Raw genomic sequence first — 115,343 nt, 5'->3', positions numbered from 1 at the left:
TGCGCCCGCGGTGGCCGCACCGGGGCCGGGCGGGGACATACCCGATCTGGCGATCGTGATGGCGGGCGGCACAGGGCGGACGACGGTGCTGCGCTCCGGCGAGCAGGACTTCGCCCGTTTCTGGCAGCTGCTGCAGCCCACCTACACCCGGACGGAGCGGGTGCCGGAGGGCTGGTTCGAGGGCCGGTATCCGCGGGTGCGGATCATCGTGGTGTGGGGGATGACGGGGATCGGCGGCTGGCCGCAGTCCCATCGTCCGCCGGGCGGTGATGTGGCCTTGCAGCGGCAGGACCAGCTGTTCGTGGACGGGGACGGCACTCCTTGGGTCCGCTCGGATCCGGCACCGGATGTGCAGGACGACGACATCCGCTGGCACCGGGCGCCCCGCTCGGTCTTCGCGGAGCTGGACCGGAAAGGGCTGCTCGGGGCGGCAGGAGAGGGCACGGACGGCACGGATGGCGCCGGTGACACGCCCGTACAGGGGTCGGGCGAGGTCTGGTGGGCGCTGCCGGGGCTGGCCGTCGGGTTCGCTGCCGGCGTCGCCGGCACGCTGCTGATACGCCGCGCGGCGGCCGGGCACGGGGCCGGGCCGCCGCGGGAGGAGCCACGACAGGAGCTGATCGATCTTTGAGCGTCGATCCTTGAAGTTCCGTGGACGCCGGGTGAGGCGTCAGCCCAGGTCGATCTCCGGGTACAGCGGGAAGCCGGCGACCAGGTCGGTCGCGCGGTGGGAGATCTCGTCGGCGACCTTGGGGTCGAGGACGTGGGCGGCCTTGGAGGGGGCCCCCGACTTGGTGGTGCCGGGTTCCGTGGTGGTGAGGACGCGGTCGATGAGGGCGGCGACCTCGTCCATCTCGGCGGTGCCCAGGCCGCGGGTGGTCAGGGCGGGGGTGCCGATGCGGATACCGGACGTGTACCAGGCGCCGTTGGGGTCGGCCGGGATGGAGTTGCGGTTGGTGACGATGCCGGATTCGAGCAGGGCGGCCTCGGCCTGGCGGCCGGTGAGGCCGTAGGAGGAGGCGACATCGATCAGGTTGAGGTGGTTGTCGGTGCCGGCGGTCACCAGGGTCGCGCCCCGGCGCATCAGGCCGTCGGCGAGGGCGCGGGAGTTGTCGACGATGCGCTGGGCGTAGTCACGGAAGGAGGGCTGACGGGCCTCGGCGAGGGCGACGGCCTTGGCGGCCATGACATGCGGGAGCGGGCCGCCGAGGACCATCGGGCAGCCGCGGTCGACCTGGTCCTTGAGGGAGTCGTCGCACAGGACCATGCCGCCGCGGGGGCCACGGAGGGACTTGTGGGTGGTGGTGGTGACGATCTGGGCGTGCGGGATCGGGTCGAAGTCGCCGGTGAGGACCTTGCCGGCCACCAGGCCCGCGAAGTGCGCCATGTCCACCATCAGGGTCGCCCCGACCTCGTCGGCGATCTCCCGCATGATCCGGAAGTTCACGAGACGGGGGTAGGCGGAGTAGCCGGCGACGATGATCAGCGGCTTGAACTCGCGGGCGGAGGCGCGCAGGGCCTCGTAGTCCACCAGTCCGGTCTGCGGGTCGGTGCCGTAGGAGCGCTGGTCGAACATCTTGCCGGAGATGTTCGGGCGGAAGCCGTGGGTGAGGTGGCCGCCGGCGTCCAGGGACATGCCGAGCATGCGCTGGTTGCCGAAGGCCTGGCGGAGCTCGGCCCAGTCGGCCTCGGAGAGGTCGTTGACCTGGCGTACGCCGGCCTTCTCCAGGGCGGGGGCCTCGACGCGGGCGGCGAGGACGGACCAGAAGGCGACGAGGTTGGCGTCGATGCCGGAGTGCGGCTGGACGTAGGCGTGGCGGGCGCCGAAGAGTTCGCGGGCGTGCTCGGCGGCGAGGGACTCGACGGTGTCGACGTTGCGGCAGCCCGCGTAGAAGCGGCGGCCGATGGTGCCCTCGGCGTACTTGTCGCTGAACCAGTTGCCCATGGCGAGCAGGGTGGCCGGGGAGGCGTAGTTCTCGGAGGCGATCAGCTTGAGCATCTCGCGCTGATCGTGGACCTCCTGGCCGATGGCGTCGGCGACGCGCGGCTCGACGGCGCGGATCACGTCGAGGGCGGCACGGAAGGCGGTGGACTCGGTGGAGAGGGGCTGCTGGTCTGACATGTGGTCGGCCTCCGGGCGGCGTGGCTTGAAGCGGTCACGGTTCACGGTTCGGCCCAGGCGCACGGCACTCGCTCGGCGGGCCCGAGGGTCAGGCCGTCGAGGGCCGCTCCCCGATGGTCGGTCCCATCCCAGCGCGCCAGTCACGGCCCGCGATCAGCCTACCGGGCGCATGAGTCGGCTTGGCTCCCGCGTCCGGCATCCGAGCGACGATAGGAAGGGGGTCCGCCTCATGTTCGGGAGTTGCCGTGACCGCTACGGAAAGCCTCATCGAAGCCGCCGACGCCCACAGCGCCCACAACTACCACCCGCTGCCGGTCGTCGTGGCGACGGCGGACGGGGCCTGGATGACGGATGTCGAGGGGCGGCGGTATCTGGATCTGCTGGCCGGGTATTCGGCGCTCAACTTCGGTCACCGCAACCGGCGGCTGATCGATGCGGCGAAGGCGCAGCTGGAGCGGGTGACGCTGACGTCGCGGGCGTTTCATCACGACCGGTTCGCCGCGTTCTGCGCGGAGCTGGCCGAGCTGTGCGGCATGGAGATGGTGCTGCCGATGAACACGGGCGCGGAGGCGGTGGAGACGGCCGTGAAGACGGCCCGGAAGTGGGGGTACCGGGTCAAGGGCGTGCCGGCGGAGATGGCGAAGATCGTGGTCGCGGGCGGCAATTTTCACGGCCGTACGACGACGGTCATCAGCTTCTCCACGGATCCGGAGGCGCGCGCGGACTTCGGGCCGTACACGCCGGGCTTCGCGATCGTGCCGTACGGGGATCTGACGGCGATGCGGGAGGCGATGACCGAGAACACCGTGGCGGTGCTGCTGGAGCCGATCCAGGGCGAGTCGGGGGTGATCGTGCCGCCGCCCGGTTATCTGCCGGCGGTGCGGGAGCTGGCTCGGGAGCGGAATGTTCTCTTCGTCGCCGACGAGATCCAGTCGGGGTTGGGGCGGACGGGACGTACCTTCGCGTGCGAGCACGAGGGGGTGGTGCCCGACATGTATGTGCTGGGCAAGGCGCTGGGCGGTGGCGTTGTGCCCGTGTCGGCCGTGGTGTCGAGTGCCGAGGTGCTGGGGGTGTTCCGGCCCGGGGAGCACGGGTCGACGTTCGGCGGGAATCCGCTGGCCTGTGCGGTGGCGCTGGAGGTGCTGGCGATGCTGCGGACGGGCGAGTTCCAGGCGCGGGCCACGGAGCTGGGCGAGCATCTGCAGCGGGAGCTGGCGGGGCTGGTCGGCACGGGTCATGTGACGGAGGTGCGGGGGCGCGGGCTGTGGGCGGGCATCGACATCGCCAGGGCGTACGGGACGGGGCGGGAGGTGTCCGAGAAGCTGATGGACCGGGGTGTGCTGGTGAAGGACACCCATGGGGCGACGATCCGCATCGCGCCGCCCCTGGTGATCGGCAAGGAGGACCTGGACTGGGGGCTGGCGCAGTTGCGGGCCGTGCTGGGGGTCTAGAGGATCACGTGCGGCAGAAAGCGTGCGTACTCGTCTGTGATCAGGCCGGACGACTCCCGGATGCCGAGGCCCGCCGACTCGTTCGCGACGACCCAGGCGCCGAGGACGACGCGGTTGCCGTCGAAGTCGGGAAGGGGGGCCAACTCCTGGTAGCAGCAGGGCTCTTCGCGTACGGCGGGATCGGCGGCCGAGGTGGCCGGCTCGTGGATGGTGACACCCGCGCCCTCCCGGCCCAGCAGGGGCTTGGCGACGTAGCCCGTGGTGGTGGCCAGGTCGCGGGGGCCGTCGAGGTAGGCGGGGAGCAGGTTGGGGTGGCCCGGATACAGCTCCCAGAGGATGGCCAGCAGGGCCTTGTTGCTGAGCAGCATCTTCCAGGCCGGTTCGATCCACAGGGTGCTGCCGGTGCCGCCGCCGTTGTCGAGGGTGTCGAGGACGTGGCCGGCGAAGCGGTCGGTGGTGAGCCATTCCCAGGGATAGAGCTTGAAACAGCCGCGGATGAAGCGGAGTTGGTTGTCGACGAAGCGGCCGGAGAGGCGGTCCCAGCCGATCTCCTCCATGGAGATCCAGGCGGTGTCCAGACCCGCCTGTTCCGCCGTCTCCTTCAGATAGGCGACCGTCATCAGGTCCTCGCCGAGTTCGTCGGCCGAGGAGTGCGCGAAGTAGAGCGGGCTGCCGGGCGGGAGCAGCGCGGACTGCTGTTTCCAGGCGGCGATGAGGCGTTCGTGGAGGGAGTTCCACTGGTCGGCGCCCGGGAAGCGCTCCGCCATCCAGAACCACTGGGGCGAGGCCGCCTCCACCAGGGAGGTGGGGGTGTCGGCGTTGTACTCGAGGAGTTTCGCCGGGCCCGTGCCGTCGTAGCGGAGGTCGAAACGGCCGTAGACGGAAGGGAGTTCGGTGCGGCGGTGCCAGGCCTCGGTGACCGCCTCGACGATGCGCGGGTCGGTGATGCCGAGGTCGGCGAAGCGGTCCTCGCGCACGATGTGCTCGGCCGCTGCCAGGCACATGCCGTGCAGTTCCTCGACGACCTCCTCCAGCGCCTCCACTTCCGGGAGCGAGAAGACGTAGTAGGCGCTCTCGTCCCAGTAGGGGCGCAGGGAGTTGTCGGGGTGGCGGGTGAGGGGATAGATGAGGCCCTGTTCCTCGACGGTCTGCTGCCAGCCGGGGCGGGGCTCGATGGTACGGCGTTCCATGGGTGTCGGTACGTTCCCGTTCAGCCGCCGGAGCTGCCCTTGTCGCTGCCGAAGCCGCCCCGGTCGACTCCGCTGCTCCCGCCGCTGCCCGACGAACTGCCGGATCCCTTGCCGGACTTGGTGAAGGAGCCGCCCTTGACCCAGTCGCCCTTCTTCTTGCCGCCGTAGTAGTAGGCGCCGTCGACGGTCGTGGCCGACTTGCAGTTCTTGTCGGCGATGACGTTGTAGCCCTTGCCGAGGCGGTAGCTGTCGCGGTCCACGCAGCGCTTGTCGGGGTCGGAGGAGCAGGAGGTCAGGGCCGCGGCAAGCAGTCCCATGCCGCCCAGTACGACCGTGCCCGAGCGCAGTTGCCGGCGTGTGTCGGCCATGTTCATGTCTCCCCGTTGGTGTGGATCTTCGGCGGTCAGCTTAGAGATCGGTAAGAGGGGCCCCGCAGCCGGGCCGCCCCTCGCGCCTCTCCCCTACTGTCACTTTGTGCTCTTTGGAATGGTGTGCGCCCTTGGTGCCGCGGTCTGCTTCGGTACGGCGACGGTGTTGCAGGCGATGGCGACGCGGACTGCGGACACGGGCCGGGGCGGGGAGGCCGCGCTGTTCCTGCGGGCGGTCCGGCAGTGGCGGTATCTGGCCGGGCTGGCGCTCGACGGGCTGGGGTTCTTGTTCCAGGTCGCCGCGCTGCGGTCGGTGCCGATCTACGCGGTCGGCGCGGCGCTGGCCTCCAGCCTCGCCGTGACGGCGGTGGTCGCGGCGCGGCTGCTGCGGGTACGGCTCACCGGGAGCGAGTGGGCCGCGGTGGGGGTCGTGTGCGCCGGGCTCGCCATGCTGGGGGTGGCGTCGGGGACGGAGGGCGACCGGGGCGGGCCGGCGGCGTTGGAGTACGCGATGCTCGCCACGGCCGTGGCGGTGCTGCTGCTCGGGCTGGGCGGCGGGCGGCTGCCGGAGCGGGGGCGTGCCCTGCTGCTGGGGCTGGGCGCCGGGTTCGGCTTCGGGGTGGTCGAGGTGGCGGTGCGGCTGATCGACTCGCTCGCGCCCTCGGACCTCCTCGCGAATCCGGCGGCGTACGCGCTGCTGCTGGGCGGCGGCGCCGCGTTCCTGTCGCTGACCTCGGCCCTGCAGCGCGGCTCGGTGACCACCGCCACCGCCGGGATGGTGATCGGGGAGACCGTCGGGCCCGCGCTGGTGGGCGTGGTGTGGCTGGGCGACCGTACGCGAGAAGGGCTGGCGTGGCTCGCCGTGCTGGGGTTCCTGGTGGCCGTGGCGGGGGCGTTGGCGCTGGCGCGGTTCGGGGAGGTGACGGAGGAGGTGCCTGAGTCGGCCGCCCCCGGGAATGTCCCGAGTTCTGCGGATCCTCAGCCTTAGAGCCTTGGAGCCTGAGCCGGGCCCGTCCTACGGCAGCACCCTGCACAACGCGTCCAGCGCCCCCGCCCACGCATGGTCCGGCGGTGTGCCGTACCCCACGACCAGCGCGTCCAAGGGCTCGGTCACCGCCTCCCGGTGGCGAAAGTAGGTCAGTCCGTGCAGGGCGAGGCCCTGCCAGGTGGCGGCCTGGAGCACCGGCTTCTCGGTGCCGGGCGGGAGGCGCAGGACGGCGTGCAGGCCGGCCGCGATGCCGGTGACCCGCACCTCCGGCGCCCGCGACGCCAGGGCCGCGACCAGGGCGTCACGGCGACGCCGGTAGCGCAGCCGGGCGGCGCGGACATGGCGGTCGTAGGCACCGGACGTGATGAACTCGGCCAGCGTCAGCTGGTCCAGCACCCCGCAGGTGTCGTGGCCGCCCTTCGCCGCCACCGCCTCGTCCGTCAGGCCGGGCGGCAGGACCATCCACGCCAGGCGCAGCGCGGGGGCGAGGGACTTGCTGGCCGTGCCGAGGTGGACCACGCGGTCCGGGTCGAGATCCTGGAGGGCGCCGACGGGCTGGCGGTCGTAGCGGAACTCGCCGTCGTAGTCGTCCTCCAGCACCAGCCCGCCGGTGCGCCGCGCCCAGTCCACGACGGCCGTCCGTCGGTCGCGGTGCAGGGGCACGCCCATGGGGAACTGATGGGCGGGGGTGAGGAGTACGGCGCCGACGCCGCTCAACTCGCCGATGCCCGTGCCGAGTTCATCGAAGGGCAGCGGGCAGGTGCGCAGGCCGGCGGCCGTGAGCAGGTTCCAGTGCGGGGGAAGGCCGTACGACTCCACGGCGACGGTCCGTGTGCCGCGCGACCGCAGGACCGTGCTGAGGAGTCCCAGGGCGTGGGCGAAGCCGGAGCAGATCAGGATGCGGTCGGGGTCGGTGCGCACGCCGCGGGCTCGGGCGAGGTAGCCGGCGAGTGCGGTGCGCAGTTCGACGCGGCCGCGGGGGTCGCCGTAGCCGAGGGCGTCGTTCGGGGCGGCGGTGAAGGCGCGGCGGGCGGCCTTGAGCCATGCGGCGCGGGGGAAGGAGGCGAGGTCGGGGGTGCCGGGGCGCAGGTCGTACGTCGGACGGTGCTGCTCGCGGCGGGAGCGGGACGGGTCGGCCGGCGGGACGACCGTACGGTCGCCGACGCGGGTGCCGGAGCCCTGGCGGGCGGTGAGCCAGCCCTCGGCGACGAGGTCGGCGTAGGCGTCGGCGACCGTGTTGCGGGCGATGCCCAGGTCGGCGGCGAGGGTGCGGGAGGAGGGCAGCCGGGTGCCGGGGGCGAGGCGGCCGGTGCGGACCGCCTCGCGCAGGGCGTCGGTCAGGCCCCGGCGCAGGCCGGTGCCGGTCGGTTCCAGATGCAGGTCGACGCCCAGAGTGGCCCAGGATTCCGCCATGGAAATGGACCATACTCCTGGGCTGCTTCGCTCCTAGGGTCGAGGGCATGACCACACACGAAACCGTTCCGTACGCCCCCGAGCACACCCCCCGGCTGGCCTGGGCCGAGCACGCCCCCGAGGTCTACAAGGCGATGGTCCGTCTCGACGCGGCCTCCCGGAAGGGACTCGACCCCAAGCTCCTGGAGCTGGTGAAGGTCCGCGCCTCGCAGCTCAACCGCTGTGCGCTCTGCCTCGACATGCACAGCAAGGACGCGCTGGCCGCGGGCGAGAGCGTCGAGCGGATCATCCAGCTGGGCGCCTGGGAGGAGTCCCGGCACTTCTACACGGAGAAGGAACTGGCCGCGCTGGAGCTGACGGAGGCCGTGACCGTCCTGACCGACGGCTTCGTGCCGGACGAGGTCTACGAGACGGCCGCGAAGCACTTCGAGGAGGCCGAACTGGCCCAGCTGATCGCCGCGATCACGGTGATCAACGCCTGGAACCGGTTCGGCGTGACCTGCCGGATGGTGCCGGGGCACTACACGCCGGGGGATCACGGCTGAGGACCCCGGGAGACCACGGGTGAGGACACCGGGCGCCCTCCGCTAGGGCGCCCGGCGTGCTGCTACCGAGCTACCGGGACAGCCACGCCCGCCACGTCGACTCGTGGCTGTCCACCCACTTCTTCGCCGCCTCCTCGGGGCTGAGCTTCTGGTCGGCGATCATCAGGGAGACCTCGTTCTGGTCCTCGGTGGTCCACTTGAAGTTCTTGAGGAACCGGGCCGCCTCGCCGCCGTTCTTGGCGAAGTCGGCGTTGAGGTACTTCTGCAGCGGGGTGTGCGGATAGGCGCAGGCGACCTTCTCCGGGTCGGCGTCGCAGCCCTCCTTGTACGCCGGGAGCTTCACCTCGGTCATGGGGACCTTCTTGAAGAGCCACTGGGGGGCGTACCAGTAGGTGAGGAAGGGCTTCTTCTCCTTGGCGAACTGTTTGATCTGGGTGATCTGCGCGGCCTCCGAACCGGCGAAGACCACCTGGTAGTTCAGCTTCAGGTTCTTGACCAGCGCCTTGTCGTTGGTGACGTAGGACGGGGAGCCGTCCATCAGCTGGCCCTTGCCGCCGCTTTCGGCGGTGCGCAGCTGGGAGGCGTACTTGTTGAGGTTCTTCCAGTCGGTGACGTCGGGGTGCTGCTTGGCGAAGTACGTCGGGACGTACCAGCCGATGTGCCCGGTGACGCCGAGTCCGCCGCCGTTCACGATGGTCTTCTTGTCGGCGACGTAGCGCTGCTCCTCCTCCGGGTGGCCCCAGTCCTCCAGGAGCGCGTCGACGCGGCCCTGGCTGAGCGCGTCCCAGGCCGGCACCTCGTCGATCTGGACGGTGTCGACGCGGTAGCCCAGCTCGTGTTCGAGCAGGTACTGGGCGACGGCGACATTGGCCTGCGCGCCGACCCAGGACTGCACGGACAGGGTGACGGACTTGGTGCCCTGGGCGTTGGCGAAGGGCGAGGCCTGCTTGGTCATGTCGGCGGCGCCGCAGCCGGTGAGCAGCAGCAGCGAAGACGCCCCGGCCACCATGGCAGTCGTACGAAGTCGCATGTCACGCTCCCTTCTTCGCGCGGCGTTCGGTCGGCTGGGTCACCCGGTCGAGCATCAGGCCGAGGCACACGATCGCGGCGCCCGCGACCAGGCCGGTCGCCAGATCGCCCTGCGCGAGCCCGAACACGACGTCGTAGCCGAGGGCTCCGCCGCCGACCAGGCCGCCGATGATGACGACGGCGAGAACCAGCACCACGCCCTGGTTGAGCGCGAGGAGCAACGCCGGGCGGGCGAGGGGGAGTTGGACCTGCCGGAGTTGCTGCCAGGTCGTCGCGCCGAGCGAACTCGAGGACTCCAGCGCGGCCGGGTCGACCTGGCGCAGGCCCTGTGCGGTGATGCGGACGACGGCCGGAAGCGCGTAGACGACGGCCGCGGCGACGGCCGGGGCGCGGCCCACGCCGAACAGCGCGACGACCGGGATCAGGTAGACGAACTGCGGCATCGTCTGGAAGACGTCCAGGACGGGACGGAGCAGCCGCTCGACGCGGTCGCTGCGGGCCGCCGCGATACCGGTCGCGAAGCCGAGGACGAGGGTGACGGCCACGGCCGCGAGGACCTGGGAGAGGGTGTCCAGCGAGGAGTCCCAGACGCCGAGTACGCCGATCGCGGCCATGGCGAGTACGGCGGTCAGCGCGGTGCGCCAGGTGCCGATCAGCCAGGCCAGCGCGGCGACGATCAGCAGCACCGACCACCAGGGCAGCCACTGGAGCCCGTCACGGACCGGGTCCAGGACCCATGTGGTGAAGTGCGCGGCCCAGTCGGCGGTGCCGCCGATGACGGGGACGCCGGAGTAGAGGTGCGCGGTCATCCAGTCGACGGCCCGGTTGACCGGTTCGGCGATGGCGACCGTCCAGGCGTCCGGCCAGTCGGCACGGCCCGCGAACCGGGCGGCGAGGGCGATGACGAGGGCGCCGACGGCCCCGTACGCCCATATCGCCTTACGACCGTCCCCGCCCCGCTGCTCGCCTGCCGCACCGGTCACGCGGTCCAGGACGACCGCGATCAGCACGATCGGAATCCCGGCCGCGAGCGCGACGCCCACGTCGACCGAGGCCAGCGCCTGGTAGACGCGGTCACCGAGACCGCCGCCGCCGATCACCGACGCGATGACCGCCATCGACAGCGCCATCATGATCGTCTGGTTGAGGCCCAGGAGGAGTTCCTTGCGGGCCAGCGGGATACGGGCGGTCAGCAGGCGTTGGCGCGCGGTGGTGCCGAGCGACTCGACTGCCTCCAGCACCTCCTTGTCGGCGCCGCGCAGGCCGAGGGCCGTGAGGCGGGCCATGGGCGGGGCGGCGTAGACGACGGTGGCGAGGACGGCCGCGGGGACGCCGATGCCGAAGACCAGGACGACGGGGAGGAGGTACGCGAAGGCGGGCAGCACCTGCATGGTGTCCAGGACCGGGCGCAGAGCGCGGTCCGTACGAGGGGACAGTCCCCCGGCGAGACCGAGCAGTACGCCGACCACGACCGACGCGAGGACCGCCACGACCATCAGGGCGAGGGTCTGCATCGTCGGGATCCACATGCCGAGCAGGCCGCAGGTGAGGAACGCGGCGGCCGTGCCGAGGGCCAGGCGCACGCCGGCCACCCGCCAGGCGATCAGTGCGCCGACCGCGGTGACGCCTGCCCAGCCGGCGGCCAGCAGGAGGAGGTAGACGGCGCGTACGGAGACGACGACGGCGTTGCTGACGTGGCCGAAGAAGTAGAGGAACAGGGGGTGGCTGTCCCGGTTGTCGATGATCCAGTCGCTGGTCCTGGTGAGGGGCTCGGATACGTCGACGGTGAGCGCGTCGGGCCAGGCGCCGCCGGTCCAGCGGGCGTGGGCGAGGGGGACGAGGATCGCTGCGGTGAGGGTGAGGAGGGTGAGCTTGGCCACCGCCTGGTGCTTCAGGACGCCAGGCAGTGCGGTGCGAGAGGTCGGGACGGTGAGCGTTGCCATCAGACCGCCTCCGCGTGGGGGTCGGCGTCGGGGCGTGGCGCTCGCCCGCGCTGGCGGGGTGCCGCTGCGCCCACCCGTGCCGCCCCAGCGGCACGACTGCCCGCAGTTACGGCGGTTTCACGGCTGCCGCTGCTCGCGGCTACGGTGCCTGCGACCACGCCGAGCAACTGCTCGTGGTCCACCACCCCGAGGCAGTGGCCCTGCTCCACCACACACGCGGGCTTTCCGGAGTGGGCCACCGTCTTGATCGCCTCCGCGACGACCGCCTCGGGGGCCAGCGCGTCGGGATGCTCCGAGCCCCCGCACTCCCCGGCCCGCATCGCCGTCCGCACCGTCATCACCTGCTCCCGCGGCACATCCCGTACGAATTCCCGTACGTACTCGTCGGCCGGAGAGCCCACGATCTCCTCCGGCGTGCCCAGTTGGACCACGCGGCCGTCGCGCATGAGGGCGATGCGGTCGCCCAGCTTCAGGGCCTCGCTGAGGTCGTGGGTGATGAAGACCATGGTGCGGCCCTCCTCGCGGTGGAGGCGGATGACCTCCTCCTGCATGTCCCGGCGAATCAGGGGGTCCAGGGCACTGAACGGCTCGTCGAAGAGGAGGACTTCGGGGTCCACCGCCAGTGCTCGGGCCAGGCCCACCCGCTGGCGCTGGCCGCCGGACAGCTGGCTCGGCTTGCGGTGTTCCATGCCGTCCAGGCCGACCTTGGTCACCACCTCCGCCGCCCGCGCGCGGCGCTCCGCCTTGCCCATGCCCTGGATCTCCAGGCCGTAGGCGACGTTGTCGAGGACGGTGCGGTGCGGGAGGAGGCCGAAGTGCTGGAAGACCATCGCGGCACGGTGGCGGCGGAGTTCGCGGAGGCGGGGCTTGTCCATGGCGCGGACGTCCTCGCCGTCGATGGCGATCGTGCCGGACGTCGGCTCGATGAGGCGGGTCAGACAGCGGACCAGGGTGGACTTGCCGGAGCCGGACAGGCCCATGACGACGAAGACCTCGCCCTTGCGGACGTCGAAGGAGACATCACGGACGGCGGCCGTACAGCCGGTGCGGGCGCGGAGGTCGGCGGGTCCGAGGGCCGCCAGTTCCGGGTCGGCGGGAACGCGGTCCGCCTTCGGGCCGAAGACCTTCCACAGGCCCTGGACGGAGAAGACGGGCGTGTTCGGCGTCGTACTCATCACGCACCACCACCGATCAGGTCGACGGCCTTCTCCCCGACCATGAGCACCCCGATCATCGGGTTCACGGCGGGCATCGTCGGGAACACGGACGCGTCGGCGATCCGGATCCCCTCCAGGCCACGGATCCTCAACTGCGGGTCCACGACCGCCTGTTCGTCGGCCGCCGCGCCCATACGGCACGTGCCCGCCGGGTGGTACACGGTGTGCGCGACCTTACGGGCGTACTCGCTGAGTTCCGCGTCGCCGAGGATCTCCGGACCGGGGCACACCTCGCGCTTGAGCCAGCCCGCGAGGGGCTCGGTCTTGGCGATCTCGCGGGCGATGCGGATGCCGTCGACCAGCGTCCGACCGTCGTAGTCGTCCTCGTCCGTGAAGTAGCGGAAGTCGAGGGCGGGCTTCACGGCAGGGTCGGCGCTCGTCAGGTACAGGCGGCCACGGGACTTCGGCTTGGGGATGTTCGGGGTCATCGATACGCCGAACTCCGGGCGCTCGTAGCCCAGTCGCTCCGGGTTGTCCGTGAACGGGATCTGGTAGAAGTGGAACATCAGGTCCGGGCCCGCGTGTTCGGGGTCGCGGCGCACGAACAGGCCCGCGTCGGAGTCCATCGCGGAGTTCTCCGGGATGGGGCCGTCCGTCTCCCAGACGATCACCGACTCCGGGTGGTCGAGCAGGTTCTCCCCGACGCCGGGCAGATCGTGGACGACCGGGATGCCGAGTGCTTCCAGGTCCTTACGGGGCCCGATGCCCGAGTGGAGCAGCAGGCGCGGCGAGTCCACGGCACCGGCGCAGAGCAGGATCTCGTTGCGGGCGCGTACGACGAACTCCGCGCCGTCCTTGTCCCGTACGTGCACACCCTCGGCCCGCGTGCCGTCCAGCTCCAGCCGGTACGCCCACGTCTCCAGCAGGATCGTCAGGTTCGGGCGCTCGTCCATCACGGGGTGCAGGTACGCCACCGACGCGCTCGACCGCTTGTTGTTCTCCGGGTGGTAGGCGAGGTCGAAGAAGCCGACGCCCTCGGTGAACGGCTTCTTGTTGAAACCCTCGACGCGCGGAACGCCGAGTGCGGCCTGCGCGGCGTCGACGAAGTCGCGGGCGATGGCGTTCCGGTCCTTCTCGTCGACCGGGACGATGTTGTTCAACAGCCGCGCGTAGTACGCCTCCATCGGCACTGCGCCCCACCCCTGAGCACCGGCCGCCTCCCACTCGTCCCAGTCGGACGGCAGCGGCTTGAAGGCGATGAGCGTGTTGTGGCTCGAACACCCCCCGAGCACCCGGGCACGGCTGTGCCGGATGTGCGAGTTGCCGCGCGGCTGCTCGGTCGTCGGGTAGTCATAGTCCAGCTCACCACCGAGCAGCCCCATCCAACGACGCAGCGTCAGCACGTCGTCCCGGCCGACATCACTCGGACCGCCCTCGATGACGGCAACGGTGACATCCGGATTCTCAGTGAGGCGCGAGGCAATGACGGAGCCCGCGGTGCCGCCGCCGATGACGACGTAGTCGTAGAGGTGGGGGTTTTCGGACATGGGACAGTAACTCCAAAAGGGATCAAGGGGCGTGACTGGACGCGCCCCAAAGGGGCGCGGGGAACTGCGCGACCAGCCACGACGGCGCGGCAGACAACAGCTACCCGGCGAACCAGCGAACCGGCTTCGGCGCCAAGTTCTGATACACATGCTTGCTCTCGCGATACTCCGCAAGCCCGGCCGGACCAAGCTCGCGCCCCACCCCACTCTTGCCGAACCCACCCCACTCCGCCTGCGGCAGGTAAGGGTGGAAGTCGTTGATCCAGACGGTCCCGTGCCGCAACCGCGCAGCGACCCGGCGGGCCCGTCCCGCATCGGTCGTCCAGACGGCGCCAGCGAGCCCGTACTCCGTGTCGTTGGCGAGGGCCACCGCCTCGTCCTCCGTGCGGAACGTCTCGACGGTGAGGACCGGGCCGAAGACCTCTTCGCGTACGACCTTCATCTCGCGGTGGCACTGGTCGAGCACCGTCGGCTCGTAGAAGTAGCCGGTGGCCGGGCGTTCCGCGCTCGGCTCGGGACGCTTGCCGCCGGAGCGCAGCACCGCGCCCTCTTCCAGCGCGGAGGCGACGTACGACTCGGTTTTCGCGCGCTGCTGCTCGGAGACCAGCGGGCCGCACTCCACGCCGTCCTCGGTGCCGCGGCCGAGGCGGATCTTCGAGGCGCGGTGGGCGAGTTCGGCGACGAAGCGCTCGCGGACCGACTCCTCGACGATGAGCCGGGAGCCCGCGGAGCACACCTGACCGCTGTGGATGAAGGCGGCGTTGAGGGCCTGGTCGACGGCCGTGTCGAAGTCCTCGTCGGTGGCGCAGGCGTCTGCGAAGACGACGTTGGGGTTTTTGCCGCCGAGTTCGAGGGCGACCTTCTTGACGGTCACGGCGGCGGCCTGGGCGACCTTCGTGCCGCTGATCAGGCCGCCGGTGAAGGAGACGAGGTCGACGTCGGGGTGCTCGGCGAGGCGGGCGCCGACCGAATGGCCGGGTCCGGTGACGATGTTGGCCACGCCGGCGGGCAGACCGGCCTCCGCGAGCAGGTCGATCAGGGCGATCGTCGTCAGCGGCGTGATCTCGCTCGGCTTGATCACGAAGGTGTTGCCGGCCGCGAGCGCCGGGGCGATCTTCCAGCTGGCCTGCAGCAGGGGGTAGTTCCAGGGCGTGATCAACGCGCAGACGCCGACCGGCTCGTGCACCACGACGCTGTGGATGTCGGGCGAGCCCGCGTCGACCACCCGGCCCGCGCCCTCCGCCGCCACCAGGTCGGCGAAGTAGCGGAAAGCGTCGGCGACGCAGTCGATGTCGATCCGGCCCTCTTCGACGGTCTTGCCCGCGTCACGGCTCTCCAGGAGCCCGAGCGGCTCACGGTCGCGCACGAGGAGATCGGCGACGCGGCGCAGCAGCGCGGCGCGCTCGGCGACGGGGGTGTGCGACCAGTCCCCCTCGTCGAAGGCGCGGCGGGCCGCGGCGACCGCCAGATCGGTGTCCTTCTCGTCACCCTCCGCGACCACGGCGAAGGGCAGGGCGTCTGCCGGGTCCACAACTGCGCGGGTGGCGCCGGAGACCGCTTCCAGCCACTGGCCGTCGACATGGATCGTCCGTTGCGCCTGCTGCCTTGCCATGATCGGTATTGCCTTCCGTTCCTGTTCAGTGCCCCTGAGTCACACACGTGTCACCCTCGGGGACCGTGAGCGCCTGCCCCCGGCCTCGCTGATCCATGCGCAATACATGGCCGAAAGTGGGGCGTGTCACTGAACAGGCGCCTTGGTCGCCTCAGTCGATGGACGCCGGTTCGCAGGCGTAGGGCGGGCAGAAACCCTCCAGCGCGGCGGTCAGGAGCTGGAGCTCGTCCTCGCGGCCGTCGGAGTCGAGGCCGTACGCGGCGATCGCGTAGATCTTGCCGTCCTCGGCGACGAAACGCTCGTCGTAGACATGCCAGGGGCCGACATCGGGCTCGCCCCTGAGGGAGTCGGCCAGATACTCCAGCCGGGAGCCCGGCAACTCGCCGTCGTCGAGGGTCTGGAGGTCCAGTTCCTTGAAGCCGGGGGCCTTCGGGGTCTCGTCGGACAGGAACAGCTCGAAGGACTCCTCCGGTGACCCCTCCGCCACCTGGTACACCTGCAGCCGGCGTTCGCCATCCGGGCTGCGGTAGGAGGCGTCGGGGGTGGAGACCGGCGGCACGGCGCCGCCGGCTCGTGGCGGCCGACGGCTCGTCGCCCCCAGAACGGCCGCTTCTCGTGGTACATGATCAGCGGCGCGTGCTGTTCGACACGGATGCGTTCCTTGAGCCGCTGGAAGCGCTGCCCCTCGGCCTGCTCGGCGGGGTCATCGGCCGCGTCCGGGAAGCGCTGCGGGGACAGTTCTGCGGCCAGCACCTTGGCGAACTGCCCGCGCTGCCCGGCCACGCACAGCGCGATCAGCGCGAACACGCCGAGGGTGAGCCCGGCCTGCCAGGGCTCCAGGATGCCACCGGCCTCGGAGAAGTCCGGGGCGAGCAGGTCGGTCCAGGTGGAGGAGTCGCCGACGTAGTACGAGTCGCCGTAGGAGGAGTAATAGGAGGAGGAGTACGACTCTTCGTCCCCGCCGCCGAACGCCGCGACCACGGTGGTGATCAGGAACATCGTGAAGAGGATGCGGCCCCACCAGCGGAACATGAAGGCGGGCAGCCGTCGGTACAGCGGCGGCTGCGCCTCCTTGCCGCGGACCCAGGAGGCGACCGCGAGCAGCAGGCTGGGGACGAGGAACCCGGCGAGCAGTCCGCCGGTCAGCGGCAGCCCGACCACCCACAGGCCGACGATCAGCCCGGCCCAGAGCAGTTCCTGGCGCCGGGCGCGCAGCGCGTGGGCGAGCACCCGGGCCGCGTCGAAGCCGAGCGACGGGGCCACGATCCGCTGTTCGTGGAGGTGCAGCTGCTCGATGACCCGGTCCCGGTAACCGGAATCCAGATAGGTGCCCGCGCACAGCAGCCGGGTCGCCTCGCTGGCGTGCGGCGGTGTGGGCGGGTGGGGCGGCAGCATAGAGGGGCAGGTGGGGCGAGGGAACCGGAATGCCGGGAGGCCGGGAGACCGGGGCGGTCCGCGGCCCTGCGGTGGACGAGCCCGCATCCTTTGACTAAAGTCAAAGAAGTATGGAGCCAGTCAGCACTGAGCCAGTCTCGACGGAACATGTGACGGCCTTCCGCCGGTTCAACCGCTACTTCACGCGCCGTATCGGCGCGCTCGACGACCACTACCTCGGCCAGGACCGCCCGCTCGGCGAGGCCCGGCTGCTGTTCGAGATCGCCGAGAGCCCGGCCGGGGTGTCCCTGCGGGAGCTGAGGAGCCGGCTCGGCCTGGACGCCGGGTACCTGAGCCGGATGGCGAAGGCCCTGGAGGCGCAGGGCATGGTCCGTATCGCCGTGCACCCCGACGACAACCGGCTGCGGATGGTCGAGCTGACCCCGGCCGGGCACGTCGAGCTGAAGGAACAGCAGCGCCGGGCCAACGCCCTCGTGGCCCACCTCCTCGGCGGCCTCACCGACCGGCAGCGCGCCGACCTCACGGAGGCGATGACCACCACCCGCCGCCTGCTGCGCCTCGCCGCCATCACCGTCGACCTCGTCGACGGCGCCTCCGAGGACGCCCGGGCCTGCCTCGACGCCTACGCCGCCGACATCGACGACCGCTTCCCGGAAGGGTTCGACCCGTCGGACCTCGTACGGCCCGAGGAGGTGTCCGGGGACGCCGGGGCGTTCTTCGTGGCGTACGAGGAGGGCAGGCCGGTGGGGTGCGGGGCGCTGCGGCGGCTGGAAGACGGCGTCGGCGAGATCCGCCATGTGTGGGTGCACCCGGACGCCCGGCGCCTCGGGCTCGCCCGCCGGATCCTCGACGCCCTGGAGCGGGAGGGCCGACGCCGCGCCTTCGACGTCGTACGACTGGACACGCACGCGGTGCTCACGGAGGCGCAGGCGATGTACCGGGCGTGCGGATACCGGGAGATCCCGGCGTACGTCGACCACGTCTACGCCCACCACTGGTTCGAGAAGCGGCTACGGGACTGACGAGGAACCCGTCGCGTGAGTCACTTGGCGGCCGCGGACTTCGCCAGCTCCACGGCCGCGACCAGGCTGAGACCCGGCTCCGCCTGACGCAGCACCTTGATCGCCTCGACCGAGTCGGCCGGCCCCTGATATCCCGCGCCGGCCAGTCGCTCACGCACCCAACGCGCCCGTACGTCCGACTCGGTGGCCGCGGCGGCCCGCTCGGCGACCGCGACGGCCCGCTCCAGGCCGGGGCGTTCCTCTGGGCTCGCCTCGGCGAGGGCCTGGCGGAGGGACGATACGGCCACGTCCGCGTCCCGCACGAAGATGACGGCGCTGCTGCTTTTCCCGAACATGCGGACCAGTCTTCCAGGCAACCCTGAACGCACTGATCCCCGGGCCACGCGCACCGCGGCCCGGGGATCGGGAGAAAACGTCGGCTCAGATGAGGCCGAGACCGCGGACCGCCTCGCGCTCCTCCTCGAGCTCCTTGACGGAGGCGTCGATACGGGCGCGGGAGAACTCGTTGACGTCCAGGCCCTGGACGATCTCGTACGCGCCGTCCTTGGTGGTGACCGGGAAGGAGGAGATGAGGCCCTCCGGGACGCCGTACGAACCGTCGGACGGAATGCCCATGGAGACCCAGTCGCCGTCGGCGGTGCCGTTGACCCAGCTGTACACGTGGTCGATGGCGGCGTTGGCGGCGGAGGCCGCGGAGGACGCGCCGCGGGCCTCGATGATGGCGGCGCCGCGCTTGGCGACGGTCGGGATGAAGTCCTCGGCCAGCCACTTCTCGTCGTTCACGACCTCGGCGGCGTTCTTGCCGGCGATGGTGGCGTGGAAGATGTCCGGGTACTGGGTGGCGGAGTGGTTGCCCCAGATCGTCAGCCGCTTGATGTCGGCGACCGAGGCGCCCGTCTTCTTCGCGAGCTGGCTCAGCGCGCGGTTGTGGTCGAGGCGGGTCATCGCAGTGAAGCGCTCGGCCGGTACGTCGGGGGCGGCGGCCTGCGCGATGAGCGCGTTGGTGTTGGCCGGGTTGCCGACGACCAGGACCTTGATGTCGTCCGCGGCGTGGGCGTTGATGGCCTGGCCCTGCGGCTTGAAGATGCCGCCGTTGGCCTCCAGGAGGTCACCGCGCTCCATGCCCTTCGTGCGGGGGCGGGCACCCACGAGCAGCGCGACGTTGGCGCCGTCGAACGCGACGTTCGGGTCGTCGGTGATCTCGATGCCCTGGAGGAGGGGGAACGCGCAGTCGTCCAGCTCCATGGCGGTGCCCTCGGCGGCCTTCAGCGCCGGGGTGATCTCCAGGAGCCGCAGCTTGACCGGCACGTCCGCGCCGAGCAGCTGGCCGGAGGCGATGCGGAAGAGCAGGGCGTAACCGATCTGGCCGGCCGCGCCGGTGACGGTGACGTTCACGGGAGTGCGGGTCATGGCGTTCTCCGTATGACAGCTGGCGATGGGGCGTCCCTGCCCCGGGGGTCCGAATGATCGATCTCTTGGCGTCAAGAGAGATCACCGGTCAGGCTATCGCGCATCCGGGATCCCGGACGTCCGGCCCCCTGTAACCCACCCCACAGCCCCCAAAAGAAGGCGGCCGCCATGCCCGGGAGAGGGGGGACAACAGCGGCCGCCAGGTGGGGGTACCGACACAGCCGGACTCCCGTGGGGGTAGTTCTCCGCCTGCCCCCTCCGGGGCGAGCCATGCGTGTCGTACCGCAAATTGTTCCGTTGCCCGGCGCTGAGCCTGGGGGCTGCCGCCCCCAGACCCCCGCTTCGGCCTGACGGCCTCGTCCTCAAACGCCGGACAGGCTGGAAAGTTGTCGCTTCCTACTCCGTACAACCCTGCTCGCCGGAGGCCAACGTCACGCACGCCTCCGCCTCGCCCGCATCCTTCACGGCCACCATCGGCGTGTACGCGATGGTGTCTCCGGCGGCGGTGATGGACCCCGTCTGCTCGGCCTTCCCCACCGTCACCTGCACCTCATCGCCCTGCGCGGCAGCGGTGATACGCCCCCACGCCGCGCCACAGGTCTCGCTGTACCGCACCTCGACAACGGTCGTACCGACAGTCGCCGTCTTCGCGGTGGTCACAAGGTCGCCACTGCACCCCATGGCCTCCGCGTCCTTGCCCGTGCAGTCGGCGCCACTGCACTTGACGCCGGCCGGCAGCGCGGGATCGGAGCTGGCGGACGGCGAGGGCGACTTGGCCGTGTCCTTGGGCTTGTCGTCGCCGCGCTCCATGAAGAAGAACGCGGCGGCGGCCACGACGAGCACCCCGACGACCCCCGCGAGGAACATCGTCACCTTGCGCTTCCCCGACGACCCGCCGGACGGCGAACCGTCCCCGGGACGAGGCCCCTGCGGCGGCTCACCGAACGCCCCCGGCACGACAGCACCAGGCACGGCAGCACCCGAACCCACAGGCACACCCGTACCCGTACCCGCACCCGCACCCGCACCGACCGCTCGCGACCCCCCAGCCTGCGAAGGCCCCGCATATCCGGCCATCCCCCACGAGTTGCCCCCACTGGAACGGCCGGGCGTACCGGACGTACCGGGCGTCCCCGGCTCCGCGTCCCGCACATCCGGCGCCGTCGGCTGCGGCGGCACCGTCGGTGCCACCCCCGCCGGTCCCGCAATCCCCGGCGTCGCCGTCGCGCTGCCGCTCTTGCGGGCCGTCTTGCCGCTCTTCGCGTTGGCGGGCGGCGCCCCGAACTCCCCGAGCGCGGCACGCGCCTGGGAGATCCGGATCGCCTCCATGGTCATGTCGTGGCGCATCTCCGAACGGCTCCACGCACGCTCGGCCAGCTCCCACATGGTCGTCAGATGGATGGGATTGGTCCCGGTCACCTCGGCCAGCGCGACGATCGCACCCTTGGGCGCGAGCAGCCGGCCGTTGAGATAACGCTCCCAGGACGTCTTGCTGTAGCCCGTGCGGTCGGCCACCGCGGCGACGCTCAGGCCGCTGCGGTCCACCAGCCTCCGCAACTGGCTCGCGAACTCCCTGACCTGCGGATCGAGTTCATCCGGCAAGGCCCTCCAACGAGGCATTGCTTCCCCCCTCTTCCCCCCGGTTCGTGCTGTTTCTTGCCCCCGCGCATGGTGCCCTCTGCCGAGTCCCCGTTCTGGCTACCCACAGGGATGCGCCCAGTCAGGATCTCAGTTCCCGGGGTGGGGGCGCACGGGTGCATCGGGGCCGAGGGCCTGCACCGTCGCACGCCCACAGGACCGTGGTCCAGTCTCCCACCGGTGAAGCCCTCTCCCCGACCCCGCCCGGCAGTCCCCCTGGCAGACACTCGGGACGTCCCGGACCGTCCCGATTGGCCACGCTAGCCCGATTGTTGAGCGACTTCGTCGTAAATCCGCGAACTTGTCAACACATCGACACACAGAACGCACATACGCGGTCACCGAAAGCGCACAGGCCCCGCAACCCCCAGCACCCGCGGGCGGCGTACCCGGCCCTATCCGAAGACGACGACGCCGATCACCGTCAGCGCCAGCAGAACCAGTACGAGCACGACGGCCACCACGAGCAGCCGACGGGACGGATCCGCAGCCGGCTCCTCGTCCGGCGCGTCCCACCACGGGCGCGTGGGGTCGTCCTCGTACTCCTCGCCCTCGTCGCCCTTCTGCGATCCCGCCGGTCGCGGCCAGGCCTCCACCGCCATCTCCCAGCGCACCCCCAGACGTTCCGCGTCCACGCCCGCGACCCGGCACAGAGCGACCACGGCCTGCCGGGGCGGCGGCTGCGTGCCGTTGAGGTAGCGATGCCAGGAGGACTTGCTGTACGCGGTACGCGCACCGAGCGCGACCAGGCTGAGGCCGGTCCGGTCCTTCACCTGCCGCAACTGCTCCACGAAGTGCCGTACCTCCGGCGGCAGATCCTCAGGCAGCGGCTGCCACCCGCCCATCGCTCACCTCCTACAGCGCCCCGTAAGGGGCGCGGGGAACTGCGCGACCAGCCCCCACACACCCGCAGCGAACCGACAACCTACGTATCCACAGTGAAGTGCAGCGTGTCCTTCAAGAACGGAATCTCCAGCCAAGGATTCGGCTGCACCATCAACGCCAGCAGGACAATCGCAAGCCCCAGCACCCCATACGTGGCGATATCCGTGAACCGCGACCGAACCGCCAGCATCCCCACCCCCGGCAGCACAAACCGCAGCACGGCCCCACTCAACAGGGCAACGCCAATCAGCATCGTGCCGATACGGAACGCATCGAGCGCCGTCACCAGCAACCCCACCCCCACCAGCGACAGCACCGCCAGCATCGGCCACTGCCGGGCAGGCGCCGGAGCGTCACCACGCGCGGCGCGCCCGCCACCCTCCGGACGTGCCGTGTCCCTGGTGAACAGCGGAAAGCGGCGAGTGACCCGCCGCGCCCTGCCCTCGGCATCGGGCGCACTGACCGCGTCCCGCACCTCAAGCTCCTCGGCCGCCTCGCCGGCGGGCGTCGCCTTCTCCACGTCGCTGCCGTCGGCCGACACGCCGCTGCCGTCAGCCGACACTGCGCTCCGCCGCCTCGACCACGTTGACGAGCAGCTGCGCCCGGGTCATCGGGCCGACACCGCCGGGGTTGGGGGAGATCCAGCCGGCGACCTTCGCGACGTCCGGGTGGACATCGCCGACGATCTTGCCCTCGGCGCTGCGCGAGACACCGACGTCGAGGACGGCGGCGCCGGGCTTGACGTCCTCGGGGCGGATCAGATGGGCGGAGCCCGCGGCGGCGATGATGATGTCGGCGTTCCGCAGATGCGCCGACAGGTCCCGCGTGCCGGTGTGGCACTGGGTCACGGTCGCGTTCTCGCTGCGCCGGGTCAGCAGCAGCGGCATCGGGCGGCCGATGGTGACACCGCGGCCGACGACCACGACCTCGGCGCCCTTGATCTCCACGCCGTAGCGGCGCAGCAGGGTGAGCACGCCGTTCGGGGTGCAGGGCAGCGGCGCGGGCTCGTTGAGCACCAGCCGGCCGAGGTTCATCGGGTGCAGCCCGTCCGCGTCCTTGTCCGGGTCCATCAGTTCCAGGATGCGGTTCTCGTCGATGCCCCTGGGCAGGGGCAGCTGGACGATGTAACCGGTGCAGGCGGGGTCCTCGTTCAGCTCCCGCACCACCGCCTCGATCTCGTCCTGCGTCGCCGTCGCGGGCAGCTCGCGCTGGATGGAGGCGATACCGACCTGCGCACAGTCGCGGTGCTTGCCGGCGACGTATTTCTGGCTGCCGGGGTCCTCCCCGACCAGGATCGTGCCGAGGCCGGGCGTGACGCCCTTCTCCTTCAGCGCCGCCACGCGGGCGGTCAGGTCGGACTTGATCGCGGCTGCGGTGGCCTTGCCATCGAGAATCTGGGCGGTCATGGCTCCATCCTCCCGGATGACCGGGCCCTGGTTCCAATCCGGGTCCCGTCCGCCGCCGGTCCGGGCCGCTCGTGGATGTTGCACTTGCACAACACACAGCGAACACGGCTGGACAAATAAGTCATCCATAAAGAACGATGAGCGGCGCCATATCGCGGTCCGTGTTGGGGGGCAAGCCGCTCAGATCTGATGTTCCTCCGCGCCTCCGCACCGTCCCCACCCGCGCAACGGAGGAAACCCAGCATGAGTTTCGGCTCACCCAACAACCCCTACGGTCAGCCACAGAACCCGCAGCAGCCGCAACCGCCGCAGCAGCCCGGGTACGGCTATCCCCAGCAGGGCCAGCCCGGCTACGGCTATCCGCAGGCGCCGCAGGGCTACCCGCAGGCACCGCAAGGCGGCGTCCCTCCGCAGGGCGGCTACGGCTACCCCCAGTACCCGGGCGGCGCCGGTATGCCGGGTGCTCCCGGCGGTCCGGGTTATCCGCAGGTCGCGTCGATGGGCCGCCGGTTCGGTGCGCGGCTGCTCGACGCCGTGATCATCGGCGTGCTCTACGCCATCCTCGCGTTCGCGGGCATCGCCGGTTCCGTCGGCGCCGCCCAGGACTGCGACCCGAACGCGGTCGACTACAACAGCTGCATCAACGACGCCTCCTCGGACATCGCGGCGTCGTTCGGCGCGGTGTTCGGCGTGCTGGCCATCGCGAGCCTGCTCTACGAGTGGCTGATGGTCGGCCTGGTGGGCGCCACCCTGGGCAAGCTCGCCGTCGGCATCCGCGTGCTGAAGGCGGACACCGGCCAGAAGCCGGGCCTGGGCTCCTCCTTCATCCGCTGGATCATCCCGCTCGTCGGCAGCTTCGCCTGCGGTATCGGCCAGCTCTTGGTCTACCTGTCCCCGTTCTGGGACAAGTCGGGGCGCCAGCAGGGCTGGCACGACAAGGCGGCGAGCACGATGGTCGTCCAGAACTGACGCTTTCGCGCCAATCATGTGGCAGGGCCGTGTCTCACCCGTGCAGGGGAAGGCACGGCCCTGCCGCGTTCCCTACTCTGAACCCGTAGCCGCCAGGCACGGGGAGACGCACCTTGTACAGCATCATCGTGGTACCGCCGCCGAGCGCGGCGGACCAGCCCGACCGCCCTCAGCTCCGAATCGCCCCGGGTGAACGGCTCACCTTCGGGCGCGGCACCGACAACGACCTGGAGATCGCCCACGACGGCGTCTCGCGCAGAGCGGGCGCCATCGCCGCGCAGGGGGCCTTCTGGGTGCTGAGCAACCTCAGTTCGAGTCAGACGTACGTCGTGGAGAACCCGGAGGGCGCCGGCGAGCACATCAAGGTGGGGCCCGGGCGACTGGACGCGCCCGTCCCCTTCGAGTTCTCGCGGATCGTGCTGCCCGCGGCCGGCGACCTGCTGTCGGTCGAGGTGTGGGCGCCGCGCCACGACTACCTCAGCACGGCGGGAGGCCTGGACGGCGCGACCACCGCCCCGGCGTTCTCCGTCGACCGCACCAAGCGCTACTTCGCGGTCCTCGCGGCCCTGTGCGAACCGCGTCTGCGCGGCGAACCGCACGCCCCGCTCCCCACCATGGACCAGGTCGTCGAACGCCTGCGTCCCAACTGGCCCGCCGCGTCCCGCACTTCGGTGCAGTGGAACATCGACTACCTGGCCGTGAAGCTGCGCCTCAAGCCCGGCCCGGACACGGCGGACACGGGCCCGCGCCTCAACGGCAAGAAGGAGTCCCTGGTCTCCCTCGCCCTCCGCTTCGACCTGGTCCGCGAGGACGACCTCGTGGTCCTGTCCGACCCCTCCCCCGGCCGGGTGGCTCCGTGACCGAGCCGTACGCCGTGTCGGTGCCGAAGGGCTACCGGGCGGGCCCCTGGGAGGTGCGGGCACCGATCGCGACGGGGGCGTTCGGGAGTGTCTACGAGGCGCGGCGGGCGGGCCCCGACACCGGTGCCGACCTGCCCCGCACGGCCGCCCTGAAGTTCCTGCCCACCGGCACCGGCACCCCGCGCCAACTCGCCCATCTGCGCGAACTGATCGAGCGCGAGGTCGAGTTGCACCGCAGGCTGAAGCAGCCGCGGCTGATCCGGATGTACGACACCTTCACCGTCGACGATCCGGCCGTACCCGCGCTCGACGGCGCCACCGTCCTCGTACTGGAGAAGGCGGAGGGGTCGCTGTCGGCCCTGCTCGCCGCCGACCCCCGCCCGGCCGCCGGGCCCGCGCTGCTCGCGCAGATCTGCGAGGGCCTGGCGCAGCTGCATCACGCCGGCTGGGTGCACGGAGATCTGAAGCCGGCCAACGTCCTGCTGATGCGGGACGGTTCGGCCCGGCTCGCCGACTTCAACATGGCGGCCGAGCTGGAGGGCACGCACGCGTACACACCCGCCTTCTCCACCCCCGACTACACCCCACCCGAGCTGCTCTGGTCGGAGATCGGCGAACGGGGCCGCCGTATCCGCCCGTCGGCCGACGTCTGGGCCTTCGGTGTACTGGCACATCTGGTCCTCACCGGCTCCTTCCCGTTGCCCGGCGGCACCCCTACCGCCCGCCGCGACGCGGCCGCCGCCTACGCCCGCGGCACCGACGAGCTGCGTCTGTCGCCCGAACTCCCGGACGCCTGGCGGGAGATCGTGCGGGACTGTCTGACCCGGACGCACGGCGACCGGATCGGCACGGACGCGTTGCTGCGCCGCGTCGAGACCGCCGCAGGCACCACCCGCTCCCCGCGCCTGCCCCGCGCCCTCCTCCCCGGCCGCCGCTCCCGCCGTACGACCGCCCTGGCCGCCGCGATCGCCACCGTCGGCGTGGCGGCGCTCGGTTACGGCATCAGCAGCTGGGCGGACGGGGGCGAGGCCTCGGACGACGAGCCCCAGAAGGTCACGGCCGCCACCTACGGCGCCGCGGAACTCCGTACGGACAAAGGCGTCCCGGTCGCCTACCGCCGCCTGATCGTCGACTCCGCCCACGACTGCGTGCAGCCGGAGGTCACCCCTGCACTGATCGCCGCCCTGCTGAAGGCGGAGAGCAACTTCGACCCGAACCTCTCCGATCCGGGCGCGGGTGAGGAGGGCGAGTACGGCATCGCCCGCTGGACGCCCAGCATCCTGCGCTGGTGGATCAGCGCGGACGGCGTCCCGCCGAAGGAAACCCCCAGACCTCCCCTCACCCCCGCCGAGTCGATCCCGGCCGTGGGCCGCTACCTCTGCTTCATGGAACCCCGCCTCAAGCCGTCCGGCCTGTCCGGCGACCGCCAGGTCCTGCTGGCCGCCGCCTACCGGACCTCGACCAAGGTGGTGAACAACGCGGGCGGTGTTCCCCCGAAGTACCGCGACTACGCCGCCCGCGTCGCCCACTACCTCAAGGAGTACACGCCGCCGGGCAAGAAGTGACCCTGAGAGTTCCGAGGTACCTCTCCTTGTTCCTTCCACGCGAGGGTGAGGACGTCCGCCTACGGGGGTGGGTGAACGTCTCAAGGAAGGACACACCATGAAGAAGTCAATCGGGTTCAAGCGGGCGACCGCCGCTGCCGCCGCGCTCGCCGCGGTCGGGCTGCTGTCGGCCGGCGCCGGCACCGCATCCGCCGACGCGTCGTCCGACTCGTCCACCAGCAATGCCCGTCTGGCGGCCGCCAGCTGGCACGCCTTCGCCGAGACCGGCTTCGAGGGTCTGGACGGGTGGTTCTCCGGAGACACGGGGGCGTGCACCTACGTCGGCGACAACTGGAACGACAGCATCCGTTCCGCCCGCACCGAGAGCAGCGCCAGGGTGGAGCTGTGGGAACACGCCGACTGCACCGGCTGGTCGATCACCATCGACGACACCGGCTACGGCAACATCGGCCCGTGGGTCAGCGCCTACCGCGTCACCACGTAGCACTCCAACAGGCCGCTCACCCGGCCGCGGCCTCCGGTCCCCTCGGGGGAGGGCCGGAGGCCGTTCCGCGTCATGCCGCACCTCGCCGCCCTGCGATCAGCCGGACGTCCGCTGTGTTGCGGCGCGGAGCAAGGACGCCCCCGTGGGTGTGAGGGTGTGCAGCACGGTCGGGCCGTTCCGGACGGTGGTGATGAGGCCCGCGTCGCGCAGCGCGGTGGCGTGTCGGCTGGCGGAGGACGCCGAGACTCCGGCGGCGCGGGCGATCTCACCCGTTGTGGCGCCGGTGGACGCGGCGCGCAGGGCGACCGCTCGGGCACGTCCGAGCAGGGCGGTCAAGGGCCGCTCGGGAACCTCGACTTCGTGCGCGGCATCAGCGGGTCCTGGCTCATGCAGCAGCGAGTACCAGAGCACGGGCGGCATTTCCGGGTCGGCGAAGGCGACCGGCTCAGCCCAGTTGAAGTACGAAGGGATGAGGGTGAGCCCACGTCCGTTCAGATACAGGTCCCGGTCCTCGACCTGCTTGGGATAGACGACCTCCAGGACGGGAGGGCGCCAGCGCAGCATCGGCCCGAGTCCCGACAGCATGCCCTCGACTCCGCCGTCCAGCAGCCCCCGGGTACGCGCCGCCCGCTCAGCCTCGATCCGGGCCTGCGCCTGTTCCTCGTACGGCGCGAGGACCGCGTCGTGGTAAGCGCGCAGCATCCCCACGAACTCCTTGCGCGCTTCCGGCCCGGCCAACTGCCCGGCCCACGCGGGTGCTCCGATGGTCCGGTCGAGGATGGCCATCTCACGCAGGACCCGTTGCGGAGGCGTGGCCAGAATCGATTCCAGTCCGGCGGCCAGGTCGCCCACCGCATCGGCGGGAGTCAGAAAGTCCGGAAAGTACGCCGCCCTTGGATACAGGGGCAGGAGAACGCTCCGCAGCACACGCTCCAGCCCCTTCTCCCGCAGCTGTTGCCGTGTCGTGCGATACCACCCGGCGTAGGCCCACCGCCCTGTCCGCGACTGTAATCGGTGCATACTCGCGGCGATCTCCCAGAGCGGATCGAATGCCACGGCAACCCGGGTTCTCGCCAGATCCGCGTCGCCGAAATGAATGCGGAGCATGTCAGTCTCCCCCGTTGACCTCGGCTTTTGCTCTACAGCGCAACAGCATTGGTTCGGCACGGTCAGCTGGGCGATCGTAGGTCGCGGAGATCAAGACGCGATAAACGGGGGTTCAACGGACATGAGCCGCATGTTTAGTTCGGCGTCCATGTACAGCGTCATCATCGTGCCGCCGGCGTGCGGCCCTGCGAACGACCAGGTCAGGATCGCCACGGGTGAGCGCATCACATTCGGCAGGGCCGAGAGCGACGGCGGCCTCACCATCGCGCACGAAGGGGTGCCCCGGGTCGCGGGTGAGATCGAGGCGCTCCGGAACTTCTGGCTGCTGAGCAACCTCAGCGAGGACCAGACGTACGTGGTGGAGAACCCGGAGGGCGCGGGCGAGCACATCAAGGTCACGCCGGGCCGGCTGGACGCGCCGGTGCCGTTCGAGTTCTCGCGCGTGGTCCTGCCCGCCGCGGGAGACCTGCTCGCCTTCGACGTCTGGGCACCGCGCCACGCCTTCCGCAGCGTGGCCCGCCAGGGTCTGACCGGAGCCCTGACCGCCCCGGCGTTCGCCCTCGACCGCACCAAGCGCTACTTCGCGGTGCTGACCGCCATCTGCGAACCCCGCCTGCGCGGCGAACCGCACGCCCCGCTGCCGGCGGTGGAGCAACTGGTGGAACGCCTGCGCCCCACCTGGCCGACGGTCAGCCGCTCGTCCGTCTACTGGAACATCGACTACCTCGCCCTGAAACTGCGCCTGCGCCCCGGCCCCGACACCGCCGAGCCCGGCCAGCGCGTCAACGGCAAGAAGGAGTCGCTGGTCTCGCTCGCCCTCCGCTTCGACCTCGTCCGCGAGGAGGACCTCCTCATGTTCGCTGCGGCCCCGAGCCAGGTGGTCCGATGACCGGGCCGTCGTCCATCGTCACCGTCCCGAAGGGGTACCGGGTCGGCCCCTGGGAGGTGTGCGAACCGCTCGCCTCCGGTGCGTTCGCCACCGTCTACGCGGCCCGGCTCGCCGTGGAGCAGGATCCCGAACTTCCCCGCGAGGCTGCGCTCAAGTTCCTGCCCACCGGCACCCGCACCCCGCGCCAGCTGCACCACCTGCGCGAACTGGCCGACCGGGAGGTGGAGTTGCTGCAGAAGCTGCGCGCACCTCGCTTGATCCGCATGTACGACACGATGACGGTCGACGCCCCGGAACACCCGGAGCTCGACGGCGCCACCGTGCTCGTACTGGAACGGGCCGAGGGATCGCTGGACGCGGTACTGGAGCACGCACCGAAGCCGGAGGCGGGGCCCGCCCTGCTCGCGCAGATCTGCGAGGGCCTGCACCAGCTGCACCACGCCGGCTGGGTGCACGGCGACCTGAAGCCGGCCAACGTGCTCCTGATGAAGGACGGTTCGGTACGGCTGGCCGACTTCAACACGGCCGCCGAACTGGAAGGCACCCACGCCTACGCCCCTGCCTTCGCCACGCCGGACTACACCCCGCCGGAACTCCTCTGGCCCGAGGTCGACGAGCGCGGCACACGGATCCGCCCCTCCACGGACATCTGGGCCTTCGGCGTCCTCGCCCACGTCGTCCTCGCGAGCTCCTTCGCACTGCCGGGCGGCAGCACGGAGGCACGCACCGACGCGGCGATGCGCTACGCCCGCGGCACCGGGGAGCTGCGCCTCTCACCCGAACTCCCCGACGGCTGGGGGGAGATCGTTCAGGACTGCCTGGCTTCCACGCACGCGGAGCGCATCAGTCGCGTCCCCGATACCGCCACGCTGCTGCGCCGGGTGGAGGAGGCGGCCGGCACCGCCCGCTCGGCCCGGCTGCCCCGACTGCGGCCACGCCGGTGGCGGCGTCCGGTGCTGGTCGCGGCGGTCGTGGCAGCAGTACTCGGCCCGACGGCAGTGACCTACGGCCTGCAGGACGACGCCCCGGCCGCGGCGCCGCCCAGCTGCGAGAAGCCCACGGTGTCCTAGGACACCAAGTACGGCAGCGGCTACACCGCGGGCTGGAACAGCACATGGGACTTCACCATCGCGCAGGGCGACGGCGGCAGTCAGGTCAGAGAACTCCAGTGCCTGCTCCGGCATCTGCACGGCATCACCGAAGTCGGCGAGGCGGACGGCGACTTCGGCCCCCTGACCCATGGCGCGGTCGTCAGATGCAGTTGACCCACTTGTTGGACTTGATGCCGTTCTGCACGAAGGTGCTGCCCGAGCCGAAGCTGTAGGCGTCACCGCGCTCGATGGTCATCCGGTTGCCGGTGTAGTTCGTCCCCGTGTAGATGGTCACGTCGCAGCTGTTGCCGTGGTTGTACACGGACTTGACGTTCCGGAACGAAGGGTACGGCGTCAGGTCCGCGTTGTCCTGATAGACCTTGCCCGGCGTTCCGGCGAAGTCGTACCGGCTGTAGGCGCACAGCGCGCCCGCCGGACAGTCGGACTTGGCGGCGTGCGCGGGTGCGGCGGACACGGCGACGCCCAGGCCGACGGCCAGTACGACGCCCGACAGTGCGGCGGCTCGCGTGCGGATACTCGTGAACATGCCGATCACTCTGGCGCAAGCGCGTGTTGCGGGGAACCTGAAACATTCCAGGGTTCCCGGGCCGCGTCGGCAGCGACCCCGAGCATGACGACGTCACAGCCCTCGGCTACCCGGGCGCGTCCGCGGAGCGGCCCGATTTCACCGGAGACGATCTCTGGTACTGCCAGGGTCCGACCGAGGACTACGGTCCATGGAACTGGATCGACGATCGCATGAGCATCAACTGCGACATGGCGCCCGGCTCCAGCGGCGGTCCCTGGCTCGTCGGGGTCACCGACGGCAACTCCCAGATCATCGGCGCCACTTCACAGGGCCCGGATCCCACCACGTACCTGACCTCCGCGGAACACGGCGACGGCGCGATCGCCGTGCTTTCCGCCGCCGAGGACGAGTAGCTCAACGCCGAAGCGAGTCGACGAAGAGGGCCCAGGAATCGCGGGGGAACGCGAGGACTGGGCCCTCGGGGTTCTTGGAGTCGCGGACGGGGATGATGCCGGGGAGGTTGTCGGCTACTTCGACGCAGTCGGCGCCATCGGGATTGCTGTAGCTGCTCTTGCGCCAGGTAATGAGGCTCGGGTCAATCCCGTTGCTGCGCTTCATGTCTGTAGTTCCCTGCTGCTTCGTCGATCAAGGCAAGGGACGCCTCGGGCGGCAGTGCGACGGCCCTGAGCAGATCGTACCGATGGCTGTACTCCTCCACGGTGGCCGGATAGTCGACGATCCGCCCTTCGAAATCGCCCTCCGTCCACACCAGCGGCGGGGCATCAACGAAGGTCATGATCTTTGCCATGCCGTGCCTAAGAGAGTGCCAGGGAGTCGTTTTCGGCACGATCTGCAGAACACTCTGCGTGGACCGGATCACTTCGGCGACGTGCTCCAACTGCTCGGCCATCACCGCTGGTGGAAGAGGCGTGCTCCGGATGACGGACTCCCGCAGGATCCCCCAGTAGGTCGGCCTGTCCTCGCGTTTCCACAGCTCGGCCCGCGCCACTCGTGCACGGACACGCTCCTCAACCGTCTCCGGTGGCGTCATCGGCGCCCCGTATTGCATGCTCCCTCGCGTGTACGCCGCGGTCTATAGGAGGCCAGGGACGACGTGGGGCGCCCATTCCTCCAACGCCTTCGCCTGCTTCTCCAGGTCCGGTACGTCCAGGAAGTAGAGCGGGTGGCCAAGTTGGCGCGCCCTGGCCGCGTCTTCGCACCGCCGCTGGAAAAACCCGTCTGTCCCCAACCGCTCGTCCACATGCTTGGCCAGATCCACCGGCATCCGCCGCTCCCCCCGCTCGATCTGGCTGAGGAACGAGATCCCCCGGAAACTCCCCTCCGCCAACTGCTCCAGCGTCAGCCCGGCTTGCTCCCGTTGATAGCGCAACTCGGCGCCGTAAAAGCAGGGAACGCTCACCGAAGCGTCAGGGTCCTTCTTCGCGGGCACAACTCACCACCGCCGTTTCCCACTTGCCCGTGCGCAGCCGAAACGCCTTCCACGGTACGTGGCGCGACGCCACGCTGTGACTGATTCATCACAGAACGCACAGGCGGCAGGACAGAAAGGCGTACGCCCTCATGCCCCCCCCACGACGAGACCACCGCTCACCCTCGAACTGCTCGCGCTCCCCAAGGCCGTACCGGAGGTCCGCCACGCCGCACGCGAGCACCTGGGCGTACCCTGCCCCGAACTCCAGCTCTGCGTCAGCGAGTTGCTGACCAATGTGATCAACCACGTCGGCGAGGGCACCCCGGTGACCATCCGCCTGTTCCGTGCCCCGGACGGCCGTACCCGCCTGGAGGTCACCGACCCCGACGCCCACGCCTGGCTCATCGCGCGCCGGCCGGACCCGCACGACGAGACAGGCCGGGGTCTGCTGCTGCTGCTCGACGTGCTGGCCCAGCGCTGGGGCGAGTGGCTGACGCCTGCGGGCAAGACGGTGTGGTGCGAACTGCACGCACCCTGAATTGTTTCAGGTACTCGTCACCGCGTGCCGACAGCAGACTGACTGGGTCAAATGCAGCTGAGGGGGAACCATGCTGAAGCAAATCGCCGCCGCCGTTTCAACCGCCGCCCTGGCGGCAACCGGGCTCGCCGTCACGGCCTCTCCCGCCGCGGCCGCCTCGTACCCGACGTGCAACAGCGCCAAGAAGCACTACATCGCCACCAAGCGATTCGTGGTCCAGCCGTACTACACCGGCACCGGCTCACGGAACTGCGTGATGGGCTACGGGGCTCAGTCCTCGGGAGTGACACGCCTCCAGTTCGCCATCAACGACTGTTACAACGGCATCCCCAACATCGCCGAGGACGGCAGGTACGGGAGTGAGACGAGGAATGCCGTGAGGTACGTCCAGGAGCAGACGGACGGGGACGCCGCGGTGGACGGGGAGTACGGCCCGGAGACCCGCAAGGCCATGTATTGGGGCGTGTACATCGACGGGCAGGGCCTCTGGGACTGCGAGCCGACCGGGGTATGAGGAAGGAACGGAACATGCGAAGGAAGCTGGCTTCTGTCCTGGGGGCTCTCGCGCTGGGTGCGGGTGCCGTGCTGGCGTCTCCGGGCGCGGTTCAGGCCGCCTCGTATCCGACGTGCAACGCTCAGAAGGCGGTGTCCATCCCCGGATCTCGCTTCACCTATCAGCCGTACTACACGGGTACCGGCTCACGGAACTGCGTGATGGGCTACGGGGCTCAGTCGAACGGCGTGTACCCACTCCAGCACGCCATCGAATACTGCTATGAGCGGGACATCTCGTTCGACGGGATCTACGGCCCGCAGACCGAGGACGGCGTGTGGGCCATACAGCGGGCCGAAGACGTGGGTAGGGACGGCGTGTACGGGCCGGTGACCCGCAGAGCCATGGAATGGCCCATCTACAAGGGAGGCGTCGGTTTCCTGGGCTGCTCGACGCCGGGTGTCTGACATACGCCGTCGCTTTGCAGAACTCGTAGGAAGGCCGCGGTGATTGTCACGGTCTCCGTGCTCACCGCGGCCTTGCCCGCTCCCTGATTTCTCCCGCACCCGCCGCATCCCGGCCACTCCCCGCCGCCGGGACGATAGCCTCTCATCAGCCAACTGGCGTGGCCTGAGAGCACATTGCGACAGAAAGAGCAGGTCGGGGGACCATGACAAACCAGCGCCCCAGGTCGCCGTACACACCGGAGGCCGGAGACACGGCGCTGAAGCAGGCCGGCGCGAAGCCGCTGCCGGCCGCCGGTCCCAGGCGGATCGGACCATACGTCCCGCTCGGGCTGCTCGGCAGCGGCGGCATGGGTCACGTCTACCTCGCCCGCCCCGCCGACGGCACCCCGGGTCTCGCCGCCGTCAAGGTGATCCGTCCCGAGTACGCCGAAGACCCCCGGTTCCGGCGGCGGTTCGAGCGGGAGGCCTCCATGCATGCCCGGGTGGATACGCCGCGGGCGCCGGATCTCCTCGGTACCGGGTTCGACGACCCGCTGCTGTGGATGGCGACGCAGTATCTGCCGGGCCTCAACCTCGCCGACGCCGTCCGCGAGTGCGGGACGCTCGAAGTCGCCGGGGTGTGGCGGCTGGTCACCGATCTCGGGCAGGCCCTGTCGGCGCTGGCCGCCGCCGGTGTCGTACACCGGGATCTGAAGCCGTCCAACGTGATCCTGTCCCTGCAGGGCGCGCATGTCATCGACTTCGGCATCGCGCAGGCCACCGACAGCAGCGCGATCACCTCGACCGGGAGCCGGGTCGGCACGCCCGCCTTCATGTCGCCCGAGTATCTGCGGGAGGGGCGGTGCGACACCGCCTCCGACGTGTTCTCGCTCGCGGGGAGCCTCATCTACGCCGCTACCGGGCACGCGCCCTTCGGGGACGGAACGGGCGTCGACGTGATGCATCGCGTCGCGTTCGAGGAACCCAAGGCAGAGATCATGGCCGAACTCGCCGCCGTGGACCCCGCGTTGGCGGCTCTGCTGTCCGCCTGCCTCGCCAAGGAACCCGCTGGGCGCCCGGTCCCGGAGCAACTCACCGACGCCGCCACGGGCGTCGGTCACGACCGCGCCGCCGCCTGGCACGAGCCGCTCGACGCGGCGTTGCGTGCCCGACGGCAGGCCTGCGACGTACTGGAACGTGTCGCTGTCCCGGAGTCCGGACCACAGACCGGACCGGAGACCGTCCAACTGCGTGCGTCGGCGGAGCGCACCGCGTCTCCCACCCCCGTCCCCGGCGGTGACCGGCGCAAGAAGCGGAAGGCATACCTCGCCGTCGGTGCGGGTCTCGCCGTGTGCGCCGTGGCCGTGGGCACCTTCTTCCTCACCCGCCCTCACCTCGACGAGACCGCTTCGGCCGTGCCGACAGCGGCCGGCACCAGCGCCTCCGACGACGCGCCGACCTCCCCCCTCCCCAGCCCCTCCGCCTCACCCTCCGACGACGGAGACAAGGAGAAGGAGAAGGGGAAGGGCGACGACCAGGGGGAGAAAAACGGCTCGGGGGAGGAGAAGGCGGACGCGTCGCAGAGCCCGAACACGTCCGGAGGCGGTGGTGGCGGAACTCAGTCCACTCCCGCCGGCAACACCACCGCCACCGCCACATCCGGCGGCAGCGCCCCTACCGCCAAGCCCACCAAGACCGCCACGGCACCGGCTACCCCTCCCTGGATCTCCCAGTGCACGTACTACTCCGGCACCGAACTGACCACCCTCGGCGACAAGGGCCAACGCGTCGTCCAGGTGCAGTGCATGCTCACCAAGCGCGGCTACAGCGTCGGCGGCGCGGGCGTGGACGGGCAGTTCGGCCAGGACACCGTCGCCGCGGTCAGGCTGTTCCAGAGCGACAAAGGGCTGGCCGTCGATGGCGAGGTCGGGCCCAACACCTGGGGCGCGCTGCGCAGTTCGACGTAGCGATCGATCCGCGCAGCGCCGCCGGCCTCGTCCGTCAGTGGAAGAAGTGCCGCGTCCCCGTGAAGTACATCGTCACGCCGGCCTTCTTCGCCGCCTCGACCACCAACTCGTCACGGACCGAACCGCCGGGCTGCACCACGGCCTTGACCCCGGCCTCAGTGAGGATCTCCAGTCCGTCGGGGAACGGGAAGAACGCGTCGGAGGCGGCGTACGAACCCTGGGCGCGCTCGGCGCCCGCCCGCTCCACCGCCAGCTTCGCGGAGTCGACGCGGTTGACCTGGCCCATGCCTACGCCGACCGAGGCGCCGTCCTTGGCGAGGAGGATGGCGTTGGACTTGACGGCGCGGCAGGCCTTCCAGGCGAAGGCCAGTTCGGCCAGTTCCGACTCGGAGAGCGCTTCGCCGGTCGCGAGGGTCCAGTTGGCGGGGTTGTCGCCCTCGGCCTGGAAGACGTCCTTCACCTGGGCGAGGCCGCCGCCGTCGATCGGGCGGAACTCGGCGGGCGGCTGCGGCACCTCGGGGCAGCGCAGCACGCGGATGTTCTTCTTCTTGGCGAGGGCTTCGAGAGCGCCGTCCTCGTAGTCCGGCGCGACGATGACCTCGGTGAAGATCTCGGCGACCTGCTCGGCCATCGCTTTCGACACCGGGCGGTTGACGGCGATCACGCCGCCGAACGCCGACAGCGGGTCACAGGCATGGGCCTTGCGGTGCGCCTCGGCGACGTCCGTGCCGATCGCGATGCCGCAGGGGTTGGCGTGCTTGATGATCGCGACACAGGGCTCGTCGTGGTCGTACGCGGCACGGCGGGCGGCGTCCGTGTCCGTGTAGTTGTTGTACGACATCTCCTTGCCGTGCAGCTGCTCGGCCTCGGCGAGGCCGCCGCAGCCGCCGGTGTAGAGGGCGGCCGGCTGGTGCGGGTTCTCGCCGTACCGCAGGACCTGCTTGCGCTCGTACGTCACCCCGAGGAAGCTCGGGAACTCCTCGCCGTCACCGGCGTACTCCCCGAGGAACCAGCCGGCGACCGCCACGTCGTACTCGGCCGTGTGCCGGAACGCGTCGGCGGCCAGGCGCTTGCGGGCGGCGAGGTCGAAGCCGCCGTCGCGGACCGCGGTGAGGACGTCGGCGTACCGCACGGGGCTGGTGACGACCGCCACGGACGGGTGGTTCTTGGCGGCGGCGCGCACCATGGAGGGCCCGCCGATGTCGATCTGCTCGACGCACTCGTCGGGGGAGGCCCCGGAGGCGACGGTTTCGCTGAAGGGGTAGAGGTTGACGACGACGAGGTCGAACGGCGCCACGCCCAGCTCGTCGAGCTGCTGCCGGTGGCTGTCCAGGCGCAGGTCGGCGAGGATGCCCGCGTGGACCTTGGGGTGCAGGGTCTTGACGCGGCCGTCCAGGCACTCGGGGAAGCCGGTGAGCTCCTCGACCTTGGTGACGGGGACGCCGGCGGCGGCGATCCGGGAGGCGGTGGACCCGGTGGATACGAGTTCCACGCCCGCCTCGTGCAGCCCGCGCGCGAGCTCCTCGAGGCCGGTCTTGTCGTAGACGCTGACGAGCGCGAGACGGATTGCCCGCTTGCCGCTGCTCTCGATTCCCTCGGCGGTCACTGGATAACTACCTTTCGTCCCTCAATGCGATAGCCGTTGCGGGCGAGCCGCCCCACGACCTCGACGAGCAGTCTTCGCTCGACTTCCTTGATGCGCTCGTGCAGAGCGCTCTCGTCGTCCTCGTCCCGGACCTCGACCACGCCCTGAGCGATGATCGGCCCGGTGTCGACGCCGTCGTCGACGAAGTGGACGGTGCAGCCGGTGACCTTGGCGCCGTACGCGAGGGTGTCGCGGACGCCATGGGCGCCGGGGAAACTGGGGAGGAGGGCGGGGTGCGTATTGACGATCCGCCCGCCGAAGCGCGCGAGGAATTCCTTCCCCAGGATCTTCATGAACCCGGCCGACACGACGAGGTCGGGCTCGTACGCGGCCACGGCCTCGGTGAGCGCCGCGTCCCACTCCTCACGGGTCCCGTAGTCCTTGACCTTCCGCACAAAGGTCGCCAGCCCGGCACGCTCGGCCCGCGCCAGCCCCTCGATGCCCTCGCGGTCGGCCCCGACGGCGACGATCTCGGCGCCGTACGCCTCGGCGCCGGTCTCGGCGATGGCGTCGAGCAGCGCCTGCAGATTCGTACCGGATCCGGAGACCAGCACGACAAGGCGCTTGGCCACGGGCTTGGCGGCCACGGTGGGGCCCTTTCTCGGGGGAGCGTTTCCGTACGGCCGGTGGTATGCACTATGCACGTCAGTGGTTATGTACGTTCATACGAATGCTTCGCGCCCCCGGATACGGGGAAGTCTACGAAGCGGCCGACCGTCAGCAACGATACCGGCACACCGGGCGGCCCCCATGGGACGGGGGCGTGGCCGGAAGGTAGCGTCTGCGAGGAGCGGACCGGGGAACGCGGGCGGTTGGTGGTGCGTTTTACGGAGGGACCGCTCACGCGGGACCCGTTCAGCAGTTGTCAGTACGTCGTTGTCAGCACGTTGTTATCACCAAGGGGAAGACGCTCACTTGATGCCGGACCGCAGCCTGCGACTCCTCACGCTCCCCCAGCAGTCGGTGCAGGGAGGGGAGCGCAGCGCCGTGCTGGTTCTGCGGGAGCGCCCCGCCTCGCCGCCCGACGCGCCCTCGGGCCAGCCGAACGGCGAAGGGCAGGGTGGCTCGGCGGGTGAGGACAACCCGTTCGCGCCGCCGCCGGAGGGCACGCCGGACCGCCCGTGGCAGCCGCGGCGCCCGTCGGGCGAGGACTCCTCGGGAGACGGTGACCGTGAGGACGGCTCGCGCTCTCCGTGGGGCAGCCAGTGGAGCGACCGCCAGCCCGGCCGCTCCTCGGGCGGCTTCGGCGACCGTCCGGGCGGCCGGGGCGATCAGGGCGGCGGCGGCCCGGAAGGCGGCCCCGGCGGCAGCGGCCCCGGCACGAACCTCCGCTGGGACCCGGCGGACCCGGCCCAGCGCCGCGCGCGCTATTCCCTCCTCTCCGGCATGTGGGCCTTCTTCTTCGCCCTCTTCAGCTGGCCGTACGTCGCTCTGCTGCTCGGCGCCCTCTCCCTGTACTGGGGCATCACCGCTATGCGGGTCAAGCCCCGCACCGCCGACCCGGACACCCCGGCCCCCGCCGGCGGCAACGCCCGCCCTCAGACCACAGCCGCGGTAACCGGCCTCGTCACCGCCTCCCTCGCCATCGCCCTCGTCGCCGCGACCTTCACCGCGCAGCTCGTCTACCGCGACTACTACACCTGCGTCAGCGACTCCCTCACCAACGAGGCCAAGCAGTCCTGCAGCCAGCTCCTGCCGGAGGAGCTGCGGGGGGTCTTGGGCACGGAAGACTGAGGGGAGGCCGCTGCTTCGAGGGGGTTGCTGCCTCGGAGCGCGTCGGTGACAACCGGGGTTTGAGGCCGAGAACGACCATCCCCCCAACGCCCAACAACCCGGTGGGGGCGCTCACTTCTCGGCGCCGGTCCACACATTTCAGCCCGTCCGGCTTTTGAGGACAAGGCCCGTTCAGGGCCGAAGCGGGGGTCTGGGGGCGCAGCCCCCAGGGATGGGACGGGTAGGGGCGGCGAGGGCGAGTTCAGGCTTCCGGTGACTGCGCGGGCGGTGCCACCTTCCCCAGCTCCACAGGCCCCTCGTCATCGTCCGACGCCGGTTGCGGATCGACGTCCGCGGGCAGCAGGTCGTACGCCTCGGAGTCGTCGTCTGATGCAAGGGGCTCACAGAAGACGCCCTCCGTGACATCCGCCGCGCTCTCCACCTTCTGGCTCCCCCGGCTCCCCCGGCACCGCCACCCCCGCACCCCCACCGCCACCACAACCGCCACCCCCACGATCCACCCCAGCGCCGCCCCACCGGCCTGCCACCACACCGGCCCGAACCGTGCCAGCGCCGCCTCACCGAGCGGCCCACCCGACAACGCGGCAAGGACAGCGACCAACCCCGCGCACAGCAGAGCCGCCCACCCGGCCGTCCCAGCGGTCCGCCGCCGCGACCAGGCACCGCTCCCGCCGCCACCGGCCTCCACCCCCGCGGCACCCCGAGCCCCCGCGCCCGTCGCCCGTACCGATCCCACCCCTGCCGCACCTCCGGCTCCCATCCCCGAAGCACCCTCATCCCCCACCCCATCCCCCCCGCCCCGCCCCCCAGCAGCCGCCCCGCCCACAAACCACCCCACCGTCACCGCGGCCACCACCGGAATCACCCCCGCCGCCCAGTTCAGCGGCGTTCCGGGCCCCGCGTCCGGTACCGCCGCCAGGAGCGGGAACGGCGGCAGGAGGGGGGCGGGGGCTGAGGACAGGGGGGACACGACGTGGCCGACGCCCAGGGTGAAGCCGGGGCCGAGGGCGTACGACGCTCCCCACACGGCCGCGTTCGGCACGAGCGCCATGCAGAGCAACAGCACCGCGAACTGCCCGGACCCCCCTTCCGTCAGCTGCAGAAAGGACCTCCTGGCCGCCTCGCCGTGCCAGACAAGCGAGATCGTCAGCAGCAGCGCCCCACCTCCGACCAGCACGGCCGCCCCGGCACCCGCGGCGCGCGCCGCGGCGAAGAGACGAGCCGGGAAGTCCGGCACGAGGAGAAGACGCCGCACCCGCCGCCGTACCCACGGCGGCAGATGGTTCAGCACGCTGTAGACCGGCTCACCCGTACGCCCGTACGCCGTCCAGACCCCCGCCCCCGCCGCCACCGTCGCGACCACCGGCACACACACGCACACCCACACCCACGACGGCCGCAACGCGCCCCCCGAGGCATACAGAGCCGCCGCCGCACCGACTCCGAGATAGCCGAGGACCACGCCCGCCAACGCCACCACCGGCCCGGGCCCCGGCTCTTCACCGCTGCCGCGTCCGTCCACCTCACGCTCGTCCGCCGCGACGTCCCGCGCCGCCCGGTGCAGCAGCAGCACCGGCAGCACGAGCAGCATCAGCGGTGTGACGCCGACCGGCGCGGGGCCGCCGGAGAGCGACTCGGTGCGGACCAGGTCGGCCCCGTGCGCCAGCAGCCACAGCGCGGCGGCGACATGCAGCGCCCCGCCCGGCCCGCTGTCGGGATACGGCGAACTGATCCACAGCACCAACACGAGCACGGCGAACGACCCGAGCCCCACCGCCGCCGCCAGCGCACCGGCCAGCAGGCTCGCGGTCAGCCCGGGCGAACGGTCGCGCATCCGGGCGAGCAGTAGCGACAACGACGAACGGCGGCGAACGGTCATCTGGGTCACGCCCGCCATGGTCCCAACGACACGCGCTTTCCCGTCGTAACAGGCAAACCACCGATGTGTCGCTCAATATATGTTTATGTACTTTTTCGTACGAAAGGGCGAGCCGTGAAGCAGAGCCCTTCGACCCCGCTCCCCCCGCCCGACGAACGCCGACGCCTGCGCGAGGCCCAGTCGTTGACGCAGGCTCAGGTAGCGGCGCGGGTGGGCGTCGCCCGGGAAACGGTCCGTTCGTGGGAGACCGGCCGGACGACTCCACGCGGCCGGAAACGGGAGGCCTACGCGAACCTGCTGGCGGAACTCGCGACCGAGAAGAACGAGCTGGACGGGCAGGACGGGCAGGACGGGCAGGACGAACAGGACGAGAAGAAGGTGACGGCGGGTCAAGACCTCGCTCCCGTGACGATCGACCTGCGGTCCGACGCCCTGACGCCCGCTCAGGCCTTCGACGCGCTGTACGCGTTCTGCGCACCCGCCCTCGTACGGCAGACGTATCTGCTCACGGGGCGCCGCGAACTCGCCCGCGAGTCGGTCGAGCGGGCCTTCCAACTCGCCTGGCAGAGCTGGCCGGAGGTGGCGCTCGACCCCGACCCGGCGGGCTGGGTGCGGGCGACGGCGTACGAGTGCGCCCTCTCCCCCTGGCACCGCCTCCGCTACCGGCACCCCGAACCGCCCCCCGCCGACGCCACCGACCGCGCGCTGATGGACGTACTCCTGAAACTCCCGCCACCACACCGCCGCACGCTCCTGCTGTACGACGGCGTAGGCCTCGATCTGCCGGACACGGCGGCGGAGACGGAGGCGAGCACTCCGGCGACGGCGAACCGTCTGCTGCACGCGCGCGCGGCGATCGCCGAACGGCTGCCGGAGCTGTCCGACCCAGCCGAACTCCACCGCCGGCTCGCCACCCTCGCCTCCACCGAACGCCTCCGCGCCGCCAAACCCCCCACGGTCCGCCACGGCAGCGAACGCCGCGCCCGCTTCTGGACCCGAGCCGCCATCGCCTTCACCGTCGCCCTGATCGGCACCACAGCCCTCACCCTCCGCTCGGCCCCGACCCAGTACGAGCCACCGGTGGCACCGGGCACCGACGTACGCGGCGTCCCGAAACGCGTGGCCCCGGGCCCCTTGTCGGAGGCGGAGTCGGAGCTCCGCGAGAAACTCCGGGACGAAACGGCGAGGGGCCCCGAGAGACTGCTGCCCACATTGCCCTAGCTGCGGACATTCGGTCCGCCCCAGCTGCGGGCAGTCGTGCCGCTGGGGCGGCACGGGTGGGCGCAGGCGGCACCCCGCCGGCGCGGGGCAAGCGAAACGCCGGTGGGCCCGCCCCCACCCCGGGAACGGGCCCACCGACGCTCAGCCAAGAAACCGTTCAGCCGGCAAGAAGCTCCCGCGCCAGCTTCGCCGTCTCAGTAGGCGTCTTGCCGACCTTGACGCCCGCAGCCTCCAGCGCTTCCTTCTTCGCGGCGGCCGTACCGGACGAACCGGACACGATCGCCCCCGCGTGACCCATGGTCTTGCCCTCGGGCGCGGTGAAGCCCGCGACATAGCCGACGACCGGCTTGGTCACGTTCTCCTTGATGAAGGCCGCGGCCCGCTCCTCGGCGTCGCCACCGATCTCACCGATCATGACGATCAGGTCGGTGTCGGGGTCGGCCTCGAACGCGGCGAGGGCGTCGATGTGGGTGGTGCCGATGACCGGGTCACCGCCGATGCCGACGGCGGAGGAGAAGCCGATGTCCCGCAGCTCGTACATCATCTGGTACGTCAGCGTGCCGGACTTCGACACCAGACCGATGCGGCCCGGCTTGGTGATGTCGCCCGGGATGATGCCGGCGTTCGACTGACCCGGGGTGATGAGACCGGGGCAGTTCGGGCCGATGATCCGGGTCTTGTTGCCCTGCGACACGGCGTACGCGTAGAACGCGGCCGAGTCGTGGACGGCGATGCCCTCGGTGATGACGACCGCGAGCGGGATCTCGGCGTCGATCGCCTCGACGACCGCGGCCTTGGCGAAGGCCGGCGGCACGAAGAGGACAGATACGTTCGCACCCGTCTTCTCGATCGCCTCGGCGACCGTGCCGAAGACCGGGATCTCGTTGCCGTCGATGTCGACCGACGTGCCCGCCTTACGCGGGTTCACGCCACCGACGATGTTCGTGCCGTCGGCCAGCATGAGCTTGGTGTGCTTCATGCCCGTGGCACCGGTCATGCCCTGGACGATGACCTTGCTGTCCTTGTTGAGGAAGATAGCCATGGTGGTCTGAGTCCCTCGATCCCTTACTTCGCAGCCGCGAGCTCGGCGGCCTTGTCGGCCGCGCCGTCCATGGTGTCCACGCGCTGGACCAGCGGGTGGTTGGCGTCCGACAGGATCTGACGACCCAGCTCGGCGTTGTTGCCGTCGAGGCGGACGACGAGCGGCTTGGTGACGTCCTCGCCCTTGGACTTCAGGAGCTCCAGGGCCTGGACGATGCCGTTGGCGACCTCGTCGCAGGCGGTGATGCCGCCGAAGACGTTGACGAAGACGGACTTGACGTCCGGGTCGCCCAGGATGATCTCCAGGCCGTTCGCCATGACCTGCGCGGAGGCGCCGCCGCCGATGTCGAGGAAGTTGGCGGGCTTGACCCCACCGTGCTTCTCACCGGCGTACGCGACGACGTCCAGGGTGCTCATGACGAGACCCGCGCCGTTGCCGATGATGCCGACCTCGCCGTCCAGCTTGACGTAGTTGAGGTTCTTCTCCTTGGCCGCGGCCTCCAGCGGGTTCGCGGAGTCCTTGTCCTGGAGGGCCTCGTGCTCCGGCTGACGGAACTCGGCGTTCTCGTCCAGGGAGACCTTGCCGTCCAGGGCGATGACGTCGCCGGAGGCGACCTTCGCCAGCGGGTTGACCTCGACCAGGAGGGCGTCCTCCTTGATGAAGGTGTCCCACAGGGTGACGAGGATGTCGGCGACCTTGTCGGCGACATCGGCCGGGAACTTCGCCGCCGCGACGATCTCGCGGGCCTTCTGAGGGGTCACACCCTCGTTGGCGTCGATCGGCGTCTTGGCGACGGCCTCCGGACGGTTGGCCGCCACCTCCTCGATCTCCACGCCGCCCTCGACGGAGGCGATGGAGAGGAAGGTGCGGTTGGCACGGTCCAGGAGGAAGGAGACGTAGTACTCCTCCACGATCTCCGGAGCCGTCTCGGCGATCATCACCTTGTGGACCGTGTGGCCCTTGATGTCCATGCCGAGGATGTCCGTCGCGCGGGCGACGGCCTCGTCCGGGGTCGCGGCGAGCTTCACGCCGCCGGCCTTGCCACGGCCACCGACCTTCACCTGAGCCTTGACGACGGACTTGCCACCGAGGCGCTCAGTGGCTGCGCGGGCCGCCTCAGGCGTGTCGATGACTTCACCGGCCAGCACCGGTACATCGTGCTTGGCGAAGAGGTCCCTCGCCTGGTACTCGAACAGGTCCACGCGCTTCCGTCCCTATCAGTGATCTCGCGGTTCGTTGTCTGCGTGGGCGTGCCGCGAGGGCAACGTGACGTTCCGCTGTCTGTCACAAGGGAGGCGCACACGGTGTCCGAGCGCGCGGCATGTCCGTCTCGCAGATTATCGCCGCCGGACAAGGGTCTCTAAATCAGGGGTCACACCTGAGCGGTGATACCTGTCACATGATGCCGCGCTCACTGGCACCGGGTGCCGCAGGTGAAAGGCCTCACCGGGCTGGGGTTGACCCGGTGAGGCCTCTTCAACAGCCCCCTCAGGGGCGCAACAGCGCCTCTTCAGGGGTGCGGGGCCGGTTGATCCCCACCCCAATGGGGATCAGCCCGCCCGTCCGCGGGGTGCCGGCCGGACGGTCCGACGGCTTTCGGCCGTCCGGGTCCATCGCCACCGCGGAGTCGGTCGTCCACCACCGCGCTCGCGCGTGGTGGTGAGATGCGCCGGTTGACGGCTCCGCCGGGGGCCGTCGTACGGCGTCGGTGCGGGAGTGCGGGAGTGCGGGACTGCGGGACCGCGGTCAGACGCTGTACGGGGTCCCGTACTGCGCGCCGGGGGTGAAGCCGGTGACGTCCTGCGCGTAGCCCTGGACGTTCTGCATGTAGGCCGGGGTGACCGATTCGGCGACGCCGTCGACGCCGGTCACGGCGTGCTCGGCGAGCGGGCCGGCGGTGGCCTGGACGGTCCCGGTCAGGTCCTGCGCGAAGGGCACGGCCTGCCCGGCGACACCGTGGACGAAGGGGTCGACCTCACCGACGACGCCGCCCACGAAGGGCCGCACCTCACCGGTGACGCCGTACGCCAGCTCCGTGGCGCTCCCACCGACGCCCTGCACGACCGGCCGAACCGTTTCCACAACCGCCTCGACCACCGGCTGCACCTCCCTGGCGACCCCGTACGCGAACGGCTGCACCTCCCCGGCCACCCCGTACGTGAACGGCGGCACCTGCCCGGCCACACCCTGCGCCAGCGGCGGTACGGCACCGACGACGCCACCCACGAAGGGCTCGACGTCACCCACCACCCCGTACGCCAGCGCACCCGCGTCCCCGCCGGCCTGCTGCGTGACCGGGACCACGCCATGCACAGCGGCGTTGCCGACGGGCGGCAGGACGGCGTGCGCGGTGTCATCGGCGACCTGACCGACCAGACCGGTGGCATACGGCGGCACGTCCGCGGCAACCCCGCCCACGACCGGCTGCACCCCGGCCACGGCGCCGCCGCCAACACCCTGCACATCGGCGACCGCCCCGGTGGCAACCGGAGGCACACCCTGCACGACACCGCCCACGACGGGCTGGACGTCGGTGACGACTCCATACGCCATCGCGCTCGCGGCGTCGACGGCGTGCCCGGCGGTGGTTCCGACCCCGGCGACCGTCTGCCCGACGACCGGCGTCACCCCGTCCACGGCGTGGCTGGCGGCGGGCGCCACGCCGCCGACGACGCCCCCGGCGACCGGCACGACACCGGCCACGGTCTGCTCCGCGACCGGGACCACGCCATGCACGGCGTGACCGGCGACGGGCGGCACAGCCGCGACGACCGTCTCCTCGACGGCCGGCGCGACCATCCCCGGCACACTGCTGACCGTCCCGACGACATGCTGCTTCACCCCACCGACCGTGCCGGTGAGGTGACTGGGGACGGCGGCGACGGAAGCCTCAGCGGCGCCGGCGACGGCGGTGGCCTGCGAGGTGGCCGTGGAGAAGACGGGGGCGGTGTGGGAGTGGGCCCCAGTGACGGTGGCCTGCGCGGTGCCGGTGACGGCGCTCGCCAGGTGAGCCGCGTGGCCTTCCACGCCGGTGAGCGTGGAGTGAGCCGAGCCGGTGGCCGTGGCTGCCGTATCGGCGGCACGGACCTGGAGCCCGGTGACCGTGGTCTGCGCGGTACCGGTCACTCCCGCTGCCGTGCGGCCCGCGCCCGCGGCCACGTGCTGGGCCTTGGTGCGTACGACGCCGTCGATGCCCTGGGCCTGGGCGCGGGCTGCCGACTGGGTGCCCTGGAGCTTCGTCTGGGCGGCGGCCAGGGCCTTCTCCAGTTCGGGGGCGAAGGCGGAGAGGGGGCCGAAGAGGTAGTCGATGCCGCCCCGCGGTGCGGTGGGGGCGTCGGACGCGGTGGCGGTGGCGTGGACCGTGGCCGAGGTGTTCTCGGCGGTGGCGCGGACCGTGCCCGCGGTGTCCGCTGCCGTGACCCTGGCCTCGGCCTGCGCCGCGCGAGCGGCCTTGGCGCCCTGGATCGCCTGGGCGCCCCTCACCTTGGACGCCTTCGGAACCGTCACCTCGGCGTCGACATACCGGCGAGCCTGCTCGGTGGCGTCGGCGGCGGTCGTCCCGGCGGCCTTGTCGGCGGTGCCGGGAGCGCCGGTGGCCTGGGTGGTGGCGTCCCCGGCAGCGCCGGAGACGGTGTCCGTCACGCCGGTGACGACGCCGTCGACCGTGTCGGTGACGTTCCCGAGCGTGTCGGTGAGGGCGGTGGTCACATCAGACGTGACGTCGTTGGTCGTCGCGTCAGGCGTGGTCACGGACGCTGCGGGCAACTCGTCCGCGCTGGCCACGGAGGAACCGAGCGCCCAGGCGCCGGTGACACCGGCGGCTATGACGATGGAGCGGCGGATGTTCTTGTTCATACGTGCGTCAGATCCTTAGATCCTTGAGGGCTCGAACGACCCTGGGGAGCCCCGAAGCCCTTGGAACTCAAGGCACTTCGGGAGGCTGGGGACATGTCCGTCACCGCCGCACCCGCTCGCGTCCGTCGGTCCGCCATTCCGTCCGTCCCGCACGGTCCAGGGAGAGCGAACCGGTGGACGCGGATGTGGATCCGGATGCGATGACAGGTGCCGATACGGCTCCGGCGGCTTCCGCCCGGAGATCGGAGGGGTGTCCGGACGGGAGGGCAGACCTGGTCCGCCCCCGCGCGGCAGGTCTACGGCGGGGGGAGGTCTGCCCTATGCCGGGGAAACGGGAATGTCCGGGTGCCTGTCCCGGGTCTCGCCCGCGTCATGACGCGCGGCGGCACCGGCCACCAGCCTCAGCGGCGCCCGGTGATACAGAGCGACGGCATGCGCATCGCCGTGCCGCGAGGCGCCGTTGTCGGCCGCCGAACGGTTGCCCAGCGCACCACCCGGATCACCACCGGGAGCCGGCTGGTCGGGCGCGTACTCGGTGGGCTGGACGCGATGCCCGGCGGCCTGCGTCGCGTCGCCGGCCGACGTCACGTCGGCGACGAACACCGGGCCGTACGTTACGGCCGCTGCCCCGTCCGTACGTTGCTTGGAAGCGCCGTCACCCGTCGCCTTGCCGTCCGCGCCCGCGTCCGGCGCCGGCTGCGGTGTCGACGTGACCGGTGCGGGGAGCGTCTGCCCCGGAAGCACCGGCAGAGGGGGCAGTTCGGGCAGCCCAGGCAGCAGGGCACCCGGGAATTCCGGCAGCACCGGCGCCTCGGGCGTCACCGGCAGGGACGGCAACAACGACAGCGGCGGTATGTTCCGCCCCGCCTCGGCCAGCCCCTCGGTCACGCCCCCCACCAGATCACCGACCGGCCGCACGACCCGCTCGCCCACGGATCCGACGACCTCTTCGGTCACGGGCCTGACGACCCGTTCGGTGACCGGCGCGACGACATCCTCGGTCACCGGCCGGAGTATGCGATCGGCGGGCCGGGGGCTGCGCGGGTGAGGGAGTGCCTTGTCGGCCTGGGGGTGCTGGGGAGCGGTGACTTCGGAGGGGTCTGCGTCAGAGGCCATGGCCTCGACGGCGTCACCAGCCGCCCCGTCCGCACGCTCGGCCAGCGGCACCAATCGCCCGACCGTGGCCCGCGTCGCCGCCAGGACTCCGTCCCCCGCCTCCGTTTGCCGCACGGCTTCGGTCGAGGTCGCCGACGTCACCCCGTCCGTCGCGTGCGCCTGCTCCCCGTAGAGCAGTCCGAGCGCGAACAACCCGCACACCAGCAGCGCCAGTTCCAGCGCACGCCGCCCGGCCGCTGTGCGCATGACACGCAGAGCGGCACCGGACAGGGCTGCTGAGAAGGTCAAGAGGGGGTGGGTCCTCCCGTGCGGCGGAACGAGCGACAAGTCGGCGCGACGCATGCGGGCAAGCGGGGCGCGGCGCACCGCTGACAAGGCCTCGATCCTTGCACGCGCCTCCCGAGGTTCCGCAAGCCCCCTCGGCACCGATGGGTACACATGTCCCATTTGCTGGCCGAAGTCGGTCGACAAATCGTCAGCGAACCGACGTCACCGCCCTCCTCCCCTCCCGTCGTCATGCGCTGTCCGGAACCGGCAACGGCCGCTTCTCGATCGCCGCAGCCATCACCTCGGGGAACAGATCGGGCGTGCAGGCGAAGGCCGGCGCGCCCAGCGCCGCGAGTGCGGCCGCGTGCTCCCGGTCATACGCGGGCGCCCCCTCGTCCGACAGCGCGAGAAGCGTCACGAACTGCACCCCCGACCCCTTCATCGCCGCGACCCGCTTGAGCATCTCGTTCCGTATGCCTCCCTCGTACAGGTCGCTGATCAGCACGACAACCGTCTCCGCGGGCCGGGTGATCTGCGACTGGCAGTACGCGAGCGCCCGGTTGATGTCCGTACCGCCGCCGAGTTGCGTGCCGAAGAGCACATCGACCGGATCGTCGAGCTGGTCGGTGAGGTCGACGACGGCCGTGTCGAAGACGACGAGCCGCGTACTGATCGACCGCATCGACGCCAGCACCGCCCCGAACACCGATGCGTAGACGACCGACGCCGCCATCGACCCCGACTGGTCGATGCAGAGGATGACCTCCTTCTTCACGGACTGGGAGGCCCGCCCGTATCCGATGAGCCGCTCGGGCACGATCGTCCGGTACTCCGGCAGGTAGTGCTTGAGGTTGGCCGCGATCGTGCGGTTCCAGTCGATGTCGTGGTGGCGGGGCCGGTTGACGCGCGCGCTGCGGTCGAGGGCCCCGGTGAGCGTGGCCCGGGTGCGGCTGGCGAGCCGCTTCTCGAGGTCCTCGACGACCTTGCGCACGACCGCCCGTGCCGTCTCCTTCGTGGTCTCCGGCATCGCCTTGTTCAGCGAGAGCAGCGTGCCGACGAGATGCACGTCCGCGTCCACCGCCTCCAGCATCTCCGGCTCGAGCAGCAGCGTGGCGAGGCCAAGCCGGTCGATGGCGTCACGCTGCATCACCTGCACGACGGAGGAGGGGAAGTACGTCCGGATGTCCCCGAGCCAGCGCGCCACGGACGGTGCCGACGCCCCCAGCCCCGCCGAACGGTCCCGTCCCGTCCGCGGTTTCTCCCCCTGCCCGTAGAGCGAGGAGAGCGCCCCGTCCATCGCGGCGTCCTGCCCGGCCAGCGTGCATCCGGTGCCGTCGGCCGCGTCACCCCCGAGCACCAGCCGCCACCGCCGCAACCGCTCCTGCGCCGGGTCCATCGCCTCGGTCGTCATACACCCACCCCCGTGAGAGTCCGCCCCACCACAGATCGCTGACCCCCTGTAGGCCCCTCCACCGCAGGCCGCTGATCCCTCGTAGGCCTCTCCGCCGCAGGCCGCTGACCCGCAGCAGGCCGCCCCGTCGCAAGCCGCTGCCCCGCCGCAGGACGCTCCGTCACCGGCCGTCCCGTCAACGGTCGCGCCCAGAGCGGCATCACCCGCACGGTCATCCTCGGGCCGTCTGCCACCAGGAGCGCCTGCCCGCCATCCATACCCGTGACCGCGTTCACCACTTCGGCACGCTCCCTCGGCTCCCTCTGATCCCTCGGCTCGCTCAACCGGTCGGTCGTCATCTCCCCACCCCCACAAGGTCGTTGTCGTCGGCGCTCGAGTGATCGCCGTCATCCAGCCCCAGCAGCAACCGCACCACCGGCAGCACCGCGTCCGCGCGCGCCGTGTCCAGGTCGGGTGCGAACCCGGGTATCCCGGAGCCGACGGCCACCGTGCTCCCCCGTGCCCCCGGTCCGCGCCGGACCAGTTCGCCGAGGGTCCGCCGCACCCCCGGCTCGTACGCCGAGAACGTCCGCCGCAGCAGCGGCAGTACGTCCGTGAACGCCTCCGCCGGCACCCCCGTCAGCCAGGCGTCGACCAGCCCCAGCAACCGCTCGTCGTGGACAAGGAGCATCCCTCCGCCCGAACCGCCGCCGACGAACCCCTCGATCCACGCGGCCCCGTCCGCCGGCGCTGTCCCCGGCGACAGCACGAGCCCCATGAGCCGCGCCGCCTCGTCCTGCCCCAACTCCCCTTCGTCCAGCAGCAACCGCACCGCACGCCCCCGGACGACGCCGGGCACGGTGTCCCGTCCCGACAGCACCCGCAGCACCGACCGCCAGCGAACCCGCAGGTCACCGTGGCCCGGCACGGAAGCGTCGCCCAGCAGCCCCACCGCCCCGTGCACGGCGTCCACATGGCGCCGCATCTCCTCCGCCGCGTCGGCGTCGAGCGCGGCGCACGCCGGAGGCAGGCCGACGAAGATCCGCTCGGCGAGACCTGCCGCGACTTCGGCCAGGGCGCTGGTGTCGGTGCCGCGCACGTCGCCGTATCTCAGGGAGCGGACCAGGGCGGGCAGGGCCTGGGCGAGATGGCCGACGTCGGTGTCCAGGGCGGCGCGGTCGGCGAGGATCCGCATCACCGTGGGCAACGCGTCCGGCAGTTCGGCCAGCAGGCACCGCTCGGCGAGCGCGGTGACCTCGGCGAGGCCCTGCGCCGCCACGGCGTCGGCCTCCGCCTTGGCGGTCGCGGCGGCGAGCACGGTCGTCCCCCACACTCCGGCCTCGGCGACCCGCACGGACAGCTCCGGCTCCCACCGCAGCCGCCACGTCTCCCGGAACGTGCCCGTACTGTCCCGCGACGCCGCCGGATCACCCCACTCGACACCCAGCAGCCGCAGCCTGTGCAGCAGCCTGCTGCGTCCGGCGTCGGTCTCCTTGCGCAGGTCGAGCTCCAACTCCCGCTCCAGCGCCTCCGGTTTGAGCCGCAGCCGACGCTGGATCCGGTCGAGGTCCCGCTGCAACGGCACCGCGGGCGCCGACCGCGGCACCTCCCCCAGCACATCGCCCACGACCAGCCGGTCGTGCACCAGCGCCAGCGGCACGTCCGAGCCCTCGCACATCACCGCCCGTACGGCGTCGGTCGTCTCGCTCAGCCCGGGCAGCGGACGTCCCCGCATCGCGGCCAGCGTCTCCGCCAGCCGCACCGCCTCGATGACATGAGCCGAGGAGACTAGCCGGTCCTCGGCGCGCAGCAGCCCCGCGACCTTCGTCAGCCACCGCTCGACCGGCCGGTCCGGCGCGCTGAACAGATGCCCGTACCAGCCCGGCGAGTCGATGCCCGCGCCGTATCCGCTGACCCGCGCCAGCCTGCGGTGCGTCCACGGCACCCAGGTCATGTCCACCTTGACCTTGGGCAGCCCCTTCAGCAGCGCACGGTCTGCGGAGACGGCAGCCTTCTGCCGCAGCGCGGGCACATGCCAGGCCCCGCACACCACGGCCACCCCCTCCCCGAACTCACGCTGCGCCGCCCGTACTTGGAGCCGCATATACGCCTCCCGCACGAGATCCCGGTCATGCCCCCCGGTGCCGTACACCTCCCGCAGCGCCCCCATCGCCTCTTCCAGCACGACGAACGGCGCGAACGCGTCCCTCTCCCCGACCCACCGGTGCTCGACGACGTCCTCCCACCACCGCTCCGGGTCGTCATAACCGGCGGCTTCGGCAAGCACGGCCAGCGGATCGACACGGACGTCAGCGACGATGGGCGCCTGCGCCTCCTCGGCACCCGTGCCCCCCTCAGCACCCGAGCCCTCCCCAGCCTCCTCACCCCTCTCCCCCTGCTCAGCAGGCCCGGCGCCCTCACCTCCGCCCCCGGCCTCCGCATCCCGCTCCCACACCAGCGTGTGCGTGGCCGGCAAGTCGATGAAGCGGGCCGGTACTTCGTGGTCCAGGGCCCAGCGGATCGCGACCCACTCCGGGGAGAACTCGGCCAGCGGCCAGAACGCCGAGCGGCCGGGCTCGTCCACGGCGTGGGCGAGGAGGGCGACCGGCGGCCGCATCTCTTCGTCGGCGGCCAGCGGAATCAGCGCGTCGGCCTCGGGTGGGCCCTCGATGAGTACGACCCGCGGCCGGGCCGCGTCCAATGCCGCCCGCACGGCGCGCGCCGAGCCGGGCCCGTGATGCCGTACGCCGAGAAGTAGTGGCCCCGCGGCAGCACCGCCGCCCTTGTCGCTCACGCGCTCGCCTCCCGGCAAGCCCGGTAGAAGTCCTTCCAGCCGTCGCGCTCGCGGACGACCGCCTCCAGGTACTCCTGCCAGATGACCCGGTCGGCCGCCGGGTCACGGACGACGGCGCCGAGGATGCCCGCGGCGACGTCGCCGGCGCGCAGCACGCCGTCGCCGAAGTGGGCCGCCAGCGCCAGCCCGCTGGTGACGACGGAGATGGCCTCGGCGGTGGACAGTGTGCCGCTGGGCGACTTCACCTTCGTACGGCCGTCGGAGGTGACCCCGTCGCGCAGCTCGCGGAAGACGGTCACGACGCGGCGGATCTCGTCGACGCCGTCCGGCACGGACGGCAGATCGAGGGAGCGGCCGATCTGGTCCACCCGACGCGAGACGATGTCGACCTCGGCCTCGACACTCTCCGGCAGCGGCAGCACGACCGTGTTGAAGCGGCGGCGCAGGGCGCTGGACAGATCGTTGACCCCGCGGTCGCGGTCGTTGGCCGTGGCGATCAGGTTGAACCCGCGGACCGCCTGCACCTCCTGCCCCAGCTCCGGTATCGGCAGCGTCTTCTCCGACAGGATCGTGATGAGCGTGTCCTGCACGTCGGCCGGGATGCGGGTCAGCTCCTCAACCCGCGCTGTCATCCCTTCGGCCATGGCCCGCATCACCGGGCTGGGCACGAGGGCGTCGCGGCTCGGGCCGTGCGCGAGCAACTGCGCGTAGTTCCAGCCGTATCGGATCGCCTCCTCCGGCGTGCCCGCCGTGCCCTGCACGAGCAGGGTCGAGTCGCCGCTGACCGCGGCGGCCAGATGCTCGGAGACCCAGGTCTTGGCCGTGCCGGGCACGCCGAGCAGCAGCAGGGCGCGGTCGGTGGCGAGTGTGGTGACGGCGACCTCGACGATGCGGCGCGGGCCGACGTACTTCGGTGTGATCACCGTGCCGTCCGGCAGGGTGCCGCCGAGGAGATACGTGGCGACGGCCCACGGCGACATCTTCCAGCGGGCCGGGCGCGGACGGTCGTCCTGCGCGGCCAGCGTGGCGAGTTCGGCGGCGAAGGCGTCCTCGGCGTGCGGGCGCAGCGCCTCCAATTCCTGCGCGGAATCTTGCGCGGACGTGTTCTCAGGCACTTCGACGGACGACGGTTCCACGGTCACAGACATGGCTGAGGCCCCCTCCAGCTCGGCCGGTTCGGATCTGGTGTCCACCGTGCACCACGCCACTGACAATCCGTTCTGACCTGCGCAAACGCGCTCGCCGGACCGATTGTCAGTGGTGGGATCTACCTTCGATGACATGACTCAGCAGGGGGTGCGCTGGACCGCGGACCAGGTGCTTGCACTGGCGCCTGACGCCGCGTCACGCAAGGCGGGAAGCAAACTCGGAGCGGCCGGGCCGTGGTCCGAGGCGGGCAGTTCCGACGAGGGGACGGTGTGGGGGCTGTGCAAGGGCAGTGGCAGCAAGCCGTATCAGACGGTCGTCGACATCGCGGACGCCTCCGGCCCCGCGTACAAATGCAGTTGTCCGAGCCGCAAGTTCCCGTGCAAGCACGCGCTCGGGCTGCTGCTGCTCTGGGCGGGCGGCGACGGCGCGGTGCCGCCGGGCCGGGCGCCGGACTGGGCGGAGCAGTGGCTCGCGGGCAGACGCCGGCGCACGGAGGAGAAACGGGCGGCGGGGCCGGCGGGTACCACGTCCGGGTCCGGTGATCCGGAGGCCGCCCGGCGCCGGGCGGAGCGTCGCGCCGAGCGGGTCACCGCGGGGGCGTCGGAGCTGGAGCAGCGCCTGGCGGACCTGTTGCGCGGCGGCCTCGCGGGCGCGGAGCAGGCGGGGTACGGGCTGTGGGAGGAGACCGCCGCCCGCATGGTCGACGCCCAGGCCCCCGGACTGGCCTCACGCGTCCGCGAGTTGGGGGCGATACCGGCGTCCGGTCCCGGCTGGCCGGTGCGGCTGCTGGAGGAGTGCGCACTGCTCCACCTCCTCGACCAGGGCTGGCTGCGCCGCGAGCGGCTGCCTGAGGAACTGGCGGCGACGGTCCGCTCCCGCGTCGGCCTGCCCGCCTCGGCGGACGGCCCGCCGGTCCGGGACCGCTGGCTGATCCTCGCCCAGTACGACATGGTCGATCCGAAGCTGACGACCCGCAGAATCTGGCTGCACGGCGCCGACACGGCTCGCACCGCACTCCTCCTGTCCTACGGCGCCGCGGGCCGCGCTCCCGAACTGGCGCTGCCGGTCGGGCTGGCTCTGGACGCCGAGGTGTCCGCGTATCCCGGAGCGGGGCAGCTGCGGGCTTCCCTGGGTGAGCAGTTCGCGCCACCCGCTCCCGCGGCGATACGTCCGCCGGGAGTGACGACGGCCCAGGCGGCCGCCCGTTACGGCGATGCGCTGCGGGACGACCCCTGGCTGGAGTCGGTCCCGGTCACGCTGGACCGCGTCATACCGACCCCGGACGGCGACTCCTGGCAACTGGCGGACGCCGACGGGGCGACGGCCCTGCCGCTGACACCATCGGCCCGCTCCCGCCCCGGCCTGTGGCGACTCGTCGCCCTGTCCGGCGGCGCCCCCGTGAAGGTCTTCGGCGAGTGCGGCCACCGCGGCTTCAACCCGCTGACCGCCTGGACGGAAGGAGCGGGTGAGGCGGTGGCGCTGTGCTGACCATGCATGTGTCCCGCCCCACCGGACACCCGGCCTCGATGACCCTTCAACCACCCCATAGCACCCAACGGAAGGGAAGCGCATGAACACCGCGTCAAGCGCCTGGGAGGACCTGGTCACCACCGCCCTGCTCGGGACCGAGCGGCGCACTCCGCCGGGTTCCGTTCCCGGCCGGGAGGCCCCGGTGGCGCTGTTGGACGCGGCGGCCGTGGAGACCGTACGACGGCGGGCCGGGCTACGACCCGCGCGAGCGGCCGAGCGGCCGGAACCGGCGCCCGGGGACCCGCGGCCGCACCTGCCCGCCGCCGCGGCCCGCAGACTCGCGCTGCTGCTGGCCGACCGTCCCGGCGCGGGTGCCGGCCGCAGCAGAGGCACGGCACCGGATCTCATGGAGCTGCTGCCGCAGTGGCTCGCGAGGGCCAACACGCGCGGCTTCGCGGCGCCACCAGAGATGTTGCCCGCGCTGCTGGACGCGGCCCGCGGCCGTACGGATCTACGGCCGGCGGCGCTGACGTTCGCGGGGCCGCGGGCGATGTGGCTCGCCCGGCTCAACCCTGACTGGCGGTTCGCCCTGCGTGCGGCGCCCGGCGGGGGCGCGGCAGTGCCGGACCCCGGAGACACGGAGAAGGTACGGGAGCTCTGGCAGGAGGGGCTGTTCGCCGAGCGGGTCGCCCTGCTCGCAACCATCCGCGCCCGCGTGCCCGCCGCCGCACGCGAACTGCTCGCGACCACCTGGTCGACGGAACGGGCGGAGGACCGCCTGATGTTCCTCGACTCGCTGCGGACGGGACTGGGATCGGACGACGAGCCGTTCCTCGAGCAGGCGTTGGCCGACCGGAGCCGCAACGTACGGGCGACGGCGGCGGAGTTGCTGTCGGCGCTGCCGGGCTCGGCACTGGCCGGACGGATGGCTGTCCGGGCCGGGGCGTGCGTGACCGTCGACCGTATGCGGGAGATACCGACGATCGCCGTTGAAGCGCCGCACGAGTGCGACCCCAGCATGGAGCGGGACGGTGTCGTGACCAAGCCTCCGGCGGGACGGGGTGAACGGTCATGGTGGTTCGGCCAGTTGGTGGAGGCGGCACCGCTCGGGACCTGGCCCGGCCGGCTCGGCGGACGCACGCCCAAGGAGATCGTGGCGCTGCCGGTCGCGGACGACTGGCAGAGCGAGCTGCACGCGGCATGGTGCCGAGCCGCCGTGCGGCAGCGGGACGCGGAGTGGGCACGGGCGCTCCTCGGCACCCCGTCGGCACCGGAAGCCGGCGGTCCAGGAGCGCTGTCACTGGCAGAACGGGCGAAGCTCCTCGGCACGCTGGGCCCCGCCGAACGAGCCGAGTGGGTGGCCGGGTTCATCGCGGCGCACGGACTGTCCGAGGCGTTCCAGCTGCTCGGAGTGTGCGCGGTGCCGTGGGCCGCGCCACTGGGGCGCGCTGTTGTGGACGCACTCAACATCGCGCGAGACGCGGGAAGTTACCCATGGAGTTTCAGCGGAGTAATGGGCTTGGCCGAACGCTGCCTGGACCCCGGGGAGGCGGCCCGACTGGACGGCCTGATGGCCGTACCGGACGAACCCGAGGATGCGTCACCGGGAGCCGGAGGCTACTGGGCGGAGGCATTCCAGCGCCTGGTCACAACACTGCGGCTAAGGGCGGCAATGGCAGAGGAGCTGGAGAAACCATAGACGGTACGACAGCGCCCCATAGGGGCGCGGGGAACTGCGCGACCAGCCCCAACGGCGCCGCACCAAACCACCGGCATATCGCGGCACTCACAGATATCGCCCCCCTCCCAGCGGAGCGCCTACGTACCAGCCGGCTGCACCACGTTCGCCCTGACCCACTCCACGATCGAAGCCGTAGTCGCCCCCGGCGTGAAGATCTCGGCCACCCCCTTCTCCTTCAGCGGAGCGATGTCCGCCTCGGGGATGATGCCGCCTCCGAAGACCAGGATGTCCTCGGCGTCGCGCTCCTTCAGGAGGTCGATCACCGCGGCGAACAGGGTGTTGTGGGCGCCGGAGAGGATGGAGAGGCCGATCGCGTCGGCGTCCTCCTGGATCGCCGTGTCGACGATCTGTTCCGGGGTCTGGTGGAGCCCGGTGTAGATGACCTCCATACCGGCGTCGCGCAGCGCCCGCGCGATCACCTTGGCCCCGCGATCGTGACCGTCGAGCCCCGGTTTGGCCACCACCACGCGGATCGGACCGGCTGCCACACCCATCACTGCCTCCATGAAGCGACTACATGCATCCGTACCGCTACGTATACGTACCCCACCTCACAGCACACCGGCCGAGGAAGTGAACGAACGTTATCTCCAGCATCCCGTAACCGGCAGTTTCGCGGTGCCGACCGAGGGGGAAATCACACGGTGGGACACGTTAGCCGCGCACCGTTCCGCGTCTCTGCGGCCTCCCGAGTTCCGCAGGCCCCTGCGGCACACGGACCGTGGAGGGAACAAGCGCACAGGGAGCCGCAACGAGGTCGTCGCACCACCGCGCCGCAGGCCGCGCGCCGTGGCGGTGGGACGCACCGACGGTGGCAGGCAGGGCACGTAGGACAGGTACGGCACGACAGCGGGGAGCCTCGTCGCCACACCGACAGGGGACCTCGTCGCTTCATCGGCACCACAGGCGCGTCTTGCACCACAGGCGCATCTCACGCCACCGACCGCACTCGTCCCACGCGCCCCGTCGGCGCACCGTCGGCCGCCTTCGGCACGGCTTCCCACGAGGGCACACGGGGGACGGAGCCGTCCTCCCGCGTGCCGACAGGAGGTCGGCCATGAAGGTCACCAGGGCGGTAGTGCCCTTTCTTCCCCTCTGCCAGCGCCTGCTCCCCAGCAGACTGGCGGGGCTGTCCATGAACCTCCTGAAGGCGACCGCCCTGGACCTCGCCATCCTCGCGGGACACCTCCTCCTCTACCCCTCCGGCATCATCCAGGAGCGCCGCGGCCCGGGCCCCGCGCTTCCCCCGCCCGACACCGCACAGCTGCCGACGGAGGCCAAACCCCCGGTCGTCCTGCTGCACGGCTTCATCGACAACCGCTCGGTCTTCGTCCTGCTGCGCCGCAGTCTCGCCCAGCACGGCAGGCATCAGGTCGAGTCGCTCAACTACTCTCCGCTGACCTGCGACATACGCGCCGCGGCCGAGCTGCTCGCCCGGCACATAGAGGAGATCTGCGAGCGCACGGGCAGCCATCAGGTCGACATCGTCGGCCACAGCCTCGGCGGACTGATCGCCCGTTATTACGTACAGCGACTGGGCGGTGACATCCGCGTCAAGACGCTGGTGACGCTGGGCACGCCGCACTCCGGCACCCGGGTGGCTCCGCTGATGAACGCCCACCCGATCGTCCGCCAGATGCGCCCGGGCTCGGACGTCCTCGAGGAGCTCACCCGGCCGGCCCCCGGCTGCCGTACGCACTTCGTGAGCTTCTGGAGCGATCTGGACCACCTGATGGACCCGCTGGAGACCGCCTGCATCGACCACCCCGACCTGCTGGCGCACAACGTGCGGGTGAGCGGCATCGGGCACCTCGCCCTGCCCGTGCACCCCGCCGTCGCGACCGGCATACGGCAGGCCCTCGACACCGCGCCGACAGAAGCCGAAGCAGCCGCCCGGACCGGCGGTCTGACCGTGGCGTGACGTTCGCTCCGCCTCATACAACTTCGAACAGTCTTCGAACGCAGGGCCAAACCCGCGCCCGCCGTCCCCCGAAACACGGCCGAATGCCCGTTTCCTTCAGGCGTGAAACCTGCCGAAGATTGTCGCGCCCGCGTACTGCCGGGTACAGTCGCCGCACTGCTCTGGCAGCCCCTGTTGTCGAGGCGAGAGAGAAGTTGGTGAACGAACGTCACCCGTCGGGGATCATCACCTCCCCGGCCCCGGCTTCCGATGCCTCGGCGCACTACGCGCCGTACGGCGGACAGGAAGCCCACTACGGTGACTTCACCACGTACGACGCCTACGCGACGAACGGTTTCCCCACGGGCGCGGCGGGCATGGACACCGGCGCCTACGCCACCCCGACCTTCGACGCCGACCCGCTCTTCGGCAGCATGCCCGGCGAGAACACGGGCTCGTACGACGGCACGCAGTGGTCGACGGGCAGTCACCAGACGCTGAACTACGACATGTACGCGGCCCAGCACCACGCCGCCTACGACACCGGCGCTTACGACACCACCGCCTGGGCCGACGGCCACCAGCCCCTCTCCGTCATCCCGCCGCAGGCCACCGGCCCCGAGGCCACCGGCCAGTGGGATTCGGGTACTTGGCTGCAGCCCGAGCAGCCTGAGCACTCCGGCGCGGCGGACCAGTCCCAGCACTGGGAATGGGGCACGCAGACCTTCGACACCGGCGCGTACGACGCCACGCAGTGGAACTCGGACGGCGCCCAGCACCCGGCCGACGAGTACGAGCATGTCTCGTACGACGAACCCGCCCAGGGCGAGGACGGGTTGGACCACACGGGCCTCACCGCCTCCACCGGTGAGCTGCCCGCTGTAACACCCCTGCTCGACGGCCAGGAAGATCAGGAAGAGGCCGTCTCGCCGATCCCTGCGCCCGGCTCACGCGCGGCCGCTCGTGGCGCGGGGCGCTCCCGCCGCCGTACGCCCGCCAAGCGCTCCGCGCTGCTGACGGTCGCCGTGCCGTCGGCGTGTGTGATGGGTGTCGCGGGGATCGCCGCCGCGTCCGTCGGCACACTGACCGACGACGGCGGCGACACGTCGACGACCGCGGCGGACACGAAGTCCGTCAAGCCGTCCGCCGCGAACAACAAGCTGGACACCCAGCTCGAGAGCCTCACGGCCGGTGCCGACGACTTCGCCGACCGGGCCAGCCGTACGCAGGAGCGCATCGACCTCAAGGCCCAGCAGGAGGCCGAGAAGAAGAAGGCGGCGGCGGAGGCGGCCCGCAAGGAGCGGCTGCGCCCGAAGTACGCCCTGCCGGTCGCCCAGCACGGACTCAGCGCCTACTTCGGCCAGTCCGGCATCAACTGGATGTCCATCCACACCGGCATCGACTTCCCGGTCTCGTACGGCACGCCGGTGATGGCCGCGACCGACGGCACCGTCCGCACGGAGTGGAACAGCTCCTACGGCAACATGATGATCGTGACCGACAAGGACGGTACGGAGACGTGGTACTGCCACCTCTCCACCTACGCCGTCTCGTCCGGTTCGACCGTGAAGGCCGGCGACACGATCGCGTACTCCGGCAACTCCGGCAACTCGACCGGTCCGCACCTGCACTTCGAGGTGAAGCCGTCCGGTGGCTCCGCCATAGACCCGCTGGCCTGGCTGCGCAGCCACGGGCTGGACCCGACGTAACTGCCTGCGGGCCCCCGCCTTTCAGCGAGGGCCCGAATCCGTCAGAGCTTCTCCACCGGCGCGTACCGCAGCAGCAGCCGCTTCGGCTTGGTGTCGCCGAAGTCGATCGTCGCCTCCGCGTTGCCGCCGGTGCCCTTGACCGCCATCACCGTGCCGAGACCGAACTGGTCGTGGGTGACCCGGTCGCCGACCGCCAGCGCGACCACCGGCTTCTCCGAGGTCCGTCGCGTGGCGAAGCCGGAGGCGCCCGATGCCGACGAGCGGGAGCGGGACGAGGACAGTGAGGCGGCGACGCCCGACACCGGGCCCGCGGGGGCCGCGGAGGGGCCGGTCCGCTTCCAGTCCACGTGCTGGTCCGGGATCTCCGCCAGGAAGCGCGAGGGCGGGTTGTACGACGGCTGCCCCCACGCGCTCCGCATGGCGGACCGCGTCAGATACAGCCGCTCACGCGCGCGCGTGATGCCGACGTACGCCAGGCGCCGCTCCTCCTCCAGCTCCTTGGTCTGGCCGAGGGCGCGCATGTGCGGGAAGACGCCGTCCTCCATGCCGGTCAGGAACACGACGGGGAATTCGAGGCCCTTGGCGGTGTGCAGGGTCATCAGGGTGATGACGCCCGCGCCTTCCTCGTCCTCGTCGGGGATCTGGTCGGAGTCGGCGACCAGGGCGACGCGCTCCAGGAACTCGGAGAGTCCGCCCACGGCCTCGCCCTCCCCGGCCTCCTGCTCAAACTCCAGGGCCACGGCGGCGAGTTCCTGGAGGTTCTCGATCCGGGTCTCGTCCTGCGGGTCGGTGGAGGCCTGCAACTCGGCGAGGTAGCCGGTGCGTTCGAGGACGGCCTCGAGGACGGTCGCGGGTCCCGCGCCCGACTCGACGATCGTACGGAGCTCCTCCATGAGCACGTTGAACCGCTTGACCGCGTTCGTCGACCGGGCGGCCATGCCGTATGCCTCGTCGACGCGGCGCAGTGCCTGCGGGAAGCTGATCTTCTCGCGCTGGGAGAGGGCGTCGATCATCGCCTCGGCGCGGTCGCCGATGCCCCGCTTGGGCACGTTGAGGATGCGGCGCAGCGGGACCGAGTCCTCGGGGTTGGCGAGCACGCGCAGGTAGGCCAGGACGTCCCGGACCTCCTTGCGCTCGTAGAAGCGGACGCCGCCGACGACCTTGTAGGGCAGGCCGACGCGGATGAAGACCTCCTCGAAGACACGGGACTGGGCGTTCGTACGGTAGAAGACCGCGACGTCGCCGGCCTTCGCGTCGCCCGCGTCCGTGAGGCGGTCTATCTCCTCGGCGACGAACTGCGCCTCGTCGTGCTCGGTGTCGGCGACATAGCCGGTGATGCGCGCGCCGGCGCCCGCGTTGGTCCACAGGTTCTTGGGGCGGCGGGACTCGTTGCGCTCGATGACGGCGTTGGCGGCGGTGAGGATCGTCTGGGTGGAGCGGTAGTTCTGCTCCAGCAGGATCGTCGTCGCGTCCGGGTAGTCCTCCTCGAACTGGAGGATGTTGCGGATGGTCGCGCCCCGGAAGGCGTAGATCGACTGATCGGCGTCACCGACGACGCACAGTTCGGCGGGGAGCAGGTCGTGCTCGCCCGGCGGTACGTCCTCGTCGTGCTCACCGGTGCCGACGAGTTCGCGTACCAGGGCGTACTGCGCGTGGTTGGTGTCCTGGTACTCGTCGACCATGACGTGCCGGAAGCGGCGGCGGTAGTGCTCGGCGACATCCGGGAAGGCGCGCAGCAGGTTGACCGTCGTCATGATCAGGTCGTCGAAGTCGAGGGCGTTGGCCTCGCGCAGGCGCGACTGGTACATCGCGTACGCCTGGGCGAGGGTCTTCTCGAAGCCGTCGGTGGCCTGGGCGGCGAAGTCCTCCTCGTCGATCAGCTCGTTCTTCAGGTTGCTGATCTTGGCGCTGAAGGACTTGGGCGGGTAGCGCTTGGGGTCGAGGTCCAGGTCACGGCAGACCAGGGCCATCAGGCGCTTGGAGTCGGCGGCGTCGTAGATCGAGAAGGACGAGGTGAAGCCGAGCTTCTTGCTCTCCCGGCGCAGGATGCGCACGCACGCGCTGTGGAAGGTCATCACCCACATCGCGTTCGCGCGCGGGCCGACGAGTTGCTCGACGCGCTCCTTCATCTCGCCGGCGGCCTTGTTGGTGAAGGTGATCGCGAGGATCTGGCCGGGGTGCACCTTCCGCTCGCCGAGCAGGTACGCGATGCGGTGCGTCAGCACGCGCGTCTTGCCGGAGCCGGCGCCGGCCACGATGAGCAGCGGCGAGCCGGAGTGGACGACGGCCGCTCGTTGGTTCTCGTTCAGCCCGTCCAGGAGCGCGGCCGGGTCCACCGCCGGGCGGTGCGCGCCGTCCCGGTAGTACGCGTCCCGGTCCGGCGGCGCGTCGAACTTCCCGCCGAACAGATCGTCCGGAATCGGCTCCGGCACATGATCGTCCTCGGGCGGCGGCGGGGGTTCCTCCGCACGGCCCCGCGGGGCCTGGAGGTCCGCCAGGAAGCTGTCATCAAAGAGGCTGCTCATCGCTCTCCGAGTTTAGGGCCTGCCCGATGGCCCAGTCCGGGGGTCGCGGGGTCTGGCACGCGCACCAGACCCCGCTCGGGTCTGTTGATCAGGAACCGGCGCGAAACCCGAACCGGTCCATCGGACAGACCCTAAGGCGCCCCACTGACAGCCCGCCGCCGCCCTGAGAACATCGCCGAATTCCAAGGCCCAAGGGTCTCAGAGTCGGCGGAGCCCCAGTCGACTCAGAAGCCGAGGATCTTCCAGACCTGGCCGCCCGGCGTCTTTCCCTGGCCCAGGTCCGTTCCGTCGCGATCGGCGACGGACCAGGCCGAGACATAGAGCTTGCCGTCGTACGGGTCGACGGCCACGCCCGCCGGGAAGGGGACCTTCACGTTCGTCCGCTTGCCGTGGGAGACCTTGGTGACGACGCCGGCGAAGAGCTGGCTGACGTACAGGTCGCCCTTGTCGTTGAGGGCGAGGCCGGTGATCGAGCCGAAGCCGGACTTCCAGCCGAGGATCTTGCCGGTCCAGGGGTCGACCTGCCACACGCGCGCGGTGGGCTTCTCACTCTCGCCGTTGAGCTCGCCGACGTAGAGCTTGCCGTCGGGGCCGAGCGCGAGGGAGGTCGGGACGGACTGGTTCTTGTCGTGGTCCGGGAAGACGGTGAAGGGGCGGGCCCGGCCGGACGGCGAGACCTCGATCAGGTCGTTGCCCGCGGCGTCCGCGACGATCTTGCGGCCGTCGGGGAGCGCGAGGACGGCGTACGGGTTGGACTCCACGGATGCCTTGTGCGGGTTGTGCTTCAGCTCCACGGCCGCGATGTCCGCGGCGATCTTCGCCTTGCCGTGGCTGATCTTCAGCAGCTTGCCGAGCTTGTCCCAGGGCGGCGTCGTGGGCACTCCGGCCTCCGGCGGGGCGAAGGTCTCGACGCCCCAGATCTTGCCGTGCCGCGCGGAGACGCCGTCGACGCCGGTCGCGAAGCCGCCGTCCGGGGCGGCGGCCGAGGGCAGGCCCTGCACCACCCTGTGGTGCTTCCACGCGCCCCCGTTCCAGTAGATCTTGGTGACGGCCGACGTGAGGCCGATGCAGGTCTCGCCTTCCGGCCCCTCCCCGATGCACTTCTTGCCGCCCCGGCCGGCCTCGGCGACGTACAGGCGCCCGTGGTCGTACGACAACTGGCGTGGATTGTCGAGGCCCTTCGCGATCGCGCGGACGACGGGTTTACCGCCGGTGCGGCCGTCCTGACCGGCGCCCGCGCTCGCGGGTGCGATGCCCGCGGTGACGGTGAGTGCGACTCCTGTGGCGATGACGAGTGCGGTGCGTTTCCTCATGGCCGTACTCCCTCCCAGCCGCCACGGCTCCCGACCGTGGCTGGCTGGAAGCTACCGCCCCGAAGCGGGCGGACGACGTCACTCCGGACAAAATACGAGCAACTCACCGCAGACCCTTCCGTATTGACCACAGCGAGCGACGTCCTGCGCTAAGGTCACGAAAATGTATCGGGCATATCGCCCATCAACCTTCACAGAGGCCACACGAGTTGGCTAGCGTTCCTCCAGGCCGCACGACCCCTACCGGCGAACGTCGCCGGGCCGTACGGCCTCCGCCGAGTCCGGCACGCCCACGGGGCAGTCCGGAGCCGGGGACCCACCGAACTTGGGGTGAATCGGCCGGACTTCCCTTCGGGAAGCGGTCGTAGGGCAACCCTTCCGAACCACCCGCCCGAACCCGACAGCTAACTCGGTAGGCGGACGATGGAAGGAGTCGCCTCCCTTGGCGTCGCACCGCAAGTCGCGTCCTTCGGGTTCGCGCGTCGCAGGCATACGGACCCCCGCCCTCGCCACGGCGGCCCTCACCTCCGTGGCCCTGCTGTCCCAGTCGGCCAACGCCGCCCCCGCGGCCGACGACAAGCCGAGTCTCGAAGAGGTCGAGAAGAAGGTCGGCGATCTCTACCGCCAGGCCGAGTCGGCGACCGAGAAGTACAACTCGGCGAAAGAGAAGACCACCAAGCAGCGCAAGCGCGTCGACACCCTCCTCGACGACGTCGCGCAGCGCACGCAGAAGCTCAACGAGGCGCGCGAGGAACTGGGTTCCTTCGCCTCGGCCCAGTACCGCACCGGCGCCTCCGCCCCCGACACGGCAACCTTCCTGCTCGCGGACACCCCGCAGGACTACTTCGACCAGACCCAGCTGATGGACCGGATGACCGGCCGTCAGAAGGAGGCGGTCGACGACTTCGTCACGCAGCAGTCCGCGACGATGGAGAAGCGCCGGGAGGCCACCGCGAGCCTCGAGACGCTCACCGAGTCGCAGGGCGACCTGAAGTCCGCCAAGACGACCGTCCAGCAGAAGCTGGCCGACGCGCGCGAGCTGCTGTCGAAGCTGACCGCCGAGGAGAAGGCGCGGCTCGCGGAGATCGAGCGGCAGAAGCAGCAGGAGGCCGAGCGCAAGGCCGCGGAACTCGCCAGGCAGCAGGCGGCGGAGGCGGCGGCCCAGGAGACGGCGCAGCAGCAGGAGAGCGGCACCGGCACGTCGGAGTCCTCCGACACCTCCGTGGCCGACTCCTCGTACGCCACCAAGGCCGAGAAGGTCCTCGCCTTCGCCCGCTCCACGATCGGCAAGCCGTACGTCTGGGGCGCGACCGGCCCCGACTCCTACGACTGCTCGGGCCTCACCCAGGCCGCCTGGAACGCCGCCGGCATCTCCCTCCCGCGCACCACCTGGGACCAGGTGAACGCCGGCACGACGGTCTCCCTCTCCGCCGCCCAGCCGGGCGACCTGGTCTTCTTCTACGACGACATCAGCCACGTCGGCATCTACATCGGCAACGGGATGATGATCCACGCGCCGAAGCCGGGGGCGTATGTGCGCGAGGAGTCGATCTTCTACGACGGTGAGTCGTCGATCCACAGCGTGGTACGGCCCGCCTGACGGGACGGGGACGCGGCACAGGCGGTTTTCCGTAGGCACGCGCGCGTGCCCCGCTCTCAAGGCGCGTGCCGCTCCCTACCATCGGGCCCATGCCCAGCCTCTCTCCCCTCCGCGCCTGGTGGGCACAGCGCTCGCCGACGGCCGGTGCCACCGTTATGGCGACCGGCATCGTGTCGGTCGGTCTGCATCTGACGGGGTACGAGGTCCTGTCCCGTATCGCCCTCGCGGCGGCCTGCGCGGCGTGGCTGGGACTGGCCGCGGACTTCGTCGTACGGCTGCCGCGGCGGCGGGAGAGGTGGGCCGCGGAGACGGCGGCGCCGGGCGCGCTCACCGCCGTGGCGGCGACGACGGTCCTCGGCACCCGTTTCTCCGCCCTCGACTGGCAGCCGCTCGCCGAGGCGCTGCTCGCACTGGCCGCCGTGCTGTGGCCCGTGCCGCTCTTCGCCGCCGTACGGCACTGGCGGCGGCGTATGCCGGGCACGGTGTTCCTCGGCTGTGTGGCCACACAGGGACTCGCGGTGCTCGGCGCCACCCTGGCCGCCGCCGAGGGGGCGGCCTGGCTCGCGCGGGCGGCGATGGTGCTGTTCTGGCTGGGGCTTGTGCTGTACTGCGTTGCGCTGGCCTGCTTCGATCTGCGGCAGGTGGCCGAAGGCGCCGGTGATCACTGGGTCGCGGGCGGCGCGCTCGCCGTCTCCGCGCTCGCCGGGTCGAAAATCGTCGCCGCCGACAGCGCGAGCCTGTACCTCTGGAACGACGACAACGACGGCGTCCTGCGCTTCATGACCGCCGTGGTGCTCGTGCTCGCCCTGGCCTGGTACGCCGTCCTGCTCGTCGCCGAGTTCGCCCGCCCCCGGCCGCGCTACGACGTGCGGCGCTGGGCGACCGTCTTCCCGCTGGGGCTGACGGCGGCGGGGACCCTCTCGGTGTCCTCCGCCCTCGATGTGCCGTGGCTGGAGGCGCTGGGTGAGGTGCTGCTGTGGATCGCGGTGGCCGCTTGGCTCGCGGTCGCGGCCGGGGCGATCGCTGCCGCGCGGGCCGCCGTCACCTCCGCCGCCGCACCGCAGGACGTCAGGTCCACAGCACCGCGATGAAGACGTTCGCCGTGGTCAGCAGTCCGACCAGGCCGAACAGCGGCTTCTCCACCTTCTCGTCGTCGCGCTTCACATAGACGAGCCCGAGGATCACGACCAGCAGCGCCAGCTTCACACCGATCTTGATGTTGTTGACGGACTGGTCGTCGGCCTGGTTGAGGCCGACCAGGATCATGCCGGTGACCAGCATCGTCAGCGCGCCGTGCAGCATCGCGGGGACGAAGCGGGCGGTGCCCTGGCCCATCGCCTTCATCTGGGTGAAGAAGCCGCCGAGCAGGGCGGCGATGCCGATGATGTGCAGGCCGACGAAGAGATGGATGAGTACGTCCATGAGGCCGGAGCCTAATCAGAGGCGGTCGGGGCACATGACACCGGCCTGCCCTACGCAGGGGGTTGCATATATGCGGCCCATAGCAGCCCGTAACCCCCAGGGGTCCCGGATTCCTCACTTCGGTCACCACACTGCGTGAAGTCGACGGCCCCGGAACGGGATCACGATCACTTACGGTCACCGCGCGGTCCGCTCGCGTCAGTTCCGCGCAATGCGTTACCCGTCCGACACACCCGGGTTTAGCGTCCTCCCCCAGGTGACCGGCTCCCCACCGCCGCCCGGGCCAGGGGCGGCAGTCGATCACCCCGCCGAGAAGGTCCGGCGGCGGTCCGCTCCCCCTGTGCGGGTCGCCGCCGGACGCAGAGCCGCCGGAGCCCCCACGGCACCGGCGGTCGGACGAAAGGACGTGCAGGTCCCCGTGGCAGCGCACCGCAAGCCCCGACAGCGTTCGACCGGCGGCACCTCGGTCCGTACGGCCGCCACGATCGCCCTCGCGGGCGCCGCGACCGCGACCGGTCTGGACGGGACCGGGCATGCGGAGCCGGAGCTGACGCCCGACCAGGTCAAGGCGAAGGTGGACAAGCTGTACCAGGAGGCGGAGGTCGCCACCGAGAAGTACAACGGCGCCAAGGAGAAGGCGGAGGCGGCCGAGCAGCGCCTGCGGGACCTGCGGGACGAGGCGGCGCGCAAGACGGACGGCCTCAACTCCGAGCGGGCCGCGCTGGGTTCGATGGCGGCGGCGCAGTACCGCGACGGCGGCCTCGACCCCGCGCTCCGGCTCGCGCTCTCCGCCGACCCGGACGGATACCTCCAGGGCGCCGAGTTCGCCGAACGTGCGGGCAGCCGTCAGGCCGCGTCCGTCGACCGCGTACGCCAGCAGCTGCGCGAGATCGAGCAACTGCGCGGCGCCGCGCACATCGAGCTGACCTCGCTGACGTCCCGGCAGGCCGAGCTGAAGCGGCACAAGAAGACGATCACCGGCAAGCTGGACGCGGCCCGGCGGCTGCTGTCCCGGCTGACGGCCGAGGAGCGGGCCCGGCTCGAGGACGCCGGACAGGCCTCACGTACGGACGCACGGGACGGCCTGACGGGGCCGGTGACGGCGCCCAACGCCCGTGCGGCCTCCGCCGTTTCGTACGCCTACCAGAAGCTCGGCAGCCCCTATGTGTGGGGCGCGACCGGCCCCGACGCCTTCGACTGCTCGGGCCTCATGCAGGCCGCGTACCGCTCCGCGGGCATCTCCCTGCCCCGTACGACCTACGCCCAGATCGACGCCGGCCGCCGGGTCTCCCGCGCCGAACTCCTCCCGGGCGACCTGGTGTTCTTCTACTCCGGCATCAGTCATGTCGGCCTCTACGTCGGCAACGGCCAGATGATCCACGCCCCCAACCCCTCGGCGCCGGTACGGCTGGCGCCCATCGACGAGATGCCGTTCGCGGGGGCGACGCGGGTGGCGTGAAGGTGTCCGACGGCACACCACAGGGCGTGGCATGCCCACGTCGGCACGGTAGCGTCTGCGAAACGCTTCGTACGACGTCCCGTGCCCCGAGAAGGTGTCGATGCCGCGCTCCGCACTGCCGCCGCCTCCCCCACCGCCGCACAGCAGGATGTGGCCGGACCGGGCGGCCCTGCTGGCGGACCGGGGGCGGGCGCTGGAGGAGCTGCACCGGTGCAGCATCGGGGTCCACCGGGTACTGCTTTTGTGGCTGCTGGCGCTCTCCGCGATCATCGGGTGGGCGCTGCTGGTGATCCCGCTGCAGCAGCTGGAGGAGCGGGATCCGCTCGGCTTCCTTCTCGGCCCCGTCTTCGCGCTGCTCGGCCTCGCGGCCCTGTCCCCGTCCGTCATCACGCTGGCCCACGCCATCCGCCGCGACCATCGCATACGGCAACTTCTCGACGCCTGGCTGCAGTTGGACAGCGACCCGGCGACCGACGCCGGTCTCCGCTCCCCCGGCCTCAGCCTCTTCTGGCTGCTCTCCTCCGTCGTGCTCTGCGTGATCGGCCTGTGGGCGTCGTTCGCCTCGGCGGCCGGTGCGGAACCGGACAGCACGCGCTACAGCGATGTCGCCCTCGGCATGGGCATCGGCACGATCCTGTGGCTGACGGGTCTGATAGGCGTGATCAAGGCCGTACGGCACTACCGCTGGGCCGTGCGGGCACTGGGCCCGGCGCCGCGGCCGGGCCACCACTGAACCGCGGCTCTCTCCTGCCGCCCCCGTCCGTGCTCAGACCAGCCGCCGTGCCGTCGCCCACCGGGTCAGCTCGTGCCGGTTGGACAGCTGGAGCTTCCTCAGCACCGCGGAGACATGGGACTCGACCGTCTTCACGGAGATGAACAGCTGCTTGGCGATCTCCTTGTAGGCATAGCCACGGGCGATCAGGCGCAGCACCTCGCGCTCGCGCTGGGTGAGGCGGTCGAGGTCCTCGTCCACGGGAGGGGCGTCCGTCGAGGCGAAGGCGTCCAGGACGAACCCGGCGAGCCTCGGCGAGAAGACCGCGTCGCCTTCCTGCACACGGAAGATGGAGTCGACCAGGTCCGTGCCCGTGATCGTCTTGGTCACGTAGCCTCGCGCGCCGCCCCGGATCACGCCGATCACGTCCTCCGCCGCGTCCGAGACGGACAGGGCGAGGAAGCGGACGGGCTGCTCGGTGTCCGCCATCAACGGGGCGCAGCGGCGCAGCACTTCGACCCCGCCGCCACCCGGCAGGTGCACGTCGAGGAGGACGACCTCGGGCCGGGTCGCGGTGATGACCGTGACCGCCTGGTCGACGTCCGCGGCCTCGCCGACGACTTCGACGCCGGTCTGCTCGGTCTGTCCGATCTCGGCCTGTACGCCGGTACGGAACATGCGGTGGTCGTCGACGAGGACCACGCGGACCCGGCGCTCGCCGCCGCCCGCCTGGGCGGACTCGGCCGACTCCGCCGCTCCCGCCGTACCGCTCGTTTCGGTCGGGTCGCTCATGTCGTCTTCTCCGCCCTCTCCATCTCCAGCTCGACCTCCGTGCCGCCGTCCGGCACGGCACGCAGCCGGGCCGAACCGCCGTTGCGCTCCATGCGGCCGATGATCGATTCTCTGACACCCATACGGTCGGCGGGTATCGAGTCGAGATCGAAGCCCGGTCCGCGGTCCCGGACGGACACGAAGACCGTCTTCCCCTCCACTTCGGCAAAGACCTGGACGGCGCCGCCCTCGCCACCGTACTTGGCGGCGTTCACCATCGCCTCGCGTGCGGCCTGCATTTGTGCGGCGATTCTCTCGTCGAGCGGGCAGTCGCCGACCACGACGACCTCTATGGGGACGCCGTGCTTGTCCTCGACCTCGGCCGCGTTGCGCCGCACGGCGTCGGCGAGGGTGGTGGGTTCGTCGGCCTCGTCCTTGCCGGTGCCCTCGGGTTTGTAGAGCCAGGTGCGCAGATCGCGCTCCTGGGCGCGGGCGAGGCGGCGCACCTCGCTCGCGTTCTCCGCGTTGCGCTGGATCAGGGTCAGGGTGTGCAGCACCGAGTCGTGGACGTGCGCGGCGACTTCGGCGCGCTCCTGGGCGCGGATGCGCATCAGCCGCTCCTCGGACAGGTCCTGGGTCATGCGGACGAGGTAGGGACCGGCGAGGAGCGTTATCCCGACGAGGACCGCGAGGGCGGCCTGCAGGACCGAGCCGAGGTGGGCGGCGGAGCCCTGCAGGACGAAGATGCCGGAGACGCCGGCGGTGACCAGCAGCACCCCGCCCACGGCCCGCAGCAGGTTGAGCGTGCGCTTGCGGCGGCCGGCCTCGACCCAGCGGGCCCGGCGGGCGTTGTCCGCCTGGCGCCAGACGAGGGCGACGCCCGCGCCGACGAGCACGACCGGCACGAGATACGCCTGGGCGCCGCTGCCCAGATTCACACTGCCGACGAAGACCATGGCCACGACGACCATGAGGAGCAGGGCGACGATCTGGCCCTTGTCCGGCTTGCGGGCGACGAGTCTGCGGCGGCCGTCGGGCGAGGTTTCCGTGCCGACGAGGGAGGGGGGCCGCTGGGCTTCGACGCCGCCGACGCCGAGCGGCACGAAGAACCAGAACGCGGCGTAGAGCAGAGCGCCGAGGCCGTCCGCCATGAACAGGCCGACGAAGACCAGCCGCACCCAGATCACAGGCAGCCCGAGATGCCCGGCGAGCCCCCGCGCCACGCCACCCAGCCAGCGCCCGTCACTGCTGCGGTAGAGCTTGCGCGGCGGCCGCGGTTCCACGAGTGGCGCTGTTGCGGCTTCCGGCATGCCATCGATGTTCACACGCCCGGACGGCCGAGGCATCAGGGTCGACCCCCGAGACTCCCCTGATCTTCGAAACCCGTCCCCGTCGAACGCTTCCCCGCCGCCGGCTCAGGGCCGATATCAGGGTCCGGCCAGGGTCGTTCCGACTCCCGCCGAGGCACTGCGCCCGTCACCATGGACTCATGACAGATCACCAGCACGCCGCGACGGGTCCGGGACCCGGCTCCGGCCCACGCCCCACCCCGGGCACCGGGCAGGACGCCGCGGACGCGCCCGGCACCGAGGGAAAGGAGCCTCGCGCGTACGAGAAGGGGGACGCGCAGACGCCCGGCCCGACCACGGCATCCGAAGCGAACGCCGCGACCGGAGCCGAAGGGGCGGCCGCACCCGACCAGCCGACCAACGCACCCCGCCCACCCACCGACGCACCCGACCCGCCCGCCGACGTATCCGCCCAGCCGGCCGACGTCCCCGGTCCACCCCACCGCTTCCGGCGCGACCGGCCGCACAAGATGCTGGCCGGGGTGTGCGCCGGGCTCGGGCGGCAGTGTGACATGGATCCGGTGATCTTCCGGATCACGCTGGCCGTGCTGTCCGCGACCGGTGGCCTCGGTCTCATCTTCTACGGCTTCGCCTGGCTCTTCGTCCCGTACGAGGACGAGGAGCAGAACGAGGTGCGCAAGCTGCTGACCGGCAGAGTCGACGGCCAGGCGCTGACGGCCGTGCTGTTCGCGCTGGTGGGCTGCGGGGTGTTCCTGACCCTGCTGAACAATGGCGGGGTACTGACCTTCGCCGTGGTTCTCTCCCTGCTCCTCGCGGGCGCCGCCTACTGGTCCCGGCACCGCGGCACCCCCGACCCCGACCCCCTGGCCGCCCAGGCGGTCGCGGACGCCCCGCCGGAGGCCCAGGCCCCGCCCGTCCCCATCGCCTACCCGTCCTGGTGGCGCGACCCCATCGTCAAGGACGGCACGCACGAGGGCGGGACGGGTTACCTCTGGGGCCCGGGGGACTCCCGCGCCCGCGATATCGCGGCAGCCGTCAACATCGGCCTCGGCCCATGGGGCAACAGCCCCGACGACATACGCCGCCGCGCACCCGTCCAGGCACCGCGTCCGCGCGGCCCCCGCTGGATCGGCGGCTGGGTCTTCCTGCTCGCCCTCCTCGCCGGCGGCCTGGGCACCCGCCTCACCTGGGACGAACACCCCCTCGGCACCAGCCTCCAGACCGGGCTCGCCTGCGCGCTCATCGTCCTCGGCCTGGGCATAGCCGTCAGCGCGTTCCTGGGCCGCACGGGAGCCGGCTCGGTCTTCCTCGCGGTCATCACGGCGGCCCTGCTCGCCGCGGCGGCCGCGATACCGAAGGACATCAGCACGCAGTGGATGAAGGAGACTTGGCGCCCCACCGCGGTGGCGGACGTGCGGCAGCACTACGAGCTGGGCACAGGCGTCGGCACGCTCGATCTGACCGCAGTGCCCCTCGCCAAGGGCCGCACGGTCGACACGAGTGCCGACGTCGGCGTGGGCCGGCTGAAGGTGATCGTGCCGAAGGACGTGACCGTGAAGGTGACCATCGACGTGGGCGTGGGCGACATCCAGCTGCCGGGCGACAAGCAACAGGACGTGGACGTGGAACCGGGCCGACACCAGGAACTGACCCTCACACCGCCCTCGGGCACCAAGAGCACCGGCACACTCGACCTCGATCTCCGGGTCGGCGTCGGACAGGCGGAGGTGAGCCGTGCTACGTCATGAGGTCCAGCCCGGCCGACTGGTCGCCGGCGCCTTCCTGACCCTCGCGGGCATCATCTACGCCGGCGACGCGGGCGGCGCCTGGGAGACACCGTGGTTCGCGGTGATACCGCTCGTCATGGTCGGCCTCTGCCTGGCCGCCACGGTGAGCGGTCTGACCCGGGGCATACGCCGCCGCAGACGCCGGACCGGCGCACCACCCGGCCCGACCGAGGCCCAGCCGCAGGCACCGGGCCACAACCCCACGCAAGCTGGCTGAGGGTTAGCGAAATGCGGCCGGCTGAGCGTTAGCGAAATGCCCCCGTCCGCTGTCGTCGTCGCCCCCGTAGCGCGGCGTCCAGCGACAGCATGGGCGCGCCCGCGAGGACGAGGGGCAGCCAGGCCATCAGGTAGGCGAGGTCATTGCCGTAGTAGTACGGCTCGGTGGCCCAGCTCACGGTCAGCCACAGGCTGAGGGAGATGAGCGCGCCGCCCAGCGCGGCGATGCGGGTGAGCAGGCCGATCAGTGTCCCGATGCCGACGGCCAGCTCGCCGAAGGCGATGGCGTAGCCGAAGCCGACGGGGTTCTTCAGCGCCTGGTCGACCAGGGCCGGGATCGCCGACGAGTCACGCACCGTACGCATCAGATCGCCGACGGACCCGGAACCGGAGTCCTTCATGAAGGCGCTGTCGGTGAGTTTGTCCAGGCCGGCGTAGATGAAGGTGACGCCGAGGAAGACACGGAGCGGTAGCAGGGCGTAACGGGTGGCGGTGTCCCGCCAGTCGCGGCCACCGTCCAGATAGGGGGAGTGCGTGTCCGTACGAATGCCGTGAGTCATCGCTCGTAGCCGCCTCTCGCCCGCTGTGACGTGACCCCTCAAAAGACGATACGCACGAAGAGGCTGCCCCGCTCAACCTCGTCCAGGCCTGTTTTTCCGACTTGGTCCGGCTTCCGCGTCACTCCGTCACATCGATCGCGTACCGATTCGTCTCGACCCCCGCGGCCGTCACCACTTGTACGTCCAGCCGCCCGGGCTCCACATCCACCGGCACCGGCACGGTGAGCACCGCGTCCGTGGGGTTGCTGAACCCGCCGGTCACCGGCACCAGCGGCACATGCACATGGACCGCGCCGATCCGGACGACCATCCGCGCCAGCCGGTCCGCGCCCTGCGCTCCCGGCGGCACGAATCCGGCTCCCCGGATCTCGATGTCGTCGCCGGTGCGGATGGGTGCGTCCAGAGCACCGGCCTCCCGGGACCGCACGATCGACAGGATCACCGGCCGACCCCCTTCCGCGTACTTTCCGGCCACATACGTCGCCGCCGACACCAGCACCACCACCGCCAGCCCCCACGGCAGATCGGGCAGCTGATCCGGCCGTCGCGCCAGCCGCACCGCCGCGAACAGCAAGGCGACCCCGCTGATCACGACGTACTGAAGGTCGGCGAACGACCCCCGCCCCGAGTCGTCCGTCAGCAGATCGGCAGCCCGCGGCCGGTCCGCCCGTACCTTCTGCAGCCGCTGCCCCAGCACCCGCATCCCGACGACCCGCCGCACCAGCACCGCGATCCCGCAGACCACGGCGAGCACGGTCACGACCCCCGCGCCCCGGGCGAGTTCGAGTCCGGCGATCAGCGCGTCCCGCTCCCCGTGCCCGGAGGCCGCCGCGAGACGCCCGGCCAACACCAGCACGGCGTACGCCACGAACAGCACCCACGCCCCCGCCACCGCACGCGACGTGGAGAGCCGGTTGTCCTCACCGATGACCGGCGCGAGCGCACCGCCGCGCGCCCGGTGGAACCACGAGGCCGCCGTCAACGCACCGGCCACGACCAGCGCGGCGAGCAGCCCGGCGGTCCGCGCACTCGTCCAGCCCGCGCCGATCGCGGTGAGCGCCTGGGCGAGCAACAGCAGCAGGGCCAGCGCCCCCACCGCACAGGACGTACGCCACCACAGGCGGATGAGCCAGGCGTCGCCCTCGGCACGGCCGCGTTCGGCGACGAGTTCGGCGGACTGGGCCAACTCCTCGGACACCCACTGGCGGGAGGCCGAGGCGGAATGGGCCACGGCGGCGGGCAGCCCCTGCCCCGCCGCGAACTCGTCCCGCTTCAGCAGGAATTCGGCGACGGCCCGCCGATGCCCCGCACGGGCCCCGTGCGGACAGTCACCGCAGGTGCAGCCACCCCGGTGCCCACCCGCCGGCCCGCCCGAGTCAGCGCCCCCACCCTGTCTCGCCTCCTGCACCGCCACGCATCCTCCTCAGATCCGAAAGAGTCCATGAACCCGCGCACCCCACAACCGCACACGCATCCGGCGAACAAGGCCCCCGACCACGGCCCCCGGCCCATGACTCCCCCACGACGACAGCGAATTGTGCCCTACCTCACCCACCCCCCATCCGGCAGGTCAGGTCACCGCGGAAGAAAGGGAGCCTCGCCGTGTTGACCCTGCTGCGAGAATTTCCCTATGGCCGAGATCATCCAGCGCGACGGGACCTGGGCCTTCGACGGCAGCACGGTCAGGATCACGCCAGGCCTGCACCGCTCCGTGCCACTGTTCCGGCAGACGTACGGAGAGATCGCCGTGCCGCTGGAGGCCGTCTCCGGCATCGTCTTCGAGCCCGAACGCAAGCGCGGCCGGCTCCGGATGCGGCTGAGAGAAGGCGCCGACCCCCTCCTCCAGGCGACCGGCGGCCGGCTGCCCGACGCGGCCGACCCGTACCGGCTGGTCGTGGACATCGACCGCTCCGGAGTCGCCGAGTACGTGGCCGAGGAGATCCGCCGCGCGCTGCTCCTGGACCAGATCCCGAGCGAGCCGACCAAGACCTATCTGCTGCCGGGCCCGCCGGTCCCCGTCTCGGTCCGTTCCTCCGACGGCACGGTCTCCTTCGACGGTACGCAGGTGCGGATCGACTGGTCCGACACCTCCGACCGCGTCAAACGCGCGACGGGCCCACGGATCATCGGCATCGGCGACCTCGAACAGGTCGAGTGGCTGCCCAACTCCGGCTACGAGGACGGCTTCCTGCGCTTCGTGACCCGCGAGACGGTGTTCTCCAAACTGCCGCCGGAGAAGGACCCGTTCGCCCTCGACCTGTGGGGCAGCGCCCGCCGCGACCTGCTCACGGCCCTGGTCGCCACCGCGGTCACCGCGAGACTGCCGCACCCGTCGACCCGCACGGGAAGCGACTACGCGGACCGCCGCCAACTGACGGCCGCCGTACCGCCGCAGGCCGACCACCACGACGTACTCCTGCGACGGCTGCGGGAACTGGGCGAACTGCACCGCGACGGCGTCCTCACCGACGAGGAGTTCGCGATGACCAAGGCGGCGGTGCTACGAAGCTTTTGAGCCGCTGTCCCAACACGCCCCCACGCCCTACGACAACAAGTCCGGCTCACTGCGACTGACGTCCTGCCACAACGGCTGATAGTTGATCCACGCCACCAGATCCCCGCCCAGCTGCTCCCGCGTGGCCACCGCGGCTTTGTGGTCGATGAGGAACGGCCGCCCGGCCGCCTTCGCCGTCAGCTGCACCTTGCAGGACCGCTCCAGCGACAGGAACCACCAGGCCGCCGCGTCGACCGAGTCCCCCACCGTCAGCAGCCCGTGGTTGCGCAGGATCAGCGCCTTGCGCGAGGCGAGCGCGCCGGCGATGCGGCGGCCCTCCTCGGCGTCCACGGCGACCCCGGTGTAGGCGTCGTAGAGGGCGTGGTCCTCGTAGAAGGCGCAGCTCTCCTGGGTGATCGGGTCCAGCAGATCACCGAGGGCCGACAGCGCCCGCCCGTACACCGAATGGCAGTGGGCGACCGCCACGACGTCGGGCCGGGCCGCGTGCACCTGCGCGTGCACGGTGAACGCGGCCTGGTTGATGTGATAGCGGCCCTCGATCACCTGCCCGTCGGCGTTGACGAGCACCAGGTCGCTCACGGTGACGTGCTTGAACGGCATCCCGAACGGATTGACCCAGAAGCAGTTGCTGTACTCCGGGTCGCGCGCGGTGATGTGCCCCGAGACACCGTCCTCGAAGCCGAGCCGCCCGAAGATCCGCAGCGCGCCCGCGAGCCGCTCCTTGCGATGCCGGCGCTCGTCGTCGACCGACTCGTGCATCGGCGGCATGGCGAACTGCAGCCGGTCGGTGGGCAGCGGCGTGGGCGGCGTGGGCCCGTGCATAGGTTCCTCCTGCACTGGGTTCCTTTACGGGGCGGAAGTTACCGTCGGTCAGCGCAGGAGAACAGGGGTGATGTGTAAAGAAGCAGCGTGCAATCGAAATCGGACAGAAGGTGTCGGGTATCGGCGGCACACTCGCCGTATGACAAAGAACTGGGCGGCCTTCGTCACCGCGGAACCCGATCTCGCCAAACGCGTCGAGGAACGCTTCGGCGCCTTCACCCACCACATCCTCGCCACCCTCCGTAAGGACGGCTCCCCCCGCACCACCGGCCTGGAGGTCCGCTTCCTGAACGGCGAGCTCTGGCTCGGCATGATGCCGGACTCCCTCAAGGCCCTCGACCTGCGCCGCGACCCGCGTTTCGCGCTCCAGGCGAACCCCGGGGAAGGACAGTCCATGGGCGGCGGCGATGTGCGCATCAGCGGCCGGGCGATCGAGGTCACCGACCCGGAGACCAAGGCCGGATACGGCGAAGAGGTGGAACCGCCGGAGCCGTTCCACCTCTTCCGCACCGAGCTGACGGAGGTCGTACGGACCTACGTCGAGGACGACAAGTACCTGGTCGTCGAGGTCTGGAAGCCCGGCGAGCCGGTGCGCGTCATCAAACGCACCTGATCCCCTGAAAAACAGGGGCTCACTCCCACTCGATCGTCCCCGGCGGCTTGCTCGTCACATCGAGCACGACCCGGTTGACGTCCGCGACCTCGTTCGTGATCCGCGTCGAGATCTTCGCGAGGACGTCGTACGGCAGTCGCGACCAGTCGGCCGTCATCGCGTCCTCGCTGGAGACCGGGCGCAGGACGATCGGGTGGCCGTACGTCCGGCCGTCGCCCTGGACGCCGACGCTGCGGACGTCCGCGAGCAGGACGACCGGGCACTGCCAGATGTCACGGTCGAGGCCGGCCGCGGTCAGCTCCTCACGGGCGATGGCGTCGGCCTCGCGGAGCAGGTCGAGCCGCTCCTTCGTCACGTCGCCGACGATACGGATGCCCAGACCCGGACCGGGGAACGGCTGGCGCTGGACGATCTCGTCCGGCAGGCCCAGCTCCTGGCCGACCATCCGGACCTCGTCCTTGAACAGCTTGCGCAGCGGCTCGATCAGCTGGAACTCGAGGTCTTCCGGCAGCCCGCCCACGTTGTGGTGGGACTTGATGTTGGCGGTGCCGGTGCCACCACCGGACTCGACCACGTCCGGGTACAGGGTGCCCTGCACGAGGAACTCCACCGCCGGACCCTCGTCCGCGATGATCTCGGCCTGCGCCTGCTCGAAGACCCGGATGAACTCGCGGCCGATGATCTTCCGCTTCTCCTCGGGGTCGGAGACACCCTTCAAAGCGGACAGGAACCGCTCCTCCGCGTCCACGACCTTCAGCTGTACGCCGGTCGCGGCCACGAAGTCCTTCTCGACCTGCTCGGTCTCGCCCTTGCGCATCAGGCCGTGGTCGACGTACACGCAGGTCAGCTGGGAGCCGATGGCCTTCTGTACGAGGGCGGCGGCGACGGCGGAGTCCACGCCCCCGGAGAGCCCGCAGATGGCGCGCTTGTCGCCGACCTGCTCACGGATCGCGGCGACCTGCTCCTCGATCACGTTGCCGGTGGTCCAGCTCGGGGTCAGCCCGGCGCCCCGGTACAGGAAGTGCTCCAGCACCTGCTGGCCGTGCGTGGAGTGCATGACCTCCGGGTGGTACTGGACGCCGTACAGCTTCTTCTCGTCGTTCTCGAAGGCGGCGACCGGGACGACGTCCGTGGAGGCCGTCACGCTGAAGCCCTCGGGGGCGGCGGAGCAGGCGTCGCCGTGCGACATCCACACGGACTGCTCGGCGGGCGTGCCCTCGAAGAGGGTGGAGCCGGACTTGCTGACATGCAGGTCCGTACGGCCGTACTCGCGCGCCCCGGTGTTGTCGACCGTGCCGCCGAGCGACGTCGCCATCAGCTGGAAGCCGTAGCACATGCCGAAGACGGGGACGCCGGCCTCGAAGATCTCGCGGTCGAGGCGCGGGGCGCCCTCCGCGTACACCGACGAAGGGCCGCCGGACAGGATGATCGCCGCCGGGTTCTTGGCGAGCATCTCCGCCACCGGCATGGTGCTCGGCACGATCTCGCTGTAGACCCGGGCCTCGCGGACGCGACGGGCGATGAGCTGGGCATACTGCGCGCCGAAGTCGACGACCAGGACGGTGTCGGGGGCGGCGGCAGCAGGGGTCGCTGATGACACGGGTTGCCTTCCGGCGGCTTGACAAGGGCTGTGCCACCGATTCTAACGGGGTATACGTGCACCCCTCCCGTCTCAGGATGCGAACCGGATTGGCCGTCACCGACGGCCACGGCATACTGACCCCATGCTCACGCACACGACGACCTTCGTCTTTACCTATGGCACCCGGCCCGCCGGCTGCCATGGTCGTGCTGCTTGAGAGACTGACAAGCGACTCACCAGGCGCCCCGGGCCGACAAGGCCCGGGGCGCCTGACGTTTTCCGGGTCGTGTCGATCCGGGGCACCCTGCCCATCCCTATGGAGGAGCCCCGACATGACCGCCACCGCAGCGGAGAAGACCGGCGCGCACACCCGCGAGGCCGCCGAGACGATCACCGGCGCCCGTGAGCGCATCGACGCACTGGACGACCGGATCATCGGCCTGATCCAGGAACGGATGGCGGTCTCCGCCGTCGTCCAGGAGGCCCGGATCGCCTCCGGCGGCCGGCGCGTGAACCTCTCCCGCGAGATGGAGATCCTCGCCCACTACAGGGAGGCGCTGGGCAAGCCCGGCACCTCGCTGGCGATGACCCTGCTGGAGCTGTGCCGAGGCAAGATCTGAAACCGCGTTCCCGGCACAGACGTGCGCATTCCTCTCACCCGTACGGCGCGTGACCGGCGCGCAAAAGGGTTCGTTGGTCCCGATGTCCGTGCCAGCCAGGGGCGGGCCCGAAGAACCACGCGTGGCTCCACTGGAGCGATGAGGCGTACGGATCGTGCCGTGCGCCGTGGGACCTCGTTCCAGGCAGGTGACCGGACGGCAGGGGACAGCAGCCCGGTCGCCCAAGAGAACGGTCGGCTCCGGGGACGCCCGGGGCCGGCCGGCGGGAAACGTACAAGGATGGGTCAAAAGGTTGCGGAGGTCCCGCCCATCCAGCACGATGCCTAGCAAGCCCCAAGCCCTGCCGTAGACAACTGCATTCTTGTACTGGCTCACTGCCAAAGGTCGAGACCATCCGTGCGCCCCTTGCGCGCCGGGTCGTCGCCCGGGCACACCAGGCAAGCGGCGCAACCCCCCGGCGCCGCTCCCCAGGCACCGGCGCTGCCCTGACGTCGGTGCTGACCAAAGAAGGGCCCCGCGGCTCACGCCTGCGGGGCCCTTCTGCATGACCCGGACCGTGACCCAGGCCACATAAAAATTCTGTGAAGTGGAGGGCAACCTTTCACAGGGTTCGCGGATCAAACCAGGCGTACCAAGGGCCACACCCGCGTCGTACGTGTCGTACAGCGCGAGGCCCCGCTCAACGCGTGTTGCCACCCCACAGCGCACCTGGACTATTCGAGGTCTGCATGAAGCTTCGCCGTGCCATGGCGGTCGCGGCCGCGACGGCTGCGATATCGCCGTTCGCGCTGCTGTCCGCGCCCGCCGCGTTCGCGGAGGAGTCGGCTTCCCCGACTCCCACCGAGACCGTCACCGAGACGCCCTCCGGAACCCCGAGCGACACGGCCACGGCGACACCGAGCACCACCACGCTGCCGACGGGCACCACGTCGGCCGGCGCCGCCCCGACGAGCTCCGCGCCGACCGGGAGCGCCACGCCCTCCGCCACCGCGAGCGAGTCGGGCCCGGCCGAGCCCTCGGAGCCGGCCGAGCCGAGCGAGGAGCCGGACGTCCCGTTCTGCGAGGAACTCGACGAGGAGTTCTCCGACGCCAAGGTGTCCGCGGACATCAAGGGCCTGCCGGGCAAGATCGTCGCGGGTGACGGCTTCCACGGCTTCAAGCTGATCGTCACCAACGAGTCCGGCACGGACGTCGAGGACCTCGCCTTCTACGCCGAGGTCGAGAACTTCGAGCTCGACGAGTCGAAGTACCTGAGCCCCTACGTCGACCTGGAGTTCAAGAACCCCGAGTCCGGCTCCTGGGAGCGGATCGGGGACTCCGAGTGGGCCGGTGACTACTTCTTCGGCGTCGAGACGCTGAAGTCGAAGGCCAGCCAGACGGTGGATCTGCGCCTCAGTATCGACGCCAAGGCCCCCGCCGGTGACGCCTACTCCTTCGGCTCCGGTGCCTACCTCGACAACGTCGACGGCCAGGACTGCATCGCCGAGGGCTGGGCCGAGTACGACTTCGAGGTCCTGAAGGCCGGTTCCGACAACCCGGACCCGGGCACCGCCGCGCCGGGTGACAACGGCAGCAAGGGCTCGGGGAAGAAGCCGCAGGGCAGCCTCTCCGACCTGCCGACCGGCAACCTCGCCGACACCGGCGCAAGCTCCGCGCTGCCGGCCATCGGCCTGGTCAGCGGCGTCGCCATCGTCGCCGGTGCGGGCGCGGTCTTCGCGATGCGCCGACGGAAGGCAAGCGCGAACGCGTAACCGCGTAGCCGGAGCTTGCCGCAAGACAAAGAAGGACCTGCGCTCGGAGGGGGGTGCAGGTCCTTCTTGTTGGTACTGCTCACTTCTTCGGCGGCACCGCCGGTATCCCCAAGAACGGCAGCTTCAGCGCGCCGAACGCGTCCGCCGGGACCATCGGCGACTTGGGCTCGACCGGCTTCCGGCGCTCGTACGGCACGCCCTGCGCGGGACGCGGGTCGTCCTCGCCCTTGTTGGGCCAGTACGACATCGCCCGCTCGGCCTGGGCGGTGATGGTGAGGGACGGGTTCACGCCCAGGTTGGCGGAGACCGCGGCGCCGTCGACGACGGCGATGCCGGGGTGGCCGTAGAGGCGGTGGTACGGGTCGATCACGCCGGTCTCGGGTGAGTCGCCGATCGGGCAGCCGCCGAGGAAGTGGGCGGTCAGCGGGGTGCCCATCAGTTCGCCGACGTTGGAGCCGGCGAAGCCGTTGATCGACTCCGCGATCGCGGACGCCGCCTCCGAAGCCGCCTTGATCTGCTTGGGGTTGGGGGCGCCATGGCCCTGGCGGGCGGTCAGCAGGCCTTTGCCGACGCCGTCCGGTTTCAGGTACGTCGTCAGGGAGTTGTCCAGCGACTGCATCACCAGGCCGATGATGGTCCGCTCCGACCAGCGGCGGTTGGAGAGGGAGCGCAGGACGAGGAGCGGGTGCCGGGCGGAGTTCTTCAGCCAGGCCGCGACGCGGGACGCGCCGTCCACGTAAGGGACCTGGAGGATCGACAGGCCGCCCATCGAGTTGGAGCCCTTGCCGTAGCGGACCGGCTCGATGTGTGTGTTGGCGTCCGGGTGGATCGAGGACGTGATGGCGACCCCGCGGGTGAAGTCGGCCTTCCGCTCGCCGGTGACCTTGCGGTAGCGCCGGTTGTCGGTCTGCGCGCCGACCAGCGCCTCGGAGTTGGTGCGGGTCAGCTCGCCCAATCTGCCTGAGATGTACGGGAGTTGGCCGGTCGCCTTCATGCGGTGCAGCAGGGTCTGGGTGCCGTAGGTACCGGCGGCGAGGACGACCCGGCGGGCCTTGAAGGTGCGGCCCTCGCCCTTCTTCTTGTCGCCGGTCGGCAGCGTGGCCACCGCGTAGCCGCCCTGCGAGTCGTCCGTGACCGACACGACCGTCGTCATCGGGTGCACGACCGCGCCCGCCTTCTCGGCGAGGTAGAGGTAGTTCTCGTTGAGGGTGTTCTTGGCGCCGTGGCGGCAGCCCGTCATGCACTCCCCGCACTCGGTGCAGGCCGTGCGCACGGGGCCCGCGCCGCCGAAGTACGGGTCGCCGGTCTGCTCGCCCGGTGCGGCCTTGGTGGTCCCGTCGGCGTCCTTGCCGTCCCCGAAGAACACGCCGACCGGTGCGAGGTGGAAGGTGTCGCCGACGCCCATCCGCTCGGCGGCCGCCTTCAGATGTACGTCGGACGGGGTCATGGTCGGGTTGAGCCGTACGCCGAGCATGCGCTGGGCCTGGTCGTAGTACGGCCGCAACTCCTCCTGCCAGTCGGTGATGTCACGCCACTGGGGGTCCTCGAAGAACGGCTTCGGCGGTACGTAGAGGGTGTTGGCGTAGTTGAGCGAGCCGCCGCCGACGCCGGCGCCTGCCAGCACCATGACGTTGCCCAGGAGGTGGATGCGCTGGATGCCGAACATTCCGAGCCGCGGGGCCCAGAGGTAGTTCTTCAGGTCCCAGGAGTTCTTGGGGAGGGTTTCGCGGGTGAAGCGGCGGCCGGCTTCCAGGACGCCTACGGTGTAGCCCTTCTCGGTGAGGCGGAGGGCGGTTACTGAGCCGCCGAAGCCGGAGCCGACGACTATGACGTCGTAGTCGTAGGTGTCCTGGGGCACGGGGTCTCCTCGTTGAGTTTCACGTGCGGGCCGTCTGTGGTTTCTCGCGCAGTTCCCCGCGCCCCTATCGGGGCACTTTTACCTGAACCGGAATGCCTTCATCAGCCGGAGACTGCGGCTCATGAAATCGGCGTATTTCTCGTCGTCCATTCCCAGTGACGGGGCCATCGGCAGCAGTCGTTGCTGGGCCACCGTCTGGGCCTCCGTGTATTTGAGGATGCCCTCGGAGCCGTGGCGGCGGCCGAGGCCGGAGTCCTTCATGCCGCCCATGGGGGACTGGACGCTGCCGTAGGCGGGGGCGTAGCCCTCGTTGACGTTGACGGTGCCGGTGCGGAGGCGGGCGGCGACTGCGCGGCCGCGGGTGCCGTTCTTCGTCCAGACGGAGGAGTTCAGGCCGTACGGCGTGGAGTTGGCGAGCTCGACGGCCTCGTCCTCGGTCTTGAAGCGGTAGAGGGAGACGACCGGGCCGAAGGTCTCCTCCGTGCAGACCGACATGGGTTCCGTGACGCCGTCGAGGATGGTGGGCTCGTAGAAGTACGGGCCGATGTCGGGGCGGGCCACGCCGCCCGCGACGACCTTCGCGCCCTTCTCCACGGCCTCGTCGACGTGCCGCGTCACGGTCTCCAGCTGGCGTTCGCCGACCAGCGATCCCATGTCGGCGCCGTAGGCGAGGGACTTGCCGAGCCGCATCGCCTTGGTGCGGGTGGCGAACCGCTCCAGGAAGGCGTCGGCGATCGACTCATGGACGTACAACCGCTCGATGGAGATGCACAGTTGGCCGGCGGAGGAGAAGCAGGCGCGGACCGCGCCCGCCGCCGCTTTGTCGATGTCGGCGTCGTCGAGGACCAGCATGGCGTTCTTGCCGCCGAGTTCGAGGGAGACGCCGATCAGGCGGGCGGCGGCGCCCTGGGCTACCTCGCGGCCGGTGCGGGTGGAGCCGGTGAAGGAGACGTAGTCGGCGTGCTTGACGAGTTCCGGGCCGACGACGGGGCCCTCGCCGAGGACGACCTGGAAGACGTCGGCGGGCAGTCCGGCCTCGATCAGCAGGTCCCGGGCCCACAGCGCGGTCAGGCACGTCTCCGTGTCCGGCTTCATGACGACCGCGTTGCCCGCGACGAAGGCGGGGAGCGCGTCGCCGACGGAGAGTTCGAGGGGGTAGTTCCAGGGGGCGATCTGGCCCACGACACCGCGCGGGTGGCGCAGTTCGGTGACGCGGGTGAGCGTGGGCATGGCGCCGGCGTGCCGCTTGGGCCGGAGATACGCGGGGGCCCTACGGCCGTAGTGGCGGGCCGCGACGGCTACCGCCTGCACTTCCTCGTGGGCGTGCAGCCGCGCCTTGCCGGTCTCCAGCTGGATGAGGTCGAGGACCTCGGCCTGGCGGGCCAGCACCAGGTCGTGGAAGCGGAGCAGGACGGCGGCGCGCTGCCGCACCGGAACCTGCGCCCAGACGGACTGGGCCTTACGGGCCGCCTCGAAGGCCTGCTGTACGTCCTCCGGTGTGGACTCGGGCAGGTCGGCCAGCTTCTCGCCGGTGAACGGCGTGTGGTTGGCGGTCCGCCCGGATCCGGCCACGCCCTTGGTGAGCTGCGCGATCAGCTCGGGAGTGACCACGTCGGCGGCGGTACGGGCGCCCGCGGGGGCGGGGGCGAGCGGGTTGGTGCCGGTCTTTTCCGGGGCCTGCGAGTCCGTCATGAGCCGCAGGGTATGCCGCGGCGGTGGCTTTGTGTACCCGGCGGTAATAGGGATTCACCGAGTGCTCACACGGTGCCAGCGATCACTGGCAACAAACGTGCTGATCAGGGTCTTGAGCGGAGACGATCAGCGAGGGTTCAGTTCGTTCCGATCTCGAGACGGTCACGCGCGCCCTTGAACGCCGCCGTGCCCTTCTTCTCGTCCGCCGTCCCCTTGGGCATGTCCACACGCAGCTCGTACATCCGGCCGTCGTCGGTCAGGACCATCAGCTCCATGACCCGCGTGGGGTACTCCTTGAGGTCGTAGGTGGTGTCGGCGAGCACCGCCTCGTGGCCGTCGATGCTGGTGCGCGTGTACTGCGTCCGCGCGTCGCCGTTGTAGCTGTCCCAGGTGGCGTGCGCCTCCTCGGCCTGGCCCATCGGAGAGCGGGGCGCCTTGTCCCACTGGGTCAAACGGATCTGTACGGTCTCGCTGTCGTCCGCGTAGATCACGATCCGGGGCTGGCTGGCCGCGTTGCCCTGCCGGGCGTACTCGTCATAGCCGGCCGGGACGGAGAGGACGGCCTTCATGTCCTCCTCCTGGTGCGCGGTCCAGGGCGCTGACGTGGGGCTGCCCGATTCGACGCCGGGGGCGGAGGGCGTGCGCTCGCCCGCCGCTCCGCTGTCGGTGTCGGCGAGGGAGGTGCCGAGCCAGATGCCGCCGGCGAGGAGCGCGCCGAGCAGAGCGGCGGGGAGGGGGTGACGGAGGAGGGCGGGGCGGGGGGATTTGGGGGTGGAGACGGTGTCGGGGGTGTGGGTGGGGTCGGGGTTCGGGTTCTTCGCCTCGTCCGGAGCAGGCTTCGGCTTCTCCTGATCGGGCTCCGGTATGGCTTCGGCTTCCGCTTCGGCGCCCGTCGTGCCGTCCGCTGCTTCCGGCGCCGCGCCTGCCAGCAGTATCGTCCCGACGTCGTCGGAGAACTCCCTCAGCTGGGAGGCATCCTGGGCCTCTGCCACGGGTGCCCCGGTCGGACCGGCCGTCGGCCAGCGTCCGGCCGCCGCCTCCAGGATCTTGCCGACCTCCTCCGGGTCCGGCCGCTGCTCGGGCTCCTTGACCAGCAGTCGCACGATGAGCGACCCGAGCGGTCCGGCCTGCTTGGGCTCGGGCGGATCCGCGGAGAGGATCGCGGCGAGGGTGGACTCCAGCGTCGTACGACGGAAGGGGGACCATCCTTCTACGGCGCCGTAGAGCAGGACGCCCAGGGACCACAGGTCGGAGGGGGGACCGGCGCCGCGGCCGGACATGCGCTCGGGGGCGATGAATTCGAGGGAGCCGACGAACTCGCCGCTGAGGGTGAGGGATTCCTCGCCCTGGACATGGGCGATGCCGAAGTCGGTGAGGACGACGCGGCCGTGCGGGCCGAGCAGGACGTTGGCCGGCTTGACGTCGCGGTGGACGATCCCGACGGCGTGCGCGGCGCGCAGTGCGCCGAGGACGGCGAGGCCGACCCGGGCGGACTCGGCGGGTTCCAGCGGTCCGCGTTGCAGCACCTCGTGCAGGGACTCCCCGCGGATCAACTCCATGACGATCCAGGGGAGTCCGTCGTCCACGACGACGTCATGGATGGAGACGGCCGAGGGATGATCGACGCGGGCGGCGGCTCGGGCCTCGCGATAGAGCCGGTTGGCGGCGCGCTGGTGACCTGCGTCCTCCGGGTCGCCCGGCAACCGCGGCTGTTTGACGGCGACTTCGCGGTCCACGAGTTCGTCGTGCGCCCGCCAGACGGTGCCCATCCCGCCGGAGCCGATGCGCTCGACCAGCCGGTAGCGCCCACCGACCAGCCGGCCCTTGGGGCCTGCCCCGCCCCCGTCGTTGCTCATGCCCCATGACTACCGTGCGGGAAGGCTCTTTGTCGACGCGATGCCTTGCGATCAGGCCGCCCATCGGGAAGGCGGGCTGAAGCTCACAACTTGTCGATGTCCAGGTTGGCGATCGTCGTCCGCGCCACGTCACGTCCCCGCTCGGTGAAGTCGCCCCTGCCCGGATAGCTGATCGTCACTTTGTACATGTCGCCGGCCGAAGTCTTGTAGTAGAAGAGCTTCAGCTCACGGGGGCGCGGGTTCTGGGTGTCGGTCGTGGTGTACGTGACGGTGTTCTCGGCCGACTGCTTGCCCTGGTACGTGGTCCCCTTCGGGCTGGTCCGAGCGTCTTCCGGCATGGAGAGGTCGTAGCTGCCCTGGTCCTTGAACACCTCGTTGTCGGCGTACATTTCGGCCGCGGCGGAGTTCTTGATCTCGTTCGAGGTGTCCTCGGACTTCCTGTCCAGGTTCACGCCGATCCAGATGCTGCCGCTCCAGTCGGTGTAGGTGACCCAGTTCTTGTCGTTGTCGTCGGCGTCCGGCTTGCCGACCTGGTAGGTCGCCGGCACCTGGAGTGTCACCCCCAGCTTCGGGTGCGCCCGCTCTTTCCAGCCGTCCGGCAGGGACCCCGCGAACGGGTCGGCGATCACCAGATACGCCGCCACCGCACCCGCGACGACCGCCGCACCGATCCCGAGCAACGCCTTGCGCCCCAGCCGGACGCCTCCCGTGCCGTCCCCTCCCATGCCGTCCCCGGCAATCCGCACGACCTGCGTCGGCGCGGGCGCCGGCGGATGCGCGGCCGACTCCAGCAGGGCGCGCACCTGGCCTGCGTTCGGGCGGCGGGCCGGGTCCTTCTGGAGCAGGCCGTTGATGGTGTCGGCGAGCGGGCCGGAGGCCGACGCGGGCGGTGCGGGCGTGGCGTTGAGGACGGACTGGAGGGTGGCCGGGGTGTTGCTGCGGCGGAACGGCGAGACGCCCTCCGTGGCCGCGTAGAGGACCACACCCAGGGACCACAAGTCACTTGCCGGGCCGGGGCGTTGGCCCAGCACCCGCTCCGGCGCGATGAACTCCGGCGAGCCGACGAAGCCGCCGGTGTCGGTGAGGTTCGTCTCGCCCTCGATCTGCGCGATGCCGAAGTCGGTGAGGACGACGCGGTCGTGCCGGCCGAGCAGGACGTTGTCCGGCTTGACGTCCCGGTGCAGGATGCCCGCCGCGTGCGCGGCCTCCAGCGCACCCAGCACCTCGAGGCCGATTCTCGCCGCTTCCCGGACCCCGAGCGTGCCCTCCTGCAACGCGTCGCCCAGCGAACGGCCCTGCACCAGCTCCATGACGATCCACGGCCGGCCGTCCACGACCGCGACGTCATGCACGTTCACGACCGCCGGATGGTCCAGCCGGGCCGCGGCACGCGCCTCGCGACGCATCCGCTCGAAGGCGTTGGCACGTTCGCGGTCGGGAAGATGATCCGGTACGCGGGGCTCCTTGACGGCGACCTCACGGTCCACCGTCTCGTCCTTGGCCCGCCACACCGTGCCCATCCCGCCGTGGCCGAGCTTGGCCATCAGCCGGTAACGGCCCGCGATCAGGCGCCCGGCGCCCGGGTCCTGCGCGGGCGCGGGCTGCGCGGGCGCGACCTGTACGGGCGCCGCATACGGGTTGTTGGGGTGCGGCACCGCCGCGGGCGGGTTCGGCGGTTGCAGATCGAAACTCGTCGGCTCGTCGGACCCGTAAGGAGCTCCCCCGTTGCTGCTCATGGGTTTATCCATATCGCGGCAACCGCTCCCGGTTCCACAGGGAACGCATTCCGGTCACAGAGCCGTGACTCAGCTCGCTCCTTATCCACCGTTTACGTCGATATCTCCCGTTCACGCCCGCATGAACGTGTCGAGCGCTACGTCGAAATACGCGCGCCCCAGCCGCACCTCCCCCACCGGCGCCGACACCTGAACCTCGTACAACCGGCCGTCCTCCTGCCACCACAGCTCGTACGTGCTCTTCGCCAGACCTCCCGCATTCCAGGTGAACTCCCGGCGGGCGGCGGGGTGTCCGTGGTGTGTGGTGGCGATGACCCGGCCGTCGCGGTACCCCGCGTGGGTGTCCGGTCCCTTCGCGTGCGCTCGCCGCATGGCGTCCAGGGGGCCGCCGGGCTCGGGTTCGCTGATCCGGACACTCAGGCGGAAGGTTTCTCCACTCGACACGTACAGTCCTTGAGCGCGGCGCGTGAACCCCGCCGGCACGGCCAGCGAGAACCCCGCCGGCTCCTCGACGACCCGGTAGCCGGCGGGTGCGGACACGTCCGGACGAGGCGTACCGCCCTCACCGTTCATCAGCAGCGCCGCCGCCGACGCCCCCGCCCCGGCCGTCGCGGCGACCAGCAGCGCGCCCACCAGCACGCGCCGGCGCCGGTACGCCACCGCCTGCGGCGGCAGTCGCCCCATGTCGAGAAAGTCCCGCAGCATCCGCTCGGCCCGCTCCGCGTCCAGCCGCTGATCCGGATCGCGCTCCAGCAGCCCTCGTACGACGGGCAGGAGCGGCTCGGCCTCGACGGGCGGACGTATGTCGTCGGCGATCACCGCGTGCACGATGCCGCCCAACGAGTCGCGCCGGAACGGCGATTCACCGCTCAGGCTCGCGCAGAGCAGCGCGCCCAGCGACCACAGGTCGGACTCGGGGCCGGTGCGGGCGCCGGTCATGCGCTCGGGCGCGGTGTACTCGGGCGAGCCGACGAAGGTGCCGCTCTCGGTGAGCGTGGGGGCGCCCGTCAGCCGGGCGATACCGAAGTCGGTGAGGACGACACGGCCGGTGGCGGGCTCCAGCAGGACGTTCGCGGGCTTGAGGTCGCGGTGCAGGACACCGGCCGCGTGCGCGGTGCGCAGGGCGCTGAGCAGGGCGATACCGATCCGGGCGGCCTCGGGGGCGTCGAGCGGGCCGTCCCTGGAGATGCGCTCGGCGAGGGAGCAGCCGTCGATCAACTCCATGACGATGAACGGGCGTTCGTCGTGCTCGACCACATCGTGGACGACGATGATGTGCGGGTGACTGAGCTGGGCGACCGCGCGGGCCTCGCGCAGAGTGCGGTCGCGCTGCTGCCGGACCTCGTCGGCGGAGAGGGTCTCGTCGAGGAGCAGTTCCTTCACCGCCACCTGCCGGCGCAGGAGCCGGTCGGTGGCCCGCCACACGACCCCCATGCCGCCACGGCCCAGCCGCGCATCGAGCCGGTAACGACCCGCGATCAGACGGGGGTTGCCCCATCGGCCGTCCCCCTGCTCCCTCTGGGTCCCCATGCGCCCCATCATGCCGCACCGGATGGGTCCCCTCCGGAGCGCCGATCGGCCAAGTCACGGGGCGGTGGCCGAAAGTTCAGGGGGTGCTGGTGGGCTCCCGCCAGCTCTGCAGAATCCGCTTGAACTGCTTGTTGGCCGTCGCCCAGTCCTTTGCCGGCGACGACATGTAGATCACGTACTCGGTGCCGTCCCGGGCGATGTACATCTCTTCGACGGCACGGCGCGGGCCGGCGACGTACGGCGGATCCTTCTTCAGCGCGGTCCAGGTGTACTCCCACAGCGAACCCTTGTGATCGCGGTAGGTGTTCTCCTCCATGGTCACGCGGTTGTAGTCGACCAACCCGTTGAGCTTGAGCTGTTCTTCCAGGTCAAGCTGATGCTGGTACGGGTCGGCGAAGTCCGGTGAGGTGTCGATGGCGATGCGCACGAAGTGCTTGCCGCCGTCGGGCGTGTAGTCGATCTGCGTGAGGTCGCCCTCGTCGCTGTAGGGCTTCCGCTCCCAGCCCTTGGGGAGGGAGAGACCGAAGCCCAGCGGGTCGTTCACGGTCACCCAACCGTCGGACACGGAGCCTTTCGTGGGGCCTGCCGACGTGCCGTCCGTCTGCCGCCCCTCGTCCCACTTCTGGTACGCCACGGCGCCACCGCCACCGACCAGCGCGGCGAGTACGACGACCAGGGCGAGCGTGCGCAGACGGCGGCGCTTCGGGCGGGCCGAGGCCACCGGCCCGATGCCGGTCGGTGGGGCGAACGTCGTCGGCCCGGTGACGGGACGATACGGCGCCCCGTTGTCCGGACTCTGCGGCACATGTACGGCGCCGGTCTCATGGTGCGCGACCCCATATTGCGTCGGCACATACACCTGCGCCCCGCTGGGCCGACGCCCCTCCGCCGCCTCCGCGAGCATCAGCTCGGCGGCCTCCGCGTCGGGTCGTACGGCCGGATCCTTGTGCAGCAGGGCGGTGATGACGTCGCCGAGCGGGCCGGCGTGCTGCGGCAGCGCGGGCTCCTCCTCGACGACCGCCTGCATGGTGCTCAGCGGCGAGGTGCGGCGGAACGGCGACCTGCCCTCCACCGCCGTGTACAGCGTGGCGCCCAGCGCCCATAGATCGGAGGACGGCCCGGGATCATGGCCGCGGATGCGCTCGGGGGCGAGGTAGTCGACCGAGCCGACGACCTCTCCGGTGCGGGTGATCGTGTTGTCGCCCTCGATCTGCGCGATGCCGAAGTCGGTGAGGAGCACGCGCCCGTCCTGCGAGAGGAGAACGTTGCCAGGCTTCACATCGCGGTGCAGGACACCGGCGGAGTGCGCGGCACGCAGCGCGCGCAGCACCCACAGTCCGATGCGGGCGGTCTCCTCCGGCGCGACCCGGCCCTGCTCCTTCACCGCGTCGGCGAGCGAGTGGCCCTCGATCAGCTCCATCACGATCCACGGCCGGCCGTCGTGCTCCAGCACGTCGTGCACGGTGACGACGGCGGAGTGGTTGATCCGCGCGGCCGCGCGCGCCTCCGCCCGGGTACGGGCGAGGAGTCTTTCCTGGTCCGCCTCGGAGACATAGAGCGCGGCGGTCAGTTCCTTGATCGCCACCGCTCGGTGCAGCACCTCGTCATGGGCGCGCCACACACGGCCCATGCCGCCGCTGCCGATCGAGTCGGCAAGCCGGTAGCGGCCCGCGAGGAGCAGGCCCTGCATCTGATTCACGTTGCCCCGCAATGGTCTTGACAGGGTCAGACTAAGGACCGGCCCGCCCGCAGGGAACCGCGGGGGTGGCACGGAGACAGTCCTGTGACGGTTGTCGCTTCGGCGGCCGACAGGCAACCAAACACCGCAAGCGCTGTCAGCGTCAGCCCGTGAACCGATACGTCGCCGCCGCCTGCTCGTACAGCCGCGTCACTTCGTCCCGCTCGGCTTCCGGTCCGCGCAGCTGCAGCACGTGATAGCGCCCGTCGATCAGGATCGCGAGGTTGCGCACGAACAGCTCTCGGTCGTCGGCGTCGGTCCAGGTGAACTGCCCCTCGGCCATGGTCCGCCCGCCCACCTGAATCGTCTTCAGGCCGGTGGAGGTGGCCCAGCTGGAGTCGCGGTACGGCTGCAACTCGGGCTCCTTCTCCCGCTGATACGCCATCGGATCGGTGCCGTACTCGTCCGCGGTGTCCCGTCCCGGTACGACGATGAGGTCGAAGTTGCCGTTCGAGTAGACGACCTGCCCGCGCCCGTTCTTCGCGGTCCGGTCCCAGCCGTTGGCGACGGCGACGGCGAAACCCTCCTGGTCCGTGCGCAACGCGAAGCCGTCGGGGAGGTCGGGGGCGGTGGTCTGCGTCTCGTCGGAACCGGACGACGCCGAGGGGCTCTCCGCGCCCGGCGAGGTCTGGTCGGGCCGCGGCTCACTGCTCGCCTCGGGCGACTGTGCGGGTTCCTGGCTCACTTCACCGGCGGCCCCGGTGCGGTCGGTGTCGTCGGTGCCGGTGCTGTCGGACTTGGGCATGAACAGCATCGCGTACGCGATCGCCGCGGCCATCGCCAGCAACACCAGCAGCAGCAACGTACGGCCGAGACTCCGCGGCGAACGACCCTGCTTCCGCGCCCGCTTGTGCCGCCCGTGTGTCGCGGGCAGCCCGGCCCGCCGCCTGCGCACCAGCTCGCCCTTGCGCCGTACGATCGGCAGCCGGCTCGCGTCGACGGGCGGCGCGGCGACGACATGCGCCCCGGCTTCCGGCTCGGGCGCCGACCGCACCAGCGAACGCAGCCAGCCCCGCAGCTCCTCGAACTCGAGCCGCTCGGTGGGGTCCTGACGCAGCAGCGACTCGACGACCGGCCGCAGCGGACCGCACTCCTCCGCGAAGGCGGGCGGCTCCGCGCACACCAACTGCACCAGCTCGGCCGTCGACTCCTCCGGATACGGCGCATGCCCCTGCACGGCCCGGAACAGCAACGATCCCAGCGCCCACAGATCGGTGGCCGGCCCGATCGGCGCCGCCAACTGCCAGTTCTCGTGCACCGGCCCCGCCTGCTCCGGCGCCCAGCGCTCCGTCACCGGCCCCACCACAGCCATCCGCGCCTGCCGCGCCCGCTCGGCGGCCAACGCGGTCGTCGGCCCCCGCCGCACCGGCGCCCCGGCGACGAGGTCGTCCCAGCGGCTGGGGGGCGGGGTCTGGGAGGCGTCGGGAAGAGGGGCGGGGGCGTTCGCTCCGGGAGGGAGTGCCGTACGGCCTCCCTGCTCGCCGCCGACTTGCCCATTGGCCCCCGTCTGCATACCGCGAGGCGCAGCCCCGTGCCAGGAGGCTCCGCCTACTCCGTACGGGTCGGCGATCTGTCCCGGGCCCAGGGAATTCGGCGGCATGTCGAGGCCGTGCTCGGAGGGGTACGACGACGGGTCGATGCCGGTTTCGGACGCGGGCCGGAGGTGGTTCGCGTCGGTTCCGGGGGCGTACGGCGGCTGCGCCGAGCCGTCGGCCGGTGCGTGCTGTGCGTGCGAGGTGCCCTCGGGGGAGGGGCGGGCCCCGGGGAGGGCGGCCCGGCTGCTCTGTTCTGCCTCCTGGACGCGGGCCGCGGCCCGGGCGCCCGCTCGATACGCGGCGATGGCCCCGGCGCGCGCGGCCCGGATGTCACCGCCGCTGTCGGGAGCCCTGCGGGCGATCGCGCTCGACGCGCCCGCCACATTCGCCGCTTCCGCCCCGACGGCCGGCAATCCCCCGGCCGCCCGAGCCTCGATCGCGGCCCTCCGCGCAGCCTCGGGATCGACGTCCGAGGGCCCGGAACCGCCACCGCCAGGTCCTCCGATGCCGGCCGGACTCACCGGAGCACCAGCACCGCCGAACCCGGCGGACGGACCATGGCCATCCGCACCGCCGAAGCCCACGGACCCGTCGGAGCCGGAGCCGCCGCCCCCGCGCCCGTCACCGAACCCCGGAACACCACCCTCCCCCGCACCCGCGCCCCCGCCCGCCTCGCCGTCCTCGGCCGGTACCGGGTCATAGCCGCACAGCGCCTCCTCCGCCGCCCCGACCGCGAGGCCGGTCAGCATGACGCGGCCGTCGTCGCAGACGAGGACCGTGCGGGCGGTGATGTTGCGGTGGACCCAGCCGTGGGCGTGCAGGACGCGCAGGGCCATCAGGACGTCGGAGGCGACCTCGGCCGCCCGGTACGGAGTCAGCGGCTTCTCGGCGAGGAGGGCCGCCAGCGGCCGTGCGGCCACCAGTTCACTGACGATCCACAGCGAACCGCCCTCGGCGAACACGTCGAAGACCTGGTCGAGCCGGGGGTGGTCGGGAATTCGGGCCGCGGCCTGCGCGGCCTCCACGGCACGCCGCACGGCCGGATCGCTGGGCCGCCGCGTGGCCTTCCGCACCGGGGGACGCCGCGCACCAGGCTCCCGCACCCCACGCTCCCGGGCCGCGAAACCGTCCGGCAACCGTGCAGTGAACCCGTCCGGCAGCCCCTCCGCGTCGAGCACCTCGGCCTCGACGATCTCCGGCAACGGCACCTGCCTGACCAGGACTTCCTGCCCGCTGTAGGTGTCGAAGGCGCGGGACTCGGTGAGTTCGTACTCGTCGGACGGCGGCAGCGGCAGGCGGTAGCGGTCGGCGAGTACCCGACCCGCATAGTCGTCCACGTTGCCTCCCCCGGCCGCCCGGCTGGTCAAATCCGTTCGCCTTGCGGCCCGTTATGGATGCGTACGGTCCGCAACCACTCACGATACGTGCCGGAGGCAACCCGCAATGAGGTGATGCCCAGATCTCATGCCCCGTTACTCCGGGCCCGTCACGTCACGACTTGGGTTCGAAACTCTTCGCCAGCGTCTGCCAGGTGTCCTTGCGCAGCTCGCTGCCCCAGTTCGCGGCTTTCGCGGTGTACATCAGCGCATAGCCCTGGTCGTCGTCGACGACGAACCCTCGGTCGATGGTCCGGTACTTCGTCCCGCTCTCCACATAGGTGAACTCCCAGTCGGCCGCGTTCCAGCCGCGGTAGTCCACCGCCTCTATCCGGATCTTCTTGTACTGGGAGCGCGTCATGTACCGCTCCTGGCTCTTCCAGTCCGCCACCGGGTCGCCCTTGGGCGTGGACGTCCAGGCGACCAGCAGCTTCTGCCCGTCGGGCCCGGTGAACCGGTCGCCCGAAGCCCCCGCGGTCTGGAACTTCCATGCCTTGGGCAGCCCGATCGCATAGGTGCCGCCCTGGTGCGTCTTCGCCACCCCGGCTGCCCCGCCGACCTCGGCACCACTGCCACCGGACGCACTGGCACTCGCACTCGGCGTCGTTCCGGATCCCGAACCTGCCGTCGACCCCGCCCCCGCGGACTCCGTCGCCTTACCGTCCGTACTCGTGCCCCCGCCCACGTCCTCCTTGGTCGAGGCGCTCGCACTCGCCGAGGCCGAGGCCTTGCCGCCGCCGCTCGCCGAGTCCTTCGAACCGTCGTCGTCCCCACCGAACATGAACGCCAGCACCGTGCCGAGCGCCGCGAGCACCACGACCACCGCGATGATCACCAGCGTCCGCTTCGGCACCACATCGGTGAGCGGTGCCCGGGGCACGGGCCGCGGCGGCAGGTCCGGCGGCGGCACCACGGGCCAGCCCGAACTCCGCCCGCCCGAGCCCGCGTTCGCCCCCAGCGAGCCACGGTCCCCGGACGACGCCCCGGACGCTCCGGATGATCCGGATGATCCGGATGATCCGGACGCCCCACCCGAGGCCGACGCCGGCGCCGAAGCCGTACTCGAATCCCCGGAGGCCGTCTCAGACTTACCCTCGGATTCTGAAACCGTCGTCTCGCTCCCGGACTTGGGGCGAGTGGTGGCCGCGGCCGACGCCGTGGCCGCCCCGGCCGACGCGGCGGCCTTCCGCATGGAACGCAGCGCACCGCGCAGCCGCTCACCCGCCTCCGCGCCCGCGGAACCCGCCTTGCCCGCCTTGTCCTTCGGCTCGTCCGGCTGTGCGGGCAGCGGCACGACCTTCGTCGCGTCCGCCGGCGGCTCCGGCTCGGCCTCCTTCGGCTCGGGCGCGTGGATCACCGCATTGAGCATGGCGCGCGCACCGGCGTCGTCCAGCCGCTTGGCCGGGTCCTTGGTGAGCAGGCCGTAGATGACGTCCTTGAGCGGTCCCGCGTTCTTCGGCTCCTCCAGCGGCTCGGTCATCACCGCGGTGAGGGTCGCGATCGCGGACCCCTTGTCGTACGGCGGGGCACCCTCGACCGACGCGTACAGCAGCCCGCCGAGCGACCACAGGTCGGCCGCCGGTCCCGGCTTGTGCCCGCGGGCCCGCTCCGGGGAGATGTAGGAGGGGGCGCCGACGAGCATGCCGGTCGATGTGATGGACGGGTCGCCCTCGACCTGCGCGATACCGAAGTCGGTGAGCACGACCCGGTCGGAGCCGGACTCCAGCAGTACGTTCGACGGCTTCACATCGCGGTGCAGGATGCCCTCGCGGTGAGCCGAACGCAGCACATCGAGGACCGCGAGGCCCACTTCGGCCGCGCGCCGGGGCTCCAGCAGGCCGTCCTCCCGGATGACCTCGGCGAGCGACTTGCCCTCGACGAGTTCCATCACGATCCACGGCCGGTCGTCCTCGTCGACCACGTCGAAGACGGTCACCGCGCTGTTGTTACGGATCCGCGCGATCGCCTTGGCCTCACGCAACGTACGCGTGATCAGTCGTCGTTTCTCGTCCTCGTCGATGCTGGACGGAAACCTGAGCTCCTTGACGGCGACCGTCCGGCCCAGGGTTTCGTCCTCGGCACGCCAGACCGTGCCCATGCCGCCGCGGCCGAGCACATCTCCCAGCCGGTACCGCCCGGCGAGGAGACGTGCGCTCTTGTCCTGACGGGATGTCCCCGCCCGCTCCGCCTCCGACATGCGTCCCCTCATGCAACCCGCCCTGACAGAGCCTCCATTGTCTCTTACTCGGCAAGTGCCCGACGCCCAGGGTGCCCCAGGCGCCGAGCAGAGGGGACCGCGGGAGCTGAAGGCTCTACAACGGCACGATGTCCGGCGCCCCCAGCCTCGCCGCATCCGCCGTCAGGTCGTCCGGCTGGCGCTGCGACTCCCGCTCCGCCTGCACCCGCTTCTCGTAGTGCTCGATCTCGCGCTCGATGTGGTCCTTGTCCCAGCCGAGGACGGGCGCCATCAGCTCGGCGGCCTCGCGGGCACTGCGCGTCCCGCGGTCGAAGGTCTCGATGGAGATACGGGTCCGCCGGGTCAGTACGTCGTCCAGGTGCCGCGCGCCCTCGTGCGAGGCGGCGTACACGACCTCGGCGCGCAGATAGTCGTCGGCGGCCTGCAGGGGCTCACCCAGCGACGCATCGGCGCCGATGAGATCGAGGACTTCCTCCGCCATCGCCCCGTACCGGTTCAACAGGTGCTCCACGCGCACCACATGGAGCCCCGAGCGGGCGGCGATCCGTGCGCGCGCGTTCCACAGCGCCCGGTAGCCCTCGGCGCCGATCAGCGGGACGTCCTCGGTGACGCACTCGGCGACCCGCATGTCGAGGCCGTGCACCGCCTCGTCCACCGCGTCCTTGGCCATCACGCGGTACGTCGTGTACTTGCCGCCCGCGACGACCACCAGCCCCGGCACCGGGTGCGCGACGGTGTGCTCGCGGGACAGCTTGCTGGTGGCGTCGGACTCGCCGGCCAGCAGCGGGCGCAGCCCCGCGTACACGCCCTCGACGTCGTCGCGCGTGAGCGGCACCGCGAGCACGGAGTTCACATGCTCCAGCAGATAGTCGATGTCGGCGCTGGAGGCGGCCGGGTGGGCCTTGTCGAGGTCCCAGTCGGTGTCGGTGGTGCCGATGATCCAGTGGCGGCCCCACGGGATGACGAACAGCACGGACTTCTCGGTGCGCAGGATCAGACCGGTCGAGGAGTGGATGCGGTCCTTGGGCACGACCAGGTGGATGCCCTTGGACGCGCGGACGTGGAACTGCCCCCGCTCCCCCACCAGCGCCTGCGTGTCGTCGGTCCACACGCCCGTGGCGTTGACGATCTGCTTGGCGCGGATCTCGTACTCCCCGCCCGCCTCCACGTCCTGCACCCGGGCCCCGACGACGCGTTCGCCCTCGCGCAGGAAGCCGGTCACGCGCGCGCGGTTGGCGGTCTTCGCCCCGTACGCCGCGGCGGTGCGCACCAGGGTCGCCACGAAGCGGGCGTCGTCCATCTGCGCGTCGTAGTACTGCAACGCGCCGACCAGCGCCTCCCGCTTCAGGGCGGGCGCGACACGCAGGGCGTGACGGCGGCTCAGATGGCGGTGCGTGGCCAGCCCTCGGCCGTGGCGGGCCATCGACATGGCGTCGTACAGCGCGACTCCCAAGCCGGCGTACAGGCGCTCCCAGCCCTGGTACTGCAGCGGATACAGGAACGGCACCGGCTTCACCAGATGCGGGGCCAGCCGCCCCAGCAGCAGCCCGCGCTCCTTCAGCGCCTCCCGGACGAGCGCGAAGTCGAGCATCTCCAGATAGCGCAGGCCGCCGTGGATCAGCTTGCTGGACCTGCTCGATGTGCCCGATGCCCAGTCACGTGCCTCGACCAGTCCCGTGGACAGGCCGCGTGTCACCGCGTCCAGGGCCGTGCCGGCGCCGACGACGCCGCCGCCCACCACCAGCAGGTCCAGCTCGTGCTCGGCCATTGCTGCCAGGGACTCGGCACGCTGCGCCGGCCCCAGTGTCGCTGTCCTCACCACTGCCTCCCGCTGTCGGTCGCCGGTCCCACCCGTCGGGTGAACCCCGTCCGTCTCCCCCATGCCCAAATTCTGACCGCCTTGCCCGACTTCAGCCACCGCCCGCCCGTCGACCTGTGGACAACTTTCACCGACCGGCCAGAAGACACAAAAAGACACAGGAAAATCAATGCCGTATATCGGTCATATTTACTCCTAGTCTCACATTGCGCTCGCTCACTCTGTCCACACGACTTGCGCACCTGTCCCGCTTCGGCTATTGGGAAGGACGGCCCACGCCATGCCCGCAGATCTCGCCGTCATCGGTCTCGGCCCGTACGGCCTGCCCCTGGCCCAGGCCGCCGTCGCCGCCGGCGTCGCCACGATCGGGTACAAGACGGGGCCCGAGCCCGGCTCCCTCAGCCCCGCCGAACTGCGCCGGATGCTCTCGGGGGGCTTCCGGCCGACCACCAACCCGGCAGAGCTGGGCCGGGTGCGCACCGCCGTCATCTGCGCCCCCACCCCCCGGGGCGCGGACGGCGGCCTCGACCTCGGCCAGGTGGAGGCCGCCGCGCGCACCCTGGCCGAGCGGCTGCGCCCGCACACCACGGTGATCCTCGAATCCCCCGTGCACCCGGGCACCACCGAGGAGTTCCTCCGCCCGCTCCTCGAAGAGGGCTCAGGACTGCGCGCGGGCCGCGACTTCCACCTCGCCTACTCCCCCAGCCGCGTCGACCCCGGCAACCGCGACTTCACCCCGGCCAACACCCCCAAGGTGATCGGCGGCCTCACCCCCGCCTGCACCGAGTCGGCCGCCGCCTTCTACGGCCGTCTCACCGACAAGGTGGTACGCGCGCGTGGCCCCCGCGAAGCCGAAACCGTGCAGCTCCTGGAGACCAACTTCCGGCACGTCAACATCGCCCTCGTCAACGAAATGGCCGTCCTCTGCCACGACTTGGGCGTCGACCTCTGGGACGTCATCCGCTGCGCGGAGACCAAGCCCTTCGGCTTCCAGACCTTCCGCCCCGGCCCCGGCGTCGGCGGCCACTCCGTCCCCCAGGACCTCACCGGCCGCGCCGGCCGCACCCTCCGCATGGTCGAACTCGCCCAGCAGGTCAACAACCAGATGCCCCGCTACGTCATCCAGCGCGCCGCCAAACTCCTCAACGAGCACGGCATGTCCGCCCGCGGCGCCCGCGTCCTCCTCCTCGGCGTCACCTACAAACCCGACCTCGCCGACCAACAGTCCACCCCCGCCCAGGAGATCGCCATCCGCCTCATGGAACTCGGCGCCTCCATCAGCTACCACGACCCGTACATCCCGTCCTGGAACATCCTCGACCGCCCGGTCCCCCGCGTGGACTCCCTGTACGAGGCCGCCGCGGAGGCCGACCTGACGATCCTGCTCCAGCAGCATCGGACGTACGACTTGCAGGGGCTGTCGGTGAAGGCTCAGCTGCTGCTGGATACGCGGGGGGCTACGCCTACGGGGGCGGCGCATCGGTTGTGAAGGGGGCGCGTGGGGTGCGTGAGCCGCCGGGGTTGGTGGCGTGGGGCAATCTGCGCCGGTACCGTATGGAGAGGTGGAGCCCAATGCAGCGGGTAATGCAGTACTGCGGAGGCTCCTGGATGGTGATCGGGTGTCCGCCCCTAGTTCTCATGGGGGCGGCCGCTTATCCTCCGCCCATATAAAGGTGGGAGCCCACCGCAGCAGGCACTGCGGCAGGCTCCCGGGCGACTCACAGGGTGTCCACCCCTAGTTGCTATAGGGGTGGCCGCTCATCGCCCATAGATCCACAAGATGCACCTCCTCCGGAACTTCACCAGCCGAAGCCAAGTGCGATCCCAGCGGGTGGGCTTGCGGTGACGGCCCATGGGTGCGCCCCCTTCCATGACGCCGCCCAGAGGCCCGGTAAGCGGCACTTTGGAGACCGGGCCGGACCCCGGCCCTCAAGACCCGGATCGTTCTCCTTGGAAGGAGGCGCCCCAGACAACTGGGTCGCCGATCACCGACATTACCGACTTCCCTCCCCCGCTCAGCCTAAATTCGCCCCAAACGCAACCACGCGCCCCCTCCCCCACAACGCGCCCCCACCCAGCCCCACTTGGGCACGCAAAAGGGCCGGTCACCCCACCCGGGGTGACCGGCCCTTCCCTTACGTAACGGCGTAACGGCGTAACGGCGTAACGGCTACCGCTTGTGCTGCGAGTCGGCGACCGTGACCTCAACCCGCTGGAACTCCTTCAGCTCGCTGTACCCGGTCGTGGCCATCGCCCGCCGCAGTGCTCCGAAGAAGTTCATGGAGCCGTCGGGCGTGTGGGAGGGCCCCGTCAGGACCTCCTCCAGCGTGCCGACCGTCCCCAGGTCGACCTTCTTGCCGCGCGGCAGTTCCTCGTTGACCGCCTCCATGCCCCAGTGGTGCCCCTGGCCCGGCGCATCCGTGGCACGCGCGAGCGGGGAGCCCATCATCACCGCGTCCGCACCGCAGGCGACCGCCTTGGGGAGGTCGCCGGACCAGCCGACGCCGCCGTCCGCGATCACGTGGACGTACCGCCCACCCGACTCGTCCATGTAGTCGCGACGGGCCGCCGCCACATCCGCGACAGCCGTCGCCATGGGCACCTGGATGCCCAGCACATTGCGCGTGGTGTGCGCCGCGCCGCCGCCGAAGCCGACAAGGACGCCCGCCGCGCCCGTGCGCATCAGGTGCAGGGCCGCAGTGTAGGTGGCACAGCCGCCGACGATCACCGGGACGTCGAGTTCGTAGATGAACTGCTTCAGGTTCAGCGGCTCGTGCGAACCGGAGACGTGCTCCGCCGAGACGGTCGTGCCGCGGATGACGAAGATGTCCACGCCCGCGTCCACGACGGCCTTGGAGAACTGGGCCGTGCGCTGCGGGGAGAGGGCGGCCGCGGTGACCACGCCCGAGTCGCGCACCTCCTTGATGCGCCGGCCGATCAGCTCCTCCTTGATCGGAGCGGCGTAGATCTCCTGGAGGCGGCGGGTGGCCGCCTCGACGGGGAGGCCGACGATCTCGTCGAGCAGCGGCTGCGGGTCCTCGTACCGCGTCCACAGGCCTTCGAGGTTCAGCACGCCGAGGCCGCCGAGCTCGCCGATGCGGATCGCGCTGGCCGGGGAGACGACCGAGTCCATGGGGGCGGCCAGGAAGGGCAGCTCGAAACGGTAGGCGTCGATCTGCCAGGTGATCGAGACCTCCTTCGGGTCGCGCGTACGACGGCTGGGGACGACGGCGATGTCGTCGAAGGCGTACGCCCTGCGGCCGCGCTTGCCGCGCCCGATCTCGATCTCAGTCACGTGTGTGGCCTTTCCCTGATGCTTTCAGCGTCTTCCAGTATCGCCGACGGCTACGACAAGGGCGGCCCCGGATGCTCCGGGACCGCCCTTGGACACGCTTCACGCGCGCGTGCGCGTCACTTGCTGCGGCTGTAGTTCGGCGCCTCGACCGTCATCTGGATGTCGTGCGGGTGGCTCTCCTTGAGGCCCGCGGAGGTGATCCGTACGAAGCGGCCCTTGGCCTCCATCTCCTCGATGGTGGCGGCGCCCACATAACCCATGGTCTGGCGCAGACCGCCGACGAGCTGGTGCAGGACGCTGGACAGCGGGCCGCGGAACGGCACCTGGCCCTCGATGCCCTCGGGCACCAGCTTGTCGTCGGCCGAGACCTCGGCCTGGAAGTAGCGGTCCTTCGAGTACGACTTGCCCTGGCCCCGGGACTGCATGGCACCGAGCGAGCCCATACCGCGGTACGACTTGAACTGCTTGCCGTTGATGAACTGCAGCTCACCGGGCGACTCCTCGCACCCCGCGAGCAGGCTGCCCAGCATCACGGTGTCGGCACCGGCGGCGAGCGCCTTGCCGATGTCGCCGGAGTACTGCAGGCCGCCGTCGCCGATCAGCGGGATACCCGCCGGGCGGGCGGCGAGGGAGGCCTCGTAGATGGCGGTGACCTGCGGGACGCCGATGCCGGCGACCACGCGGGTCGTGCAGATCGAACCGGGGCCCACGCCCACCTTGATGCCATCGACACCGGCGTCGATCAGCGCCTGGGCGCCGTCACGGGTGGCGACGTTGCCGCCGATCACGTCGACGGACACGTTCGACTTGATCTTCGACATCCAGCTGAGGGCGTTGCTGTTGTGCCCGTGCGAGGTGTCGACGACCAGGAAGTCCACCCCGGCCGCGGCGAGCGCCTGGGCGCGCTCCAGGGCCTCGGGGCTGGCACCCACGGCGGCACCGACGAGCAGCCGGCCCTCGCCGTCCTTGGCGGCGTTCGGGTACTTCTCGGCCTTGACGAAGTCCTTGACCGTGATGAGGCCCTTGAGCACACCCGCGTCGTCGACCAGCGGAAGCTTCTCGATCTTGTGGCGGCGCAGCAGCTCCATGGCGTCCACGCCGGAGATGCCGACCTTGCCGGTGACCAGCGGCATCGGCGTCATGACCTCGCGCACCTGACGGCTGCGGTCGGACTCGAAGGCCATGTCGCGGTTGGTCACGATGCCGAGCAGTTTGCCGGCCGGGTCGGTGACGGGGACACCGCTGATGCGGAACTTGGCGCACAGGGCGTCGGCCTCGGCGAGCGTCGCCTCCGGGTGCACCGTGATGGGGTCGGTGACCATGCCGGACTCGGACCGCTTGACCAGGTCGACCTGGTTGACCTGGTCCTCGACGGAGAGGTTGCGGTGCAGCACACCGACGCCGCCCAGCCGGGCCATCGCGATCGCCATGCGGGACTCGGTCACCTTGTCCATCGCCGCCGAGAGCAGCGGGATGTTGACCCGGACGTTGCGGGAGATGCGGGACGAGGTGTCGACCGCGCCCGGCAGCACCTCGGATGCGCCCGGCAGCAGCAGCACGTCGTCGTAGGTCAGCCCGAGTGTCGCGAATTTACCGGGCACTCCGTCGACGTTCGCAGTCATGACACCTTCCCCAAATGGCCTTGATCGGTGCGGATGTCCATGCTAACGGGAAGCATGGGTCTCAAATTCCACGGTTCTGGGTGACCACCGGCTTCGTATGTTCGTACGGACGTCGCGAGCGGCCTGTTCAAGGAAGGCGCTTACGGCAAAGGGGTTACTGCTCTGCCAGTGCCCTGAGTCGGCTCAGCGCCCGGTGCTGCGCCACTCGGACCGCACCGGGTGACATTCCCAACATCTGACCCGTCTCCTCCGCCGTCAAGCCTACGGCGATGCGCAGCAGCAGCAGCTCGCGCTGGTTCTCCGGGAGGTTGGCCAGCAGTTTCTTGGCCCATTCGGCGTCGCTGCTCAGCAGCGCGCGCTCTTCGGGGCCCAGGGAGTCGTCGGGCCGCTCCGGCATCTCGTTCGACGGGACCGCCGTCGATCCCGGGTGCCGCATCGCCGCCCGCTGCAGGTCCGCGACCTTGTGCGCGGCGATGGCGAAGACGAAGGCCTCGAAGGGGCGGCCGGTGTCCTTGTAGCGCGGGAGGGCGAGGAGGACGGCGACGCAGACCTCCTGGGCCAGGTCCTCCACGAAGTGCCGCGCGTCGCCCGGAAGCCGGGACAGACGGGTGCGGCAGTAGCGCAGTGCCAGGGGGTGAACATGGGCGAGCAGGTCATGCGTCGCCTGCTCGTCCCCGTCGACGGCACGATGAACGAGCGCTCCGATCGCCCCTTGGGCACGGGATGCCTCGTCATCGCGCATCGGTCCATGGTGCCTTGCGGCCGTCGGGTCCGTGGCACCGCGTCCGTTGTTGTGCACCGAAGCGTTATGAGCAGGTGCGCCGGAACTCATCCCCTGCGCCCTCCCCTTCCGCTCGACCGACTCGTCCCCGAGAGACTCCACACCTCAAGGATGCGGCATCCGCGCCGAAACGAGCAGCGGGCACCGACCCGCGCCCCGTCAGGGGCGCGGGGAACTGCGCGACCAGCCACGAAATACCCGCTGCCGCCGGACAACACAACGCGGCACCCCAGTAGCGCCTAGCGCACCAGGCCCCACCGGAAGCCAAGCGCCACCGCATGCGCCCGGTCCGAAGCCCCGAGCTTCTTGAACAACCGCCGAGCATGCGTCTTGACCGTGTCCTCGGAGAGAAAGAGCTCGCGGCCGATCTCCGCGTTGGAACGACCATGGCTCATACCCTCGAGCACCTGGATCTCACGCGCCGTGAGCGTCGGCGCCGCCCCCATCTCGGCGGACCGCAGCCGCCGCGGAGCGAGCCGCCACGTCGGGTCGGCGAGCGCCTGCGTCACCGTCGCCCGCAGCTCCGCACGCGAAGCGTCCTTGTGCAGATACCCCCGCGCCCCCGCGGCCACCGCGAGAGCGACCCCGTCCAGGTCCTCGGCGACGGTGAGCATGATGATGCGCGCACCGGGGTCGGCGGACAGCAGCCGCCGGACGGTCTCGACGCCGCCCAGACCGGGCATGCGTACGTCCATCAGAATCAGGTCCGAGCGATCGGCGCCCCAGCGGCGGAGGACTTCCTCGCCGTTGGCCGCGGTCGTCACGCGCTCGACGCCGGGCACGGTCGCGACCGCGCGGCGGAGCGCCTCTCGGGCAAGCGGGGAGTCGTCGCAGACGAGGACGGATGTCATGGCCGTCCTCCGCAGCTGATGCACGTCACCTTGAGCCTCCAGGCTGGTACGAAATCGTCACCTGTGCGGTCGACCGCGTCGGACGCCTGCCCGAGCGCTTGTTGGTTCAACCGCCTCCGCACTCTCAACGACGGTCACTCGAAAGAGTTACGGGGCCGTGCGCCGTCTTCGGCACTCTACGTGAGGGGGCGGACACGGTGCAGACAGGCGCAGTAGACCCTCAACGTTTCATCACAACCATGCCCCATTTAGCCCCATTTCTTCCCATCAAGCGGATTCTGAGGCTAGATTCGCAATGAGTCATATTTTCATCTCCTTAGATCGTAGATGTACGGTCGTGGACACCGTATCCGCCCAGAACGGCTACAAGGGGTCACGTAATGGCAGATTTCTCCCGCCTTCCCGGACCGAACGCGGACCTGTGGGACTGGCAGTTGCTCGCTGCCTGTCGCGGGGTGGACAGCTCGCTCTTCTTTCATCCGGAGGGTGAGCGCGGTGCGGCGCGGAGTGCTCGTGAGAACTCGGCCAAGGAGGTCTGCATGAGGTGCCCGGTCCGCGCGCAGTGCGCGGCGCACGCGCTGGCGGTGCGCGAGCCGTACGGCGTCTGGGGCGGCCTGACCGAGGACGAGCGCGAAGAGCTCATGGGGCGGGCGCGCAATCGGCTGGTGTCGGCATCACCGGCCGGCGAACATGCCTCGTCGAGTTGACCGATCACATTCGAAGGAACGTTTCTGCACAATTTCTGCACAGACACAGACCACACCAGGGGCACGCGCTCGCGTGCCCCTACCTTGTGGCCGCCCGCGCCAGTTGCTCCAGCGTCGCCGCCACGGCGGGCACCTGCGCCAGGTCGGGCAGCGTGAGCGCGACGATCTCCCGCCGTACCGCCGGTTCCAGCGTCACCGTGCGCGCGCCCCGTGGCCGTACGGACTCGATGGCCAGCTGGGGCAGGACGGCGACGCCCAGGCCCGCGGCCACCAGGCCGACGACCGCGGGGTAGTCGTCGGTCGCGAAGTCGATGCGGGGAGTGAAGCCCGCGCCCTCGCAGACCTCGACCAACTGGCCGCGGCAGCGCGGGCAGCCCGCGATCCAGGGCTCGGCGGCGAGTTCGCCGATGGCGACGGAGTCCGCGCGCCCGAGCCGGTGGCGTTCCGGCACCAGCGCGACGAGACGATCGCGCAGCAGCGGTCGTACGACCAGGTCGTCCCACTCCTCGGCGCCCGCCGCTCCCTCGTAGCGGAAGGCGAGGGCGAGGTCGCAGTCGCCCTCGCGCAGCATCTCGACGGAGCGCGGCGGTTCGGCCTCCTCCAGGGAGACGCGGGTGCCGGGGTGGGCGGCGCGCAGGGCGGCGAGGGCGGTGGGGACGAGGGTGGAGCTGCCGCTGGGGAAGGAGACCAGGCGGACGCGTCCCGCGCGCAGGCCCGCGATCGCGGCGACCTCCTCCTCGGCGGCGGTGAGCCCGGCGAGGATGCCGGAGGCGTGCCGGACGAGGGCCTCGCCGGCCTGGGTGAGCCGCATCTCGCGGCCGGTGCGGATCAGCAGAGGGGTGCCGACCGATGCCTCCAGGGCCTTCATCTGCTGGCTGACGGCGGGCTGGGTGCAGCCCAGTTCACGGCCTGCCGCCGAGAAAGAGCCGGTGGTGGCCACGGCGCGCAGGACACGGAGATGACGGGCCTCGATCACGCCTTGAGCATAAGCGCTCCTTGGGTACGACGCCGAATATTCCGTCGACACTTTGGGTGCCGGTCGCCTAGCGTGCCCTCCATGAAGCTTCTGTCTGTCAATCTGGGCCGCCCGAAGTCCGTGCCGTACACGGACCAGCCGGACGGTGTGACCGGCATCGACAAGCGGCCGGTGGACGGGCCGGTGCGGGTGGCGGCGCCCGGGCCCAAGGGTGTCGGGGCGAGCGGGGTGGCCGGGGACGCGGTGTGCCACACGCGGCATCACGGCGGTGACGACCAGGCCGTGTACGCGGTCGCGCGCGAGGATCTCGACGACTGGGAACGGGAGTTGGGGCGGCCGCTGGCCAACGGCGTGTTCGGCGAGAACCTCACGACGACCGGTCTGGATGTCTCCGGGGCCCGGATCGGCGAGCGCTGGCGCATCGGGTCCGTGGTGCTGGAGGTCACCAGCGGCCGGATTCCGTGCAACGTCTTCCAGGCCCATGTGGGTGAACAGCGGTGGGTGAAGCGCTTCACGGCGAAGGGGGCGCCCGGCGCGTATCTGCGGGTCATCGAGCCCGGCGAGATCCGCGCGGGCGATCCGGTCGAGATCGTGCACCGCCCCGATCACGAGGTGACCGTCGCGCTGCAGTTCCGCGCGATGACCACCGAGCGGGCGCTGCTCCCCCGGCTGCTCCCGGCCGGCGAGGCACTGCACCCGGAGGCGCTGGCGGCGGCCCGGAAGTACGTGGAGAAGCAGGGGGCCTGACGCGCGACGGCGTCCCGCCGGTTGGTGCGGGGACCGGCGCACCGGAATCCGCGGGCCGGGGACGGCGCCTGCGCCGGACCGCTCGGCGCCTGATCCCCTCTCGCACCGCGTCGCGCCCATCGGCCTGACGCGCTCTCACCACCTCGTCCTTCGCCTGGGCTTCATCCAGGAGGAGGGCCTGTGCAGGGAGCGGACGGGCGGGCTCCGGGTGTTTAACCTTGCGCCATGACAACGGCTCTCATCACCGGATCCACCGCGGGCATCGGCGCCGCGTTCGCGCGGCGGCTGGCGGCCGACGGGCACAACCTCGTCCTGGTCGCGCGGGACGCCAAGCGGCTCGCGGAGCAGGCGACCGAACTGCACGACCGGCACGGCATCGAGGCCGAGGTGCTGTCGGCCGACCTCGCCGAGGACACCGGCATCGACGCGGTGGCCGCGCGCCTCGCCGACCGCAAGAACCCCGTCGACCTGCTGATCAACAACGCGGGCTTCGGCAACAAGGGCCGCTATCTCGACGTATCCATGGCCGACGAGCTGAAGATGCTCAAGGTGCACTGCGAGGCCGTGCTGCGGCTGACGTCCGCCGCGGCGGAGGCGATGCGGGAGCGCGGGCGGGGCGGGGTCATCAATGTCGCCTCGGTCGCCGCCTTCGTGCCGCGCGGCACGTACGGGGCGTCCAAGGCGTGGGTCGTGCAGTTCACGCAGGGCGCGGCGCGTGATCTGACCGGCAGCGGCGTACGGCTGATGGCGCTGGCCCCCGGTTTCGTCCGTACGGAGTTCCACGAGCGGGCCGGGATGGGCACGGACAACATCCCCGGCTGGATGTGGCTGGACGCCGACAAGCTGGTCGCGGCGGCCCTCGCCGACCTGGCGCGCGGCAAGACGCTGTCGATTCCCGACCCCCGGTACAAGGTGCTGATGGGCATGGCGAAGGTGGTGCCGCGCGGGATGCTCGGCGGGATCTCCTCGAAGACGGGGCGCAAGTACGGGCCGCAGTAGGCCGACAGAAGAAGCGCTCAGGAGGAGAATGGAGCTGTTCGACCGGACCCTCGGGGGACGGAGGCGACGCCATGACGTTCGTACAGCTCATCGACTGCAAGACGAGCCGGTTCGACGAGATGAACCGGCTGATGGACACCTGGGTCGAGGAGACCAAGGGGAAGCGGACCGCGACGCACAGTGTGATCGGCAAGGACCGGTCCGACGCGTCGCACTTCATCGAGATCGTGGAGTTTCCGTCGTACGAGGAGGCGATGCGGAACTCGAACCTCCCGGAGACCGACAAGATCTTCCGGGAGATGGTCGCCCTCTGCGACGAGATGCCGACGTTCACGGATCTGGACGTGGTGCGCGACGAGCAGTTGTACGCGGCCACCGCGCGGCGGTTCTTCGACACCCTGCCGGGGCAGGGCGATGCGCCCACGTTCAACGATGTGCTCATCGAGGACTATCACGACCACGATCCCAGCAACCCGCAGGACGTCATCGGGCTCGACGCCTTCCGGCGCGAGGTCGAGGTGTGGCGGGGCGGCTTCGACTTCTCGTTCACGATCGAGGACCAGCTGGCCCAGGGTGACCGGGTGTGCACCCGCTGGACCTGGAACGGCCTGCACAAGGGCGAGTTCCTCGGGATCGCGTCCACCGGGAAGCGGGTCACCATGACCGGGACGACCATCCACCGGTGCACTGCGGACGGCAAGATCGCCGAGGGCTGGTGGCAGTACGACCGGCTCGGGCTGATGGAGCAGTTGGGCGCGCTGGACGCGCTGGAGAAGTAGGGCAACGCGAAGGCCCGGCACCCCAGGGGTGCCGGGCCTCGGTGCTGACGTGTGTCAGTGGGAGTGGCCGTGGCCGCCCGCGGCGGCCGGCTCTTCCTCTTCCTTCTTCTCGACGACCAGGGTCTCGGTCGTGAGGAGCAGGGAGGCGATGGAGGCGGCGTTCTCCAGGGCGGAGCGGGTGACCTTCACCGGGTCGATGACGCCGGCCTTGACCAGGTCGCCGTACTCGCCGGTGGCGGCGTTGAAGCCCTGGCCCTTGTCGAGCTCGGCGACCTTGGAGGTGATGACGTAGCCCTCCAGGCCTGCGTTCTCGGCGATCCAGCGCAGCGGCTCGACGACCGCGCGGCGGACGACGGCGACACCGGTGGCCTCGTCGCCGGTCTTGTCGAGGTTGCCCTCGAGGACCTTGGCGGCGTGGACGAGCGCGGAGCCACCACCGGAGACGATGCCCTCCTCGACCGCGGCGCGGGTCGCGGAGATGGCGTCCTCCAGACGGTGCTTCTTCTCCTTCAGCTCCACCTCGGTGGCGGCGCCGACCTTGATCACGCACACGCCGCCGGCCAGCTTCGCGAGGCGCTCCTGGAGCTTCTCGCGGTCCCAGTCGGAGTCCGTGGTCTCGATCTCGGCCTTGATCTGCGCGATGCGGCCCTCGACGCCGCCCTTCTCACCGGCACCGTCGACGATCGTGGTGTCGTCCTTGGTGACGGTGACGCGGCGGGCGGAGCCGAGGACGTCCAGACCGGCCTGGTCGAGCTTGAGGCCGACCTCCTCGGAGATGACGGTGGCGCCGGTGAGGACGGCCATGTCCTCCAGCATCGCCTTGCGGCGGTCACCGAAGCCGGGGGCCTTGACGGCCACCGCGTTGAAGGTGCCGCGGATCTTGTTCACGACGAGGGTGGAGAGGGCCTCGCCCTCCACGTCCTCGGCGATGATCAGCAGCGGCTTGGAGGAGTTGGACTGGATGACCTTCTCCAGCAGGGGCAGCAGGTCCTGGATGGACGAGATCTTGCCCTGGTTGATCAGGATGTACGGGTCGTCGAGGACGGCCTCCATACGCTCCTGGTCGGAGACCATGTACGGCGACAGGTAGCCCTTGTCGAAGGCCATGCCCTCGGTGAAGTCCAGCTCCAGACCGAAGGTGTTGGACTCCTCGACGGTGATGACACCGTCCTTGCCGACCTTGTCCATCGCCTCGGCGATCAGCTCGCCGACCTGCTGGTCCTGGGCGGACAGCGCGGCGACGGCGGCGATGTCGGACTTCTCGTCGATCGGGCGCGCGGTCGCGAGGAGCTCCGCGGAGACCGCGGCGACGGCGGCGTCGATGCCCTTCTTCAGGGCGGCCGGGGAGGCGCCGGCGGCGACGTTCTTCAGGCCCTCGCGGACCAGCGCCTGGGCCAGCACGGTGGCGGTGGTGGTGCCGTCACCAGCGATGTCGTTGGTCTTGGTGGCCACCTCCTTCACCAGCTGCGCGCCGAGGTTCTCGTACGGGTCCTCGATCTCTACCTCGCGGGCGATCGTGACACCGTCGTTGGTGATGGTGGGTGCGCCGAACTTCTTGTCGATGACGACGTTGCGGCCCTTGGGGCCGATCGTCACCTTGACCGTGTCGGCAAGCTTGTTGACGCCGCGCTCGAGGGCGCGACGGGCGTCCTCGTCGAACTTCAGGATCTTCGCCATGGGAGCGGTTCAGCCCTCTCGGAAAACGTGGGTGAAACGAACTGCGCCCCTGACGCCCGGCTTCATAAGGTCGCGGGGGCCCGGGGCGCAGCTCAAAAGCAAGTGTGCTTCGTTGATCTACTTCTCGATGATCGCGAGCACGTCGCGAGCGGAGAGCACCAGGTACTCCTCGCCGTTGTACTTCACTTCGGTGCCGCCGTACTTGCTGTACAGCACGATGTCGCCGGTCTTGACGTCGAGCGGCAGGCGCTCGCCGTTCTCGAAGCGGCCCGGGCCCACGGCCAGGACGACGCCCTCCTGGGGCTTCTCCTTGGCGGTGTCCGGGATGACCAGGCCAGAGGCGGTGGTCTGCTCCGCGTCGAGCGGCTGGACCACGATGCGGTCCTCAAGCGGCTTGATGGCAACCTTGGAGCTGGTGGTCGTCACGATCCGACCTCCCCCTTCGGAGATCTCACGGGGTTAACTGTCTGAGGTGGCGACCAGGTCGATCCGTCGTCGCGGGTGCCGGACCTGCCCGTCGCTATTGGCACTCTCCAGGGGGGAGTGCCAGAGCCGAGACTATGACCGCAGTTAGCACTCGGTCAAGCGGAGTGCCAACGACGTGCGGCGCGCGCCGCGTTTCTCAGCCGATCCACAGGTGTTTCTCCAGCTCGGGAGCTACAGGTAATCCTCCAGCCGCCCCACCCTCAGCCCCGCCGCCTCCACCCGCCGCAGCAGCCGTTCCGTCCGCTGCCACAGGGGTGGGCCGGTCGGGTCGTCCGGGCCGATGAGGATGATGTCGCCGGGGTGGAGGGGGGCGTCGTCGGTGTCGGCGGAGGTCCACAGGACGATCGCCGAGAGGCCGCAGTCGGCGGTGGCGTGCAGGGTCGTCATGTCGTAGCGGCCGTGGGGTGGGCGGAAGAGGCGGGGGCGGATGCCGAAGCGGGACTTGAGCTTGTCCTGCTGGCCGCAGATCTCGGCGCGCTGGCCGGCGTAGGGCAGGCCGGGCAGGGCGGTGTGGTCGAGGGTGTGGTTCTGGATGCTCGCGCCGACCGACTGCAGGCGCGCGAAGTGGCCGTAGCCCGGCCCCACGACACTGTCCGTGAGGAACATGCTGACCGGGAGCCGCCGTTCGCGGACCATGTCGACGAAGCGGGGGTCCTTCTCGGCGCCGTCGTCGTAGGTCAGGAAGACGACCCTGTCTTTGGTGCGGACCCGGTCCACCACGGACGGCAGACCCCGGTCCGCCTCCGGGCCGTGCGGGCTCACCCGTCCGGCGGCTTTCTCGCCGAGGCGTTCGGTGGGGTCGACGGACTGGGCGCAGCCGGTGAGCAGCGTGGCGGTCAGCGCCAGCGCCCCGGCCGCGCGCAGCCTCACAGGTAGTCCTCCAGCCGTGCCACGGCGTACCCCTTCGCCGTGACCTTCTCCAGGAACCGTCGGACCATGTCCGGCATCGTGCCCTTCCAGTCGTCCTTACCGCGGAAGTGGCTGAGAACGATGTCGCCGGGATGAAGGTCACGGTCCCACTCGCGGTACTCCCAGTGGTCGGCGAAGACCTCCTCGTTCCACAGGGGCGCGTACTTGATGCCGCAGGCCTTCGCGGCGTACAGGGTGTCCGCGTTGTAGTTGCCGAAGGGCGGGCGGAAGAGGGTCGGGCGGGTGCCGTAGCGCTTCTCGATGACGTTCTGCATGCCGCAGATCTCGCGCTTCTGGCGGGAGTACGACAGGCCCGGCAGGTAGGGGTGGTGGAGGGTGTGGTTGTGCAGGCTCACGCCCGCCCGCTGCATGCGCTTGAAGTAGCCGTAGTCCTCCTTCACCAGGTAGTCGCTGAGGAACGCGGTGTACGGGACCCGCAGTTCGCGCATCATGCGCAGGAACGCCGGGTCCTTCTCGGCGCCGTCGTCGATCGTGAGGAAGACGATCTTCTGCCGGGTGGGGATCGTGGTGAAGACCGGCGGAAGGTCGTCCTCCTCATGGCCGTCCACCTCGAAGCCCGCGCGGGTCTTGATCTCCGGTTTCACGGCCGGGGGCGGCGGGGCCGCCAGGGGGACCCTCGACAGGCCCCAGCGCTTCGCCAGCGCGACCCGGGCCCGCTGGGCGGCCTGCTTGTCCGGGGCCTTGGCGCCGGGCGCTTCACGCGGCTGCTGGCCTGCTGCGGGCCGTGCCGTGGAGGCGCCGTCCGCGCAGCCCGAGGCGATGGCCGCGGCGGCGAGGACGGCGATTCCGGCATGGATCCGCCGCTTCCGATACGCACCGTATTTATCATTTTGTACGACTGCTCGCATGGGGCCGGATCCTCGCAGGCACCCGCCCCCAACCCCGGCCGACACCGCCGCCGCGCGTGCACCATCCACCGACTGGCCGACAATGAACCGGTGAACGACCTCGCCCCCCTCCTCACCCCCGAAGGCCGCGCCCTCCTCGACGAGGTCCGCGGCACCGACCCCGCGCAAGAGCTCGCCGTCGCCACCCGGCTGCGCCGCGAGCACCCCGCCGAGCTGGTGTCGGCGGCGCTCGGGCAGGCACGGCTGCGGCAGCGGGCGGTGGCGAAGTTCGGGGCCGAGGACGCGGAGCGGATGTTCTTCACGCCGAACGGGGTGGAGCAGTCGACGCGGGCGAGCGTGGCGACGTATCGGGCCGAGCGTTTCAGGGCGCTGGGGATCAGGTCCGTCGCGGACCTGTGCTGCGGTATCGGCGGCGACGCGATCGCGTTCGCCCGCGCCGGGATCCGGGTGCTGGCCGTCGACCGGGATCCGCTGACGGCGGCGGTGGCGCGCGAGAACGCCGACGCTCTGGGGCTGGCCGGGCTGATCGAGGTGCGGGAAGCGGATGTGACGGAGGTGGATACGGCTCCGTACGACGCCGTGTTCGTCGACCCCGCCCGGCGCGGCGGCCGCGGCCGGATCTTCGACCCCGAGGCCTACTCGCCGCCCCTGTCCTGGGCGGTGCAGACGGCGCTCAAAGCTCCCCGCGCCGCTCTGAAGATCGCGCCCGGAATCCCCCATGAAGCCGTCCCCGCCGAGGCTGAGGCCGAGTGGATCTCCGACGGCGGGGATGTGAAGGAGGCGGTGCTGTGGTTCGGCACCGAGCCGGGTGCCGTACGCGCGACCCTGCTGCCGGGGCCGCGGACCCTGCTCGGACGCGGGCTGCCGGATCCCCAAGTCCGGCCCGTCGGGCGGTACTTGTACGAGCCCGACGGCGCCGTCATCCGCGCCCATCTGGTCGCCGAGGTCGCCGAGTCGCTCAACGGCGGGCTGATCGACCCCACCATCGCCTACATCACCGCCGACGAGCAACACGCGACCCCGTACGCCACCGCGTACGAGATCACCGATCAACTCCCCTTCAACCTGAAGAAGTTGAAGGCACTGCTCCGGGAGCGGCAGGTCGGGACGCTGACCGTGAAGAAGCGGGGGTCGGCGGTGGAGCCGGAGGAGTTGCGCAGGAAGGTCAAGCCGCAGGGGCCGGGCGCGGCGACGGTGTTCCTCACGCGGGTCGCGGGGGGGCCGACCCTTGTGGTGGGGGGCCCCGCGCGGGCCGCGGGGATGGGCGGGGGGGCGGGGTGGGGGGGGTCGGGTGGGGGGGGGCCCCCGTGGGGCCCGGGCGGGGCAC

At 70.9% G+C, this 115,343-nt stretch carries 94 protein-coding genes, 2 pseudogenes and 1 riboswitch (1 of these 97 running past the window's edge); of the genes and pseudogenes, 38 read left to right on the top strand and 58 right to left on the bottom strand.

The features are described 5' to 3' along the window. On the top strand, window positions 1-631 hold the 3' portion of the coding sequence (locus tag AB0I98_RS06585) for a hypothetical protein (protein ID WP_362936476.1). The gene continues 14 nt to the left of window position 1, outside the view; only the last 631 of its 645 coding nucleotides appear in the window; the start codon falls outside the window, past its left edge; the stop codon is at window positions 629-631. A gap of 39 nt (window positions 632-670) precedes the next feature. On the opposite strand, the gene AB0I98_RS06580 is transcribed toward AB0I98_RS06585, so the two are convergent. Further along, window positions 671-2,122 carry a glycine hydroxymethyltransferase gene (locus AB0I98_RS06580; RefSeq protein WP_362936155.1) on the bottom strand — a complete coding sequence of 484 codons (1,452 nt, stop codon included), beginning with the start codon at window positions 2,120-2,122 and terminating at the stop codon, window positions 671-673. Between the two features lie 245 nt (window positions 2,123-2,367). Between AB0I98_RS06580 and rocD the strand changes: the two genes are divergently transcribed. Next, window positions 2,368-3,573, top strand: coding sequence for an ornithine--oxo-acid transaminase (gene rocD / locus AB0I98_RS06575; protein WP_362936153.1), 1,206 nt, complete (start codon window positions 2,368-2,370; stop codon window positions 3,571-3,573). On the opposite strand, the gene AB0I98_RS06570 is transcribed toward rocD, so the two are convergent. Both AB0I98_RS06570 and AB0I98_RS06565 read right to left on the bottom strand, forming a co-directional pair. Then, window positions 3,570-4,763 carry a glutathionylspermidine synthase family protein gene (locus AB0I98_RS06570; RefSeq protein WP_362936150.1) on the bottom strand — a complete coding sequence of 398 codons (1,194 nt, stop codon included), beginning with the start codon at window positions 4,761-4,763 and terminating at the stop codon, window positions 3,570-3,572. The genes rocD and AB0I98_RS06570 overlap by 4 nt on opposite strands. Before the next feature lie 20 nt (window positions 4,764-4,783). After that, window positions 4,784-5,131: a hypothetical protein gene (locus tag AB0I98_RS06565; RefSeq protein ID WP_362936147.1), complete on the bottom strand. Its 348-nt coding sequence runs from the start codon at window positions 5,129-5,131 to the stop codon at window positions 4,784-4,786. A gap of 118 nt (window positions 5,132-5,249) precedes the next feature. Here AB0I98_RS06565 and AB0I98_RS06560 point away from each other — a divergent pair, with 118 nt between their 5' ends. Then, window positions 5,250-6,119, top strand: a complete 870-nt coding sequence (locus tag AB0I98_RS06560) for a hypothetical protein (protein WP_362936474.1) — start codon at window positions 5,250-5,252, stop codon at window positions 6,117-6,119. A gap of 27 nt (window positions 6,120-6,146) precedes the next feature. Here the strand turns inward: AB0I98_RS06560 and AB0I98_RS06555 are convergent, their stop codons facing one another. Beyond that, window positions 6,147-7,532: a PLP-dependent aminotransferase family protein gene (locus AB0I98_RS06555; RefSeq protein WP_362936144.1), complete on the bottom strand. Its 1,386-nt coding sequence runs from the start codon at window positions 7,530-7,532 to the stop codon at window positions 6,147-6,149. A gap of 47 nt (window positions 7,533-7,579) precedes the next feature. Between AB0I98_RS06555 and AB0I98_RS06550 the strand changes: the two genes are divergently transcribed. Beyond that, window positions 7,580-8,077: a carboxymuconolactone decarboxylase family protein gene (locus tag AB0I98_RS06550; RefSeq protein WP_362936141.1), complete on the top strand. Its 498-nt coding sequence runs from the start codon at window positions 7,580-7,582 to the stop codon at window positions 8,075-8,077. Between the two features lie 70 nt (window positions 8,078-8,147). Here AB0I98_RS06550 and AB0I98_RS06545 read toward each other — a convergent pair whose 3' ends face one another. The 6 genes from AB0I98_RS06545 to AB0I98_RS06520 all read right to left on the bottom strand — a co-directional run bounded on the left by AB0I98_RS06545 (window position 8,148) and on the right by AB0I98_RS06520 (window position 16,760). Further along, complete coding sequence (locus AB0I98_RS06545; RefSeq protein WP_362936139.1) at window positions 8,148-9,107, bottom strand: ABC transporter substrate-binding protein; 960 nt, start codon at window positions 9,105-9,107, stop codon at window positions 8,148-8,150. 1 nt (window position 9,108) lies between these two features. Continuing rightward, window positions 9,109-11,049 (bottom strand): ABC transporter permease subunit, encoded by a 1,941-nt coding sequence (locus AB0I98_RS06540; RefSeq protein ID WP_362936136.1) that lies wholly within the window; start codon window positions 11,047-11,049, stop codon window positions 9,109-9,111. After that, window positions 11,049-12,224, bottom strand: a complete 1,176-nt coding sequence (locus AB0I98_RS06535) for a glycine betaine/L-proline ABC transporter ATP-binding protein (protein ID WP_362936133.1) — start codon at window positions 12,222-12,224, stop codon at window positions 11,049-11,051. Before AB0I98_RS06535 ends, AB0I98_RS06540 begins: the two co-directional genes overlap by 1 nt. Next, entirely contained in the window at window positions 12,224-13,753 is a 1,530-nt protein-coding gene (locus AB0I98_RS06530; protein WP_362936130.1) for a GMC oxidoreductase, read from the bottom strand. Before AB0I98_RS06530 ends, AB0I98_RS06535 begins: the two co-directional genes overlap by 1 nt. Before the next feature lie 100 nt (window positions 13,754-13,853). Next, the gene (locus AB0I98_RS06525) at window positions 13,854-15,365 is read right to left on the bottom strand and encodes an aldehyde dehydrogenase family protein (RefSeq protein WP_362936127.1); all 1,512 of its coding nucleotides are present in this window, start codon (window positions 15,363-15,365) and stop codon (window positions 13,854-13,856) included. Window positions 15,366-15,575: 210 nt separating this feature from the next. Then, window positions 15,576-16,760: a hypothetical protein gene (locus tag AB0I98_RS06520; RefSeq protein WP_362936124.1), complete on the bottom strand. Its 1,185-nt coding sequence runs from the start codon at window positions 16,758-16,760 to the stop codon at window positions 15,576-15,578. 110 nt (window positions 16,761-16,870) lie between these two features. Between AB0I98_RS06520 and AB0I98_RS06515 the strand changes: the two genes are divergently transcribed. Beyond that, complete coding sequence (locus AB0I98_RS06515) at window positions 16,871-17,782, top strand: helix-turn-helix domain-containing GNAT family N-acetyltransferase (protein ID WP_362936121.1); 912 nt, start codon at window positions 16,871-16,873, stop codon at window positions 17,780-17,782. A gap of 20 nt (window positions 17,783-17,802) precedes the next feature. Here AB0I98_RS06515 and AB0I98_RS06510 read toward each other — a convergent pair whose 3' ends face one another. The 6 genes from AB0I98_RS06510 to AB0I98_RS06485 form a co-directional block, all read right to left on the bottom strand. Further along, window positions 17,803-18,117, bottom strand: coding sequence for a hypothetical protein (locus AB0I98_RS06510; protein ID WP_362936118.1), 315 nt, complete (start codon window positions 18,115-18,117; stop codon window positions 17,803-17,805). A gap of 85 nt (window positions 18,118-18,202) precedes the next feature. Beyond that, a complete protein-coding gene (locus AB0I98_RS06505; protein WP_362936115.1) occupies window positions 18,203-19,192 on the bottom strand; it encodes a malate dehydrogenase in 990 nt (329 codons plus the stop codon). Window positions 19,193-19,588: 396 nt separating this feature from the next. Then, a complete protein-coding gene (locus AB0I98_RS06500; protein ID WP_362936112.1) occupies window positions 19,589-20,794 on the bottom strand; it encodes a DUF2690 domain-containing protein in 1,206 nt (401 codons plus the stop codon). A gap of 431 nt (window positions 20,795-21,225) precedes the next feature. Beyond that, window positions 21,226-21,675 carry a helix-turn-helix transcriptional regulator gene (locus AB0I98_RS06495; protein WP_362936109.1) on the bottom strand — a complete coding sequence of 150 codons (450 nt, stop codon included), beginning with the start codon at window positions 21,673-21,675 and terminating at the stop codon, window positions 21,226-21,228. An 80-nt stretch (window positions 21,676-21,755) separates the two neighbouring features. Next, complete coding sequence (locus AB0I98_RS06490) at window positions 21,756-22,235, bottom strand: DUF3017 domain-containing protein (RefSeq protein ID WP_362936472.1); 480 nt, start codon at window positions 22,233-22,235, stop codon at window positions 21,756-21,758. A 31-nt stretch (window positions 22,236-22,266) separates the two neighbouring features. Further along, on the bottom strand, window positions 22,267-23,121 hold the full coding sequence (locus AB0I98_RS06485) for a bifunctional methylenetetrahydrofolate dehydrogenase/methenyltetrahydrofolate cyclohydrolase (protein WP_362936106.1): 855 nt from the start codon (window positions 23,119-23,121) through the stop codon (window positions 22,267-22,269). Between the two features lie 243 nt (window positions 23,122-23,364). Between AB0I98_RS06485 and AB0I98_RS06480 the strand changes: the two genes are divergently transcribed. The 4 genes from AB0I98_RS06480 (at window position 23,365) to AB0I98_RS06465 (ending at window position 26,999) form a co-directional block, all read left to right on the top strand. After that, window positions 23,365-24,090 carry an RDD family protein gene (locus AB0I98_RS06480; protein ID WP_362936103.1) on the top strand — a complete coding sequence of 242 codons (726 nt, stop codon included), beginning with the start codon at window positions 23,365-23,367 and terminating at the stop codon, window positions 24,088-24,090. 113 nt (window positions 24,091-24,203) lie between these two features. Then, the gene (locus AB0I98_RS06475) at window positions 24,204-24,950 is read left to right on the top strand and encodes an FHA domain-containing protein (RefSeq protein WP_362936101.1); all 747 of its coding nucleotides are present in this window, start codon (window positions 24,204-24,206) and stop codon (window positions 24,948-24,950) included. After that, a complete protein-coding gene (locus AB0I98_RS06470; protein WP_362936098.1) occupies window positions 24,947-26,515 on the top strand; it encodes a protein kinase in 1,569 nt (522 codons plus the stop codon). The genes AB0I98_RS06475 and AB0I98_RS06470 overlap by 4 nt, the downstream gene beginning before the upstream one ends. 97 nt (window positions 26,516-26,612) lie before the next feature. Continuing rightward, entirely contained in the window at window positions 26,613-26,999 is a 387-nt protein-coding gene (locus AB0I98_RS06465) for a peptidase inhibitor family I36 protein (RefSeq protein WP_362936095.1), read from the top strand. 96 nt (window positions 27,000-27,095) lie between these two features. Here AB0I98_RS06465 and AB0I98_RS06460 read toward each other — a convergent pair whose 3' ends face one another. Further along, complete coding sequence (locus tag AB0I98_RS06460; RefSeq protein ID WP_362936092.1) at window positions 27,096-28,106, bottom strand: ArsR family transcriptional regulator; 1,011 nt, start codon at window positions 28,104-28,106, stop codon at window positions 27,096-27,098. A 148-nt stretch (window positions 28,107-28,254) separates the two neighbouring features. Between AB0I98_RS06460 and AB0I98_RS06455 the strand changes: the two genes are divergently transcribed. Further along, complete coding sequence (locus AB0I98_RS06455; protein WP_362936469.1) at window positions 28,255-28,995, top strand: FHA domain-containing protein; 741 nt, start codon at window positions 28,255-28,257, stop codon at window positions 28,993-28,995. After that, window positions 28,992-30,248, top strand: a pseudogene (locus AB0I98_RS06450) (serine/threonine-protein kinase); the annotation flags it as partial. The gene AB0I98_RS06455 and the pseudogene AB0I98_RS06450, both read left to right, overlap by 4 nt. On the opposite strand, the gene AB0I98_RS06445 reads toward AB0I98_RS06450, so the two are convergent. Then, the gene (locus AB0I98_RS06445) at window positions 30,247-30,633 is read right to left on the bottom strand and encodes a peptidase inhibitor family I36 protein (RefSeq protein WP_362936089.1); all 387 of its coding nucleotides are present in this window, start codon (window positions 30,631-30,633) and stop codon (window positions 30,247-30,249) included. The pseudogene AB0I98_RS06450 and the gene AB0I98_RS06445 sit on opposite strands and share 2 nt — an antisense overlap. Before the next feature lie 212 nt (window positions 30,634-30,845). Here AB0I98_RS06445 and AB0I98_RS06440 point away from each other — a divergent pair, with 212 nt between their 5' ends. Then, the gene (locus AB0I98_RS06440) at window positions 30,846-31,028 is read left to right on the top strand and encodes a hypothetical protein (RefSeq protein ID WP_362936086.1); all 183 of its coding nucleotides are present in this window, start codon (window positions 30,846-30,848) and stop codon (window positions 31,026-31,028) included. Between the two features lies 1 nt (window position 31,029). Here the strand turns inward: AB0I98_RS06440 and AB0I98_RS06435 are convergent, their stop codons facing one another. Together AB0I98_RS06435 and AB0I98_RS06430 are read right to left on the bottom strand one after the other, a co-directional pair. Next, window positions 31,030-31,233 (bottom strand): DUF397 domain-containing protein, encoded by a 204-nt coding sequence (locus tag AB0I98_RS06435; RefSeq protein WP_362936083.1) that lies wholly within the window; start codon window positions 31,231-31,233, stop codon window positions 31,030-31,032. Beyond that, window positions 31,211-32,065, bottom strand: a pseudogene (locus AB0I98_RS06430) (helix-turn-helix transcriptional regulator). The gene AB0I98_RS06435 and the pseudogene AB0I98_RS06430 overlap by 23 nt, the downstream one beginning before the upstream one ends. A 76-nt stretch (window positions 32,066-32,141) precedes the next feature. Here AB0I98_RS06430 and AB0I98_RS06425 point away from each other — a divergent pair. From AB0I98_RS06425 to AB0I98_RS06410, 4 genes are all read left to right on the top strand, one after another. Beyond that, a complete protein-coding gene (locus AB0I98_RS06425) occupies window positions 32,142-32,585 on the top strand; it encodes an ATP-binding protein (protein WP_362936080.1) in 444 nt (147 codons plus the stop codon). A gap of 70 nt (window positions 32,586-32,655) precedes the next feature. Next, the gene (locus AB0I98_RS06420; RefSeq protein ID WP_362936077.1) at window positions 32,656-33,099 is read left to right on the top strand and encodes a peptidoglycan-binding domain-containing protein; all 444 of its coding nucleotides are present in this window, start codon (window positions 32,656-32,658) and stop codon (window positions 33,097-33,099) included. A gap of 14 nt (window positions 33,100-33,113) precedes the next feature. Continuing rightward, window positions 33,114-33,545: a peptidoglycan-binding domain-containing protein gene (locus tag AB0I98_RS06415; RefSeq protein ID WP_362936074.1), complete on the top strand. Its 432-nt coding sequence runs from the start codon at window positions 33,114-33,116 to the stop codon at window positions 33,543-33,545. Window positions 33,546-33,748: 203 nt separating this feature from the next. Beyond that, window positions 33,749-35,491, top strand: coding sequence for a protein kinase (locus tag AB0I98_RS06410; RefSeq protein ID WP_362936071.1), 1,743 nt, complete (start codon window positions 33,749-33,751; stop codon window positions 35,489-35,491). Between the two features lie 34 nt (window positions 35,492-35,525). Here AB0I98_RS06410 and purH read toward each other — a convergent pair whose 3' ends face one another. Both purH and purN read right to left on the bottom strand, forming a co-directional pair. Continuing rightward, a complete protein-coding gene (purH, locus tag AB0I98_RS06405; protein WP_362936068.1) occupies window positions 35,526-37,097 on the bottom strand; it encodes a bifunctional phosphoribosylaminoimidazolecarboxamide formyltransferase/IMP cyclohydrolase in 1,572 nt (523 codons plus the stop codon). Further along, window positions 37,094-37,723 (bottom strand): phosphoribosylglycinamide formyltransferase, encoded by a 630-nt coding sequence (gene purN, locus AB0I98_RS06400; protein WP_362936065.1) that lies wholly within the window; start codon window positions 37,721-37,723, stop codon window positions 37,094-37,096. Before purN ends, purH begins: the two co-directional genes overlap by 4 nt. A gap of 331 nt (window positions 37,724-38,054) precedes the next feature. Here purN and AB0I98_RS06395 point away from each other — a divergent pair, with 331 nt between their 5' ends. Then, window positions 38,055-38,870, top strand: coding sequence for a hypothetical protein (locus tag AB0I98_RS06395; RefSeq protein ID WP_362936062.1), 816 nt, complete (start codon window positions 38,055-38,057; stop codon window positions 38,868-38,870). Between the two features lie 241 nt (window positions 38,871-39,111). On the opposite strand, the gene AB0I98_RS06390 is transcribed toward AB0I98_RS06395, so the two are convergent. Beyond that, window positions 39,112-40,767, bottom strand: coding sequence for a DUF6350 family protein (locus tag AB0I98_RS06390; RefSeq protein ID WP_362936059.1), 1,656 nt, complete (start codon window positions 40,765-40,767; stop codon window positions 39,112-39,114). A 96-nt stretch (window positions 40,768-40,863) separates the two neighbouring features. Between AB0I98_RS06390 and AB0I98_RS06385 the strand changes: the two genes are divergently transcribed. Further along, a complete protein-coding gene (locus AB0I98_RS06385) occupies window positions 40,864-41,970 on the top strand; it encodes a helix-turn-helix domain-containing protein (protein WP_362936056.1) in 1,107 nt (368 codons plus the stop codon). A 157-nt stretch (window positions 41,971-42,127) separates the two neighbouring features. Here the strand turns inward: AB0I98_RS06385 and sucD are convergent, their stop codons facing one another. From sucD to AB0I98_RS06350, 7 genes are all read right to left on the bottom strand, one after another. Next, entirely contained in the window at window positions 42,128-43,012 is an 885-nt protein-coding gene (gene sucD / locus AB0I98_RS06380) for a succinate--CoA ligase subunit alpha (protein ID WP_301983393.1), read from the bottom strand. Between the two features lie 23 nt (window positions 43,013-43,035). Next, window positions 43,036-44,214, bottom strand: a complete 1,179-nt coding sequence (gene sucC / locus AB0I98_RS06375; protein WP_362936053.1) for an ADP-forming succinate--CoA ligase subunit beta — start codon at window positions 44,212-44,214, stop codon at window positions 43,036-43,038. Window positions 44,215-44,758: 544 nt separating this feature from the next. Next, window positions 44,759-46,867 carry a hypothetical protein gene (locus tag AB0I98_RS06370; RefSeq protein WP_362936050.1) on the bottom strand — a complete coding sequence of 703 codons (2,109 nt, stop codon included), beginning with the start codon at window positions 46,865-46,867 and terminating at the stop codon, window positions 44,759-44,761. 318 nt (window positions 46,868-47,185) lie between these two features. Beyond that, window positions 47,186-48,271: a hypothetical protein gene (locus AB0I98_RS06365; protein ID WP_362936047.1), complete on the bottom strand. Its 1,086-nt coding sequence runs from the start codon at window positions 48,269-48,271 to the stop codon at window positions 47,186-47,188. 226 nt (window positions 48,272-48,497) lie between these two features. Beyond that, complete coding sequence (locus tag AB0I98_RS06360; protein WP_362936044.1) at window positions 48,498-49,661, bottom strand: VWA domain-containing protein; 1,164 nt, start codon at window positions 49,659-49,661, stop codon at window positions 48,498-48,500. Window positions 49,662-49,995: 334 nt separating this feature from the next. Then, the gene (locus AB0I98_RS06355) at window positions 49,996-52,434 is read right to left on the bottom strand and encodes a DUF5682 family protein (protein ID WP_362936041.1); all 2,439 of its coding nucleotides are present in this window, start codon (window positions 52,432-52,434) and stop codon (window positions 49,996-49,998) included. Then, a complete protein-coding gene (locus AB0I98_RS06350) occupies window positions 52,431-53,582 on the bottom strand; it encodes an AAA family ATPase (protein ID WP_362936038.1) in 1,152 nt (383 codons plus the stop codon). The genes AB0I98_RS06355 and AB0I98_RS06350 overlap by 4 nt, the downstream gene beginning before the upstream one ends. Window positions 53,583-53,715: 133 nt before the next feature. Between AB0I98_RS06350 and AB0I98_RS06345 the strand changes: the two genes are divergently transcribed. Continuing rightward, window positions 53,716-55,071: an SWIM zinc finger family protein gene (locus tag AB0I98_RS06345; RefSeq protein WP_362936035.1), complete on the top strand. Its 1,356-nt coding sequence runs from the start codon at window positions 53,716-53,718 to the stop codon at window positions 55,069-55,071. Window positions 55,072-55,153: 82 nt separating this feature from the next. Then, entirely contained in the window at window positions 55,154-56,752 is a 1,599-nt protein-coding gene (locus tag AB0I98_RS06340; RefSeq protein ID WP_362936032.1) for a DUF5691 domain-containing protein, read from the top strand. A gap of 119 nt (window positions 56,753-56,871) precedes the next feature. Here AB0I98_RS06340 and AB0I98_RS06335 read toward each other — a convergent pair whose 3' ends face one another. Continuing rightward, entirely contained in the window at window positions 56,872-57,288 is a 417-nt protein-coding gene (locus AB0I98_RS06335; RefSeq protein WP_362936029.1) for a cobalamin B12-binding domain-containing protein, read from the bottom strand. A gap of 563 nt (window positions 57,289-57,851) precedes the next feature. Between AB0I98_RS06335 and AB0I98_RS06330 the strand changes: the two genes are divergently transcribed. Together AB0I98_RS06330 and AB0I98_RS06325 are read left to right on the top strand one after the other, a co-directional pair. Next, window positions 57,852-58,715 (top strand): alpha/beta fold hydrolase, encoded by an 864-nt coding sequence (locus AB0I98_RS06330; protein ID WP_362936026.1) that lies wholly within the window; start codon window positions 57,852-57,854, stop codon window positions 58,713-58,715. A 197-nt stretch (window positions 58,716-58,912) separates the two neighbouring features. Next, window positions 58,913-60,403: a M23 family metallopeptidase gene (locus AB0I98_RS06325; protein ID WP_362936023.1), complete on the top strand. Its 1,491-nt coding sequence runs from the start codon at window positions 58,913-58,915 to the stop codon at window positions 60,401-60,403. Between the two features lie 41 nt (window positions 60,404-60,444). Here the strand turns inward: AB0I98_RS06325 and pcrA are convergent, their stop codons facing one another. Together pcrA and AB0I98_RS06315 are read right to left on the bottom strand one after the other, a co-directional pair. Further along, window positions 60,445-62,928 (bottom strand): DNA helicase PcrA, encoded by a 2,484-nt coding sequence (gene pcrA / locus AB0I98_RS06320; protein ID WP_362936021.1) that lies wholly within the window; start codon window positions 62,926-62,928, stop codon window positions 60,445-60,447. Between the two features lie 224 nt (window positions 62,929-63,152). After that, on the bottom strand, window positions 63,153-64,241 hold the full coding sequence (locus AB0I98_RS06315; RefSeq protein ID WP_362936019.1) for a ScyD/ScyE family protein: 1,089 nt from the start codon (window positions 64,239-64,241) through the stop codon (window positions 63,153-63,155). Window positions 64,242-64,504: 263 nt separating this feature from the next. After that, window positions 64,505-64,676, top strand: a riboswitch (cyclic di-AMP (ydaO/yuaA leader). 7 nt (window positions 64,677-64,683) lie between these two features. Here AB0I98_RS06315 and AB0I98_RS06310 point away from each other — a divergent pair. After that, window positions 64,684-65,841 (top strand): NlpC/P60 family protein, encoded by a 1,158-nt coding sequence (locus tag AB0I98_RS06310; protein WP_362936016.1) that lies wholly within the window; start codon window positions 64,684-64,686, stop codon window positions 65,839-65,841. An 89-nt stretch (window positions 65,842-65,930) separates the two neighbouring features. After that, window positions 65,931-66,932: a tellurite resistance/C4-dicarboxylate transporter family protein gene (locus AB0I98_RS06305; RefSeq protein ID WP_362936013.1), complete on the top strand. Its 1,002-nt coding sequence runs from the start codon at window positions 65,931-65,933 to the stop codon at window positions 66,930-66,932. Here AB0I98_RS06305 and AB0I98_RS06300 read toward each other — a convergent pair. Continuing rightward, window positions 66,910-67,263, bottom strand: coding sequence for a hypothetical protein (locus tag AB0I98_RS06300; protein WP_210572906.1), 354 nt, complete (start codon window positions 67,261-67,263; stop codon window positions 66,910-66,912). The two genes, AB0I98_RS06305 and AB0I98_RS06300, sit on opposite strands and share 23 nt — an antisense overlap. 418 nt (window positions 67,264-67,681) lie before the next feature. Between AB0I98_RS06300 and AB0I98_RS06295 the strand changes: the two genes are divergently transcribed. Next, entirely contained in the window at window positions 67,682-68,722 is a 1,041-nt protein-coding gene (locus AB0I98_RS06295) for an NlpC/P60 family protein (RefSeq protein ID WP_362936010.1), read from the top strand. 100 nt (window positions 68,723-68,822) lie between these two features. After that, on the top strand, window positions 68,823-69,455 hold the full coding sequence (locus AB0I98_RS06290) for a hypothetical protein (protein WP_362936007.1): 633 nt from the start codon (window positions 68,823-68,825) through the stop codon (window positions 69,453-69,455). A 33-nt stretch (window positions 69,456-69,488) separates the two neighbouring features. On the opposite strand, the gene AB0I98_RS06285 is transcribed toward AB0I98_RS06290, so the two are convergent. Continuing rightward, a complete protein-coding gene (locus AB0I98_RS06285) occupies window positions 69,489-70,226 on the bottom strand; it encodes a response regulator transcription factor (protein ID WP_362936004.1) in 738 nt (245 codons plus the stop codon). Then, entirely contained in the window at window positions 70,223-71,515 is a 1,293-nt protein-coding gene (locus tag AB0I98_RS06280; RefSeq protein WP_362936001.1) for a PspC domain-containing protein, read from the bottom strand. Before AB0I98_RS06280 ends, AB0I98_RS06285 begins: the two co-directional genes overlap by 4 nt. A 179-nt stretch (window positions 71,516-71,694) precedes the next feature. Between AB0I98_RS06280 and AB0I98_RS06275 the strand changes: the two genes are divergently transcribed. Together AB0I98_RS06275 and AB0I98_RS06270 are read left to right on the top strand one after the other, a co-directional pair. Continuing rightward, window positions 71,695-73,263: a PspC domain-containing protein gene (locus tag AB0I98_RS06275; RefSeq protein ID WP_362935998.1), complete on the top strand. Its 1,569-nt coding sequence runs from the start codon at window positions 71,695-71,697 to the stop codon at window positions 73,261-73,263. After that, a complete protein-coding gene (locus tag AB0I98_RS06270; RefSeq protein WP_362935995.1) occupies window positions 73,250-73,519 on the top strand; it encodes a hypothetical protein in 270 nt (89 codons plus the stop codon). The genes AB0I98_RS06275 and AB0I98_RS06270 overlap by 14 nt, the downstream gene beginning before the upstream one ends. Window positions 73,520-73,547: 28 nt before the next feature. On the opposite strand, the gene AB0I98_RS06265 is transcribed toward AB0I98_RS06270, so the two are convergent. Together AB0I98_RS06265 and AB0I98_RS06260 are read right to left on the bottom strand one after the other, a co-directional pair. Beyond that, window positions 73,548-74,078, bottom strand: a complete 531-nt coding sequence (locus AB0I98_RS06265; protein ID WP_210572894.1) for a DoxX family protein — start codon at window positions 74,076-74,078, stop codon at window positions 73,548-73,550. A gap of 118 nt (window positions 74,079-74,196) precedes the next feature. Further along, window positions 74,197-75,492 (bottom strand): hypothetical protein, encoded by a 1,296-nt coding sequence (locus AB0I98_RS06260; protein WP_362935992.1) that lies wholly within the window; start codon window positions 75,490-75,492, stop codon window positions 74,197-74,199. 216 nt (window positions 75,493-75,708) lie between these two features. Here AB0I98_RS06260 and AB0I98_RS06255 point away from each other — a divergent pair, with 216 nt between their 5' ends. Continuing rightward, entirely contained in the window at window positions 75,709-76,593 is an 885-nt protein-coding gene (locus AB0I98_RS06255) for a DUF4429 domain-containing protein (RefSeq protein WP_362935989.1), read from the top strand. Between the two features lie 27 nt (window positions 76,594-76,620). On the opposite strand, the gene AB0I98_RS06250 is transcribed toward AB0I98_RS06255, so the two are convergent. Further along, complete coding sequence (locus AB0I98_RS06250) at window positions 76,621-77,415, bottom strand: class II aldolase/adducin family protein (protein WP_362935986.1); 795 nt, start codon at window positions 77,413-77,415, stop codon at window positions 76,621-76,623. 139 nt (window positions 77,416-77,554) lie between these two features. Between AB0I98_RS06250 and AB0I98_RS06245 the strand changes: the two genes are divergently transcribed. Next, window positions 77,555-78,028, top strand: a complete 474-nt coding sequence (locus tag AB0I98_RS06245; protein WP_362935983.1) for a pyridoxamine 5'-phosphate oxidase family protein — start codon at window positions 77,555-77,557, stop codon at window positions 78,026-78,028. A gap of 19 nt (window positions 78,029-78,047) precedes the next feature. On the opposite strand, the gene guaA is transcribed toward AB0I98_RS06245, so the two are convergent. Beyond that, window positions 78,048-79,628, bottom strand: a complete 1,581-nt coding sequence (gene guaA / locus AB0I98_RS06240; RefSeq protein ID WP_362935980.1) for a glutamine-hydrolyzing GMP synthase — start codon at window positions 79,626-79,628, stop codon at window positions 78,048-78,050. 314 nt (window positions 79,629-79,942) lie between these two features. On the opposite strand from guaA, the gene AB0I98_RS06235 reads away from it, so the two are divergent. Both AB0I98_RS06235 and AB0I98_RS06230 read left to right on the top strand, forming a co-directional pair. After that, on the top strand, window positions 79,943-80,230 hold the full coding sequence (locus tag AB0I98_RS06235; protein ID WP_362935977.1) for a chorismate mutase: 288 nt from the start codon (window positions 79,943-79,945) through the stop codon (window positions 80,228-80,230). 728 nt (window positions 80,231-80,958) lie between these two features. Beyond that, entirely contained in the window at window positions 80,959-81,981 is a 1,023-nt protein-coding gene (locus AB0I98_RS06230) for a cell wall protein (RefSeq protein ID WP_362935974.1), read from the top strand. A gap of 79 nt (window positions 81,982-82,060) precedes the next feature. Here the strand turns inward: AB0I98_RS06230 and AB0I98_RS06225 are convergent, their stop codons facing one another. The 9 genes from AB0I98_RS06225 to AB0I98_RS06185 form a co-directional block, all read right to left on the bottom strand. Then, on the bottom strand, window positions 82,061-83,839 hold the full coding sequence (locus tag AB0I98_RS06225) for a GMC family oxidoreductase (RefSeq protein ID WP_362935971.1): 1,779 nt from the start codon (window positions 83,837-83,839) through the stop codon (window positions 82,061-82,063). 78 nt (window positions 83,840-83,917) lie between these two features. Further along, the gene (locus AB0I98_RS06220) at window positions 83,918-85,531 is read right to left on the bottom strand and encodes a succinic semialdehyde dehydrogenase (protein WP_362935968.1); all 1,614 of its coding nucleotides are present in this window, start codon (window positions 85,529-85,531) and stop codon (window positions 83,918-83,920) included. A 137-nt stretch (window positions 85,532-85,668) separates the two neighbouring features. Then, window positions 85,669-87,387 (bottom strand): serine/threonine-protein kinase, encoded by a 1,719-nt coding sequence (locus tag AB0I98_RS06215; RefSeq protein ID WP_362935965.1) that lies wholly within the window; start codon window positions 87,385-87,387, stop codon window positions 85,669-85,671. 83 nt (window positions 87,388-87,470) lie between these two features. Next, a complete protein-coding gene (locus tag AB0I98_RS06210; protein ID WP_362935961.1) occupies window positions 87,471-89,123 on the bottom strand; it encodes a protein kinase in 1,653 nt (550 codons plus the stop codon). A gap of 111 nt (window positions 89,124-89,234) precedes the next feature. Beyond that, window positions 89,235-90,653, bottom strand: coding sequence for a serine/threonine-protein kinase (locus tag AB0I98_RS06205; RefSeq protein WP_362935958.1), 1,419 nt, complete (start codon window positions 90,651-90,653; stop codon window positions 89,235-89,237). Between the two features lie 76 nt (window positions 90,654-90,729). Next, on the bottom strand, window positions 90,730-92,343 hold the full coding sequence (locus tag AB0I98_RS06200) for a serine/threonine-protein kinase (protein ID WP_362935955.1): 1,614 nt from the start codon (window positions 92,341-92,343) through the stop codon (window positions 90,730-90,732). A gap of 151 nt (window positions 92,344-92,494) precedes the next feature. Beyond that, window positions 92,495-95,263, bottom strand: coding sequence for a protein kinase (locus AB0I98_RS06195; protein ID WP_362935952.1), 2,769 nt, complete (start codon window positions 95,261-95,263; stop codon window positions 92,495-92,497). A 154-nt stretch (window positions 95,264-95,417) separates the two neighbouring features. Further along, window positions 95,418-97,499 (bottom strand): serine/threonine-protein kinase, encoded by a 2,082-nt coding sequence (locus tag AB0I98_RS06190; protein ID WP_362936466.1) that lies wholly within the window; start codon window positions 97,497-97,499, stop codon window positions 95,418-95,420. Window positions 97,500-97,614: 115 nt separating this feature from the next. After that, window positions 97,615-99,318 carry a glycerol-3-phosphate dehydrogenase/oxidase gene (locus tag AB0I98_RS06185; RefSeq protein ID WP_362935949.1) on the bottom strand — a complete coding sequence of 568 codons (1,704 nt, stop codon included), beginning with the start codon at window positions 99,316-99,318 and terminating at the stop codon, window positions 97,615-97,617. 280 nt (window positions 99,319-99,598) lie between these two features. Here AB0I98_RS06185 and AB0I98_RS06180 point away from each other — a divergent pair, with 280 nt between their 5' ends. Further along, window positions 99,599-100,807 carry a nucleotide sugar dehydrogenase gene (locus tag AB0I98_RS06180; protein ID WP_362935946.1) on the top strand — a complete coding sequence of 403 codons (1,209 nt, stop codon included), beginning with the start codon at window positions 99,599-99,601 and terminating at the stop codon, window positions 100,805-100,807. A 681-nt stretch (window positions 100,808-101,488) separates the two neighbouring features. Here AB0I98_RS06180 and AB0I98_RS06175 read toward each other — a convergent pair. The 4 genes from AB0I98_RS06175 to AB0I98_RS06160 form a co-directional block, all read right to left on the bottom strand. After that, window positions 101,489-102,613: a GuaB3 family IMP dehydrogenase-related protein gene (locus AB0I98_RS06175; protein WP_362935943.1), complete on the bottom strand. Its 1,125-nt coding sequence runs from the start codon at window positions 102,611-102,613 to the stop codon at window positions 101,489-101,491. Window positions 102,614-102,729: 116 nt separating this feature from the next. Next, complete coding sequence (gene guaB, locus AB0I98_RS06170; RefSeq protein ID WP_362935940.1) at window positions 102,730-104,235, bottom strand: IMP dehydrogenase; 1,506 nt, start codon at window positions 104,233-104,235, stop codon at window positions 102,730-102,732. A gap of 154 nt (window positions 104,236-104,389) precedes the next feature. Next, window positions 104,390-104,977, bottom strand: a complete 588-nt coding sequence (locus AB0I98_RS06165; protein WP_210572847.1) for a sigma-70 family RNA polymerase sigma factor — start codon at window positions 104,975-104,977, stop codon at window positions 104,390-104,392. 278 nt (window positions 104,978-105,255) lie between these two features. Next, complete coding sequence (locus AB0I98_RS06160) at window positions 105,256-105,867, bottom strand: response regulator transcription factor (protein ID WP_003948568.1); 612 nt, start codon at window positions 105,865-105,867, stop codon at window positions 105,256-105,258. A gap of 380 nt (window positions 105,868-106,247) precedes the next feature. Between AB0I98_RS06160 and AB0I98_RS06155 the strand changes: the two genes are divergently transcribed. Further along, window positions 106,248-106,574 carry a WhiB family transcriptional regulator gene (locus tag AB0I98_RS06155; protein WP_210572845.1) on the top strand — a complete coding sequence of 109 codons (327 nt, stop codon included), beginning with the start codon at window positions 106,248-106,250 and terminating at the stop codon, window positions 106,572-106,574. A gap of 79 nt (window positions 106,575-106,653) precedes the next feature. On the opposite strand, the gene AB0I98_RS06150 is transcribed toward AB0I98_RS06155, so the two are convergent. After that, on the bottom strand, window positions 106,654-107,550 hold the full coding sequence (locus AB0I98_RS06150; RefSeq protein WP_362935937.1) for a LysR family transcriptional regulator: 897 nt from the start codon (window positions 107,548-107,550) through the stop codon (window positions 106,654-106,656). A gap of 81 nt (window positions 107,551-107,631) precedes the next feature. Between AB0I98_RS06150 and AB0I98_RS06145 the strand changes: the two genes are divergently transcribed. The 3 genes from AB0I98_RS06145 (at window position 107,632) to AB0I98_RS06135 (ending at window position 110,075) form a co-directional block, all read left to right on the top strand. Beyond that, entirely contained in the window at window positions 107,632-108,297 is a 666-nt protein-coding gene (locus AB0I98_RS06145; RefSeq protein ID WP_362935934.1) for an MOSC domain-containing protein, read from the top strand. 225 nt (window positions 108,298-108,522) lie between these two features. After that, complete coding sequence (locus tag AB0I98_RS06140; protein ID WP_362935931.1) at window positions 108,523-109,296, top strand: SDR family oxidoreductase; 774 nt, start codon at window positions 108,523-108,525, stop codon at window positions 109,294-109,296. Between the two features lie 71 nt (window positions 109,297-109,367). Next, the gene (locus tag AB0I98_RS06135; RefSeq protein ID WP_362935928.1) at window positions 109,368-110,075 is read left to right on the top strand and encodes an ester cyclase; all 708 of its coding nucleotides are present in this window, start codon (window positions 109,368-109,370) and stop codon (window positions 110,073-110,075) included. A 54-nt stretch (window positions 110,076-110,129) separates the two neighbouring features. Here the strand turns inward: AB0I98_RS06135 and groL are convergent, their stop codons facing one another. The 4 genes from groL to AB0I98_RS06115 form a co-directional block, all read right to left on the bottom strand. Further along, complete coding sequence (gene groL, locus AB0I98_RS06130; RefSeq protein WP_328358673.1) at window positions 110,130-111,752, bottom strand: chaperonin GroEL; 1,623 nt, start codon at window positions 111,750-111,752, stop codon at window positions 110,130-110,132. A 117-nt stretch (window positions 111,753-111,869) separates the two neighbouring features. Continuing rightward, the gene (groES, locus tag AB0I98_RS06125) at window positions 111,870-112,178 is read right to left on the bottom strand and encodes a co-chaperone GroES (RefSeq protein WP_003998759.1); all 309 of its coding nucleotides are present in this window, start codon (window positions 112,176-112,178) and stop codon (window positions 111,870-111,872) included. A 231-nt stretch (window positions 112,179-112,409) separates the two neighbouring features. Next, window positions 112,410-113,108 (bottom strand): polysaccharide deacetylase family protein, encoded by a 699-nt coding sequence (locus tag AB0I98_RS06120; RefSeq protein ID WP_362935925.1) that lies wholly within the window; start codon window positions 113,106-113,108, stop codon window positions 112,410-112,412. After that, window positions 113,105-114,016 (bottom strand): polysaccharide deacetylase family protein, encoded by a 912-nt coding sequence (locus tag AB0I98_RS06115; RefSeq protein WP_362935922.1) that lies wholly within the window; start codon window positions 114,014-114,016, stop codon window positions 113,105-113,107. The genes AB0I98_RS06120 and AB0I98_RS06115 overlap by 4 nt, the downstream gene beginning before the upstream one ends. Window positions 114,017-114,106: 90 nt before the next feature. On the opposite strand from AB0I98_RS06115, the gene AB0I98_RS06110 reads away from it, so the two are divergent. Further along, window positions 114,107-115,343, top strand: a 1,237-nt coding sequence (locus tag AB0I98_RS06110; protein WP_362935919.1) for a methyltransferase domain-containing protein, incomplete at its 3' end; no start/stop codon positions are given.

The sequence above is a fragment of the Streptomyces sp. NPDC050211 genome, from assembly GCF_040656035.1.
Taxonomy (GTDB): Bacteria; Actinomycetota; Actinomycetes; order Streptomycetales; family Streptomycetaceae; genus Streptomyces.
This window is presented reverse-complemented; position numbering and strand designations above follow the sequence as displayed.

What these genes read in the sequence shown, in the direction of transcription:
- AB0I98_RS06580 (WP_362936155.1), bottom strand. Translation starts at nt 2,122, where the DNA reads ATGTCAGACCAGCAGCCCCTCTCCACCGAGTCCACCGCCTTCCGTGCC.
- AB0I98_RS06570 (WP_362936150.1), bottom strand. Translation starts at nt 4,763, where the DNA reads ATGGAACGCCGTACCATCGAGCCCCGCCCCGGCTGGCAGCAGACCGTC.
- AB0I98_RS06565 (WP_362936147.1), bottom strand. Translation starts at nt 5,131, where the DNA reads ATGGCCGACACACGCCGGCAACTGCGCTCGGGCACGGTCGTACTGGGC.
- AB0I98_RS06560 (WP_362936474.1), top strand. Translation starts at nt 5,250, where the DNA reads ATGGTGTGCGCCCTTGGTGCCGCGGTCTGCTTCGGTACGGCGACGGTG.
- AB0I98_RS06555 (WP_362936144.1), bottom strand. Translation starts at nt 7,532, where the DNA reads ATGGCGGAATCCTGGGCCACTCTGGGCGTCGACCTGCATCTGGAACCG.
- AB0I98_RS06550 (WP_362936141.1), top strand. Translation starts at nt 7,580, where the DNA reads ATGACCACACACGAAACCGTTCCGTACGCCCCCGAGCACACCCCCCGG.
- AB0I98_RS06545 (WP_362936139.1), bottom strand. Translation starts at nt 9,107, where the DNA reads ATGCGACTTCGTACGACTGCCATGGTGGCCGGGGCGTCTTCGCTGCTG.
- AB0I98_RS06540 (WP_362936136.1), bottom strand. Translation starts at nt 11,049, where the DNA reads ATGGCAACGCTCACCGTCCCGACCTCTCGCACCGCACTGCCTGGCGTC.
- AB0I98_RS06535 (WP_362936133.1), bottom strand. Translation starts at nt 12,224, where the DNA reads ATGAGTACGACGCCGAACACGCCCGTCTTCTCCGTCCAGGGCCTGTGG.
- AB0I98_RS06530 (WP_362936130.1), bottom strand. Translation starts at nt 13,753, where the DNA reads ATGTCCGAAAACCCCCACCTCTACGACTACGTCGTCATCGGCGGCGGC.
- AB0I98_RS06525 (WP_362936127.1), bottom strand. Translation starts at nt 15,365, where the DNA reads ATGGCAAGGCAGCAGGCGCAACGGACGATCCATGTCGACGGCCAGTGG.
- AB0I98_RS06520 (WP_362936124.1), bottom strand. Translation starts at nt 16,760, where the DNA reads ATGCTGCCGCCCCACCCGCCCACACCGCCGCACGCCAGCGAGGCGACC.
- AB0I98_RS06515 (WP_362936121.1), top strand. Translation starts at nt 16,871, where the DNA reads ATGGAGCCAGTCAGCACTGAGCCAGTCTCGACGGAACATGTGACGGCC.
- AB0I98_RS06510 (WP_362936118.1), bottom strand. Translation starts at nt 18,117, where the DNA reads ATGTTCGGGAAAAGCAGCAGCGCCGTCATCTTCGTGCGGGACGCGGAC.
- AB0I98_RS06505 (WP_362936115.1), bottom strand. Translation starts at nt 19,192, where the DNA reads ATGACCCGCACTCCCGTGAACGTCACCGTCACCGGCGCGGCCGGCCAG.
- AB0I98_RS06495 (WP_362936109.1), bottom strand. Translation starts at nt 21,675, where the DNA reads ATGGGCGGGTGGCAGCCGCTGCCTGAGGATCTGCCGCCGGAGGTACGG.
- AB0I98_RS06485 (WP_362936106.1), bottom strand. Translation starts at nt 23,121, where the DNA reads ATGACCGCCCAGATTCTCGATGGCAAGGCCACCGCAGCCGCGATCAAG.
- AB0I98_RS06480 (WP_362936103.1), top strand. Translation starts at nt 23,365, where the DNA reads ATGAGTTTCGGCTCACCCAACAACCCCTACGGTCAGCCACAGAACCCG.
- AB0I98_RS06465 (WP_362936095.1), top strand. Translation starts at nt 26,613, where the DNA reads ATGAAGAAGTCAATCGGGTTCAAGCGGGCGACCGCCGCTGCCGCCGCG.
- AB0I98_RS06460 (WP_362936092.1), bottom strand. Translation starts at nt 28,106, where the DNA reads ATGCTCCGCATTCATTTCGGCGACGCGGATCTGGCGAGAACCCGGGTT.
- AB0I98_RS06455 (WP_362936469.1), top strand. Translation starts at nt 28,255, where the DNA reads ATGTACAGCGTCATCATCGTGCCGCCGGCGTGCGGCCCTGCGAACGAC.
- AB0I98_RS06445 (WP_362936089.1), bottom strand. Translation starts at nt 30,633, where the DNA reads ATGTTCACGAGTATCCGCACGCGAGCCGCCGCACTGTCGGGCGTCGTA.
- AB0I98_RS06440 (WP_362936086.1), top strand. Translation starts at nt 30,846, where the DNA reads ATGAGCATCAACTGCGACATGGCGCCCGGCTCCAGCGGCGGTCCCTGG.
- AB0I98_RS06435 (WP_362936083.1), bottom strand. Translation starts at nt 31,233, where the DNA reads ATGAAGCGCAGCAACGGGATTGACCCGAGCCTCATTACCTGGCGCAAG.
- AB0I98_RS06420 (WP_362936077.1), top strand. Translation starts at nt 32,656, where the DNA reads ATGCTGAAGCAAATCGCCGCCGCCGTTTCAACCGCCGCCCTGGCGGCA.
- AB0I98_RS06415 (WP_362936074.1), top strand. Translation starts at nt 33,114, where the DNA reads ATGCGAAGGAAGCTGGCTTCTGTCCTGGGGGCTCTCGCGCTGGGTGCG.
- AB0I98_RS06410 (WP_362936071.1), top strand. Translation starts at nt 33,749, where the DNA reads ATGACAAACCAGCGCCCCAGGTCGCCGTACACACCGGAGGCCGGAGAC.
- AB0I98_RS06395 (WP_362936062.1), top strand. Translation starts at nt 38,055, where the DNA reads ATGCCGGACCGCAGCCTGCGACTCCTCACGCTCCCCCAGCAGTCGGTG.
- AB0I98_RS06390 (WP_362936059.1), bottom strand. Translation starts at nt 40,767, where the DNA reads ATGGCGGGCGTGACCCAGATGACCGTTCGCCGCCGTTCGTCGTTGTCG.
- sucD (WP_301983393.1), bottom strand. Translation starts at nt 43,012, where the DNA reads ATGGCTATCTTCCTCAACAAGGACAGCAAGGTCATCGTCCAGGGCATG.
- AB0I98_RS06370 (WP_362936050.1), bottom strand. Translation starts at nt 46,867, where the DNA reads ATGAACAAGAACATCCGCCGCTCCATCGTCATAGCCGCCGGTGTCACC.
- AB0I98_RS06360 (WP_362936044.1), bottom strand. Translation starts at nt 49,661, where the DNA reads ATGACGACCGAGGCGATGGACCCGGCGCAGGAGCGGTTGCGGCGGTGG.
- AB0I98_RS06350 (WP_362936038.1), bottom strand. Translation starts at nt 53,582, where the DNA reads ATGTCTGTGACCGTGGAACCGTCGTCCGTCGAAGTGCCTGAGAACACG.
- AB0I98_RS06345 (WP_362936035.1), top strand. Translation starts at nt 53,716, where the DNA reads ATGACTCAGCAGGGGGTGCGCTGGACCGCGGACCAGGTGCTTGCACTG.
- AB0I98_RS06340 (WP_362936032.1), top strand. Translation starts at nt 55,154, where the DNA reads ATGAACACCGCGTCAAGCGCCTGGGAGGACCTGGTCACCACCGCCCTG.
- AB0I98_RS06335 (WP_362936029.1), bottom strand. Translation starts at nt 57,288, where the DNA reads ATGGGTGTGGCAGCCGGTCCGATCCGCGTGGTGGTGGCCAAACCGGGG.
- AB0I98_RS06330 (WP_362936026.1), top strand. Translation starts at nt 57,852, where the DNA reads ATGAAGGTCACCAGGGCGGTAGTGCCCTTTCTTCCCCTCTGCCAGCGC.
- pcrA (WP_362936021.1), bottom strand. Translation starts at nt 62,928, where the DNA reads ATGAGCAGCCTCTTTGATGACAGCTTCCTGGCGGACCTCCAGGCCCCG.
- AB0I98_RS06315 (WP_362936019.1), bottom strand. Translation starts at nt 64,241, where the DNA reads ATGAGGAAACGCACCGCACTCGTCATCGCCACAGGAGTCGCACTCACC.
- AB0I98_RS06305 (WP_362936013.1), top strand. Translation starts at nt 65,931, where the DNA reads ATGCCCAGCCTCTCTCCCCTCCGCGCCTGGTGGGCACAGCGCTCGCCG.
- AB0I98_RS06300 (WP_210572906.1), bottom strand. Translation starts at nt 67,263, where the DNA reads ATGGACGTACTCATCCATCTCTTCGTCGGCCTGCACATCATCGGCATC.
- AB0I98_RS06290 (WP_362936007.1), top strand. Translation starts at nt 68,823, where the DNA reads ATGCCGCGCTCCGCACTGCCGCCGCCTCCCCCACCGCCGCACAGCAGG.
- AB0I98_RS06285 (WP_362936004.1), bottom strand. Translation starts at nt 70,226, where the DNA reads ATGAGCGACCCGACCGAAACGAGCGGTACGGCGGGAGCGGCGGAGTCG.
- AB0I98_RS06280 (WP_362936001.1), bottom strand. Translation starts at nt 71,515, where the DNA reads ATGCCGGAAGCCGCAACAGCGCCACTCGTGGAACCGCGGCCGCCGCGC.
- AB0I98_RS06275 (WP_362935998.1), top strand. Translation starts at nt 71,695, where the DNA reads ATGACAGATCACCAGCACGCCGCGACGGGTCCGGGACCCGGCTCCGGC.
- AB0I98_RS06265 (WP_210572894.1), bottom strand. Translation starts at nt 74,078, where the DNA reads ATGACTCACGGCATTCGTACGGACACGCACTCCCCCTATCTGGACGGT.
- AB0I98_RS06255 (WP_362935989.1), top strand. Translation starts at nt 75,709, where the DNA reads ATGGCCGAGATCATCCAGCGCGACGGGACCTGGGCCTTCGACGGCAGC.
- AB0I98_RS06250 (WP_362935986.1), bottom strand. Translation starts at nt 77,415, where the DNA reads ATGCACGGGCCCACGCCGCCCACGCCGCTGCCCACCGACCGGCTGCAG.
- AB0I98_RS06245 (WP_362935983.1), top strand. Translation starts at nt 77,555, where the DNA reads ATGACAAAGAACTGGGCGGCCTTCGTCACCGCGGAACCCGATCTCGCC.
- AB0I98_RS06235 (WP_362935977.1), top strand. Translation starts at nt 79,943, where the DNA reads ATGACCGCCACCGCAGCGGAGAAGACCGGCGCGCACACCCGCGAGGCC.
- AB0I98_RS06230 (WP_362935974.1), top strand. Translation starts at nt 80,959, where the DNA reads ATGAAGCTTCGCCGTGCCATGGCGGTCGCGGCCGCGACGGCTGCGATA.
- AB0I98_RS06220 (WP_362935968.1), bottom strand. Translation starts at nt 85,531, where the DNA reads ATGACGGACTCGCAGGCCCCGGAAAAGACCGGCACCAACCCGCTCGCC.
- AB0I98_RS06215 (WP_362935965.1), bottom strand. Translation starts at nt 87,387, where the DNA reads ATGAGCAACGACGGGGGCGGGGCAGGCCCCAAGGGCCGGCTGGTCGGT.
- AB0I98_RS06210 (WP_362935961.1), bottom strand. Translation starts at nt 89,123, where the DNA reads ATGAGCAGCAACGGGGGAGCTCCTTACGGGTCCGACGAGCCGACGAGT.
- AB0I98_RS06205 (WP_362935958.1), bottom strand. Translation starts at nt 90,653, where the DNA reads ATGGGGACCCAGAGGGAGCAGGGGGACGGCCGATGGGGCAACCCCCGT.
- AB0I98_RS06200 (WP_362935955.1), bottom strand. Translation starts at nt 92,343, where the DNA reads ATGCAGGGCCTGCTCCTCGCGGGCCGCTACCGGCTTGCCGACTCGATC.
- AB0I98_RS06190 (WP_362936466.1), bottom strand. Translation starts at nt 97,499, where the DNA reads ATGTCGGAGGCGGAGCGGGCGGGGACATCCCGTCAGGACAAGAGCGCA.
- AB0I98_RS06180 (WP_362935946.1), top strand. Translation starts at nt 99,599, where the DNA reads ATGCCCGCAGATCTCGCCGTCATCGGTCTCGGCCCGTACGGCCTGCCC.
- guaB (WP_362935940.1), bottom strand. Translation starts at nt 104,235, where the DNA reads ATGACTGCGAACGTCGACGGAGTGCCCGGTAAATTCGCGACACTCGGG.
- AB0I98_RS06165 (WP_210572847.1), bottom strand. Translation starts at nt 104,977, where the DNA reads ATGCGCGATGACGAGGCATCCCGTGCCCAAGGGGCGATCGGAGCGCTC.
- AB0I98_RS06160 (WP_003948568.1), bottom strand. Translation starts at nt 105,867, where the DNA reads ATGACATCCGTCCTCGTCTGCGACGACTCCCCGCTTGCCCGAGAGGCG.
- AB0I98_RS06155 (WP_210572845.1), top strand. Translation starts at nt 106,248, where the DNA reads ATGGCAGATTTCTCCCGCCTTCCCGGACCGAACGCGGACCTGTGGGAC.
- AB0I98_RS06145 (WP_362935934.1), top strand. Translation starts at nt 107,632, where the DNA reads ATGAAGCTTCTGTCTGTCAATCTGGGCCGCCCGAAGTCCGTGCCGTAC.
- AB0I98_RS06140 (WP_362935931.1), top strand. Translation starts at nt 108,523, where the DNA reads ATGACAACGGCTCTCATCACCGGATCCACCGCGGGCATCGGCGCCGCG.
- AB0I98_RS06135 (WP_362935928.1), top strand. Translation starts at nt 109,368, where the DNA reads ATGACGTTCGTACAGCTCATCGACTGCAAGACGAGCCGGTTCGACGAG.
- groL (WP_328358673.1), bottom strand. Translation starts at nt 111,752, where the DNA reads ATGGCGAAGATCCTGAAGTTCGACGAGGACGCCCGTCGCGCCCTCGAG.
- AB0I98_RS06115 (WP_362935922.1), bottom strand. Translation starts at nt 114,016, where the DNA reads ATGCGAGCAGTCGTACAAAATGATAAATACGGTGCGTATCGGAAGCGG.